General features: G+C 69.5%; 99 protein-coding genes and 1 pseudogene (1 of these 100 only partly in view). 37 read left to right on the top strand and 63 right to left on the bottom strand.

Annotated features, from left to right (window positions below; translation table 11 throughout):
* Positions 1–1,750 carry the 3' portion of a glycoside hydrolase family 15 protein gene (locus tag VGL85_RS14730; RefSeq protein WP_331589711.1) on the top strand. 80 nt of this gene lie to the left of the window's left edge, so 1,750 of the gene's 1,830 nt are visible here — the last part of the coding sequence; its start codon lies off the left edge, out of view; the stop codon is at positions 1,748–1,750.
* A gap of 39 nt (positions 1,751–1,789) precedes the next feature.
* On the opposite strand, the gene VGL85_RS14725 is transcribed toward VGL85_RS14730, so the two are convergent.
* Both VGL85_RS14725 and zwf read right to left on the bottom strand, forming a co-directional pair.
* Positions 1,790–5,881: an amino acid adenylation domain-containing protein gene (locus VGL85_RS14725; protein ID WP_331589709.1), complete on the bottom strand. Its 4,092-nt coding sequence runs from the start codon at positions 5,879–5,881 to the stop codon at positions 1,790–1,792.
* A 123-nt stretch (positions 5,882–6,004) separates the two neighbouring features.
* Entirely contained in the window at positions 6,005–7,480 is a 1,476-nt protein-coding gene (gene zwf / locus VGL85_RS14720; RefSeq protein ID WP_331589708.1) for a glucose-6-phosphate dehydrogenase, read from the bottom strand.
* Between the two features lie 197 nt (positions 7,481–7,677).
* On the opposite strand from zwf, the gene otsB reads away from it, so the two are divergent.
* From otsB to ligD, 3 genes are all read left to right on the top strand, one after another.
* Positions 7,678–8,433, top strand: a complete 756-nt coding sequence (gene otsB / locus VGL85_RS14715; protein ID WP_331589707.1) for a trehalose-phosphatase — start codon at positions 7,678–7,680, stop codon at positions 8,431–8,433.
* 73 nt (positions 8,434–8,506) lie between these two features.
* The gene (locus VGL85_RS14710) at positions 8,507–9,919 is read left to right on the top strand and encodes an alpha,alpha-trehalose-phosphate synthase (UDP-forming) (RefSeq protein ID WP_331589706.1); all 1,413 of its coding nucleotides are present in this window, start codon (positions 8,507–8,509) and stop codon (positions 9,917–9,919) included.
* 2 nt (positions 9,920–9,921) lie between these two features.
* On the top strand, positions 9,922–12,645 hold the full coding sequence (ligD, locus tag VGL85_RS14705) for a DNA ligase D (protein WP_331589705.1): 2,724 nt from the start codon (positions 9,922–9,924) through the stop codon (positions 12,643–12,645).
* An 84-nt stretch (positions 12,646–12,729) separates the two neighbouring features.
* On the opposite strand, the gene VGL85_RS14700 is transcribed toward ligD, so the two are convergent.
* From VGL85_RS14700 to VGL85_RS14675, 6 genes are all read right to left on the bottom strand, one after another.
* The gene (locus VGL85_RS14700; RefSeq protein ID WP_331589704.1) at positions 12,730–14,427 is read right to left on the bottom strand and encodes a carboxylesterase/lipase family protein; all 1,698 of its coding nucleotides are present in this window, start codon (positions 14,425–14,427) and stop codon (positions 12,730–12,732) included.
* A gap of 42 nt (positions 14,428–14,469) precedes the next feature.
* Positions 14,470–16,167 (bottom strand): carboxylesterase/lipase family protein, encoded by a 1,698-nt coding sequence (locus tag VGL85_RS14695; RefSeq protein ID WP_331589703.1) that lies wholly within the window; start codon positions 16,165–16,167, stop codon positions 14,470–14,472.
* A gap of 91 nt (positions 16,168–16,258) precedes the next feature.
* Positions 16,259–16,858 (bottom strand): helix-turn-helix domain-containing protein, encoded by a 600-nt coding sequence (locus tag VGL85_RS14690; RefSeq protein ID WP_331589702.1) that lies wholly within the window; start codon positions 16,856–16,858, stop codon positions 16,259–16,261.
* Positions 16,859–17,078: 220 nt separating this feature from the next.
* Positions 17,079–20,321: an error-prone DNA polymerase gene (locus VGL85_RS14685; RefSeq protein ID WP_331589701.1), complete on the bottom strand. Its 3,243-nt coding sequence runs from the start codon at positions 20,319–20,321 to the stop codon at positions 17,079–17,081.
* 49 nt (positions 20,322–20,370) lie between these two features.
* Entirely contained in the window at positions 20,371–21,912 is a 1,542-nt protein-coding gene (locus tag VGL85_RS14680) for a DUF6504 family protein (protein ID WP_331589700.1), read from the bottom strand.
* Positions 21,830–22,645 (bottom strand): protein imuA, encoded by an 816-nt coding sequence (locus tag VGL85_RS14675; protein ID WP_331589699.1) that lies wholly within the window; start codon positions 22,643–22,645, stop codon positions 21,830–21,832. Before VGL85_RS14675 ends, VGL85_RS14680 begins: the two co-directional genes overlap by 83 nt.
* A gap of 157 nt (positions 22,646–22,802) precedes the next feature.
* Between VGL85_RS14675 and VGL85_RS14670 the strand changes: the two genes are divergently transcribed.
* The 4 genes from VGL85_RS14670 (at position 22,803) to VGL85_RS14655 (ending at position 26,320) form a co-directional block, all read left to right on the top strand.
* Entirely contained in the window at positions 22,803–23,312 is a 510-nt protein-coding gene (locus VGL85_RS14670) for a hypothetical protein (RefSeq protein ID WP_331589698.1), read from the top strand.
* A gap of 71 nt (positions 23,313–23,383) precedes the next feature.
* Positions 23,384–24,910 (top strand): carboxylesterase/lipase family protein, encoded by a 1,527-nt coding sequence (locus VGL85_RS14665; RefSeq protein ID WP_331589697.1) that lies wholly within the window; start codon positions 23,384–23,386, stop codon positions 24,908–24,910.
* Positions 24,911–25,104: 194 nt separating this feature from the next.
* Positions 25,105–25,974: a Ku protein gene (locus tag VGL85_RS14660; protein ID WP_331589696.1), complete on the top strand. Its 870-nt coding sequence runs from the start codon at positions 25,105–25,107 to the stop codon at positions 25,972–25,974.
* 52 nt (positions 25,975–26,026) lie between these two features.
* Positions 26,027–26,320: a DUF1330 domain-containing protein gene (locus VGL85_RS14655; protein WP_331589695.1), complete on the top strand. Its 294-nt coding sequence runs from the start codon at positions 26,027–26,029 to the stop codon at positions 26,318–26,320.
* Positions 26,321–26,444: 124 nt separating this feature from the next.
* Here VGL85_RS14655 and VGL85_RS14650 read toward each other — a convergent pair whose 3' ends face one another.
* Entirely contained in the window at positions 26,445–27,989 is a 1,545-nt protein-coding gene (locus VGL85_RS14650) for a carboxylesterase/lipase family protein (RefSeq protein ID WP_331589694.1), read from the bottom strand.
* 162 nt (positions 27,990–28,151) lie between these two features.
* Here VGL85_RS14650 and VGL85_RS14645 point away from each other — a divergent pair, with 162 nt between their 5' ends.
* Entirely contained in the window at positions 28,152–28,601 is a 450-nt protein-coding gene (locus VGL85_RS14645) for a hypothetical protein (RefSeq protein WP_331589693.1), read from the top strand.
* A gap of 39 nt (positions 28,602–28,640) precedes the next feature.
* Here VGL85_RS14645 and VGL85_RS14640 read toward each other — a convergent pair whose 3' ends face one another.
* Both VGL85_RS14640 and VGL85_RS14635 read right to left on the bottom strand, forming a co-directional pair.
* On the bottom strand, positions 28,641–29,099 hold the full coding sequence (locus VGL85_RS14640) for a response regulator (protein ID WP_331589692.1): 459 nt from the start codon (positions 29,097–29,099) through the stop codon (positions 28,641–28,643).
* A 400-nt stretch (positions 29,100–29,499) separates the two neighbouring features.
* Positions 29,500–30,615, bottom strand: coding sequence for a hypothetical protein (locus VGL85_RS14635; RefSeq protein ID WP_331589691.1), 1,116 nt, complete (start codon positions 30,613–30,615; stop codon positions 29,500–29,502).
* A 223-nt stretch (positions 30,616–30,838) separates the two neighbouring features.
* On the opposite strand from VGL85_RS14635, the gene VGL85_RS14630 reads away from it, so the two are divergent.
* The 4 genes from VGL85_RS14630 to VGL85_RS14615 all read left to right on the top strand — a co-directional run bounded on the left by VGL85_RS14630 (position 30,839) and on the right by VGL85_RS14615 (position 35,679).
* Positions 30,839–32,557 (top strand): serine hydrolase, encoded by a 1,719-nt coding sequence (locus VGL85_RS14630; RefSeq protein WP_331589690.1) that lies wholly within the window; start codon positions 30,839–30,841, stop codon positions 32,555–32,557.
* Between the two features lie 123 nt (positions 32,558–32,680).
* Positions 32,681–32,956: a hypothetical protein gene (locus VGL85_RS14625; RefSeq protein ID WP_331589689.1), complete on the top strand. Its 276-nt coding sequence runs from the start codon at positions 32,681–32,683 to the stop codon at positions 32,954–32,956.
* A 201-nt stretch (positions 32,957–33,157) separates the two neighbouring features.
* Entirely contained in the window at positions 33,158–34,540 is a 1,383-nt protein-coding gene (locus tag VGL85_RS14620; protein ID WP_331589688.1) for a hypothetical protein, read from the top strand.
* Positions 34,537–35,679: a hypothetical protein gene (locus VGL85_RS14615; protein ID WP_331589687.1), complete on the top strand. Its 1,143-nt coding sequence runs from the start codon at positions 34,537–34,539 to the stop codon at positions 35,677–35,679. Before VGL85_RS14620 ends, VGL85_RS14615 begins: the two co-directional genes overlap by 4 nt.
* Before the next feature lie 28 nt (positions 35,680–35,707).
* On the opposite strand, the gene serA is transcribed toward VGL85_RS14615, so the two are convergent.
* The 4 genes from serA to VGL85_RS14595 form a co-directional block, all read right to left on the bottom strand.
* Positions 35,708–37,282 carry a phosphoglycerate dehydrogenase gene (serA, locus tag VGL85_RS14610; RefSeq protein WP_331589686.1) on the bottom strand — a complete coding sequence of 525 codons (1,575 nt, stop codon included), beginning with the start codon at positions 37,280–37,282 and terminating at the stop codon, positions 35,708–35,710.
* Between the two features lie 140 nt (positions 37,283–37,422).
* Positions 37,423–38,622, bottom strand: a complete 1,200-nt coding sequence (locus VGL85_RS14605) for a phosphoserine transaminase (RefSeq protein WP_331589685.1) — start codon at positions 38,620–38,622, stop codon at positions 37,423–37,425.
* A gap of 149 nt (positions 38,623–38,771) precedes the next feature.
* The gene (locus VGL85_RS14600) at positions 38,772–39,212 is read right to left on the bottom strand and encodes a hypothetical protein (RefSeq protein ID WP_331589684.1); all 441 of its coding nucleotides are present in this window, start codon (positions 39,210–39,212) and stop codon (positions 38,772–38,774) included.
* An 84-nt stretch (positions 39,213–39,296) separates the two neighbouring features.
* The gene (locus tag VGL85_RS14595; RefSeq protein ID WP_331589683.1) at positions 39,297–39,587 is read right to left on the bottom strand and encodes a hypothetical protein; all 291 of its coding nucleotides are present in this window, start codon (positions 39,585–39,587) and stop codon (positions 39,297–39,299) included.
* 306 nt (positions 39,588–39,893) lie between these two features.
* Between VGL85_RS14595 and VGL85_RS14590 the strand changes: the two genes are divergently transcribed.
* Complete coding sequence (locus tag VGL85_RS14590) at positions 39,894–41,864, top strand: ATP-binding protein (RefSeq protein WP_331589682.1); 1,971 nt, start codon at positions 39,894–39,896, stop codon at positions 41,862–41,864.
* Between the two features lie 242 nt (positions 41,865–42,106).
* Here VGL85_RS14590 and VGL85_RS14585 read toward each other — a convergent pair whose 3' ends face one another.
* From VGL85_RS14585 to thiD, 3 genes are all read right to left on the bottom strand, one after another.
* The gene (locus tag VGL85_RS14585; protein ID WP_331589681.1) at positions 42,107–42,940 is read right to left on the bottom strand and encodes a PhzF family phenazine biosynthesis protein; all 834 of its coding nucleotides are present in this window, start codon (positions 42,938–42,940) and stop codon (positions 42,107–42,109) included.
* 75 nt (positions 42,941–43,015) lie between these two features.
* Positions 43,016–43,531 (bottom strand): nucleotidyltransferase family protein, encoded by a 516-nt coding sequence (locus VGL85_RS14580; protein WP_414695270.1) that lies wholly within the window; start codon positions 43,529–43,531, stop codon positions 43,016–43,018.
* Positions 43,532–43,584: 53 nt separating this feature from the next.
* Positions 43,585–44,385, bottom strand: coding sequence for a bifunctional hydroxymethylpyrimidine kinase/phosphomethylpyrimidine kinase (gene thiD / locus VGL85_RS14575; protein WP_331589679.1), 801 nt, complete (start codon positions 44,383–44,385; stop codon positions 43,585–43,587).
* Positions 44,386–44,461: 76 nt separating this feature from the next.
* On the opposite strand from thiD, the gene VGL85_RS14570 reads away from it, so the two are divergent.
* The 5 genes from VGL85_RS14570 to VGL85_RS14550 all read left to right on the top strand — a co-directional run bounded on the left by VGL85_RS14570 (position 44,462) and on the right by VGL85_RS14550 (position 48,398).
* Complete coding sequence (locus VGL85_RS14570) at positions 44,462–44,764, top strand: metalloregulator ArsR/SmtB family transcription factor (RefSeq protein ID WP_331589678.1); 303 nt, start codon at positions 44,462–44,464, stop codon at positions 44,762–44,764.
* Positions 44,761–45,285, top strand: coding sequence for an SRPBCC family protein (locus tag VGL85_RS14565; protein WP_331589677.1), 525 nt, complete (start codon positions 44,761–44,763; stop codon positions 45,283–45,285). The genes VGL85_RS14570 and VGL85_RS14565 overlap by 4 nt, the downstream gene beginning before the upstream one ends.
* On the top strand, positions 45,282–45,785 hold the full coding sequence (locus VGL85_RS14560; protein WP_331589676.1) for an SRPBCC family protein: 504 nt from the start codon (positions 45,282–45,284) through the stop codon (positions 45,783–45,785). Before VGL85_RS14565 ends, VGL85_RS14560 begins: the two co-directional genes overlap by 4 nt.
* A 163-nt stretch (positions 45,786–45,948) precedes the next feature.
* Positions 45,949–46,896, top strand: a complete 948-nt coding sequence (locus VGL85_RS14555; RefSeq protein WP_331589675.1) for an ABC transporter ATP-binding protein — start codon at positions 45,949–45,951, stop codon at positions 46,894–46,896.
* Positions 46,893–48,398 carry an ABC transporter permease gene (locus VGL85_RS14550; RefSeq protein ID WP_331589674.1) on the top strand — a complete coding sequence of 502 codons (1,506 nt, stop codon included), beginning with the start codon at positions 46,893–46,895 and terminating at the stop codon, positions 48,396–48,398. The genes VGL85_RS14555 and VGL85_RS14550 overlap by 4 nt, the downstream gene beginning before the upstream one ends.
* A gap of 8 nt (positions 48,399–48,406) precedes the next feature.
* Here VGL85_RS14550 and folP read toward each other — a convergent pair whose 3' ends face one another.
* The 3 genes from folP to rpsU all read right to left on the bottom strand — a co-directional run bounded on the left by folP (position 48,407) and on the right by rpsU (position 51,648).
* A complete protein-coding gene (folP, locus tag VGL85_RS14545; RefSeq protein ID WP_331589673.1) occupies positions 48,407–49,243 on the bottom strand; it encodes a dihydropteroate synthase in 837 nt (278 codons plus the stop codon).
* 73 nt (positions 49,244–49,316) lie between these two features.
* Positions 49,317–51,197 carry an ATP-dependent zinc metalloprotease FtsH gene (gene ftsH, locus VGL85_RS14540; RefSeq protein WP_331589672.1) on the bottom strand — a complete coding sequence of 627 codons (1,881 nt, stop codon included), beginning with the start codon at positions 51,195–51,197 and terminating at the stop codon, positions 49,317–49,319.
* Positions 51,198–51,411: 214 nt separating this feature from the next.
* Complete coding sequence (gene rpsU / locus VGL85_RS14535; protein ID WP_331589734.1) at positions 51,412–51,648, bottom strand: 30S ribosomal protein S21; 237 nt, start codon at positions 51,646–51,648, stop codon at positions 51,412–51,414.
* A 199-nt stretch (positions 51,649–51,847) separates the two neighbouring features.
* Between rpsU and VGL85_RS14530 the strand changes: the two genes are divergently transcribed.
* Complete coding sequence (locus VGL85_RS14530) at positions 51,848–52,510, top strand: COQ9 family protein (protein ID WP_331589671.1); 663 nt, start codon at positions 51,848–51,850, stop codon at positions 52,508–52,510.
* A 28-nt stretch (positions 52,511–52,538) separates the two neighbouring features.
* Here VGL85_RS14530 and VGL85_RS14525 read toward each other — a convergent pair whose 3' ends face one another.
* Positions 52,539–53,624: a 5-(carboxyamino)imidazole ribonucleotide synthase gene (locus VGL85_RS14525; protein ID WP_331589670.1), complete on the bottom strand. Its 1,086-nt coding sequence runs from the start codon at positions 53,622–53,624 to the stop codon at positions 52,539–52,541.
* Entirely contained in the window at positions 53,621–54,115 is a 495-nt protein-coding gene (purE, locus tag VGL85_RS14520; RefSeq protein WP_331589669.1) for a 5-(carboxyamino)imidazole ribonucleotide mutase, read from the bottom strand. Before purE ends, VGL85_RS14525 begins: the two co-directional genes overlap by 4 nt.
* Before the next feature lie 162 nt (positions 54,116–54,277).
* On the opposite strand from purE, the gene VGL85_RS14515 reads away from it, so the two are divergent.
* A complete protein-coding gene (locus VGL85_RS14515; protein ID WP_331589668.1) occupies positions 54,278–54,991 on the top strand; it encodes a diguanylate cyclase in 714 nt (237 codons plus the stop codon).
* Positions 54,992–55,142: 151 nt separating this feature from the next.
* On the opposite strand, the gene VGL85_RS14510 is transcribed toward VGL85_RS14515, so the two are convergent.
* From VGL85_RS14510 to VGL85_RS14500, 3 genes are read right to left on the bottom strand one after another with little or no spacing between them, the layout of a single operon-like run.
* Positions 55,143–55,346, bottom strand: coding sequence for a YdcH family protein (locus tag VGL85_RS14510; protein WP_331589667.1), 204 nt, complete (start codon positions 55,344–55,346; stop codon positions 55,143–55,145).
* Positions 55,347–55,359: 13 nt separating this feature from the next.
* Positions 55,360–55,803 carry a TIGR02444 family protein gene (locus VGL85_RS14505; RefSeq protein ID WP_331589665.1) on the bottom strand — a complete coding sequence of 148 codons (444 nt, stop codon included), beginning with the start codon at positions 55,801–55,803 and terminating at the stop codon, positions 55,360–55,362.
* Between the two features lie 4 nt (positions 55,804–55,807).
* Positions 55,808–56,431, bottom strand: a complete 624-nt coding sequence (locus tag VGL85_RS14500) for a UbiX family flavin prenyltransferase (protein ID WP_331589664.1) — start codon at positions 56,429–56,431, stop codon at positions 55,808–55,810.
* Between the two features lie 113 nt (positions 56,432–56,544).
* Here VGL85_RS14500 and VGL85_RS14495 point away from each other — a divergent pair, with 113 nt between their 5' ends.
* On the top strand, positions 56,545–56,718 hold the full coding sequence (locus VGL85_RS14495) for a YdcH family protein (protein WP_331589663.1): 174 nt from the start codon (positions 56,545–56,547) through the stop codon (positions 56,716–56,718).
* A 157-nt stretch (positions 56,719–56,875) separates the two neighbouring features.
* On the opposite strand, the gene VGL85_RS14490 is transcribed toward VGL85_RS14495, so the two are convergent.
* The 7 genes from VGL85_RS14490 to VGL85_RS14460 form a co-directional block, all read right to left on the bottom strand.
* A complete protein-coding gene (locus VGL85_RS14490; RefSeq protein ID WP_331589662.1) occupies positions 56,876–57,571 on the bottom strand; it encodes a DUF1013 domain-containing protein in 696 nt (231 codons plus the stop codon).
* A 154-nt stretch (positions 57,572–57,725) separates the two neighbouring features.
* The gene (locus tag VGL85_RS14485; protein WP_331589661.1) at positions 57,726–59,504 is read right to left on the bottom strand and encodes a M10 family metallopeptidase C-terminal domain-containing protein; all 1,779 of its coding nucleotides are present in this window, start codon (positions 59,502–59,504) and stop codon (positions 57,726–57,728) included.
* A gap of 187 nt (positions 59,505–59,691) precedes the next feature.
* Entirely contained in the window at positions 59,692–60,840 is a 1,149-nt protein-coding gene (gene ribB, locus VGL85_RS14480) for a 3,4-dihydroxy-2-butanone-4-phosphate synthase (protein WP_331589660.1), read from the bottom strand.
* Positions 60,841–60,852: 12 nt separating this feature from the next.
* Entirely contained in the window at positions 60,853–61,443 is a 591-nt protein-coding gene (locus tag VGL85_RS14475; protein WP_331589659.1) for an NAD(P)H-dependent oxidoreductase, read from the bottom strand.
* 24 nt (positions 61,444–61,467) lie between these two features.
* Positions 61,468–63,195, bottom strand: coding sequence for a class I adenylate-forming enzyme family protein (locus VGL85_RS14470; protein WP_331589733.1), 1,728 nt, complete (start codon positions 63,193–63,195; stop codon positions 61,468–61,470).
* Positions 63,196–63,407: 212 nt separating this feature from the next.
* Positions 63,408–64,733, bottom strand: a complete 1,326-nt coding sequence (locus tag VGL85_RS14465) for an acyl-CoA dehydrogenase family protein (RefSeq protein WP_331589658.1) — start codon at positions 64,731–64,733, stop codon at positions 63,408–63,410.
* Positions 64,734–64,827: 94 nt separating this feature from the next.
* Complete coding sequence (locus VGL85_RS14460; protein WP_331589657.1) at positions 64,828–65,595, bottom strand: crotonase/enoyl-CoA hydratase family protein; 768 nt, start codon at positions 65,593–65,595, stop codon at positions 64,828–64,830.
* Between the two features lie 82 nt (positions 65,596–65,677).
* Between VGL85_RS14460 and VGL85_RS14455 the strand changes: the two genes are divergently transcribed.
* Entirely contained in the window at positions 65,678–66,931 is a 1,254-nt protein-coding gene (locus VGL85_RS14455; RefSeq protein ID WP_331589656.1) for a serine hydrolase domain-containing protein, read from the top strand.
* A 9-nt stretch (positions 66,932–66,940) separates the two neighbouring features.
* Here VGL85_RS14455 and VGL85_RS14450 read toward each other — a convergent pair whose 3' ends face one another.
* Both VGL85_RS14450 and VGL85_RS14445 read right to left on the bottom strand, forming a co-directional pair.
* Entirely contained in the window at positions 66,941–68,497 is a 1,557-nt protein-coding gene (locus tag VGL85_RS14450) for an MATE family efflux transporter (protein WP_331589655.1), read from the bottom strand.
* 103 nt (positions 68,498–68,600) lie between these two features.
* Positions 68,601–70,025: an amino acid permease gene (locus VGL85_RS14445; RefSeq protein ID WP_331589654.1), complete on the bottom strand. Its 1,425-nt coding sequence runs from the start codon at positions 70,023–70,025 to the stop codon at positions 68,601–68,603.
* A gap of 276 nt (positions 70,026–70,301) precedes the next feature.
* Here VGL85_RS14445 and VGL85_RS14440 point away from each other — a divergent pair, with 276 nt between their 5' ends.
* Positions 70,302–72,386, top strand: a complete 2,085-nt coding sequence (locus VGL85_RS14440) for a redoxin family protein (protein WP_331589653.1) — start codon at positions 70,302–70,304, stop codon at positions 72,384–72,386.
* Between the two features lie 207 nt (positions 72,387–72,593).
* Here VGL85_RS14440 and VGL85_RS14435 read toward each other — a convergent pair whose 3' ends face one another.
* Complete coding sequence (locus VGL85_RS14435) at positions 72,594–73,241, bottom strand: helix-turn-helix domain-containing protein (protein WP_331589652.1); 648 nt, start codon at positions 73,239–73,241, stop codon at positions 72,594–72,596.
* Between the two features lie 157 nt (positions 73,242–73,398).
* On the opposite strand from VGL85_RS14435, the gene VGL85_RS14430 reads away from it, so the two are divergent.
* The 3 genes and pseudogenes from VGL85_RS14430 (at position 73,399) to VGL85_RS14420 (ending at position 75,730) form a co-directional block, all read left to right on the top strand.
* On the top strand, positions 73,399–74,202 hold the full coding sequence (locus VGL85_RS14430; RefSeq protein WP_414695267.1) for a UDP-2,3-diacylglucosamine diphosphatase: 804 nt from the start codon (positions 73,399–73,401) through the stop codon (positions 74,200–74,202).
* A 97-nt stretch (positions 74,203–74,299) separates the two neighbouring features.
* Positions 74,300–74,506, top strand: a pseudogene (locus tag VGL85_RS14425) (TetR/AcrR family transcriptional regulator); the annotation flags it as partial.
* 126 nt (positions 74,507–74,632) lie between these two features.
* Positions 74,633–75,730 carry a glycosyltransferase family 1 protein gene (locus tag VGL85_RS14420; RefSeq protein ID WP_331589732.1) on the top strand — a complete coding sequence of 366 codons (1,098 nt, stop codon included), beginning with the start codon at positions 74,633–74,635 and terminating at the stop codon, positions 75,728–75,730.
* 12 nt (positions 75,731–75,742) lie between these two features.
* Here the strand turns inward: VGL85_RS14420 and VGL85_RS14415 are convergent, their stop codons facing one another.
* Complete coding sequence (locus tag VGL85_RS14415; RefSeq protein ID WP_331589651.1) at positions 75,743–76,366, bottom strand: response regulator transcription factor; 624 nt, start codon at positions 76,364–76,366, stop codon at positions 75,743–75,745.
* Complete coding sequence (locus VGL85_RS14410; protein WP_331589650.1) at positions 76,363–77,727, bottom strand: histidine kinase; 1,365 nt, start codon at positions 77,725–77,727, stop codon at positions 76,363–76,365. The genes VGL85_RS14415 and VGL85_RS14410 overlap by 4 nt, the downstream gene beginning before the upstream one ends.
* Before the next feature lie 77 nt (positions 77,728–77,804).
* On the opposite strand from VGL85_RS14410, the gene VGL85_RS14405 reads away from it, so the two are divergent.
* The gene (locus tag VGL85_RS14405) at positions 77,805–80,378 is read left to right on the top strand and encodes a TonB-dependent receptor (RefSeq protein ID WP_331589649.1); all 2,574 of its coding nucleotides are present in this window, start codon (positions 77,805–77,807) and stop codon (positions 80,376–80,378) included.
* Positions 80,379–80,503: 125 nt separating this feature from the next.
* On the opposite strand, the gene pstB is transcribed toward VGL85_RS14405, so the two are convergent.
* From pstB to VGL85_RS14365, 8 genes are all read right to left on the bottom strand, one after another.
* The gene (gene pstB, locus VGL85_RS14400) at positions 80,504–81,322 is read right to left on the bottom strand and encodes a phosphate ABC transporter ATP-binding protein PstB (RefSeq protein WP_331589648.1); all 819 of its coding nucleotides are present in this window, start codon (positions 81,320–81,322) and stop codon (positions 80,504–80,506) included.
* Complete coding sequence (gene pstA / locus VGL85_RS14395) at positions 81,319–82,173, bottom strand: phosphate ABC transporter permease PstA (protein WP_331589647.1); 855 nt, start codon at positions 82,171–82,173, stop codon at positions 81,319–81,321. Before pstA ends, pstB begins: the two co-directional genes overlap by 4 nt.
* Positions 82,170–83,141: a phosphate ABC transporter permease subunit PstC gene (gene pstC, locus VGL85_RS14390; protein WP_331589646.1), complete on the bottom strand. Its 972-nt coding sequence runs from the start codon at positions 83,139–83,141 to the stop codon at positions 82,170–82,172. The genes pstA and pstC overlap by 4 nt, the downstream gene beginning before the upstream one ends.
* An 80-nt stretch (positions 83,142–83,221) precedes the next feature.
* Entirely contained in the window at positions 83,222–84,274 is a 1,053-nt protein-coding gene (pstS, locus tag VGL85_RS14385; protein ID WP_331589645.1) for a phosphate ABC transporter substrate-binding protein PstS, read from the bottom strand.
* A gap of 253 nt (positions 84,275–84,527) precedes the next feature.
* Positions 84,528–85,349, bottom strand: coding sequence for a phosphonate ABC transporter, permease protein PhnE (gene phnE / locus VGL85_RS14380; RefSeq protein WP_331589644.1), 822 nt, complete (start codon positions 85,347–85,349; stop codon positions 84,528–84,530).
* Entirely contained in the window at positions 85,349–86,371 is a 1,023-nt protein-coding gene (gene phnD, locus VGL85_RS14375; RefSeq protein WP_331589643.1) for a phosphate/phosphite/phosphonate ABC transporter substrate-binding protein, read from the bottom strand. Before phnD ends, phnE begins: the two co-directional genes overlap by 1 nt.
* Positions 86,368–87,162 carry a phosphonate ABC transporter ATP-binding protein gene (gene phnC, locus VGL85_RS14370; RefSeq protein WP_331589642.1) on the bottom strand — a complete coding sequence of 265 codons (795 nt, stop codon included), beginning with the start codon at positions 87,160–87,162 and terminating at the stop codon, positions 86,368–86,370. The genes phnD and phnC overlap by 4 nt, the downstream gene beginning before the upstream one ends.
* A 117-nt stretch (positions 87,163–87,279) precedes the next feature.
* Entirely contained in the window at positions 87,280–88,854 is a 1,575-nt protein-coding gene (locus VGL85_RS14365) for a tetratricopeptide repeat-containing glycosyltransferase family protein (RefSeq protein ID WP_331589641.1), read from the bottom strand.
* A gap of 204 nt (positions 88,855–89,058) precedes the next feature.
* Between VGL85_RS14365 and VGL85_RS14360 the strand changes: the two genes are divergently transcribed.
* Both VGL85_RS14360 and VGL85_RS14355 read left to right on the top strand, forming a co-directional pair.
* Positions 89,059–90,339, top strand: coding sequence for a type III PLP-dependent enzyme (locus VGL85_RS14360; protein ID WP_331589640.1), 1,281 nt, complete (start codon positions 89,059–89,061; stop codon positions 90,337–90,339).
* Between the two features lie 183 nt (positions 90,340–90,522).
* Positions 90,523–91,578, top strand: coding sequence for a 1,9-bis(guanidino)-5-aza-nonane synthase (locus VGL85_RS14355; RefSeq protein WP_331589639.1), 1,056 nt, complete (start codon positions 90,523–90,525; stop codon positions 91,576–91,578).
* Between the two features lie 159 nt (positions 91,579–91,737).
* Here VGL85_RS14355 and VGL85_RS14350 read toward each other — a convergent pair whose 3' ends face one another.
* The 3 genes from VGL85_RS14350 to VGL85_RS14340 are packed head-to-tail and all read right to left on the bottom strand — an operon-like array spanning position 91,738 to position 93,023.
* On the bottom strand, positions 91,738–92,187 hold the full coding sequence (locus VGL85_RS14350; RefSeq protein WP_331589638.1) for an SHOCT-like domain-containing protein: 450 nt from the start codon (positions 92,185–92,187) through the stop codon (positions 91,738–91,740).
* Between the two features lie 11 nt (positions 92,188–92,198).
* Positions 92,199–92,645: a hypothetical protein gene (locus tag VGL85_RS14345; RefSeq protein WP_331589637.1), complete on the bottom strand. Its 447-nt coding sequence runs from the start codon at positions 92,643–92,645 to the stop codon at positions 92,199–92,201.
* Complete coding sequence (locus VGL85_RS14340) at positions 92,646–93,023, bottom strand: DUF2089 domain-containing protein (protein WP_331589636.1); 378 nt, start codon at positions 93,021–93,023, stop codon at positions 92,646–92,648.
* Positions 93,024–93,160: 137 nt separating this feature from the next.
* Here VGL85_RS14340 and VGL85_RS14335 point away from each other — a divergent pair, with 137 nt between their 5' ends.
* A complete protein-coding gene (locus VGL85_RS14335) occupies positions 93,161–94,003 on the top strand; it encodes a phosphatase PAP2 family protein (RefSeq protein ID WP_331589635.1) in 843 nt (280 codons plus the stop codon).
* A gap of 43 nt (positions 94,004–94,046) precedes the next feature.
* Here VGL85_RS14335 and VGL85_RS14330 read toward each other — a convergent pair whose 3' ends face one another.
* Together VGL85_RS14330 and VGL85_RS14325 are read right to left on the bottom strand one after the other, a co-directional pair.
* Complete coding sequence (locus VGL85_RS14330; RefSeq protein WP_331589634.1) at positions 94,047–94,835, bottom strand: molybdopterin-binding protein; 789 nt, start codon at positions 94,833–94,835, stop codon at positions 94,047–94,049.
* Complete coding sequence (locus tag VGL85_RS14325; protein WP_331589633.1) at positions 94,832–95,686, bottom strand: cytochrome b/b6 domain-containing protein; 855 nt, start codon at positions 95,684–95,686, stop codon at positions 94,832–94,834. The genes VGL85_RS14330 and VGL85_RS14325 overlap by 4 nt, the downstream gene beginning before the upstream one ends.
* 153 nt (positions 95,687–95,839) lie before the next feature.
* Here VGL85_RS14325 and VGL85_RS14320 point away from each other — a divergent pair, with 153 nt between their 5' ends.
* Positions 95,840–96,757 (top strand): thioesterase family protein, encoded by a 918-nt coding sequence (locus VGL85_RS14320; RefSeq protein WP_331589632.1) that lies wholly within the window; start codon positions 95,840–95,842, stop codon positions 96,755–96,757.
* Here the strand turns inward: VGL85_RS14320 and VGL85_RS14315 are convergent.
* A complete protein-coding gene (locus tag VGL85_RS14315; protein WP_331589631.1) occupies positions 96,754–97,626 on the bottom strand; it encodes an alpha/beta hydrolase in 873 nt (290 codons plus the stop codon). The genes VGL85_RS14320 and VGL85_RS14315 overlap by 4 nt on opposite strands.
* A 54-nt stretch (positions 97,627–97,680) precedes the next feature.
* Here VGL85_RS14315 and VGL85_RS14310 point away from each other — a divergent pair, with 54 nt between their 5' ends.
* A complete protein-coding gene (locus VGL85_RS14310) occupies positions 97,681–98,112 on the top strand; it encodes a DUF488 domain-containing protein (RefSeq protein ID WP_331589630.1) in 432 nt (143 codons plus the stop codon).
* A gap of 7 nt (positions 98,113–98,119) precedes the next feature.
* On the opposite strand, the gene VGL85_RS14305 is transcribed toward VGL85_RS14310, so the two are convergent.
* From VGL85_RS14305 to VGL85_RS14295, 3 genes are all read right to left on the bottom strand, one after another.
* Entirely contained in the window at positions 98,120–99,334 is a 1,215-nt protein-coding gene (locus VGL85_RS14305; protein ID WP_331589629.1) for a pentapeptide repeat-containing protein, read from the bottom strand.
* A gap of 82 nt (positions 99,335–99,416) precedes the next feature.
* Complete coding sequence (locus VGL85_RS14300; RefSeq protein WP_331589628.1) at positions 99,417–100,370, bottom strand: magnesium transporter CorA family protein; 954 nt, start codon at positions 100,368–100,370, stop codon at positions 99,417–99,419.
* Positions 100,371–100,436: 66 nt separating this feature from the next.
* Positions 100,437–101,120 (bottom strand): CHAP domain-containing protein, encoded by a 684-nt coding sequence (locus VGL85_RS14295; protein WP_331589627.1) that lies wholly within the window; start codon positions 101,118–101,120, stop codon positions 100,437–100,439.
* Positions 101,121–101,696: 576 nt separating this feature from the next.
* Here VGL85_RS14295 and VGL85_RS14290 point away from each other — a divergent pair.
* Positions 101,697–102,068, top strand: a complete 372-nt coding sequence (locus tag VGL85_RS14290; protein ID WP_331589626.1) for an AprI/Inh family metalloprotease inhibitor — start codon at positions 101,697–101,699, stop codon at positions 102,066–102,068.
* Here the strand turns inward: VGL85_RS14290 and VGL85_RS14285 are convergent.
* Complete coding sequence (locus tag VGL85_RS14285; protein WP_331589625.1) at positions 102,065–104,227, bottom strand: primosomal protein N'; 2,163 nt, start codon at positions 104,225–104,227, stop codon at positions 102,065–102,067. The two genes, VGL85_RS14290 and VGL85_RS14285, sit on opposite strands and share 4 nt — an antisense overlap.
* Before the next feature lie 67 nt (positions 104,228–104,294).
* Between VGL85_RS14285 and fsa the strand changes: the two genes are divergently transcribed.
* The 3 genes from fsa to VGL85_RS14270 are packed head-to-tail and all read left to right on the top strand — an operon-like array spanning position 104,295 to position 106,591.
* Positions 104,295–104,948 (top strand): fructose-6-phosphate aldolase, encoded by a 654-nt coding sequence (gene fsa / locus VGL85_RS14280; protein WP_331589624.1) that lies wholly within the window; start codon positions 104,295–104,297, stop codon positions 104,946–104,948.
* Positions 104,949–104,982: 34 nt separating this feature from the next.
* The gene (locus VGL85_RS14275; RefSeq protein ID WP_331589622.1) at positions 104,983–105,666 is read left to right on the top strand and encodes a DUF484 family protein; all 684 of its coding nucleotides are present in this window, start codon (positions 104,983–104,985) and stop codon (positions 105,664–105,666) included.
* A gap of 10 nt (positions 105,667–105,676) precedes the next feature.
* A complete protein-coding gene (locus tag VGL85_RS14270) occupies positions 105,677–106,591 on the top strand; it encodes a tyrosine recombinase XerC (protein WP_331589621.1) in 915 nt (304 codons plus the stop codon).
* Here the strand turns inward: VGL85_RS14270 and VGL85_RS14265 are convergent.
* The 7 genes from VGL85_RS14265 to VGL85_RS14235 form a co-directional block, all read right to left on the bottom strand.
* On the bottom strand, positions 106,557–106,865 hold the full coding sequence (locus VGL85_RS14265) for a hypothetical protein (protein ID WP_331589620.1): 309 nt from the start codon (positions 106,863–106,865) through the stop codon (positions 106,557–106,559). The two genes, VGL85_RS14270 and VGL85_RS14265, sit on opposite strands and share 35 nt — an antisense overlap.
* Complete coding sequence (locus VGL85_RS14260; protein WP_331589619.1) at positions 106,862–107,137, bottom strand: hypothetical protein; 276 nt, start codon at positions 107,135–107,137, stop codon at positions 106,862–106,864. Before VGL85_RS14260 ends, VGL85_RS14265 begins: the two co-directional genes overlap by 4 nt.
* A gap of 53 nt (positions 107,138–107,190) precedes the next feature.
* Positions 107,191–107,649, bottom strand: a complete 459-nt coding sequence (locus VGL85_RS14255) for a GNAT family N-acetyltransferase (protein WP_331589618.1) — start codon at positions 107,647–107,649, stop codon at positions 107,191–107,193.
* Positions 107,650–107,663: 14 nt separating this feature from the next.
* Positions 107,664–109,094: a dihydrolipoyl dehydrogenase gene (gene lpdA, locus VGL85_RS14250; protein ID WP_331589617.1), complete on the bottom strand. Its 1,431-nt coding sequence runs from the start codon at positions 109,092–109,094 to the stop codon at positions 107,664–107,666.
* Between the two features lie 89 nt (positions 109,095–109,183).
* A complete protein-coding gene (locus VGL85_RS14245; protein ID WP_331589616.1) occupies positions 109,184–109,408 on the bottom strand; it encodes a hypothetical protein in 225 nt (74 codons plus the stop codon).
* A gap of 91 nt (positions 109,409–109,499) precedes the next feature.
* On the bottom strand, positions 109,500–110,744 hold the full coding sequence (gene odhB, locus VGL85_RS14240; protein WP_331589615.1) for a 2-oxoglutarate dehydrogenase complex dihydrolipoyllysine-residue succinyltransferase: 1,245 nt from the start codon (positions 110,742–110,744) through the stop codon (positions 109,500–109,502).
* A gap of 33 nt (positions 110,745–110,777) precedes the next feature.
* The coding region (locus VGL85_RS14235) for a 2-oxoglutarate dehydrogenase E1 component (protein ID WP_331589614.1) at positions 110,778–112,884 on the bottom strand (2,107 nt) is incomplete at its 5' end.

Here is a 112,884-nt window from a genome sequence, read left to right as displayed (position 1 = left end):
GGCCTGCGCGCCGCGCGTGGACGGCGACCCGTTCTTCTCGGCCCTGTTGCGCGGCGGGGACGGCGACGGCGAGGACGGGGACAGGCATTACGGCAGCTATGGCCTGTGGTCGGTGGACGTGGAGAACCAGGCGACGATCGCCCAGGCCTACCGGCGCAACACTCCGATCCTGGAGACGATCATCACCGACCAGTCGGGCGCCAAGGTCGAGATCATCGACTACTGCCCGCGCTACCGCCAGTTCGGACGGCTCTACCGGCCGCTCGCCTTCGTGCGCATCATCCGGCCGTTGGCGGGCACGCCCCGGGTGCGGATCCGCCTGCGGCCCACGGTGGACTATGGCGCGGCCCCGGCCGCCATCACCGTGGGGTCCAACCACATCCGCTATGTGGGCGGGGAGACGACCCTGCGGCTCACCACCGACGGGCCGGTCAGCCACGTCGCCGACGAGCGGGTTTTTCGCCTGGAGGAGCCGGTCGCCTACTTCCTGGGGCCCGACGAGCCGTTCGCCGACGACATCACCACCACCACCTTGCGCATGCTGCGCGAGACCACCGACTACTGGCGGCGCTGGGTGCGAACCCTCTATGTGCCGCTGGAGTGGCAGGCGGCGGTGATCCGCGCGGCGATCACCCTGAAGCTCTGCGCACACGAGGACACCGGCGCCATCGTGGCGGCGCTGACCACCTCGATCCCGGAGCACGCGGTCGAACCGGGCGAGATCGCCCGCAACTGGGATTACCGGTACTGCTGGCTCCGGGACGCCTACTACGTCGTGCAGGCGCTGAACCGGCTGGGCGCGGCGGACATCCTGGAGAACTACCTCACCTACCTGCGCAACCTGGTGGACCAGATCGGGCCGGACGGCCGCATCCAGCCGGTCTATGGCGTCGGCCGCGAGCCGGTGCTGACCGAGCGGGTCGCGCCCGACCTGTCGGGCTACCGCGGCATGGGGCCGGTGCGGATCGGCAACCAGGCCCACGAGCACATGCAGTACGACGTGTTCGGCCAGATCGTGCTCTCCACCGTCCAGGCCTTCTTCGACGAGCGGTTGCTGCGGCCCGCCAGCGTCGAGGATTTCAAGGCCCTGGAGTGGGTGGGCGACCGGGCCTTCGAGCTGCACGATCAGCCCGACGCCAGCCTCTGGGAGTTCCGCGGCCACGAGGCGGTGCATACCTATTCCTCGGTGATGTGCTGGGCGGCCTGCGACCGGCTGGGCAATGCGGCGCAGAGGCTGGGCCTGTCCGACCGCGCCGAGTTCTGGAACGCGCGCGCCGCGCACATCCGCGAGACCATCGACCGGCGGGCCTGGAACGCGGCGCTGGGCCGCTATGCCTCGACCTTCGGCGGCGACCAGCTCGACGCGAGCCTGCTGCAGATGGTGGAGGTCCGCTATATCCCCGCCGACGACCCGCGCATGCTGGCGACCATCGATGCGGTGCAGAAGGGCCTCAGGCGCGGCAAGTTCATGCTGCGCTACGCCCTGCCGGACGACTTCGGCGAGCCGAAGACGGCGTTCAACTTCTGCACCTTCTGGCTGATCGAGGCGCTGCACCTGTCGGGCCGCACCCAGGAGGCGCGGGACCTGTTCGAGGACATGCTGGACCGCCGCACGCGCGCCGGCCTGCTCAGCGAAGACATCAGCTTCGACGGCAAGGAGCTCTGGGGGAACTATCCGCAGACCTATTCGCTGGTCGGGCTGATCAACTGCGCGAGCCTGCTGTCGCGGCCGTGGGCGAGCGTGCGCTAGGCCAAGCGCCTCGCCGCGCGCCACCCGGACGCTGAAGTGCTAGATCGCCGGCTGCTCGGCGGCCGCCGGGACCGGACGGCCGACAGCCTGGCCGAACGTCGCGATCGCCTTGCGCCACAGCCGCCACGCGCCCAGGCCGACGCCGAGCGCGATCACGAAACCCGCCAGGGGATAGGGTCGGCCGAACAGGTGCAGCATGCCGTCCCTGACCATCATGTGGGTGAGGTAGAGCCAGAGCGAGGCGCCGGCGACGTCGAGCACGGCTCCGCGCGCCCAGTTCGGCAGGCGCACCCGCGGCAGGGTGACGAGCAGCAGGGCGCTCAACAGGAAGACGGCCTGCATGGGGCCGAAGCACCAGGCGCTCGCCGCGGCATAGAGGACGATGACCCAGCTCCAGAACAGCCGCTCCGACCGGGCGGCGACATTCGCCGCCAGCCCGCCCAGGGCCACGGTGGCCAGGTGCGTCGTGGGCAGCAGGTAGAGCATCACCAGATGGCTCTGGCGCGGATCGAAGAAGCCGTGATCGAGGAACCAGGGAAGGCCGAAGCGGCCCAGGCAGCCGACCACGAACAGGCCGATGAGGAAGCGCCTGAGGCCCAGGTCGAACCCCTTGACCATCTGCAGGCCCAGGACGGCGAGGTAGAGGAACAGGATCAGGTGCAGCAGGCAGTGGGCGTACCAGAGGTAGAGGTCCTGCGGGTTCGCGCGGCGCCAGTCCTGCAGGTCCGCCGAAAGCGTCAGGATGTAGAGCTGCGGCGAATGGCCGAAGGAGCGGAAGGCGTAGAGGGCGACGCTGAGGATCGCGGTCGGGATCAGGATGGTCACGAGGTTGCGCAGCAGCGGCGAGGCGCTGCGGCGCCGGAACGCCTCGGGCAGGGCGAGCGCGCCCAGCATGTAGCCCGACACCAGCATCAGCAGGCTCGTCGCCCCGCCGCCATAGTCGATCAGGTTGAAGTGCTTCGCCAGGATCAGCAGGATCGATCCGCAGCGCACCAGGATCGGCATGTCGATGACGCCGGCGGCCCCGCGTTCGGTCTTGCGCGCGGCGAGGTCGGCGATGGTCATCTGCGGCCAGTCCTCCGGCGGCTCGCCGATCGTCTCCTCCAGCGCCAGGAACGCCTGGACGTAGGAGAGGCTGTCGCCGCCGAGGCTGGCGAAGGTCGCTTCGCTCGAGATGGTCTTGACCCCCAGCAGACTGCTCCAGGCCTCCATCAAGCTCCGTTCGACCGCGTTGGCGGCGGGCTTGGGCGGCAGCGCCGGCCCCGCGGCGGCGAGCGCCATAAGCGCGCGGCGATCGACCTTGCCGTTGGGCAGCAGGGGCAGGGCGTCCAGGCGGCGGATCTCATGCGGAACGAGGTGACCCGGCAGCCTCGCCGCAAGGCTTGATTTCAACGTCTCGGGATCGAGGCCGCGCGCCGTCGTCACGAAGCCTACGATGCGCGGATGGTCGCCGTCCCCGACCGCCACGGCCGCCGCCGCCCGAACGCCGGCCCGCTCGGCCAGGGCGGCCGTGACCTCGGCGAGCTCGACGCGATGGCCACGCACCTTGACCTGATCGTCGGCGCGGCCGGTGAACATCACCGCCCCATCCGGCAGGTGGTAGCCCCGGTCGCCGGTGCGGTAGAGGGCGGCCCCGGTCGCATCGAGGATGTGGTCGTCAGCGGACCGGATGCGGCCGCACTCGACATAGCCCAGGCTGAGCCGCGCCGAGCGCACGGCGATCTCGCCGGGCTCGCCCACGCCCAGCGGGCGGCCGTCGGCGTCGACGACCAGCAGCTGGAAGCCTTCCGAGCCCTGGCCGAGCGGAACTGTCGCCCAATCCGGATCGCCGTCCAGCCGGAAGGCGCCGGCGGCCTGAGGGGTCTCGGTCGCGCCGTAGAAATTGACCTGCTCGACGGCCGGCGCGAGGTCGGCGACGGCGGCGGCGAGCGCGGGCCGCAGAGGCTCGCCACCCCAGAACAGCCGCCGCAGCGCCGGCAGAGCCGGCGGCGCCCCGGCGGTCAGGATCTGGCCCATGGACGGGGTGAGATGGGCCACCGTGGCCCGCGACGCGGCCAGCCACGCGGCGAGCTGGCCGGGCGCCTGCAGCGGCTGGTCGGGGATCAGCAGGGTCGCGCCGATCGACAGCGGCCCGAAGATGTCGCGCAGCACCGGGTCGTGCGACAGGCCGGCGGCCAGGCTGAAGCGGTCGGCGGCGGTCAGGCCGAAGGTCCTCGCCTGCCAGGCCAGGAAGTCGGTGAGCGGCGCATGCGAACAAGCGACGCCCTTGGGCCGTCCCGTGCTGCCGGAGGTGAACAGCATATAGGCCGGATCGTCGGCGCGGGCCTCGTCGAGGCCTTGCAGGATTACTTCGGCATCGGTCGAATCGTATGAGACAGCGAGCGTGGCCGCCCGCAACGGCTGGGCCAGGCGCTCGGCGAGCGGATCGAGATCGGGGCGGCCGGCGCGCAGGATCGCCTGTGGCGCGGCGATCTCCGCGAGGCTCGCCAGGTAGGGCTCGGGATGCCCGGCGTCGAGCACCGCAAAGAGCGCGCCCACGCGCAAGGCGCCCAGCATGGCCACGACCAGCTCCGGGCCGCGCTCGGCCAGGATGGCGACCCGGTCGGCGGCGGCGAGCCCCAGGGCCTGCAGGCTGCGCGCGGTCGCCCGCGACGCCTTCTCCAGCTCGGCGTAGGTCATCCTCGAGCCGGCGTGTTCGATGGCCACGGCGTCGGGCGTCGCCCGCGCCTGTTCGAGGAAGGCGGCGAAAACCGGCCCGCCCACGGCGGGCGCAAGCGTCGCGGCCGGGTCGGGCAAGAGGCCGGGCGGCGCCAGGTCGGCCAGCCGCACCTCGCCCGTCGGCCGATCCACGTCCGCCGCCAGCGCGCCCGCGAGCGCCGCGAGCTGCTCGCCGATCGAGCGCGCCCGCACCTCGCTCAGGACCTCGGGGTTGTGGAACAGGGTCAGGAACATCCCCTGGTCGAAGGTGAAGACGCGGACGTTCAGGTCGTCGTCGTCCTGGTTCTCCACCAGGTCGATGGACTCGAAGCGCAGGTCCGCCAGGGCGGTGTTGATGTGGCTGGACGGATACCAGTTGATCGCAAAACGCGGATGCACGCCCGTGGCGCGGATCACATGGTGATAGGGGAAGATCTCGTGGGCGATGGCGTCGCGGATCTCCCCGCGGACCCGGCCGGCCAGGGCGCGGATCGACTCGTCCTCGCGGACCGGCGCGCCCAGGATCAGCTTGTTGGAAAAGACGCCGTGGGCGGCCTCCGCCCCGGCCTTGCCGCGGCGGCCGGCGCTCTGGAAGGTGGTGCAGACCCGCGCCGCGCCGGTAAGGCGTGACAGGAGCACCAGATAGGTCGCGTAGAAGAAGTTGAAGTGGCTAACCCCGATCTCGTCGGCCGCCGCCTTGGTCGCAGCGGCGACCTCGGCCGAGATCGGAAGCATGACGCCGGGGCGCACCACGTCGCGCGCGCCGGGCTGGCGGGCGCAGCGGCGATCGGGGGGAAGCTGGCCGCCTGCCTCCAGCCCGGCCATGCGGTCCTTCCAGAACGCCTCGGCCTGGCGATAGGGCTCTGAGTTGCGCCAGTCGTAGTTCCAGTAATCGCTGTACTGCACGGGCGGCGCGTCATTGTCGAAGCCCATCACGCGCATGAAGGTTTCCATGGCGAAGGCGTTGGCGGTGACGCCGTCGGAGGTCGCGTGGTGGAAGCCGTAGGCCAGGACGTGGTCGTCAGGGCCCAGGTGGATCAGCAGATAACGGTGCAGGTTCTCCGGGGTGTAGTCGGCCTTGGCGTAGAGATAGGCCCGGACGGCGTCGCGGATCTCCGCCTCCGAGGCGCCGGGCATGGCGATCCTCTTCATCCGGACCTGGGGCTGGTCCTCGATGTACTTGGTGAACTGCCCGTCGGCGCCCCGTTCGAACCCGGTGCGCCGCGCCTCATGGCGCTCGCAGGTCTTGCGGATCGCGGCTTCCGTGCCGGGAATGTCGATCACCCCGAAGATCCGGGTTGCGGTGGGGGCGATGTAGACCTGGCCGGTCAGTTCTTCGGCCAGGAGGTAGCGCTCCTCGTTCGGGCTGAGCGGAAGGCCTTCGCGCAGCCGCTTGGGGCGCGGCGCGCGCTCTTTGCTCGCTACCTTGAACATCAACCCCCCAGAATACTCACGCCCCAGGTCGTCAAACCCTTGATAGCATGAAATATTCAGCGGCGGGGATCAGATTCCCGCGGCGGTTGACCGCAGAACATCAAATGATGGTCTTGCGGACCGCTAGTCGAGCCACGCGCGCTCCGAGCGTTCGATGAGCGCGAAGGCGCCGGCGGGCCCCCAGGAGCCGGCGGCGTAGGGCTTGGGCGTCATGCCGGCCTCGGCCCAGGCGTCGGCCACGCCGTCGATCCAGCGCCAGGCCTCCTCCACCTCGTCGCGGCGGACGAACAGGGTGTTGTCACCGTGCAGCACGTCGATCAACAGCCGCTCATAGGCGATCCGCCGCCGCGCGCCCGGCCCCTCGTAGGTCGAGAGCAGCGACAGCGACAACGGCATGGACTGCAGGCGCATGCCACCTTTCGACACCCCTGGAAGTTTGTTCATCAAGGTGAGCGCGATATCCTCCTGCGGCTGCAGGTCGATCACCAGCCGGTTGGCCACCATGTCGTTCCTGGCCCCGTCGCCGAAGATCGAGTGCGGCACAGGCTTGAACTGGATGACGATCTGGGTGCGCTTCTCGGGCATCCGCTTGCCGGTGCGCATGAAGAAGGGCACGCCGGCCCAGCGCCAATTGTCGATGTCCACGCGCAGGGCGACGAAGGTCTCGGTGGTGGTGGTCTTGCCGCGCTCGCTCTCGTAGGACGGCGCCTCCTTCCCGGCCACCACACCCTTGCCGTACTGGCCGCGGATCGAGCAGGCCTGCGCCTCGGCGCGGGTGTAGCGGCGCAGGGAGCGCAGCACCTTGACCTTCTCGTTGCGCACCGAGCGCGGGTCCATGTCGGCCGGCGGCTCCATGGCCACGAAGCACAGCAGCTGCAGCATGTGGTTCTGCAGCATATCGCGCAGGGCGCCGTACTCGTCGTAGTAGGGCCAGCGGTCGCCGACCCCTTCCGTCTCGGCCACGGTGATCTGCACGTGGTCGATGGTCAGGTTGTTCCACAGGGGCTCGAACAGGGTGTTGGCGAAGCGCAGGGCGATCAGATTCTGCACCGTCTCCTTGCCCAGATAGTGGTCGATCCGGAAGATCCGCTCCTCCGAGAAAACCTGGCCCACCGCCTCGTTGAGCGCGCGCGAGCTCTCCAGGTCGCGGCCGATCGGCTTTTCGAGCACCACGCGGCTGTCGTCGTGGGCGAGGCCCGCCTCGCCGAGCGCGGTGCAGACCTTGGCGTAGAGGCTGGGCGAGATCGCCAGGAAGAACATCGGCCGCGCGAAGCCCTTCAGGTGCGGCTTGAGTTCGGTGGCGCCGGCCTTGGTGGTGGCGTCCCCGGCCACATAGTCCAGCCGCTTGGAGAACCGCTCCCAGACACCGTCGTCGATCGGCTCGGGCCGCGCCTCAAGGATCTTCCGCACCTCGGCCACGAAGGCCTCGCGGCTGAGGGCGGTGCGGGCCGACCCCACGATCTTGAAGTCCGCGGGCAGGTGACCGTCGGCGTCGAGGAAGTAGAGCGACGGCAGGAGCATCCGCCGCGACAGGTCGCCGGTGGCGCCGAACAGGACAAGGGCGTCGGCCTGCGTCTCGGCCGGTGGCGGCTTGGCCATCGGATGGGTCCTCCAAGGTGGTCGCTTCGTCCGACCGCATAGCGCGGTTTGCCGCCCGGATCATCAACGGCCGCCCCTTTGCGGGCCGAACGGTATGGCCGGCTTAGCTTTCGATCCCTCGTGGAGCGAACATCCGGCTGAAGCGTTCCGTCCATGGGCCAGGGATCACGAGTGGGGCCAGGGATCGCGAGTGGGGAATGACCGTCCAGAATATCTCAAACCTGTCGACGCCACCGCCACGCCCCCTTCGGCTCGCCGAGACGGCGCTGTTCCTGGACCTGGACGGGACGCTCGCGCCGATCGCCGCGCGGCCACAGGACGTCGGCCCTGACGCGCGCCGGACGGACCTGCTCGAAAGCCTCGCGCGGCGGCTGAACGGGCGGCTGGCGGTGATCACCGGGCGCACGCTCAGCGACGTGGATCACATCCTGGAGGGCTGCGTGCCGGCGGTGGCGGCGGTCCACGGCCTGGTCCGCCGCGACGCCGACGGGCTGGTGACCGAGACCCGGCCGCATCCGGCCGTGCCGCGCGCGGCGGCGGCCTTGCGCACCTTCGCGGTGCGCGATCCCGGCCTGCTGGTCGAGGACAAGGCCGGCCTCTCCGTCGCCCTACATTTCCGCCAGGCGCGGGAGCACGCGCCGGCCGCGCGCGCCTTCGCCCGCGAGCTCGCCCAGGAAACCGGGCTCGGCCTACAGAGCGGCGACATGGTGGCCGAGCTGCGCACCCCCGGCGCGCGGAAGGGCGACAGCCTGCGCGCCTTCATGGGCGAGCCCTGTTTCGCCGGCGCCCGACCGGTGTTCATGGGTGACGACGCCACCGACGAGGACGGCTTCGCCGCCGCCGAAGCCCTGGGCGGCTTCGGCGTCCTGGTGGGGCCGCCCCGGCCCACCGGCGCGCGCTTCCGGCTGGACGACGTAGCCGCGGCCCTGGATTGGCTGGAGGCCAGCAGATGACCCTCCTTCGCCAAGGCTTCGGAGGGTTCCCCCAGGACCCGTGCTGCGAAGCTCCCAAAGGGAGCGAAGCAGGATGAGCCGGCTGATCGTGGTCTCCAATCGGGTGAACCCGCCGGCCGGCGAGGGCGAGGAGACTGTTGGCGGCCTGGCCATGGCGCTGTCCGCGGCGCTGCGCCAGTACTCCGGCCTGTGGTTCGGCTGGAGCGGAAAGACCACGCCGGAGTTCGACGGCAAGGTTTCCATGCAGACCGTGGGCGGCGTCACCACCGGCCTGATCGACCTCGAGCCCGGCGACCTCGACGAATACTACAACGGCTACGCCAATCGCACGCTCTGGCCGCTGTTCCACTACCGCACCGACCTGGCCGCCTATGACCGGGTCTATGGCGAGGGCTACAGCCGGGTGAACCGCCGTTTCGCCGAGACGCTCGCGCCGCTGATCGGCGAGGGCGACCTGGTCTGGGTGCACGACTACCACCTGATCCCGCTGGCTCGGGAGCTGCGGGCCCTGGGCGTGAAGAACCGGATCGGCTTCTTCCTGCACATCCCCTGGCCGGCGCACCAGGTGTTCACCACCCTGCCCGGCCACAGCCGCCTGGTGGAGGCGATGTTCGACTACGACCTGGTCGGCTTCCAGACCGCCGAATATCTGCAGGCCTTCGAGGAATATGTGCTCATCGAAGCCCACGGGTCGCAGCCTGAGCCCGGTCGCCTGAAGGCGTTCGGCCGCACCTTGAAGGTCGGCGCCTTCCCCATCGGCATCGACGCAACCGACTTCGCCCGCATGCTGAAGAGCGCCAAGGCGCGGCGAATGCGCGACGTGATGACCGCGGCCACCGTCTTCCGCCACCTGGTCGTGGGCGTCGACCGGCTCGACTACTCCAAGGGCCTGGAGGAGCGGTTCCTGGGCTTCGAGCGGTTCCTGGCGGACAATCCGGGCCTGCGCCGCGAGGTGCTGATGCTGCAGATCGCCCCGGTCAGCCGCGAGAGCGTCGACGCCTACCAGGAGATCCGCGCCCGGCTGGACGCGCTCTCGGGGCGGATCAACGGCGAGTACTCCGACGTGGACTGGAACCCGTTCCGCTATGTGAACCGGACCTACCGGCGCGACGAGCTGGCCGGGGTCTACGCCGCCGCCCGCGTGGGGCTGGTGACCCCGCTGCGCGACGGGATGAACCTGGTGGCCAAGGAGTTCGTCGCCGCCCAGGACCCGGCCGATCCCGGAGTCCTGATCCTGTCGCGCTTCGCCGGCGCGGCGCGGCAGATGAGCGAGGCCCTGCTGATCAATCCCAACAGCCCCGAGGAGATCGCCGACGCGCTGAAGCGGGCAATCTCCATGGAGAAGCCCGAGCGTGTGCGCCGCTGGCAGGCGCTGTTCGAAAGGGTCCAGCGCGAGGACGTCACCGCCTGGCGCGACGCCTTCGTGGGCGCCCTGGAAGGCGCCGCCGAAAGCGGCAAGGCGCGCCCTCGGGCGCTGGCGAGCTGAGCATGGCCGCGGCCCGCCGGAAAACCGCGCCCAAGAAGGCCTCTCCGAAGAAGGCCTCTGGCGCCGCCGCGGAGCGCAATCTCGCCCGCTACCGGTCGATGCGCGACTTCGCCCGCACCGAGGAGCCCAGCGGCGCCGACGCGGCCAGGGCCTCCAACCGCTTGCGCTTTGTGATCCAGAAGCACGCCGCCACGCGCCTGCACTTCGACTTCCGCCTGGAGCTGGATGGGACCTTCAAGTCCTGGGCGGTGACCAAGGGACCCTCCATGGACCCGGCGGACCGCCGGCTGGCGGTGCAAGTGGAAGACCACCCTCTCGACTACGGCGACTTCGAAGGCACGATCCCCAAGGGCCAGTACGGCGGCGGCACGGTGATGCTTTGGGACCGCGGCTATTGGGAGCCTGAAGCGGGGAGCGATCCGCACAAGGGTCTCGCGAGCGGCGACTTCAAGTTCCGACTCGACGGGGAGCGGCTGAAGGGCAGTTTCGTCCTGGTGCGCATGAAGCGGCGCGAGCGGGAGAAGAAGGACAACTGGCTGCTGATCAAGCACCACGACGGCTATTCGGTGGAGCACGACGGCATGGCCCTGGCGGAGGACGAGACCACCTCCGTCGCCTCGGGCCGCTCGATGGACCAGATCACCGAAGGCAAGGGCAAGGGGCCGACCCGGTTCATGACCGGCCACGCGCGCGCCAAGGCCAAGCGCGTCTGGAAATCCAACCGCGCCGAGGCCGACGACGAGAGTGAGCCGGCGGCGCTGAAGGCGAAGTCCGCTCCGAAGCTGAAGGGCGCCGCCCTGCCCGGCTTCGTGCCGCCGCAGCTCGCCAAGTCGGTGGATCGCCCGCCGCAGGGCGCCGGCTGGGGCCACGAGATCAAGTTCGACGGCTACCGGCTGCAGTTGCGCGTCGAAGGCGGCCGCGCGAGCCTCAAGACCCGCGCGGGCCTGGACTGGACAACCCGGTTCCCCGAGATCGGCCGCGACGGCGAGGCCCTGCCCGACTGCCTGGTCGACGGCGAGGCCTGTGCGCTCGACGCCCACGGCGCGCCCGACTTCCCGGCCCTGCAGGCGGCGCTGTCGGACGGCAAGACCGCCGAGCTGATCTTCTTCGCCTTCGACCTGCTGTTCGCCGAGGGCCAGGATCTGCGCAACCTGCCGCTCAGCGATCGGAAGGCGCGGCTGAAGGCCCTGATCGAGGCCGCGCCCAAGCGGGTCCAGAAGCGCCTGCGCTACGTCGAGCACTTCGAGACCGGCGGCGACGCGGTGCTGCAATCGGCCTGCCGCATGCACCTGGAAGGCGTGGTTTCCAAGGAACTCGGCGCGCCCTATCGCTCCGACCGCACGGGCAGCTGGCTGAAGTCCAAGTGCCGTGGTGGCCACGAGGTGGTGATCGGCGGCTGGACCGGCGAGGCCGGGCAGCTACGCGCCCTGCTGGTCGGCGTCCATCGCGCAGGCAAGCTGGTCTATGTGGGCAAGGTCGGCACGGGCTTCGGCGCCGAGACCGTGCGGCGCGTGCTGCCCCGGCTGCGGAAGGCCGAGACGGGCGAGAGCCCGTTCTCCGGCCCCGGCGCGCCCCGCAAGGCGGCGAACCTGCACTGGGCGAAGCCCGACCTGGTCGCCGAGATCGAGTTCGCCGGCTTCACCGGCTCCGGCATGGTTCGCCAAGGAGCGTTCAAGGCCCTGCGGGAGGACAAGCCGGCCGACCAGGTGGAAGCCGAAAAGCCCGGGCCCGCCGCCAAGACCGCGCTTGCCGAACCCGCGCCGAGGGCCAAGGCTGCGCCTCCCAAGGCCAAGCCAGGACCCGCGGTCGTCATGGGCGTCACCCTCAGCCATCCGGACAAGGCGCTGTGGCCGGAAGCCGGCCATGACGGCGAGCCCGTCACCAAGCTCGACCTCGCGCAGTATCTCGAGACCGTCGGCCCCTGGATGATGACCCACATCAAGGGCCGGCCCTGCTCGGTCATCCGCACCCCGGACGGCATCGGCGGCGAACGGTTCTTCCAGCGGCACCTGGGCCGCGGCGCCTCGGCCCTGCTGACCGAGGTCAAGGTGTTCGGCGACCACAAGCCCTATCTGCAGGTCGACCGCCTCGAAGCCCTGGCGGCGCTGGCCCAGCAGGGCGCCGTCGAATACCACCCCTGGAATTGCCAGCCCGGCCAGCCGGAGGTTCCCGGCCGGCTGGTCTTCGACCTCGACCCAGACGAGGACATCGCCTTCGATCGCGTGATCGAGGCGGCGAAAACCGTGAAGGAAAGGCTGGAGGCCCTGGGCCTCGCAGCCTTCTGCAAGACCACCGGCGGCAAGGGGCTTCACGTGGTGACCCCGCTGACGGGCGGCCCAAAGACCGGGAAGGGCGGCAAGATGGACTGGAAGACCGCCAAGACCTTCGCCCAGGACGTCTGCCTGGCGATCGCCGCCGATGAGCCCGACCGCTATGTGGTCAACATGGCCAAGGCCAAGCGCGTGGGCCGCATCTTCCTCGACTATCTGCGCAACGACCGCATGGCGACGGCGGTGGCCCCGCTGTCGCCGCGCGCGCGGCCCGGCGCGACGGTGAGCTTCCCGCTGACCTGGGGCCAGGTGAAGAAGGGCCTCGACCCCAAGGCCTATACGATCCGCACCGCGCCAGCCCTGCTGAAGACCACCAAGGCCTGGGCCGACTATTGCGACGCCGAACAGCCGCTGGCCGATGCGATCAAAAAGCTGAAGGCGTCGCCCCGGCGCTGAGCGCCGGAGCCGGAACCCCGGACCGTGGCGGCGCCCCTATCGACGCCGCACCCCAAGACCTCCCCGGCGGGAGGGGCGTATTCGCTACGCCTTGCGCGGGTCCGGCATCGTCGGGACCGCGTCGCAGATCATCCGCACGAAGTCGCCGCGGTAGTCGTCCGCCACCCGCATCTCGTTGTTGAACACCATGGTCGCGCGCTTGCTGGCTTCATAAGCCGGCCAGTGTGGGATTAGGTTGTTGTTCGGGTCGCCCGAGGTCGCGAAGGCCACCCAGGTGGCCGCCAGCCGGTCGCTCATCTGCCGGCCGGGCTTCATGCCGGCGCCGCCGATCGGGTTGCGCGACAGGTGGAAGCTCGCCTCCACATCGTGGCCGTGCACCGCGCCGAACTTGCCGTCGAAGGCCGGGGTCTCCCAGTCCCAGACGTACATGTAGACCGGCGCGCGCCCGAGCCTGGCCTTGCGCAGCGCCTGGATCTGGGAGTTGCCGCGGGTGGCGTCGGTAAAGGCCTCGGCCTGGGTCAGGTACCAGGATTGCCGGCCGTTCTCGCGACGGTAGGCGGCCATGATCTCCTCGCCCTTGGCCCCGAACCGCTGGCGGAACAGGGCCGCGCAGCCGGCCTCGTTCAGGTCGAAGTTGGTGAGCCGCAGCGCCGCGTCGTGCAGGGTGGTGGAGATGATCACCGGCACGTCGGCGGATTCCTCCGGCGCGGACGGATCGAACGGATGGTGCGGCAGGGTCTTGTCGCCGACCGTCGGGCGGAAATTGCCGCCGGATTTCACCTGGGCCTCCAGCAACTGCTGCCAGCTGACCTTCTGGATCGCCGCCGCATTGCCCTTGGCGATGCCGAGCGTCTTGAGCAGCTTTTCGGCCTCGCGGGTGGTCTCCTCCTGCGTGCCCTGGCGCAGCGTCGAGCCCGACTGCACCGCGGCGCGGTGGAACAGGCCCTTGGCCGAGGGCGTGGCCAGCAGGGTCGAGGTTTTCGAGCCGCCGCCCGACTGGCCGAAGATCATCACCCGGCCGGGGTCGCCGCCGAAGCGGCCGATGTTATCCCGAACCCACCGAAGGGAAGCCACCATGTCCATGACGCCGCAGTTGGCGGCGTTGGCGAACTCGGCCGGCGCGCCCACGCCGGTCAGGTTGAGGTAGCCGTTGGCCGCCAAGCGATGGTTCACGGTCACCACCACCACGTCGCCCAGGCGCGCCTGCTGGGCGCCGTCGTACATCGGCCCGTTGCCCGAGCCGGTGGCCCAGCCGCCGCCGTGGAAGCTGACCAGCACCGGGCGTTTGGCGTTGTCGTTGACGCTCGGCGTCCAGACGTTGAGGTTCAGGCAGTCTTCGCCCATGCCGCCGGGGCCCACGTGCCGGTCCCAGGCGATCATCATCGAATAGTCGCTGTCGAGCGCCGCGGGGGTCTGCGGCGAGATCGGGCCGTAGCCGACGCAGTTCCGCACGCCGGTCCAGGGTGTCGGCTTCTTCGGCGCCATGTAGCGGTTCTTGCCCCCGGTCGAGGCGCCGTAGGGGATGCCCTTGAATTCCTTGACCCGCCCGTTGGCGATGCCCTGCACCTTCCCGGCGGTGGTCTCCACCGTCCAGAAGATGCCGCCGACCGGCGTCGAATTGCCGAGGATGCGGGACGAGGCCGGGGCCGGCGGCTGGCCGAGCGCGGGCTGCGCCCTGGCCGTCGTGGCGACCGCACCCGCCGCCGTGGCGGCGAGCGAGGCGACCTGCAGCATGTCGCGGCGGCTGAGCTTGGAGTCCCCAGCCTTGGAGTCCTTGGGCATATCTCGTCCTCCCCGTTCTTGGTCTTGGCGCTTTTCCGAGGCTCAGCCGCGCGGCCCGGGGGCCGGCGGATTGGCGTCCCACCAGGCGCGGATCTCGGCGCGCGGATTCATCTCCTGGCGGGTGTCGTTGTCGAACAGCATCACATTGCGCTGGGCGTCGCTGTAGGGCTTCCACGGCGGGATATGGTGGTTGTTCGGGTCGCCCGTCTTGGCGAAGGTCGAGAAGCTGGAGGCCAGCCGGTCGGCCATCTTCTTGCCGGGCGTCGAGCCGTCGAAGAATCCGTCGCGCACCGAGTGGAACGAGGCCGAGACATCGATCCCGTGCACCGCGCCGAACTGGCCGTCATAGCCGGGCGTGCGCCAGTTCCACTGGTAGACATAGGCCGGCGCCCCGCCCGCCGCAGCCTTGCGGGCCGCCTGGGTGTAGGCCGCGCGCCGCGCGCCGGCGTCGGTGAAGGCCTGGGCCTGGATCAGGAACGGCGTGGCGATCGGGTCGTAGCGCCGATAGAGGGCGACCAGCTCCTTGCCCTTGCCCGGCCAGCGCCGGTCGAACAGCTCCGTGAGGCCGGCTTCGGTCAGGGTGAAGTTGGTCAGGCCGAGGGCCGCGTCCTCCAGACAGGTGGAGACGATGATCGGCACATTGGCCGACTCCGGCGGCGCGACCGGGTCGAAGGGATGGTGCGGCAGGGCGTCGGTGCCGATCACCGGCGAGAAGTTGCCGCCGGCCACGGTCTGCGCCTCGAGGATCTGCTGCCAGGAGATCTTCTGCAGCTCGCCCATGTTGGCCTTGCTGATGCCGAGCTGCTTCAGGAGCTTCTCGGCCGTCGCCGCGCCGGCCTCCGGCGTCACCAGTCTGAGCGCCGAGCCTGACTGCACCGCGGCGCGGTGGAACAGGCCCTTGGCCGGCGGCATGGCCAGCACCGTCGAGGTCTTCGCGCCGCCGCCCGACTGGCCGAAGATCATCACCCGGCTGGGGTCGCCGCCGAAGTTCTCGATGTTGTCGCGCACCCACTGCAGCGAGGCGACCAGGTCCATGACCCCGGTGACCCCGGCGTATTTGAAGGCCTCCGGCGCGCCGGCGCCCACCAGGTTGGTGTAGCCGAAGCTCGCCAGCCGGTGGTTGACCGTCACCACCACCACATCGCCGTAGTAGGCGAGGTTCTTGCCGTCGAAGCCGGGGGCGTTGCCCGAGCCGGTGGCGAAGCCGCCGCCGTGGAAGGAGACCATCACCGCCTTCTTGGCCGAGCGGTCGATGTTGGTCGTCCAGACGTTCAGCGACAGGCAGTCCTCGCCCATGCCGCCGACCTGGCGGTCCCACATGATGAACTGGCCATATTCGCCGCGGATGTCGGCCTGGGTCTGCGGGCAGACCGGCATGAAGGCGAAGCATTCGCGCACGCCCTTCCAGGGCGCCGGCTTCTGGGGCGGCATGAAGCGGTTCTTGCCGCCGGTGGGCGCGCCGTAGGGGATGCCCTTGAACTCCCAGACCGGGCCGTTGGCGATGCCCTGCACCTTGCCGGTGGCCGTGTCGGTGACCTGGAAGATCTTCGACGATCCACCACCGGCGGCGAGGCCCGCGGGCGCGGCGGCCGGTGGCGTGGGCGCCTGGGCCATGGCCTTCGGCGCCGCGGCCGCGGCGGCCAGGCCCGTGCCGACCAGGGCCGCCCCGGTGAGGAGCACGCTACGACGATCCGACACGACGGCGCGGTCGGACTCCGAGGATTTGGAGTCGATGGACATGTTGCCTCCCCGCCAGCCTGTCGTTGCCCCGGAGGCGCCGATCTGGCGGCTCGGCCCCCGATTTTGTTGGGCCGAAGCTTAGGCGCGGACCCTATCTGCGGTCAATCTTGCCTACAGGTGATTTGCCGCCGGATTGCAGGGTGTCGATGACCTGCTGGCGCAGGGATTTCAGCAGGCCCAGCACCTTGTCCGCGTCGGGCGAGGCGCGGCCGATGAACACCGAATCCATGGCCAGGCCGTTCAGCGCCACCCGCGTCAGGTGGGCGACCGCCTCGATCTCCACCAGCCGTTCGGGCACCCCCAGGTAGTCGGCCATGCGGGTGCGGGCCCGGTGCAGGCCCGCCTCCAGGTCGTCGGCGAACTGCGGGTAGCGCTCGGCGAGTTCCGGGTCGCTGCGCGCGGCGATGGTCACTTCCATGAGGGCGATGGCCGCCGGCGTGTGCAGCGAAGCCCAGACCGCGTCGACGCCGTGCAGGAACCGGTCGGGCCCGTCGGGGAAGGGCGCCAGGGTCTCGCGTACCTTCGCGCCGCGGGCGCCGGAGGCGTATTGCGCCACCGCGATCATCAGGTCGGTCTTGGTCGGGAACTGGTGCAGCAGCGAGCCGCGGCTGACCTTGGCCAGCTTTGCGACCAGGGGCGTGGAGGTGGCCGCATAGCCGAACTCCGCCAGGCAGCGCACCGCCGCCTCCATGATCTTCGCCCGTGTCGCGGCCCTGCGCTCTGCATTCGGGCCCCGTGGGACCCGGGGCTTCTTCGCCGTTGTCATGAGCTTCAGCATGGCGACGGAAGCCGCCGCCGCCAAGAGCCCTTCCCGCGCTTGATGATTATCGGGCGCGGATAGGAAGGGCTCTCAAGTCAAAGTGAGGACTCTGTTCATCCCGTTTGGCCGCCAAACGGGACAGGGTCCGGCCTCAATGGAAGTCGCGGCTGCGGATGAGGCGTTGAGTCACGCGGGCGTGCGGCGAGGGCGCCGGCGCGCCAGGGCCCTCCTCATGGTCGCGCATCCGGGCGAGCTGGCCGGAGAGGTCGGTGAAACCCTGGGCCACCAGGTGGACCACATTGTTGGCCGACTGCACCTGGCCGTGGACGATCAGGAACGAGGCGCCCATCACCGTGTTGCGGTTGGCCTGGAAGACATCCTGCCAGCAGACGATGTTGCCGACGCCGGTCTCGTCCTCCAGCGTCAGGAACACCACACCCTTGGCGGTGCCGGGCCGCTGGCGCACCAGCACTAGGCCGCCCACCGAGACACGCGCGCCGTTCGGCAGGCCGCCCAGGGTCTTGCAGGTCACCACGCGGCGCTTGTCGAGACTGGGGCGATAGAAGCTCACCGGATGGCGGCGCAGCGACAGGCTGGTGGTGCGGTAATCCTCCGCCACCTCCTTCGGCGCGGTCATGAAGGGCAGCTGGACCTGGGCCTCCTTGACGCTCTGGCGCGAGACCAGCGGCGCCGTCCGCTCCGCGCCGACCTCGTCGGCCTTGCCTTTCACCATCCAAAGCGCTTCCCGGCGCGAGAGCCCCAGGCTCTTGAAGGCGTCCGCCTCTGCGAGCAGTTCCAGGCCGCGCCGGGAGAGACCCGAGCGCAGGATGTAGTCGTCCAGGGAAGAGAGGCCCTGGCTACGCCGCGTCATGAAGGTTTCGATCTCGTCCTTCTTGAGCCCTTTCACTTGCCGCAGGCCCAGGCGCAAGGCGCGAAGCCGCTGGTTGGGATCGCTGGCCGGTTCGAGCGTGCAATCCCAATCGCTGGCCTGGATATCGGGCGGCCGAACCTCCACGCCATGCTGCTTGGCGTCCCGCACCAACTGCGCCGGCTGGTAGAACCCCATCGGCTGGCTGTTCAGCAGGGATGCACAGAACACCTCCGGGTGATGGTGTTTCACCCAGGCCGAGACGTAGACCAGGATCGCGAAGCTGATCGCGTGGCTCTCCGGGAAGCCGTAGGAGCCGAAGCCCTCGATCTGCTTGAAGCACCGTTCGGCGAAGTCGCGCTGGTAGCCGCGGCGCACCATCCCTTCGATGAACTTGTCCCGATAGGTCCAAAGCCGGCCGTCGGCCCGGAACGTGGCCATCGAACGGCGCAGGCCATCGGCCTCGTCGTCGGTGAACTTGGCCGCATCGATAGCCAGCCGCATCGCCTGCTCCTGAAACAGGGGTACGCCATAGGTTTTCAGAAGCACGTGCTTGAGCTCGTCCCGAGGGCCGTGCTCCGGGGATGGCGCCGGATATTCCGGCTCCTCTGAACCCTCGCGCCGCCGCAGATAGGGATGCACCATGTCCCCCTGAATGGGACCGGGCCGGACGATCGCCACCTCGATGACGAGGTCGTAGAATTTGCGGGGTTTCAGCCGAGGCAGCATCGCCATCTGCGCCCGGCTCTCGACCTGGAAGACTCCCACGGAATCGGCCTGGCACAGCATCTCATAGACCTCAGGATCCTCCTGAGGGACATGCGAGATGTCGGTGATGCGTCGTCCGTCGGGCAAGGGCGGCAGCATGTCGAAGCTGCGCTTCAGGGCTGTCAGCATCCCCAGAGCCAAGACGTCGACTTTCATCAGACCCACGGCGTCGATGTCGTCCTTGTCCCATTCGATGAAGGTGCGGTCCTTCATGGCGGCGTTGCCGATGGGCACGGTCTCGTCGAGGCGCCGTTGGGTCAGGACATAGCCACCGACATGCTGCGACAGGTGACGCGGAAATCCGAGAAGCTGTCCGGCGATCTTGGTGGCGCGCAGGATTTCGGGATTCTGGGGATCCAGACCCACCTGGCGGATGTGGTCGTCGGCGATCTCGCCGCCCCAGCTGCCCCAGACCGTATTGGCCAAGGCGGCGGTGATGTCCTCTGTCAGGCCCAGCGCCTTGCCGACCTGTCGGATCGCCATACGCGGCCGGTAGTGGATGACGGTGGCGACGATGGCGGCCCGGGCGCGGGTGTAGCGATCATAGACATACTGCATCACCTCCTCGCGTCGCTCATGCTCGAAGTCGACGTCGATGTCTGGCGGTTCGCCGCGCTCTTCGGACAGGAAGCGCGAAAACAGCAGATCCTGGTCGTCCTTGGTGGGGTCGACGGCGGTGACCTCCAGGCAATAGCAGACACAGGAGTTGGCCGCCGAGCCTCGGCCCTGGCATAGGATGCCTTTGCTGCGCGCCCAGCGGACAATGTCGTGGACAGTCAGGAAGTAGTTGGGGACATTCATCTTTTCGATGATGTCGAGTTCGCGCTTGATGGTCCGGCGTTCCTTCTGGCGCAGGCCTTTTTCGAAACGATATTGGGCGCCACGCCAGGTGAGCCGGCGCAGGTGATGGATCGCCGTGTCGCCCGGCGGCACCGGCTCGTCCGGGTATTCGTAGCGCAGCTGGCTGAGGTCGAAGCCGATCCGCTCGGCGATCTCGACGCTGCGCTCCACCGCGCCCGGGAACCTGGCGAACAGGCGGGCCATCTCGGCGGGCGACTTCAGGTGCCGCTCGGCGTTGGCCTGGAGCCTGAGGCCGGCCTCCTGGATCGTGCAGTTCTCGCGGATGCAGGTCAGCACGTCCTGCAGCGGCCGCCGCTCGGGGCCGTGGTAGAGGACGTCGCCCACGGCGACCATCGGGGCGCCCGACGCCTCAGCCAAGGCGGAGAGCTGCGACAGCCGCTGCAGGTCGCGCGGGCCATAGCGGCGCGCCGCCGCCAGCCAGACGGCGTCGCGCAGTTCGCCCGCGATCCGCTGCAGATCGGCCGCGAAGGCCTCGTCCAGCCGCTCCGGCGGGACCACCAGGGCGAGCTGACCCTCGGCATGGTCCAGGAAGTCGGCCCAGGTGAGTTCGCACTCCGCCTTCTTCGCGCGCCGCTGGCCGACGGTGAGCAGGCGGGTCAGCCGCCCATAGGCTTCGCGGTCCGACGGATAGACGATCAGGCTGGGCGAGCCGTCGGCGAAATCGAGCCGGCAGCCGGTGAACACCCGCAAGGTCCCCTGCGTCAGGCCTTTCTGTTCGATCAGGTCCTTGCGCGCCGACCAGGCCCGCACCACGCCAGCCAGGGAGTTGCGGTCGCAGACGCCGATGGCGTCGAGCCCCAGGGCCTCGGCGCCGATCACCAGTTCCCACGGATGCGAGGCGCCGCGCAGGAAGGAGAAGTTGGTGGCCGCCTGCAGCTCGGCATAGCGGGCGGTCATTGTCCTTCTCCCCTTACGGGGAGAAGGATCGCGTCTTCCTGGTTGCAGCTCATCCGAACACCCCGTGCATCCACCACTGCGGCGGGTCCTGCGGGTCGGCGTAGAGGCCGGCGCGGAACAACCAGAAGCGGCGGCCCTCGGCGTCCTCCACGCGGTAGTAATCGCGCACGTGGCGGGTATCGACGTCCTCGATCGCGCCCTTCCACCATTCTTCGCCGATCCGCTCCGGCCCCTCGGCGTGGCGCACGCGATGCAGCTGGCCGCGCCAGCGGAACTGGCTGGGCGGGTCGTCGGGCAGGGCGGCCATGACCGTCTCCACCGGTTCGGGGCGGCGGAAGAGGCGCGTCGGGCGCGGCGTTTCGCGCGCCCAAGGCCGGACCTCGGGCGCGCCGTTCGGCCTGCTGGCGAACGGCCGGGCGCGGTCTGCGGAAAGCTCCGGCACGTGGCTCTCGACCGGCGACGCCCGCCAGACGCGCGCCTCGCCCAGGCGGTTGACGAGCCGGTCGACTAGGGGCGCCAGGCCTTCTTCGAGCGTGGGCTCGCGAGCGGCGTCCAGCCGTCCCTGGCGCGCGGAGATCGGCTCGACGCCCTCGGCCGTCAGGGTCACCACCTCGATCCCGAAGCCGGGGTCGAGGGTCTCCAGCTTGGGCGCGAACAGCTTGCCGAGCCGGCGCGCATCGCGGCCGGGCAGCGCCAGGCCCACCTGGACCGGCAGGGTCTTGCCGTCCAGGCGGTGGTAGCAGAGCTCGAAGCGGCGACCGCCCTGGCCCTCGGTCTCCAGCCGCGCGCACAGCCTGGCGGAAATGTCGAAGGCCACACGGGCCAGGTCCTCCGGGGCGCTGATCGGCTCGGCGAAGGCCAGGCGGGCGAACCAGGGATTGGGCGGGCGGCGGAACTGCAGCGCCTCGGTCTCGCGGCCGAGCGCCTGGTCGAGGCGGGTGAGGGCGGCGCGCCCAAAACGCCGGGCGAAGGGCCCGCGCGGGATCGCCATCAACTGGCCCACCTGGCGCAGGCCCAGCCGCTCGATCTGCGCCCAGGTCTCCAGATCGAAGCGCAGGGCCGCGGGGCGCAGGGGCTTGAGCAGCACAGCCTGGCCGCCGGGCGGGGCGATGGCGGCGTCCTCGCCGTAGTGGGCCAGCGCCCAGGCCGCGCCGGGCGTATCGGCGATGGCTGAGCGGAACGGCAGCCCATTGGCCGCCAGCCGCTCGGTCAGGTCAGCCAACATCGCCGCCTCGCCGCCCCACAGGTGATCGACGCCGGTCACGTCGAGGAACAAGCCGTCGGGCGCATCGAGGGCCACGGCGGGCGAGAAGCGCACGCACCAGTCGGCCAGCGCCATCAGCGCCGCGGCGTCGGCCTGCGGCTCCGCCTCGGCGGTCGCAAGCTCCGGGACCAGGGCCATGGCGTCGGTGGCCTTCTGGCCGACCGACAAGCCGAGCCGGCTGGCCGTTTCGCTCACCGCCGACAGCCGCCGCACCGCGCGCACGGTCTCGATCAGTGCAAACGGCTCAGCCGGCCAGTCGCAAGGATTGCGCCGGCGCCAGTTGGCGATCGCCCAGTTCGGCGACCAGGCGCAGAGGATGCGCGACATCCGTCGTCTCCAGATTGTAGGCGCCGGCCGCTTCCAGCAGCCACTCGCCGGTCCGCCCGCCGCGGCAGCGCTCCAGGGCGGCGCGGAAGCGGGGGAGCCCCAGGCCGAACTCGCCCACCGGCGGCTCCGACGGCGCCGAGGCCACGCGCCAGCGGGTGGCCGAGGCCGAGCCGGGGGCCTCGCGCGTCGCGGAGCCGCCATAGGGCCGGCGGCGGATCACGAAACCGGTCGCGCCATGCTTCTCGCAGGCCAGCTGCAGCCTGCGCCCGGCGGTGAGGTCGCAGGCTTCGATCTCGCCCACCACGGCCGTCACGCCCACGGTGGAGAGCGCGTCCTCCATCACCGACAGCGCCTCGGCCTCGTCGCGGGCGCAGACCTGGATCAGCCGCGCCGTGGGGAACCCCAGCCCGGCCAGGCCCGGCGCCCAGAGGTCGTCGCGGCGCAGCACCCAGACCACCTCGCCCCCGGATGGGCCTTTGCGGGCGAGCGGAGAAGCCATCAGCGCCGTGAAGGCGGCCGGGGCGGCGGCGACCTCGGTCTCCAGGCCCTCGGCGCAGACTTCGTGCCAGCGGCCAAGCGGCAGGCCGCCGCCCGGCAGGCAGGCGTCGATCCGCGCGTCGCCGAACGGCAGGGCGCCGGCGTCCGGACGCGCGGCCGTCTCCAGGGCGGCGATCTTCGCCCGCACGGCGGAAAGCCGCCCATCCCGCGGAAGGGAGGCGCGAAAATCGGACATGACCTTCCGGACTCCTTTCGTTCCAGTTTTGTTCTAGAACCAGAACACCAGGAGTCAAGTTCCTTCCCGGGCGCAGCCTTGCGCCTTACCGCGATTTAACTGGCGTCCCGCCAGCCACGACTTGACCATGGGGAAGGCAACGCGCGGGGGCTCGAACGTGCGCAAATTCCTCGACGGGGCGCTGATCGCGGGGGCCGCGGGCTTCATCCTGGTCCTGGCCGTTTCGGCCGCCTTCGACCGGACGATCATCGTCCTGCATATCTTCCAGGCGCTCATGTACCTGGCGGTGATCGCCCTGGTGTCGCGGCGCAACCGCTGGGGCTATTTCCTGGCGGTGGCGATCGCCGGCTTCTGGAACTACACGAACCTCTTCGTCACCAACTTCTTCGTCAGCGGCCTGCGCGCGCTGGAGCATCTGCTCACGACAGGCCAGCTGGTCCACGCCGACCAGCTCGTGGCCGTCGCCGCCGTCTTCTTCCACCTGGTGATGATCGCCGCCGGCGTGGCGCGCATCGTCCAGACCTCACGCAAGGCGCTCGCCGACCTGGGGGTTTTCCTCTTCGCCCTGGTCGCCTCCACCGCCTATTTCGCGGCCTGCATGGCCCTCTTCCAGCCGCGCTACCTGCAGCTTTTCCCGCGCCTCCTGCACCCGCACGGCTGGGGCTGACGGCCACCGACGCGCCTTGACCGCCCGGGCCGCCCGCCGGAAGGTCGTGGCCGAAACCGGGGAGAGCGCCGATGATCCATTTCGCCGTCGCCGTTGGATTTGGCGCAATCCTGATCGCCGGGGCCGCTGTCGCCCAGGCCCTGCCGCCAGCGGAAGGCAAGCCGGTGACGGTGAAGATAGAGTCCGGGCCGGTGGTCGGCGTGGCGGAGGGCAAGGCCGATGTCTTCCGCAACATCCCCTATGCCGCGCCGCCGGTGGGCGCGCTGCGCTGGGCGCCGCCGCAGCCGGTGAAGCCCTGGACCGCGCCCCGGCCGGCCGCAGAGCCGGGCCCGTCCTGCCCGCAGCCGATGAACGCCAACGGCACGCCCAACTCCGGCGGCGCCAACGGCCCGACGTCGGAAGACTGCCTGCAGCTCAACGTCTTCGCGCCGCCGCATGCGAAAGGCGCGCCGGTGATGGTCTGGATCCATGGCGGCGGCCACCGCACCGGCGCGGGCTGGATCTATGGCGGCGAGAACTTCGCCCGCGACGGGGTCGTGGTGGTGGCCATCAACTACCGGCTGGGCGCGCTGGGCTACTTCGCCCACCCGGCTATCGACAAGGCCGCCAAGCCCGGCGATCCGGTCGGCAACTATGGCCTGATGGACCAGATCGCGGCTTTGCGGTGGGTGAAGCGGAACATCGCGGCGTTCGGCGGCAATCCCCAGAACGTCACGGTCTTCGGCGAGAGCGCCGGCGGGGAGAGCACCCTGGCGCTGCTGGCGACGCCCTCGGCCAGGGGTCTCTACCAGAAGGCCATCGTCGAGAGCGGCCTGGGCTGGTTCGCGCCCAAGACCCTGGCCGACAAGGAGGCCGACGGGATCAGGTCACTTGAGCGCGCCGGGATCAAGGCCTCCACGGCGGCCGAACTGCGCGCGCTGCCGGCCGACGCGCTCGTGCCGGTGAACGACAACTACGAGCCCTTCATCGACGGCAAGCTGATGACCGAGACGGCCACCCAGGCCATCGCCCGCGGCCAGGTCCCAGACGTGCGGCTGATCATCGGCTCCAACTCCGGCGAGGACTCGCTGATGGGCCCGATGACGCTGGGCGAAGCGGCGCTGGCGCGCATCCCGGCGGGGTTGAAGCCGGCCTACGCGGCCGAGGCGGCGGCCGGACCGGACACCTTCGCCCGCGCGGTGTTCACCGACCGGGTGATGGGCGGCCCGGCCCGTTGGATCGCCGCCCAGACCTCCGGCGGCAAACCCACCTGGCTGTACTACTTCTCCTATGTCGGCTCGCGCTTCCCGGCGTCGAAGACCCGCGCCAGCCACGCCGACGAGATCCAGTACGTCTGGGACTACTGGGGCCGACGCACGCCGATGAGCATGGTCAGCGCCAAGGACCAGGAGGTGGCGAACCTGATGCACGCCTGCTGGGTGGCCTTCGCCAAGACCAGCGTCCCGAAATGCGGCGCGACCGACTGGCCGGCCTACAGCCCGGCGCGCGACCAGCTCATGGAGTTCGGCAAGGACAGCGGCGTGCGCACCCACTTCCGCAAGACCCAGCTCGACGCGGAGGAGGCCTCGACCCTGCCGGCGCTGAAACTGAGCAAGTAGCTGTGTCATCCCGGAAAGCGCGCAGCGCTTGTCCGGGACCCATGAACACCGCCGTTCAGGATGGATTGCAGCGGCCATGCTGCACCTCGTCTTGCGGCGCGGAGTCTATGGGTCCCGGTCTTCGCGTGCCGCGAAACCGGGATGACACCCCCAGCGTTTCGTGAGTCTCCTCAAGGGCTTGCGGAACTCAGATCATGGCCACCCGTCCGACCTGGCAGGGCTACCTGCGGCTTTCCCTGGTGAGCTGCCCGGTGGCGCTCTACACGGCCACCTCGCGCGGCGGCGAGGTGCATTTCAACATGCTCTCGAAGAAAACCCACAACCGCATCCGCATGATCCCCACCGACCCCGAGGAAGGCCCGGTGGAGCGCTCGGAGATCGTCAAGGGCTATGAGATCGAGAAGGGCCGCTATGTGGTGGTCACCGGCGAGGAGCTGGAGAACGTGCGCCTGGAGACCACCCGGACGCTCGACATCGAGCGCTTCGTCGACGACGCGGACATCGACCGGCTCTACTGGAACGATCCCTATTTCCTGGCGCCCGACGGCGACATGGCGGCCGAGGCCTTCGCGGTGATCCGCGAGGCGATGAAGAAGGCCGGCAAGGTGGCCCTGGGCCGGCTGGTCATGCACCAGCGCGAGCGGCTGATGGCGCTGGAGCCGCTCGACAAGGGCATCGTCGCCTACACCCTGCGCAACAAGAGCGAGGTCCGCGACGCCGACGACGTGTTCGGGGCCATCAAGGCCGTCAAGCCGCCGGCCCAGATGATCGAGATCGCCGCCAAGATCATCGACCAGCTCGAGGGCCCCTTCGACCCCAGCCAGTTCAACGACCGCTACGAGGACGCGCTCAGGGCGCTGATCAAGGAAAAGCAGAAGGGCCATACCGTCGAGGCGCCCGAGGAGCCCCGCGAGGCCGAGGTCATCGACCTGATGGACGCCCTGAAACGCAGCCTGGGTCAGGGCGGCGAACGGCGCAAAACCGCATCCCACCATGCCGCCAACAAGCCCGCGACCCACAAGGCCTCCGCACACCGCAAGGCGCCGGCCAAGAAGCGCGCCTGACGCCCGGCCCCGCGGCGGCTAGGCTGGCGGCCTCGATCCGCCGGAGCCCGCCATGGCCGCCTATGTCGTCAACGAGATCTGGGTCAACGATCCGCAGCTGTTCCAGACCTATGTGGTGCAGGTTCCCGCAACCATCGCCAAGCACGGCGGACGTTATGTGGTGCGCAGCGGCGCCACCGAGGCGGTGGATGGCGAGCCGCCCGGCCGCATCGTGATCCTGGAATTCGCCGACCGCGCCGCGGCGCTGGCCTGGCGGTCCTCGCCGGACTACCAGGCCATCCTGCCGATCCGCGACGCCAGCTCGACGTCGCGGGTCTATGTGGTCGAGGGCTATCAGGCCCCATAGTCCGTCATCCTCCGGTCGCCCGAAGAGGCGATCCGGGGAACCCATTCGGCGTGACCTACCCAGCAATTCAGCTTGGGTCCCCTGGATCAGCCTGCGGCTGACCAGAGGATGACGATGGTGGGAATTACTTCGGCGAGGTCGGAGAGGCCCCTTCGCCGGCCTTCACACGGGCTTCCTGCCAGTCGAGCTCGGCCTTCAGGAAGTGGTCGTGCGGCTGCGGGCCGGCGGCGCCGAATTCCATGTAGGTCTCGCCCGGCTCGAACTTCGGCCAGGCCGGACCGCCGGCGCTGTCCGGGTTGCCGGTCTTGATGAAGGCCGCCCAATAGGCGTTGATCGCCTTGGCCAACGCCAGGTCGGCATCGGCGAACTGCTGCTTGGGCCCGGCGAAGGCGAACTTGATCTCCGCCGTGTGGCCCGCGCCCCACTTGCCTTGCGGCGTCGTCCGGGACGCCGGGGTCACATAGGAGAAGTAGTAGGTGTAGACCTTCTGGCCGGCCTTGGACTGGGCGCGGCTGATCGCGCGGTCGGGTTCGGTGATGTACTGGCGGGTCGCCATGTCATCGACGATCTGCTGCTTGTCGCCCGCGCCCTTGGGGTCGAAGGCGGCCATGGCGGCGGCCTTCTGGCCGGCCGGTATCGCGTCCAAGGCCGCGGGCGTGGGCCGGAACAGGCTGGCCTCGTAGGAGTTGCCGCCGATCAGCAGCGGCACCTTGGCTGACTTGCCCGCCGCGAAGCCCTCGGCGATGCCGCCCTGCACATAGCGCCCGTCGAGGATCGGGCCGGCGCGGCTGGTGAACGGGCCGGTATAGGGCATGGCGCTCAGCGGCAGCTTGCGCAGCGCCGTAGCGGCGGCCGCATCCTCGCCGCTGACGCCGGCGGTCTGGGCGGCCTTCAGGCCCGCGGCCTGGGCCTCGGCCATCGGCGTGGGCTCCAGGCGGCCGAAGCTCGACTCGCCGATCGCCTTCTGGAACAGGCCGCGCGCATCGGGCGCCAGCATCAGCTCCAGCACCGAGATGCCGCCGGCGCTCTCGCCGCCGATGGTGATGTTGGTCGGGTCGCCGCCGAAGCTGGCGATGTTGGCCTTCACCCACTTCAGCGCGGCGATCTGGTCCATCAGGCCGTAGTTGCCGCAGGGGCCTTCCTTGCAGAGCGCCGGATGGGCGAACCAGCCGGCGCGGCCCAGGCGGTAGCTGACCGAGACGGTGATGATGCCGTCCTTGGCGAACTGGATGCCGTCGGTCTGGGCCCCGAAGGCGCCGGTGGCCGAGCCGATGGTGAAGCCGCCGCCGTGGATCCAGACATAGACCGGCAGCTTCTGACCGGGCTTGGCGCCGGCCGGCCGCGTCACATTGGCGAACAGGCAGTCTTCGACCTGGCTCCCGTCCCGGGCGGGCTGGCAGGAGGCGCCGGCCTTGGTGGCGTCGCGCGCGCCGCTCCAGCCCTTGGCGGCGGCCGGCGGCTTCCAGCGCAGGTCGCCCACCGGCGGGGCGGCGTAGGGGATGCCCCAGAACTCTTCGACGCCCTCGACCGAAGCGCCCTGCAGCGCGCCCTGCTTGATGGTGGCGGTCGGACCGCCCTGGGCCAGCGCCGCTGTGGGAAGGGCTGCCGCGGGAAGCGTAACGGCGCCCAGCGCGAGCGCGACGGCGGTCATGGTGGTGCGGATCGTCATGATGGCTCCCCCTGAAATCCTGTCTTTGAAATCGTGTCTTTCGCCGGTCTCTAGGCCGCGGCTGTTTCCCGATTGTGTCTCGGAAACCCCTGGCCGGCCAGCCTTGACCGACCCAGCCGCCGATGATGACTTCGCCGGGCCGCCGCTTCCTGGACGCATCGCATGTCGCAACCTTCCCCCGAGGACAAGACCCGGTTGGCTTCGCGGCTGGCGGCGGACTACCTGCTGCGCTCGCTGAAGATGATCGGCGAACTGGCCGAGGGCGAGCTGCTCACCGGCCTGGTGAACCTGGCCCTGGTGCAGGCCAATGTCTCACACCTCGATCGCGTGGCCAGCGGGTTCGACGGCGTCGACACGCCACCGCCCGACGAAGTTCGCCGGCCGGTCAGCATCCTGGCGCTGTCGGCGAGCCTGGGGCTGCCCTACGAGACCACCCGGCGGCACGTGGCCAAGATGGTCGCGACCGGCCAGTGCGTGAAGGTGAAGGGTGGGGTGGTGGTCCCGACCGCGGTGATCGACGACGGACGCCGCACCGAGATGCTGGAGGTGAACCTGATGAACCTGCGCCGACTGTTCCGCAACCTGCGGGCCGCTGGGGTCAATCTGGACTGACGGGCCAGACGGGCCTTTCGGACGGGCAGGGGCGGCGGATCAGATTTCGCGGGTCGCCGCGGCGCGGTCGTCGGCCAGCATCCGGCGGTTGGCGAACCCTTCGGAAACGGCCCGAGCGAAGCGCGCGACGCTGAACGGCTTGCTGATGAAGCTGTCGGCGCCCATGGCGCCGGCCTCGATTACACGCGCCTCGGTGGCGTGGGCCGAGACCATGACGATCGCCAGGCCGGCGATCCGCCGCTCGCCGGCGGCCCGGATCCGGCGGACGAACGCCAGGCCGTCCTCCTTGCCCAACTCGATGTCCGCGAAGACCACGTCGACGAGACCGGCCTGCACGATCTTCCAGCCTTCCGTGGCGCTCTCCGCCTTGAGAATCCGGGTGATGCCCAGGCCGCGCAGCACCTCGGCGATCAGGGTCCGGGTGGTGGCGTGGTCGTCCACCACCAGGGCGGTGACGCTGGAAAAATCGAGGTAGGCGTCGGCGGGTCGAAGGCTCATGAAAGCGTCCCACGTGGCGTCTCGGACCCTGCCATCTGCGGCCGAGCTTCCTAACGCTAGGCTGATCCCCGGAGCCGTCCCGACCGGCGGTTACCCAAAATGGGGACTTTCCTGGCGTCGCAGGCGGTGAGGCGGGAGTCGCCGCCGAGGCCCAGGGCCGGCCTCTGAGCGCTGCGGCGTGGGATGGGAAGTCGGGAACCACGGAACACACGGAAAGAAGGCTCGCGCTAGAGGGCGCCTTCTGCTTTGTCCGCGTGGGTTCGTGACTTTGATTTCCGCTCGTCCCGGCGAAAGCCGGAGCCGATAGGGCGCTCAAGATCTTGGCGCCGCCCGAACGAGCGCATCAATTCAGCTCGGGTCCCGGCTTTCGCCGGAATGAGCGGGGATTTAGCGGCGTCGGCTATCGCGCCCAGAAAGCCTTTGGCGGACGGCTGAAAGTCACCGCGTAGTCCGACCAGATCATCGGTCGGCCCGTCATGATCCGCATGCGGCGGCTGGTCTCCCGGAAATAGGCCTCGTCCATCAGCAGGGTGAGATCGCTCGGCGAGACCATGAGCTCCGCCGACGGCGCGAGGTAGAGCAAGGCGTCGGCATCGACCCCGGCGCTGATCCGCTGCGCCCGCTCCCGCCAGCGCGCCAGTTCGGCCGCCGGGATCGACGATGGACCGACCGGGGTCGGGACGGGCAGGGCGCAGCCGGGACGCAACAGGGCGGCTTCCACGGCGGTGTCCTTGATCGTCGTTACGAGGCTGTTCCTCGGCCATTTCGTCGTCGCCTCGAACGTCGTCGCACAGTCGGCCTTGGGGAAGCCGATGTAGGGGGCGATCACGTAGAAGGCGCCGGGGTGGTTCCGCTCGACAAGGTCCTTCAGCCTCGGCGGCGGCTCGGCAACGTTGGGCGGCGCGTCGTTGAAGAAGTGGTAGGTTCCGTAGATCACCAGCGCCTTCTTGCCCCGAGCCAGGATCTCCCGCGCGATGATCCGCGCCGGGGCCGCGTCGCGTTGGTCCATGAACGGTTCGAGGTCCTGCGTCGTACGGATCTTGTTCCAGTCGGCGGCGGGTTCGCCCAGCCAGACATGGATGCGCCGATCGGGCGGCAAGCGTTGGTTCACGGCCCGGACCTGGGCGAAAAAGGTCTGGTACATCACGGAAGTGACGGTCGGCGCCGCGCCCACCGTGTCGCTCCAGACGCGCCGAAGCTCTCCGTAGGGAACGTCCTGGCCGGCCAGGTAGCGGTCGATGATGTCCTGGTGGGCGCTGCTGCCGAACTCCACCACGACGTTGCCGACCGTTGCGGCGAAGCGCGGGTCGCGCACCAGGCTGTTGTAGAACTCGCCTTCGTTGGCCAGGCCGTGCAGGTCGCCCAGGCCGACCAGCGGATGGGTTTCAAACGCGGCGAACACGCCATCCAGGGCCGGGCGGACGACCGCTTCGGCGGCCGTGGCGGACGGCGAGGAGCAGAGGGCCGCGAGCGCGCCGACAAGGGAAGAGATTGCCGCCTCGACTGGAAAGCCCATGCCCGTCCCTCGGAAGTTACATATGTAATAATCTGGGGAAGAACGTCGTCGTCAAGGCTCGCGTATGCCCACCACCAGTCTTCCAGGCGACTGGGCGGCTTTTATCTCTCGCCGAGTCGCGCTTCGGGTCCCGCTTGGCCTGAGCCGCCACAACCGTGGCCGCACCCACGTTGCGTTTTGATCGCCACGGCCCGATCCTGCCGCCCTACGGGCGGGGGCGGCGATGAAGATCACGGCGTTGGTTGTTGCGATGGCCTGCCTTGTGGCGCTTCCGGCCACCGGCGTTCGCGCCGCGGATCGCCCCGGCGTAGGCGCCGTCACGGCGACGCAGGAGGCCCGGGCGGTCGACCAGCTCTTCGCCCCGTGGGCCAAGCCGCACTCTCCTGGCGCCGCGATCGCGGTCATCCGGGACGGGAAGATCGTCTACAGCCGCGGCTATGGCGAAGCGAACCTGGAGTACGGCGTGCCCAACACGCCGGACACGGTGTTCCACCTGGCTTCGGTCTCGAAGCAGTTCACCGCCTTTGCGATCTACCTCCTGGCGCAGGAGGGAAAGCTGTCGCTCGACGACGACGTGCGCAAATACGTCCCGCAGCTGCACGACTTCGGGAAGGTCGTGACGATCCGCGAGCTGCTGCATCATACGAGCGGCGTCCGCGATCAATGGAACCTGCTGGCGCTGGCCGGATGGCGGCTCGACGACGAGATCACCGACGATGACGTCGCGCGCCTGCTCTTCCAGCAGACCGCGCTGAACTTCCCGCCCGGCGACAAATTCCTCTACAGCAACAGCGGCTACAGCCTGCTGGCCCTGGTGGTGAAGCAGGTTTCCGGCCAGCCGCTGTCCGCGTTCGCCAAGCAACGGATCTTCGATCCCCTCGGCATGACCCACACCCATTTCCAGGACAGCTACAGCCTCGTCGTCCCCAACCGCGCCTACTCCTACGCGCGCGGGCCCGACGGACAGTACCGCTATGTCGCGCTCACCTACTCCACCACGGGGCCGTCGAGCCTGTTCTCGACGGTCGGCGACCTGGCCCGCTGGGACCAGAACTTCTACGACGGAAAGGTCGGCGGCCTGGCGCTGCTGGCCCGGATGCAGGAGAAGGGCAAGCTCAACAGCGGCGCGGAGATCCCCTATGCGTCCGGCCTCGAGATCGGGACCTATCGCGGCCTCAGGACTGTCTCGCACAGCGGCGGCGACGCCGCCTACGGCACCTTCATCCTGCGCTTTCCGGACCAGCACTTCTCAGTCGTGGTTCTCGGCAACGCGGGGCTCAATCCGGGAATCCCGGCCTACAAGATCGCCGACATCTACCTGAAGGACAGCCTGAAACCCGCGCCGCCGTCGCCGCCACCGCTCGACGACAAGCCGGAGATCAAGGTCGACGCGAAGCGGCTCGACGCCTACGTCGGCGACTACGAAGTCGCGCCGGGCTTCTTCATCTCCTTCACCCGGGACAACGACCACCTGGTCCTGCGCGCGACCGGCCAGCAGTCGGCGCCGATGTATGCCGTCTCCGACACCGCCTTCCGCCTGCGCGCACCCCCGGTGGAAGTGGTCTTCGACAGCCCCTCGGCCGGCGGCAGGATCGACGGCGCCGTCGTGCGCCAGAACGGTGTCGACCGGCGCATGAAGCGAACCGTGCTCGCCAAGCCGGCCGCGGACCAGCTCAAGGCCTACGAAGGGCGCTACTACAGCGCCGAGCTCGGCGTCATCTACGATGTGCGGGTGCGTGACGGCGCTCTGGAAGTGCGCCATCCCCGCGGCGACATCCGGCTGGAGCCGGAGGGGAAGACGACGTTCGTAGGAACCTTCCCGATCGGCCAGGTGACGTTCGCCTGCGGCGAGGCCGGCGCGTGCAACGGCTTCACCATCAACAACGGCCGGGTGGAGAACCTCAAGTTCGAGAAGGTCGCGGTCACGCCGGTGGGGCGCTGACGCCGGCCGCCATGAGATCGACGCCCCGGCGGGTCCAGGCGAGCCGGACCCGTCGAAGCCCAGCTTGCCCCTTGGCGACCAGGGACTAGTTTAGGCTCCCGCCACGGATAGTGGGTGAGAGCCATGAGTGATGCCGTCGGCCCCGGAGACCTGGTTCTCTGCGTCAACGCGGCCCCGAACCACGCCACGGGACGGCCGGTGCCTCTGGTGGCGGGAGAGACCTATCGGGTCATCGCGGTGATGGAATTCGGCTGCCCGTGCGGGCGGTCCGACGCCCTGCTCGACGTGGGCGTCGACTTCGCCTGGTGCCAGACGCGGTTCCGGCTGTTGCCGAAGCCCAAAGCCCAGGCGAAGACCAAGCGCGTCTCGGCGCCGAGAGAGAAGGAGAGGGTTCGATAGGCGGCCACCCCAAGGCAAACTGGCTGTCAGAGATGAAAGCCACGGTGGGTCCGGACCAAACCAGTCTCTACGCGAGGCTAGAGAATTTGTTCACCTTTTGTTCTTGGCTCTCGCACATGGTGATGGTACTTTCCATCCGTTCGGCGGATGGCATTGCGAGAAATTCTCGCCGGCGCCTCCGCGCGGAAAATCGGGGGTGGCATGCCGCAGGCTTGGTCTTCGCAAGACAACGATGATCCGGGCGACATCGACAGCTGGATGGTCTGGCGGAACAGGCAGCTTTCACTGGGCCCGGAAGCCGACGCCGTGGCGCGAGACCTGTGGAATCGAGGGACGTGGGGCGGCGTCGACGTACAGGCGCCGAACTCGAGCGACCTGACCGCCATCGGATTGGCGACCCTCAACGGAACAGGGACATACCCGTCGACCGCGCCAGACAACGAAGGCGACAACGACTATGGCGCGCCCTATCCGTCGGCGGCGGCTGGTAGCGCTGGCCAGGGTGGGACGTTTGATCCCCCGGAAAGCGGACACAGCGTCCAACAAGGACCATCGCCAGCAGGGATTCAAACCTCAGACCCAGTCGCGCGCCCATCGAGCGGGGCGGCCGGGCCGTGGGTGAGCGAGTTCGACGTTATCGGTCATCGGGAAAATCAGCCGTCTCACCCCGGCATCCTCGACGGCTTGAACCACAATCCGGTGGTGCGAGGGCTGGCCGGCGGCGCCGGATACGCCATCGGCGTGCCCGCTGGTGTCCTCCGCGGCGGATGGCACACGCTCGAAGGCATTGGCCACGGCCTCAACTTCGTCGGCAGCCTCTTCTTTCCCCAGGGCAGAGCGGCGGCGTGGAACGATGCCCAGACTGCGACGCACGATGCGCTGCAATACGGTCGCAGCGTGCTTACCGATCCTCACCGACTGGCGAGGGACGCCGCCTCTGCGGCCAAGGCGGCCAACCGCAGTCTGAATCCGTTCGCAACACCAATCCCGGACACGGCCTCAGGCGCGTTTGGCCACGAGCTCGGCATAGGCGCAAACGACGGGGAGACGGCGACGACGATTGCCGGGCTGTTCACCGCTCCAGAAGTGTTCGGAGGTATAAAAGCGGCCAGTACCTTCGAGGCGACGCGGGAAGCGAATGTCGCGAAGTTCATGGCCCAAGGATTTGACGAGCCAACCGCTAGGTATCTGTCCAAACCCTACGAAGGCCAGGGTGACCACGCCTTCATCTCAAAAAGCCAAAATGCGATCCTTGGATACAAGACGCCCTTATTGAAGAACGTGCCGATCCCAGACTGGATTAAGGACAGCCCCTTCAACGTGTCCAAACCGCGGGGACTTTCACAGGGAGATTTCTATGAATACCACTTCGGCGTAGACCCCCAGTACTATGGCGGCAATCTTCCGGACCATCTCAACGGGGGCAGGGGCTGGAGTGGAAATCGCCTGGGCCTTGAGAGGTATGACGTCCCGGGACGGATTTGGGCAAGGATTCCGTCCATCTGGAAGGACTACGATACTGGCGTGGCTTTAGGTAACGCCCTCAGGCAAGTCCCCCAAGACAGCCCAGAGACGCCGCAATGAGTGTTCCAACCTGGGCCGGCTTCGTTACCTACCTCCCCGACGACGAGGTCGCGACCGGTGATGAGATAGGGGTGTATGGCGGACGCAACGTCGCGCTGGCGATGAGCGAAATCTTCGCCAGCCTCGGATGCAGCCGCATCTCCGACCCTGACTACGGTGGCGAGATGGGTTGGGATTTTCGCTTTCGGTATGGCGGTCGCCATTCATTCTGGTGCCGCGTGCAGTCCTTCCACCCGATCTATTGGCTGCTGCTCGAAGGCCCTGGGAGGAACGGCGAAGTCCCAGCGCATTTGGAACTCTGGCGGAAGTTCGCGGGTGTTCTTGAGCAAGATTCCCGGTTCGATCAGGTTATCTGGCGTCCCTTTAAGGAAGGTCCTCCGGACTGGGACGAGTTCACACTATCGGATGATCTGCCGCCCCGCAGGGTTCTGGAGGAACTCCCCGCTCGCCCCGCCAAGCCCCGCCCGAAAGCGGCCGGCAGCCCGTTGACGCCGCGCATCGTCGGGGCCTGGTTCGTTCTGCTCGTGGGGGTGTTGTTCTTCATCGACAACAACGTCCATGGGACCAAGGCCCAGACGGAGTTTACCTCCCTCGCGATAGCCGGGCTATTGATCGGTCTTGCCGTCGCCCTGTTGATGAGCGACCGCCTGCGAAAGCGCGAATCCCAGAGCCCCGACGAGGCCGTCCGCCGAATTCCGCCGGAGCCAACTCCCGAGCAATATCGCCCACTAAGGCGCGCACAAGCATCTGCAACCCACGGCCGCTACGCATTTCTCGCCGCAATGGCGGTCGCCTATTCCATCCCCTTCGCTCTCGCTTTCGCCTTCTGCGCGATGCTTGTCTATCTGGGCGCCTGGTGGGCCATTTTTGGAACGATCGCCGTCGCCCTCATCTATTGGTCGTTTCTAGGCAGGAGCCTGTGGGGCTTGGTTCGCCCGATCGGTAGTAAGGTCAGGGGCAGATTCCCCGCCCTCGTTGTCGGGATTTGGTCCGCCGTGGGCTTTGTGGTCGTGCCCGTCGTCGCCGGCGCCGTTCACGACCCAAAGGCACGGCTGGAAGCCACGGCCGCGGCGTTCGCTGCACTGGCCATCAGTCTCGCGGCCGTGCTGTGGATCGTCAGGCGGCGACGCACCAGCTAGGCCGGCGTCGTCGCGTCGCCCGCGCCCTCTAAAACCGCAACGCCCGGCTCTCCTTCACGTGCGGTAGGGCTTCGATCCTTTCCAGCAGTTCGGCCGACGGCGCCTGGTCCACGCCGACCAGGGCGATGGCGTCGTCGCCGGCGGAGACGCGGCCTAAGTTGAAGGTGGCGATGTTGACGTTGGCCTCGGCGAGCAGGCTGCCCAGGGCGCCGATGAAGCCCGGCTTATCCAGGTTGTTGACGTAGAGCATGGTGGGCGCGAACGGGGCGTCGAGGTCCATGCCCTTGACCTCGACGACGCGCGGCGCGCCGGCCAGGACCGAACCCGCGAAGGAGCGCTTGCCCTTTTCGGTGGTGACGGTGACGCGGATCAGGCTCTCGTAGATCGGGCTGTCTTCCTGGCGGCTCTCGGAGACGGTGATGCCGCGCTCCTTGGCCACCGCCGGCGCGGAGACCATGTTGATCTCGGCCAGCATGGGCCGCAGCACGCCGGCCAGCGCGGCGGCGGTCATCGGCCGGGCGTTCAGCATCGCCACCTCGCCCTCGTAGGCGATATCGATGGCGCCGATCCCGAAGTCGACCATCTGGCCGGCGAAGGCGCCGAGCCGTTCGGCGAGCGCGATGAACGGCTTGAGCCGCGGCGCCTCCTCGGCGGTGACCGAGGGGCTGTTCAGCGCGTTGGTGACGGCGCCGGTCAAGAGGTAGTCGCTGATCTGCTCGGCCACCTGCAGGGCGACGTTCTCCTGCGCCTCGTTGGTGGAGGCGCCAAGGTGCGGGGTGGCGACGAAGTTGGGCGCGCCGAACAGCACGTTCTCCTTGGCCGGTTCCTGGGTGAAGACGTCGAAGCCGGCGGCGCCGACGTGGCCGCTCTCCAGGCCGGCGCGGAGCGCCGCCTCGTCCACCAGGCCGCCGCGAGCGCAGTTGACGATCATCACGCCCTTCTTGGCCTTGGCGAGGTTCTCAGCCGACAGGATGTTGCGGGTCTTGTCGGTGAGCGGGGTGTGCAGGGTGATGATGTCGGCGCGGGCCAGCAGCTCGTCGAGCTCGACCTTCTCGACGCCCATCTCCACGGCGCGTTCCGGCGACAGGAAGGGGTCGTAGGCCACGACCTTCATCTTCAGGCCCAGCGCCCGGTCGGCGACGATCGAGCCGATGTTGCCGGCCCCGATCAGGCCGAGCGTCTTGGCGTAGAGCTCCACGCCCATGAAGCGGGACTTCTCCCACTTGCCGGCCTGGGTCGAGATGTCGGCGGCGGGCATCTGGCGGGCGAGCGCGAACATCATGGCGATGGCGTGCTCTGCGGTGGTGATCGAGTTGCCGAACGGGGTGTTCATGACCACGACGCCGGCGGCGGTGGCGGCCGGGATGTCGATGTTGTCGACGCCGATGCCGGCGCGGCCGATCACCTTCAGCCGCTTGGCGGCGGCGATGACCTCCTTGTTGGGCTTGGTGTCGGAACGCACGACCAGGCCGTCGTAGTCGCCGATCACCTTGATCAGGTCTTCCTTGGAGAGGCCGGTCTTGATGTCGGCGTCGACGCCGCGCTGGCGAAAGATGTCAACGGCGGCGGGGCTGAGGCTGTCGGCGATGAGAACGCGGGGCATGTGGGTGTGTCCTTTGAATTTTTGATCCGCTCATCCCGGCGAAAGCCGGGACCCAAGCTGAGCTGTGGGTGACCTGGGAGAGGCCGCGCCATCCGCAATCACCGCATGGGTCCCGGCTTTCGCCGGGGAGCGGCGTTGAATCAGGCGGCCGCCAACTCGGCGGAGACGGTGGCGAAGGCCCAGTCGAGCCAGGGGGTGAGCGCGATCAGGTCGTCGGCGTCTACGGTGGCGCCGCACCAGATGCGCAGGCCCGGCGGGGCGTCGCGATAGCCGCCCACGTCGAGGGCCACGCCCTCCTTCTCCAGCACCGAAGCCAGGCTCTTGGCGAAGTCGGCCTGGGCCTCGGCGGAGCGCGAGGTCACCTTGGGATCGATCACCTTCAGGCAGACCGAGGTGTTGGAGCGGATCGCCGGATCGGCGGCGAGGAACGCCACCCAGCCGGTCTTCTGCGCCCAGGCCTCGAGCACGCCCAGGTTCGCGTCGGCGCGGCGCTGCATTTCCGCGAGCCCGCCGATCGAGGCGGCCCACTTCAGGGCGTCGATGGCGTCTTCCACCGCCAGCATGGAGGGCGTGTTGATGGTCGCGCCTTCGAAGATGTCGAGGGTGACCTTGTTGCCCCCCTCCTTATTGGCCTTGGTCATGCGGAACAGCTTGGGCATCGGCCAGGCCGGCGTGTGGCTCTCCAGCCGGGCCACGGCGCGCGGCGACAGGATCAGGATCCCATGCGCGGCCTCGCCGCCCAGCGCCTTCTGCCAGGAGAAGGTGACCACATCGAGCTTGTCCCAGGCGAGGTCCTGGGCGAAGGCGGCGCTGGTGGCGTCGCAGATGGTGATGCCTTCGCGGTCGGCCGAGATGAAGTCGCCGTTCGGGACGCGCACGCCCGAGGTGGTGCCGTTCCAGGTGAACACCAGGTCGGCGTCGGGGCGGACCTTGGAAAGGTCCGGCAGCTCGCCATAGGGGGCGTCCAGCACCTGCGCCTCGATCTTCAGCTGCTTGGTGACATCGGTCACCCAGTCCTTGCCGAAGCTTTCGAAGGCCAGCAGCTGCACGGGGCGTGGGCCCAGCATCGACCACATGGCCATCTCCACGGCGCCGGTGTCGGAGCCGGGGACAATGCCGATCAGGAAGTCGTCGGGTACTTCCAGCACCTGGCGGGTGCGGTCGATGGCTTCCTTCAGCCGCGCCTTGCCCAGCTTGGAGCGATGCGAGCGGCCGAGCACGGCGTTGCTGAGATTCTGGGGGTTCCATCCGGGCCGCTTGGCGCAGGGGCCGGATGAGAATTCAGGGCGCGCCGGACGCATGGCCGGCTTCGTCCCCACGAGATTGGGGGTATTCGTCATAGCAATGTCTCCCATCCTTACAGATGGGCAGCGCCCCGTTGGGAGGGCGTGGCCCGCGGGCCAGAAGCCTGCGTTCCCGCCGCGAGGCAAGGGAAAGTTTCTATGCGCGGCTGTCAGTCACACTGATAGCGGCGCCCCGCAGGCGCGGCTCAGGCCTCGGTCTTGGCCGCGGCGCGCGCGATCCTGACCCGCCGTCGCCAGGCGACTGCGGCGCCGATGATCAGGCACCAGACGATGCCGCTGAAATCGACGTTGTTGATGATCGCGTGCAGCCGGTCGGAATCCGGGCGGTCGGTGACGAAGTAGTAGGCGTGCAGCGAGAACTGCGCGGCGTAGAACAGCATCACCCCGCCCATCCAAAGCGCGCCGTAGATCACGGTGACGCCCAGCATGACCACGGCGGCCAGGCCGTCGTTGAAGAAGCGGATGATGCCGACCCACTCGGGCGTCAGGCGATAGGAGGCGAAACCGATGATGATGTTGAGCACCACCACGGCCGCCCCAAGGCGTTCAGCCGGACCGCCCTTCCAGGCGGCGAACAAGACGCCGGCCAGGCAGAACAGAGTCAGGGGAATGAATGGATCGGACATGATTAAGCGCCCCTAATGCCAATTAGAGGCGCCTAACCAGTTAATCTACCGCAATGATCGGCCGGAGCCGACCAGAGGGTTTGCTCAGCCGACCTTGCGGAGGGTGGTCTGCGAGACCTCTTCCATCGACGGCGGCTTCGGCTGGATGTCCATCTTGGTGCGGATGCCGAGGCGCAGCTTGGCCTCGTTCAGCTCGCTGTGGACGCCGACCATCGCGGTGCGGGCTTCGCTGAGCGCCTTGATCGCCTCGACCATCTTCACGGCGGCTTCGTCCGCGAACACCATCGAAACGTTCACGTCCTTACGGGCGCGGAGCATTTCGCTCATCAGTTCGGAGGCTTCAGCCAGCGCACCGTCTACGGCGGCTTCGGTCACGAAGAGCTTCTTCGCCACGCGCTGAGCCACAAATGCCTTTTCCATCAGGAATCCCCAACTTGGTGAACAACCACAATTCACGGTAAATAGATTATTAAAGTTCGCGCAATCGATTCATGGGTTGTTAACCATATTTTTCTCCCCGGCCGGTTGTACCTGTGGCGCCCAAGGCACAGTTTCGGCCAAGACCTACGTAACTTTACGGAACCCGGGCGCGCGGCCCCCGGCCTTTCCCCGATCACTGAAGCGAAACGTTAGGATTGTTGCCCTACAGCCGGGAGCCTGATGCGGCCCTCAGCGAGCCCGATGACCGAGCCTGTAGGCACAACGACGAGTGGGACGTCCGGCCCGGCGCCGACGGCGACCTTCCATGCGCGGGTGGCCGGCGTCGGCCTGGTGACCACCCTGGTGGTGCTGGTCGCCGCCTGCCTGACCTTCATGCTGCAGCAATGGGCGGTGGCCCGCACCCAGTCGCGCCAGATGTATGCGGGCGTGGCCGAGATCACCGCCACCACCGAGGCGCCGGCCATCGCTCGCGGCGACCAGCCGTCCATCGAGGCCGCCCTGCAGGCCCTGGCCGGCAGCAAGAGCCTGGATTCGGCGCGCCTGGTCGACGCCAAGGGCGGCCTTCTCGCCAGCTATCAGCGGCCCAGGACGAGCGTCACGCCGAAGGGCGCGGCCACCGGGCCGCTGGAAACCATCGCCACCGACGTCATCGCCGACGGCCACAAGGTCGGCCAGCTCACCCTGCAGGTGCACAGCCCCAGGCTGACCGCGCTGCTGCCGCAGTTCATCGCGCTCACCGCGGCCCTGCTGTTCGGCGGCATCGGCGTGGCCCTGTTCCTGGCCCGCGGCATGGCGCACCGGGTGATCGCCCCGGTGCAGCGCCTGTCGGAGGCCATGCACGAGGTGGCCGGCGGCGGCCGCTTCGAGCCGGTGGAGGTGAAGGCGCAGGACGAGCTGTTCCGCAGCCTGACCGCCAGCTTCAACCACTTGATCGGCAAGCTCGGTGAACGCGAAGAGGACCTGAAGGCCGCCATGCGCGACCTGGAGGGCGCCCGCGACGCGGCCAACGCCGCCAATGTGCTGAAGACCCAGTTCCTGGCCAACATGAGCCACGAAATCCGCACCCCGCTGAACGGCGTGCTGGCCATGGCCGAGGTGATGTCCATGGGCGACCTGGCGGAAGTCCAGCGCGAGCGCCTGGGGATCATCCGCCAGTCCGGCAACCTGCTGCTGGCCGTGCTGAACGACGTGCTCGACCTGTCGAAGATCGAGGCCGGCAAGCTCAGCCTGGTGAAGGAGAACTTCGAGCTCGGGCCGACGCTGTCGCCCACCGCCGAGACCTTCCAGGTGCTGGCCAAGAACAAGGGCCTCGACTTCCGCTTCGAGATCGACGACGCGGCCGCCGGCTGGTGGCGCGGCGACCCCGACCGTCTGCGCCAGATCGTCGGCAACCTGTTGTCCAACGCCGTCAAGTTCACCCCGCAGGGCTCCGTCGAAGGCCGCGTGGAGCTCAGCCAGAGCGGCGAGGCCCTGCGCCTGGTCGTGCGCGACACCGGCGTCGGCATCGCGCCGGAGAAGCTGCCGGCGCTGTTCGAGAAATTCACCCAGGCCGACAACTCGGCCACCCGCCGCTTCGGCGGCACGGGCCTGGGCCTCGCCATCTGCCGCGAACTGACCCAGATGATGGGCGGCTCCATCGACGTCGAAAGCCGCGAAGGCCAGGGCTCCACCTTCACGGTGGAGGTGCCGCTGGGCCGCGGGGAAGACGTCGGCGGCGCCAGCGCCGAGGCGATCCCCGACGACGGCGAGCGCAACATCCGCCTGCTGGCCGCCGAGGACAATCCGACCAACCAGCAGGTGCTGGCCGCGGTCATGGAGTCGCTGGGCATCGACATCGACATCGTCGGCGACGGCAAGCAGGCGGTGGAAGCCTGGAAGGTCGGCGGCTACGACCTGGTGCTGATGGACATCCAGATGCCGGTGATGGACGGCATCGACGCCGCCCGCGAGATCCGCCGCATCGAGACCGCGACGAACCACAAGCGCACTCCGATCGTGGCGCTGACCGCCAATGCGCTGACCCACCAGGTGGACGAGTACATGGCCGCCGGCATGGACGGCCACGTGGCCAAGCCGATCGAGATCGCCAAGCTCTACGAAGCAATCAGCGCCGCGCTCACCGCCGCCGCCACCGGCAATGCCGGGCGCCCGGCCCAGGCCGCCTCGGCGCCGAGCGCCTCGGGCCCGAGCGCTTCGGCCGCCGTCGCCTAACCCGGGTTTTCCACAGAACCATCCACAAGAACTGCGTTCTGCGCGCCGGACAATCGGGCGCCCGCAGGCTAGTCACGCGTTGCGTTGAAGCTCGGCTCTCGCTGAGCTGAGCACGACGCCGGTGGGAAGCTCCGACTGCCCGCACTGACCCTCGGCGCGATCCGCAGCCGAACCGAACACCGGCGCCACGCCCCGGGACCGCGAGGTCTCGGGGCGTTTCCTCTTGAGGCCGGAATTCCGCGCTAGGCGGAAAGCCGCAGCTGGCCGTCCAGCACGGTCACCGCGCGCCCGCGTAGCAGCACCCGATCGCCCATGACCTCGCAGTCCAGGTCGCCGCCGCGGCCGGGATAGGCCTGGCGGAAACTGACGTGCGGCCGGCCCAGCTTGTCGGCGAACAGCGGCGCCAGGATGGTGTGCAGCGAGCCGGTGGCCGGGTCCTCGGGAATGCCCGAGCCGGGTGCGAAGAACCGGTCGACCACGTCGTAGGGCTGGCCGGCGTCGGCGATCGCCGCGATCCCGACATTGCCGCGCCCGCCGGTGGCGCTGGACGACACCGCCTCCAGCTTGACGAGGTTGGGCGTGCAGGCGTGGACTTGGGCCTCGTCCTTCAGCACGGCGACCAGATAGGTCGACGCCCAGGTTTCCTGCGGGTCGACGCCCAGGGCCTCGGCGAGGCCGGGCGGCGTCTCGATGCGGCGCGGCGGCTGGGCGGGGAAATCCATCTCGTAGCCTTCGCCGGCCCCGCCTTTGTCCACACGGCGCACGGTCAACGGCCCCGACTTCGTTTCGAAGGTGACAGCCTGCGCCGCCACGCCGAGCTCAGCGAACAGCACGTGGCCGGAGCCCAGGGTGGCGTGGCCGCACAGCGGCACCTCCAGCGCCGGGGTGAACCAGCGCAGGCCGAAGCGGGCGGGATCGCCCGTCTTGAGCAGGAAGGCGGTCTCGGACTGCTTGTTCTCGGCGGCGAGCGCCTGCATCCAGGCGTCGGCTGGCCAGGCCTCCATCGGCTCCAGCACGCAGGCCTGGTTGCCGCGGAACGGCTGGTTGGCGAAGGCGTCGACGGTCCACTGGCGCACGGGCGGCTCCCTTAAGAGGCGAAGCTTGCTGATAGCGGCCCGGGCGGAATTGGCAAGAAGGAATTAGCCAATTGGCTAATTTGCGATCACAAGCTCCGGCCAGCGGGCGATGGCCGAAGCGGCGGTGCGTTCGAAGCCGTTGGTCTTGCGGGTCGGGTTCGGCCGCAGGCGCAGGGCGAACAGGTCCTCCAGGCCGAAGGGCGCGATCACCGTCAACCGCCCGTCCGGCTCCAGGCGTGCCCCGACCGAGAAGGTGGTGCTGGTGAACCGCGCCAGCGCCTCGGCGGTCTGGGTGAGCGGCGCGTAGGGCTCGCCGAACTTGCCCTCGAACCACACATGGACCCGGGCTTGGTTGCGCACCTCGACCATCTCGCGCAGCGGCGATGCGAAGGCGGCGGCCACGCGGCGGATCACCAGGTCCTCGGCCTCGTAGGAGATGTCCGAGGCGTCGTGGTAGCCCAGGTCGTAGTCCTTGATGCCGTAGTCGGCGTCGCGGCCGGTCAGGTGGTTCAGCACCCGCTGGTAGATCGCCCCGGAGAAGATCAGCCAGTCGGGGAGCGCCAGGTCGCGCGCGGTCTCAAGCACGGTCATCAGGCTGGGGCTGGCCCGGACGATGGCTTCCAGCCGTTGCTCCAACGGATCGCTCACATCTTCCCCCGAAGCGGCCAGCCGTGATCCAGCGGTCCGTGTCCCGCGCCGAACCCCGGGGCGCGGGCGATGGCCTCCTGCACATAGGCCCAGGCGCGAGCGGTGGCGGCTTCGAGCGACATCTGCTGGGCCAATCCCGTCGCCAGGGCCGAGGCCAGGGTGCAGCCGGTGCCGTGGGTGTGGCGGGTCTCGATCCGCTCACCCTCGAGCAGGGTCTCGCCATAGGGCGTCATCAGCACGTCGACGACCCGCGGGCCGGGGATGTGGCCGCCCTTCAGCAGCACCGCCCCGGCGCCCAGGGCCAGCAGGGCCTCGCCGGCGCGGCGCAGGTCGTCGGTGGTCGCGACCTGGACGCCGGTCAGCGCCTCGGCCTCCGGCGCGTTCGGCGTCAGCACCGCGGCGCGGGGGACGAGTAGCCGGCGCATGGGATCGGCGGCGTCCTGCGCCAACAGGCGCGCCCCGCCCTTGGCGACCATCACCGGATCGATCACCGCCGGCGCGCAGGCCTCGTCGAGCAGGCGCGCGACCGTCTCGACCACCTCCACGTCGCCCAGCATGCCGGTCTTGACCACGTCGGCGCCGATGTCTTGCAGCACCGCGCGCGCCTGGGCGGCGATGAGCTCCGGCGCCAGCGGCTGGACGGCGCTGACGCCGCGCGTGTTCTGAACCGTGATCGCGGTCACCGCCGTGGCCGCATAGCCGCCCAGCGCCGTGACCGTCTTGATGTCCGCCTGGATCCCCGCCCCGCCGCCGGAGTCGGAGCCGGCGATGATCAGGACTCGGCCAAGGGCGGGCATGGCCCATGGGTAGCGGATTCGACGGCGCCATACATATCGCTTGACAGTTATATTTCTACATATGCATATGATCCGCATGACCCCGTTCGAAGCCATCGCCGAGCCCAATCGCCGCCGCATCCTGGACCTGCTGCGCGTGGGCGAACGGCCGGCCGGCGACCTGGTGGAGGCCATGGGGCTTTCGCAACCCGGGGTCTCCAAGCACCTGAAACTGCTGCGCGAGGCTGGCCTGGTCAGCGTGCGGCCCGACGGCCAGCGCCGGCTCTACCGCCTGGAGCCCGACGAACTGGCCGCCCTGGACGCCTGGCTGAAACCCTTCCGTTCCTTCTGGGCCGACCGCCTCGACGCCCTGGAGGGGCATCTGGAGAAAGAGCAATGAGCACCATGACAGAACCGCTGCTGAGCGACGCGCCGGACGGCGTGGTCACCGAGGCCGCAGACGCCCTGCAACTGGTCTTCCGCCGCCGCTATCGGCAATCGATCGAAAAGGTCTGGGCGGCGCTGACCGTCCCCGAACGGCTCGCCGACTGGTTCGCCGACGCCCAGGTCGACCTGCGGGTCGGCGGCGCGATCCGGCTGAACTGGAACAAGGGCATGCACCAGGCGGAGATGCAGATCACCGTCTGCGACCCGCCGCGGGCGCTGGCCTGGGTCTGGACCATCGGAGAACGCGACACCCTGGTGCGCTTCGACCTGGCGGTGGACGGCGGCGGCTGCACGCTTACGCTCACCCACTCGGGCCTGAGCCGCGACGGGGCGCGTGACGGCGGCGTCCGCGCCGGCTGGCACGCCCACCTGGAAGCCCTGCCCGCCGCCATCGAGGGCCGCGCGACGCCCTGGGAGACCAAGGTCGCGCGCGAGCAGGCGCTGGCCCAACGCTATCCGGAGATGCCCGCATGACCCTTCTGTTGAACGACACCCGCGGTGAGGTGCGGCGCACAGGCGCGACCTATGAGATCACCTTCATGCGCCGCCTCGCGCGGCCCGTGGCCAAGGTCTGGGCGGCGCTCACCGTCCCCGAGCGCCTGGCCGACTGGCTGGCGAAGGCCGAGATCGACCTGCGCGTCGGCGGCCGGTTCTCGCTCCACTGGGACACCCACGACTACCGGATGGCCGGGGTCATCACCGAGCTCGATCCGCCCCGGGTGCTGGCCTGGACCTGGCCGCACGAGCAGCATCCGGACTCGGTGGTCCGCTGGACGCTGGAGCCCGACGGCGACGGCTGCCGCCTGACGCTGGTGCAGACCAACCTCACCGCCCCGCCGCTGAAGAATGCCGCCGCCGGCTGGCACACCCACCTGGAAGGCCTGGCGGGCGCGGCGGACGGCGTGACCACGCCCTGGCGGGCCGAGCGCGAACGCGAACTGGCCAGGCTCTACACGGACCTCGCCGCGACCTAGGAAATTGAATTGCAAGTCGCGCCCTCCTCTCCCTGTGGGAGGAGACCATCCCTGCGGAGCAGGTCGGAGGTGGGGTCTCAGGTCGCATTTTGAGGTGGATTTTGATGGCCTTGGCCCGCTCCGCAAATTGGAGTTGAGTGCTCGCACCTCAAGGGGAAGTGCGATGGCGGTCCTGGCCCTCGATCGGGTGACCAAGCGGTTCGACGCCTTCACGGCGGTCGACGAGCTTTCCTTCGATGTTCCCGAGGGCGGGATCTTCGGCTTCCTGGGCGCCAATGGCGCGGGCAAGACCACCACGCTGCGCATGGCGCTCGACATCCTGCGGCCGACCAGCGGGACGCTCGAGGTGCTGGGCCGCCCGCCCGGCCAGCGCGGCGGCGGGGAGATCGGCTTCCTGCCGGAGGAGCGCGGCCTCTATCGCCAGATGACCGCGGTGGAGACCGTGGTCTATTTCGGGCGGCTGAAGGGGATGACCGCGCGCGACGCCGAGGCCTCCGCGCGGAGCCTGCTCGACCGTTTCGGCCTCGCGGCCGCCGCCGCGCGCAAGGTGGAACAGCTTTCCAAGGGCATGGCCCAGAAGGTGCAGCTGGCCGCCGCCCTGGTGACCTCGCCGCGCCTGATCATCCTCGACGAGCCCTTCACGGGCCTCGACCCGGTGAACCAGGCGGTGCTGGAGGAGCTGGTGCTGGAGCGGGCGCGGGCCGGGGCGACAGTGATCTTTTCCACCCACGTGATGCAGCACGCCGAGCGGCTGTGCGACCGGCTGCTGCTGGTGGCCAGGGGCCGCAAGGTTTTCCAGGGCGACCAGGACGCGGCCCGCGCCGAGCTGCCCACCCGCCTCACGCTCACCGCGCGCGACGACCCGCGCAGCCTGCCGGGCGTCAAGAGCGCCGAGGCCCTGAACGCCGGAAAAGGGGGCGGGCCGCGCGACGGCTGGACCGACTGGGCGATCGCGCTCGCCCCGGGCGGCGACGCCGGCGCCCTGCTCGAGGCCTGCACCAGCCGCGGCTTCGCGCTGCGACGCTTCGACATCCACCGCGCCAGCCTGCACGAGATCTTCCTGCACCTGGTCGGCGAAGCGCCGGCCCAGCCCGCCGAGGTGGCGGCATGAACGCCAAGCTGCTCGTCGCCCTTCGGGAATTCCGCCAGATCATCAGCACGCGCAGCTTCTGGCTGACCATGCTGCTGATGCCGGCTGCCATCCTCATCAGCCAGATCTCGACACGGCTGATCCAGCCGCCGCCCGGCATCGCGGTGGTGGTCGTGGACGCGACCGGCCGCTACCAGGCGGCGATCCAGCAGCGCTTCACCTTCGACCGCGACCAGGAGGCCCTGAGCGATCTGGGCGAGTATGCCCAGAAGTGGAAGATCCCGCCCCAAAGCCTGAGAAGCGAAGGCGCCGGCGACGTCTGGGCTGACGGCCCGCGCTTGTTCACCCCCGCCGACGTCGCGGCCTTCGAGGCGGCCGGCGGACTGAAGGCCGCCCAGGCCGAACTCGCCCGGCTGAAGCCGGCCGGCGCGCCGGACTTCAAACCGCCGAAGCCCGGCGTCATCCCGGTGCCGCCGCCGGCCGGGCTGGTGACGGACAAGGGCCCCGACGCCTTTGGCCAGTCGCTCGCGCCCCAACTCAAGCGCGACGTCCCGACCCCGGTGGGGCCCCGCAAGATCGGGCTGGGCGTCTACATCCCCGCCGACTATGGCGCGCCGAAGGTGGCCGCGCGCTTCTTCACGGACGGGACGCCGCGGCCGATGCTGGTGGATTCCGTGCGCCAGGAACTGACCGCGATCCAGCGGGCCGATGCGCTGAAGGCCTCGGGCATCGATCCGGCCGCGCTCGCCCGCATCCAGGCCGTGCGCGCGCCGATCACCTTCCGCGCCCCACCCGAGGGCGGCAGCCGCGAGCGGGTGATCCTGCATTCGGCCCTGCCCCTGGCGCTGGCCTATCTGCTGCTTTTGGCGATCATGATGTCCGGCTCGTGGATGCTGCAGGGACTGATCGAGGAGCGGTCGAACCGGCTGCTGGAATCGGTGCTGGCCTGCGTGACGCCGGACGACCTGCTGTTCGGCAAGCTGATCGGGGTGCTGGGCGTGGGCCTGGTGATGGTCGGCGCCTGGATGATCTTCGCCATCGGGGTCGCCTTTTCGATGCAGGGCGCCATCGCCGACTTCCTGCGTCCCGCCCTGGAATCGGTGAGCTCGCCCGGCGTGATCGCCGCCCTGCTCTACTATTTCCTGGCCGGCTACCTGGCGATCTCGATCCTGTTCCTGGCGGTGGGCGCGGTCAGCGATTCCATGCGCGACGCCCAGGCCTATCTGACGCCGCTGATCCTGTTGATCACCATTCCCTTCGTGATCATCGCCCAGTCGGTGCTGCTCAACCCGGACGGGCCGTTGCCGCGCATCCTGTCCTGGGTGCCGATCTACGCGCCCTTCGCCATGATGGCCCGGCTGGGCGGTGGAGTCCCGACCTGGGAGATCGTGGGCTCCGGCGTCCTGCTGGCGGCCTTCATCGGGGTCGAGATGGTGTTTATCAGCCGCCTGTTCCGCTCCAGCCTGCTGCAGAGCGGCCAGACCGGCGGGCTGAAGGCCCTGCTGCGCCGCGCCAGGGCCTGACGCCTGGCCTAAGCCTCTTCGATCGCCCGCCAGACGCGCAGCGCCTGGACCGTCTCGCGCACGTCGTGGACCCGCACCGCCGCCACGCCGGCCGCCGCGCCCACGAGCGCGCCGGCGATGGAGCCGCCCAGCCGTTGGTCGGCCGGGACGGGGCCGCCCGCCACCGCCCCGATGAAGCTCTTGCGGCTGACGCCCAGCAGCACCGGGAACCCCAGGGCCACGATGCGGTCGAGGTTCTTCAGGAGCGGCAGGTTGTGGCGGATCATGTGCTTGCCGAAGCCGACGCCGGGATCGAGCCAGATCTTCTCCGGCGCAACACCGGCGGCGATGGCGTCTTCCGCCCGGCGCGCCAGGAAGGCCGTCACCTCGCCCGCCACGTCGTCATAGTGCGGCTCGGCCTGCATGGTCCCAGGCTCGCCCTGCATATGCATCAGCACCACCTCGCAACCGAGTTCGGCGGCGGTCGCAAGGCTGTCGGGCGCGTGGCGAAGCGCGGTGACGTCGTTCCAGATGGTGGCCCCGGCCGCGACCGCCGCGCGCGCCACGGCGGGCTTCATGGTGTCGATCGAGATCGGGACCGAGCTCTGCGCGCGCAGGGCGCGGATCAGCGGGATGACGCGGTCCAGCTCTTGCGCCTGCGACACCGGGGTCGCGCCCGGACGGGTGGACTCGCCGCCCACGTCCACCATGTCGGCGCCCTCGGCCACCAGCCACAGGGCGTGCGCCAGCGCGGCTTCGGGACTGTCGAACTGGCCGGCGTCCGAAAAGCTGTCCGGCGTCATGTTGACCACGCCCATCACCCGGACGGGCCTTGCGGCGGCTGGCGGACTGGTAGGCGGGGTCATCCAGCGCCTGCATAACGGAAAAGGGCGGCTCCGTCGCCGGAGCCGCCCTTTGTCTCTGGTCTGAGCTCGCGCCCTACGCGGGCTCGGGCTTCGGCGAGATCGGCACGGCGACCGCCGGCCCGGCGGGGCGCTTGGTCTCCAGGTCGTCGCGGTTCGGGGGAACGCCCTTCAGCGCATTGACGATCTCGTCGCCGGACAGGGTCTCGTATTCGAGCAGCGCCTTGGCGAGCGTGTGCAGGTCGTCGATCTTGGTGGTCAGGATGCGCCGCGCCTCCTCCTCGCCGGCGCGCACCAGGCGTTTGACTTCCTGGTCGATCAGCTTGGCGGTGTCTTCCGAGACGTTCTGGTTGCGCGCCACCGAGTGGCCCAGGAACACCTCTTCCTGGTTCTCGCCATACTCCACGGCGCCCAGCAGGTCGGAGAAGCCCCACTTGGTGACCATGGCGCGGGCCAGCTTGGTGGCCTGGGCGATGTCGGACGAGGCGCCGGAGGTCACCTTGTCCTTGCCGAAGATGATCTCCTCGGCGACGCGGCCGCCGAACAGGATCGAGAGGCGCGAGGTCATCTGCTCGAAGGACATCGAGAAGGTGTCGCGCTCCGGCAGCTGCATCACCATGCCGAGCGCGCGGCCGCGCGGGATGATGGTGGCCTTGTGCACCGGATCGGTGGCCGGGACGTTCAGCGCCACCAGGGCGTGGCCGCCCTCGTGATAGGCGGTGAGCTTCTTCTCGTCCTCGGTCATGACCATGGAGCGGCGCTCCGAGCCCATCATCACCTTGTCCTTGGCGTCCTCGAAGTCGCGCATGGTGACCATGCGGCGGTTCCGCCGCGCGGCCATCAGGGCGGCCTCGTTGACCAGGTTCGACAGGTCCGCGCCGGAGAAGCCCGGGGTGCCGCGGGCGATGACCTTCACCTCCACGTCGGCGGCCAGGGGCACGTTCTTCATGTGGACGCGCAGGATGCGTTCGCGGCCGTTGATGTCGGGGTTCGGCACCACGACCTGGCGGTCGAAGCGGCCGGGACGCAGCAGCGCCGGGTCCAGCACGTCGGGACGGTTGGTGGCGGCGATCAGGATGATGCCTTCGTTGGCCTCGAAGCCGTCCATCTCCACCAGCAGCTGGTTCAGGGTCTGCTCGCGCTCGTCGTTGCCGCCGCCCAGGCCCGCGCCACGGTGGCGGCCGACGGCGTCGATTTCGTCGATGAAGATGATGCAGGGCGCGTTCTTCTTGGCCTGTTCGAACATGTCGCGCACGCGGCTCGCGCCGACGCCCACGAACATCTCGACGAAGTCCGAGCCCGAAATCGTGAAGAACGGCACGCCCGCCTCACCCGCGATCGCGCGGGCCAGCAGGGTCTTGCCGGTGCCGGGCGGGCCGATCAGCAGCGCGCCCTTGGGGATCTTGCCGCCCAGGCGCTGGAACTTCTGCGGGTCCTTCAGGAAGTCGACGATCTCGACGACCTCTTCCTTGGCCTCCTCCACGCCGGCCACGTCTTCGAAGGTGACGCGGTTCTTGTTCTCGGTGAGCAGCTTGGCCTTGGACTTGCCGAAGCCCATGGCGCCGCGGGCGCCGCCCTGCATCTGGCGCATGAAGAAGATCCAGACACCGATCAGCAGCAGCACCGGCAGCACCTGGAACAGCAGGCTCATGATGGTCGGCTGGCCCTGCGGCTTCACCGTGATGTTGACGCCCTGGCTCTCCAGCCGCCGGACGATGTCGTCCTGGTTGTTCGGCGTGGTGGTCGTGTAGGGCTTGTTGGCGTTGTCGGTGACCAGCACCTTGGGGCCGCTGATCTCAGCGGTCTTCACCTGGCCGGCGTTTATCTTGCCGAGCATCTGCGAATAGGTGATCTCGCTGGCGGTCGCGGACTTGGAGCCGCCGCCGGTGACCATCGAATAGAGTCCGATCAGGACGACGACGATGACGCCCCAGATGGCGAGATTGCGAAGGTTCATCGGTAAGGACCGCCTCAGGTAGGGCTTGGGGCCGGGAGCCCCTAAAATAGGAGCCTTGGGCCCGTTTCACCAGTTGAGCGGGCGCCGCGCGACCGAACACCGCGCTTCAGACCCGTTACGCACCCCAAATACGAAGGGCCGCGCCTCAAGGACGCGGCCCCTAGATAGGCATGAATTCAATGAATTAAGCGCTACCGAGCGCTCTATTCACTGTTTACCGGCCCGCCGGCTTCTTCGGCGCCGCGATCAGGCCCTCGCGCTGGGCGCGCTTGCGGGCCAGCTTGCGGGCCCGGCGCACGGCTTCCGCCTTCTGGCGGGCGCGCTTTTCCGAGGGCTTTTCGTAGTGGACGTGCCGCTTCATCTCGCGGAACGAGCCCTCGCGCTGCATCTTCTTCTTCAGCGCCTTCAGGGCCTGATCGACGTTGTTGTCGCGGACGAAAATCTGAACCAGAGGACTCTCTCCTGTTGACCGTTCCCGCCCGGCCCCCTGGCTCCCTAGCGTCGGGGGCGGCGGCGAGCGGATCAAAAGAAATGCGCCCCGGAGGCGGGGCCTTCGGGACTGAGCGCGGCGAGATAGCAGAAGAGGCCTGCGATGTCCACGCCGCCGAGACGGGTTTTCTCTGGGCCAGGAAGGTGGCGTAAGGTGGGCCATGGCCAAAGCTGACCCGATCGCCGACGTCCCGGATTGGGCCGAAACCACCGAGCAACAGGTGCTGGACGCGGCGCTGAAGCGGGTCGCCGACGAGGGTTGGACCGCGCGGTTGGCGACCCGGGCCGGCGCGGCCTGCGGGCTCTCGGCCGGCGAGACCGAGTTGTTGCTGCCGCACGGCCCGGCCGACCTCGCCGCCCTGCTCTCGCGGCGGCACGACGCCCGCGCCATGGCGGCGCTCGCCAAGCTCGACCCCAAGAGCCTGAAAATCCGCGAGCGCATCGCCCGCGGCGTCGAGGCCCGGCTGAACGCGGCGACCGAGGACGAGGCGGCCGTGCGCCGCCTTACCGGCTTCCTGGTGCTGCCGCCGAACGCGGCGCTGGGCGCACGCCTGGCCTGGGAGAGCGCCGATGTTCTCTGGCGCTGGGCGGGCGATACCGCCACCGACGAGAACCACTACACCAAGCGCGCGCTGCTGGCCGGCATCCTGACCGGCGCGCTCGCCATCCGCCTGGCCTCCGGCCGCGAGGCGGCGCTGGCCTTCACCGACCGCCGCATCGCCAACGTCATGGCCTTCGAGAAATGGAAGGCGACGACCCGGCTGAAGCCGTCGAAGTTCCTGGACGGGGCCGCCGCGGCCTTGGGGAAGATGCGCTACAGCTGACACCTTCGCCCTGCGGGAGAAGGAAATTCTAAAGCGGCCGCACCCGGTTCACGTGCCCCATCTTGCGGCCGGGCTTGGCGTCGCGCTTGCCGTAGAGATGGATGCGGGTCTCGGGCTCGGCCGCGTAGCGGGGCCAGGCGTCGGCCTCGTCGCCCAGCAGGTTCAGCATCTCCACCTGGGCGATGGCGTGGGTCGGCCCCAGCGGCCAGCCGGCGACGGCGCGGATGTGCTGTTCGAACTGGTCGACCTCGCAGCCGTCCTGGGTCCAGTGGCCGGAGTTGTGGACCCGGGGGGCGAACTCGTTGACCAGCAGGCGGCCGTCGGCGAGCTCGAAGAGCTCGATGCCGATCACGCCCACGTAGTCGAGGCCGCCCAGCACGCGCGCGGCGATGCGCTCGGCCTGCTCGGTCAAGGCCTGGCTCGCCCGCGCAGGCGCGATGGAGCGGCGCAGGATGCCGCCCTCGTGGTGGTTCTCGGCCAGGGGATAGACGGCGGTGGCTCCATCGCGGCCGCGCGCGGCGATCACCGACAGCTCGCGCACGAAGTCGCAGGCCGCCTCGACGATCACCGGGACCGAGCCCAGGGCCTCGAAGGCCGCCGCGGCGTCGCCCGCGTGCTCCACCCAGCGCTGGCCCTTGCCGTCATAGCCCTCGCGACGGGTCTTCATCAGCGCCGGCACGCCGACGGCGGCGACCGCCTGGGCGGCTTCCTCGGCCGTGGAAGCCGGCGCGAAGGCCACAGTCGGCGCGCCGTGGGCGTTCAGGAAGCACTTCTCCTCGAAGCGGTCCTGGGCGACGGCGAGCGCGCGCGGGCCGGGCGCGACCTCGACGCCGCGCGCCGCCAGCCAGGACACCGAGGCGGCCGGCACGTTCTCGAACTCATAGGTGACCAGGCTGGTGGCGGCGGAAAGCTTCTCCAGCGCGGCCTCGTCGTCGTAGGCGCCGACGATCAGCCTGGCTGCGACCCGGCCCGCCGGGCTGTCGGCCTCGCGCTCCAGCACCGCCACATCGAAGCCCAGGCGCGAGGCCGCTTCGATCAGCATGCGGCCGAGCTGGCCGCCACCCAGGACGCCGATCGTCGAGCCTGGCGCGAGGGGAAAGCTGGGCGGGCTCACGCGTCCTCGACCGTCTCGGGGATGCTGGCGGTCTGGCCGGCGGTGAAGGCTTCCAGCCGGGCCGCCACGCCCGCATCGCTGAGCGCCAGGATCTTGGCCGCCATCAGTCCGGCGTTCTTGGCCCCGGCCTCGCCGATGGCCAGCGTCCCCACCGGGATGCCGGCCGGCATCTGGACGATGGACAGCAGGCTGTCCATGCCCTTCAGCGCCTTGGTTTCGATCGGCACGCCCAGCACCGGAAGCTCGGTGAGCGAAGCGGTCATGCCCGGCAGGTGGGCCGCGCCGCCGGCCGCGGCGATGATCACCTTGAAGCCCGCCGCCTTGGCGCCCTTGGCGAAGCTGTACATCCGGTCCGGCGTGCGGTGGGCGGAGACCACCTTGGCCTCATAGGCCACCCCCAGGGCCTCCAGCATCTCGGCGGCGTGCCTCAGGATGGGCCAGTCCGAGCGGCTGCCCATGATGATGGCGACGGGCGCTGACGCGGCGCTCATGTCGATCCGACCCCCTGCGTGAAGGGCGCGGAGTATAGGCGCCGACTTTGCAGGGGCAACCGAGGACGGCTAGATTCGCGTTAACGATTGTAGCGTCCGCGATTCCACCCCCGCGACCGGCCCTCATCTGAAGCAGGATCGGCCCGGACCAGGATTGAACCGATGAAGATCACCGGCGCTCGCAACGAACCCTTCTCGGCCATGCGACGACGCGCCCTGGTCCAGGCCGGGGCGCAGCTTCCCTCCGCCGAGCCGGTGGATTCCGCCGCCTTCCTGGGCATCGCCGAGGTGGAGATGACGCCGGCGGTGAAGGCGGCGATCCAGGCCCTGCTTTCGGAAATCGACGACCTGCGCGGCGAGGTCGGCCGGCTGAAGCGCCGCCTCACCGAAGCCGAGGACCTGGCCGACCGCGACGCGCTGACGCCCCTGCTCAACCGCCGCGCCTTCGTACGCGAACTGGGGCGCATCAAGACCTTCGCCCAGCGCTACGGCTCTCCCGCCAGCCTGGTCTACATCGACCTGGACGACCTGAAGGGGGTCAACGACCGGCTAGGCCACGCCGCGGGCGACGCGGCGCTGAAGGCGGTGGCCGAACGGCTCACCGCCCAGGTGCGCGAAAGCGACATCGTCGGGCGCATGGGCGGCGACGAGTTCGCCGTGATCCTGGTGCAGGCCGACCAGCAGACCGCCGAGGCCAAGGCCGCAGCCCTGGCCCGGGCCATCGAGGCCGAGCCGCTGAAGTTCGGCGAGTGGTCGGCGCCGCTGCACATTTCCTGGGGCGTGCGCGAGATCACCGCCGAGGCCGAACCCGAAGCCCTGGTCAGCCAGGCCGACCAGGCGATGTTCGCCAGGAAGCGCGATCGGCGGGCGGGCTGAATAGGCCTTCTCCCCTTGCGGGAGAAGGTGGCCTGCGGAGCAGGTCGGATGAGGGGTCGATAGAAATGTCCGCCGCGACCCGAGGGCGACGAGAGACCCCTCATCCGTCAGCCTTCGGCCGACACCTTCTCCCGCAAGGGGAAAAGGCCATCTAGGCGATGATGTCGGGGTTGAGCTGGTCCTCGATGCGGGCGATCTCGTCCTTCAGGGCCAGCTTCTTGCGCTTCAGCCGCGCGATCAGCAGCATGTCGGGCATGGGCAGCGACGAGATCGCCGCCACCGCCGCGTCCAGGTCCGCGTGGTCCTGGCGCAGGTCGCTCAGCCGGGCGTGCAGGGTGTCTTCGTCGTCGTTCATCGGCGCAGCGATCCTAACCCAGGGCCGCGGCGAGCGCAGCCAGGGCGTCATCGGGCGCTGGCGCGCCCCAGGCCCGCGACGCCGCCCTGAGCGCCGCCAGCGCCGGCGTCCCGCCGGGGGCCCCGCCGAGCGCCTCGAGGGTTTCCAGCAGCACCCGTTCGGCGCGAAGCTCGGCGGCCTTCACGTCTTCCCGCAGTCCCTCGCGCGCCTCGTCGGCGACGCCTTCGAAGGTGGGCTTCAGGGCGCGGCGGACGGCACGGAGGGGGGTTACGGCCACGCCATCCCAGCGGCGCGCCAGGTCGGCCGCGCGGGCCAGCCGGCCGGCGTCGTCGGTCTCGGCCCACACCGCCCAGAGCAGCAGGGGCGTGTTCTGGCCGTGGTCGTCCTGCAGCGCCAGGCAGGCCTCAGGGGCCCCCGGCCGCGCATAGGCCTCCAGCGTCCAGTCCCAGAGCCCCATGCGCTCAGACCTCCGTCACGCCATCGCCGGCGACAGGACCCCCAAGGGGACCGACGTCCTCGCCCCAGCGCCGAACCGGAGTCCATGACAGTCCGAAGAGGTCGAGCGCGCGGCCCACCGACTGGTCGACCATGGCGTCGAGGCCCGAGGGCTGGGCGTAGAAGGCCGGCATCGGCGGGGCGATCACCGCGCCCATCTCGGCCAGGCGGACCAGGGTGCGCAGGTGGCCCAGGTGCAGCGGGCTCTCGCGGACCATCAGCACCAGGGGCCGGCGCTCCTTCAGGGTCACGTCGGCGGCGCGGCTGAGCAGAGAAGAGGTCACCCCGGTGGCGATCTCGCTCATGGTCCGCACCGAACAGGGCGCCACGATCATGCCGAGCGTGCGGAAAGAGCCCGACGCGATCGAGGCGCCGATGTCGCCCACCTTGTGGACCACGTCGGCCTTGGCGTTCACCTCGGCCACCGGGAGGCTGGTCTCATGGGCCAGCGTCAGGGCCGCGGCCTTGCTCATCACCAGGTGCGATTCGATCCCCAGTTCGCGGCAGGCGTCGAGCGCGCGCAGGCCGTAGGCGATCCCGGATGCGCCGGAGACACCGACCACCAGCCTTTGCCGTTCCGCCTTCGCCATAGGGGTCCTGGCCTCAAAACGGGCGCCCGCGCCCCGTTGCAACCATATGTGATCTGACAGCCGCTCATAGCGGGTGTTCACTGATCACTCCAACAGCAAGGAGGCCATCGGTCATGGCGTTGGAAGCCCGGATCCGCGAGCTCGGATCCCGTCACCAAGCCCTGGAAGCGCAGATCCAGGACGAGATGAGCAGACCCGCGGCGGACGACATCAGGCTTAGGGAACTCAAGCGACAGAAGCTGAAGCTGAAGGAAGAGATGGAAGCCCTGCGCGGGCAGATGCACTAGGGATTCCCTTCCCCAAGGGGCAGGGACAGGCCGCGCGAGCGGCCGGAGCGGGGAAGCGCGGGCCTAGGGCCCGTTCCGACGACTGGACCCGTCGGCCCCGCTCGGCTCGCGCCTTTCCAACAGATCGCCCTCCCCGCGGGGAGAGGGCGGAAGCGTCCTAATCCTCGTCGTGCTCATCGTCGTGGTGGGCGAACACCGCCTCGGCGGTGGGCTCCGCATGCGCATAGGCGGGCTCTTCCTCCGCCTCGACCACGCCGGTCTCCGACGCCGGCATCAGGGTCGGGCCTTCCGGCTCGACGATGCCCTTGCGCTTGTCGTCGCGCGCCTTCTTCTCGGCGGCCTTCTTGACCACCGCGTCCAGCTCGAGCTGGCTGGAGAGGCCGAGCGTCACCGGGTCCACCGGCTTGATGTTGGTCGAGTTCCAGTGGGTGCGGTTGCGCACCTGGTCGATGGTGGCCTTGGTGGTGCCGAGCAGGCGCGCGACCTGGCTGTCGGCCACTTCCGGGTGGTTGCGCAGGAACCAGGCGATGGCGTCCGGCCGGTCCTGGCGGCGCGACACCGGGGTGTAGCGCGGCGCCTTCTTCTGCGGCTTCAGGTACTCGGCGTGGCGGCTCTTCAGCGCCACCAGCTTGTGCTTGTCGTTCTTCTCGGCCGCGTCCAGCTCCTCGCGGGAGAGCTGGCCGTTGGCGATCGGGTCGGCGCCGCGGATGTCGCGCGCCACCTCGCCGTCGGCGATGCCGCGCACCTCCAACGGATGCAGGCCGCAGAAGTCGGCGATCTGCTCGAAGGTGAGCGAGGTGTTGTCGACCAGCCAGACGGCGGTCGCCTTCGGCATCAGGATATCGGTGCTCATCGTCTTGGTTCTCTGTCGTTCCCGGCGCGGGAGTTGCCAGGTCTCGGAAATGAAGGCGCCCGGCCTTTCGGCCGGGCGGTGAGGCGAAATCTATAGGCCGTTCCCGCGACTTAGGAAACGGGATTATCGCACCGCCCGCCCGTGGGGCGCTGCCTCACCCTTCGAAGATCCAGCCGTCCTTCAGAGTGGAGAGCTGGACGCCCACCAGGATCACCTGGTTGCCGCCCCCCATGTCGACCACCGTGTCCGCGCCCACCTGGCTCAGGGTGTAGGTCGTGCCGGGATCGAGCTGCACCCGGTCGCCCTGGGCCTGGCTGAAGTCGAGGATCCGGTCGATCCCGGCGTCCTGGCTGGAGTGGAAGGTGTCCGCCCCGCCGCCGCCGCTCTCGGTGTCGTTGCCGCGGTCGCCTGAGATGAATTCGTCGCCCGCGCCGCCGGCGATGCTGTCGTCGCCCTGGCCGCCGCGGACCTGGTCGGCGCTCGACCCGCCATGCAGGGTGTCGTTGCCCAGGTTGCCCCAGACCACGTCGCTCTGGTGGGCGACGAGCACGTCGTCGCCCTGGCCGCCCACCAGCCAGTCGTGGCCGCCGGTCCCGCCGTCGACCGTGTCATTGCCCTTGTTGCCGTTGATGTCGTCGAAGCCCGCGCCGCCCTGGATGGAATCGTCGCCGTCCTCGCCACGCAGGTAGCTGGTCCCGGACCCGCCGTTGACGGTGTCGGCGCCGGCCCCGGCGGTGACCGTATCGTCGCCCGCGCCGCCGCTGATCGAATTGGCGGCGTCGTTGCCGACGATGGAGTCCGCGCCGGAGCCGCCGATGGCGTTCTCCACCGTGACGTTCTCGGCGATCGCCACATTGCCGGTCAGGCCGCCGACGCTGGAGAAGAAGCCGGCCCGCAGGTCGATGGTCTGGGCCTGGCCGTAGCCGGAGAAGTCCAGGGTGTCGTTGCCGCCGGCGTCCCAAACGGCGAACACCGCCTTCTGGAAGCTGCCGGTGATCGTGTACCAGGGCTCGCCGGTGTTCGAATTGAAGCCGTAGACCGTGTCCCCGGTGCGGGTGGCCATGTTGGCCCCGTATTCGAGCTGGGCCGCGGCGATGTCGTCCAGCAGGGGCGCGGCCGAATAGAGGCCACCGAAGTCCGCCCCGGTGTTGGCCTCGCTGAAATAGCTCATCACCGTGTACTGGCGGTCGTCCTCATAATAGCTGGCGTCCGTCGCATAGGTCAGGGTGACGTTGGCCTCGGCGTTGTAGTCGCTGGGATGCGCCAGGCCGATGGTATGGCCGATCTCATGCACCAGCACCTGGCCGCCGTAGTTCCCGACCGTCGGGTCGCTGTTGTAGCTCAGGGTCGAATTGACCCAGACGTCGCCGTCCGCCGCGAGCGCGCTGGTGCTGCCGGGGAAGTTGGCGAAGGCCGCCGCGCCGTCCTCGCCGCTGGAATAGTCGCCGAACAGGATGGTGGCGTTGTCGGAATAGGCCGCCGGTCCGGCGTCGCCGGTCCCCACGCGCACGAACTTGATGTTGGCCACGTCCGACCAGGCCTGGATCGCCAGCTGGGCCTGGTCGATCTGGGCCGCGTTGAATTCCGAGAACCCCGCCGTGTCGTCCGGCATCTGGGCCGGGGCGTCGGCGCGGAAGGCGTAGGTGACGGTGAAGGGCTGGCCAAGCGCCGCCGACCAGCCGGGCTCACCGCGCACGATCTGGCTGGCCGCCTCGTCGATGGTCAGGCTGTTCTTGCCGTTGGCCGCGATCTCGTCGCGGGAATCGGCGTCCAGGAAGAAGGCCGGGCCAGTGGGGCCGCCGCTCACCGACACCGTCAGGGCGGAGGGGTCCAGCGCCGGGAACGGATCGGGAGCCGCCTGGGCGAGCGCGCCCGACCGGAGCGAGGGGTCCAGTTCAGGCAGGCTCGGATTCGGGAAGAATTCGGACGGCATACGGTCTCTCTAACCTAACCCATCCCTTTCAATTCCTTACGAGAACGGCGAACCGGCCTCAATGGCGAGGGCTTGCGGCGCAAACGCGCAGCCGCGCCCGGCCCCACCCCAGCGAACGTCGATAGCAAACCAGGGGACCAGGTCCAGACGCTTCGCGCGCCGCGCGACCGCGATCCGCCGAGCGGCGTCAGTCCAGCGGCCGCCGATCCAGGATGCGCAGGCCATAGCCGCCGGAGCCCGGCAGCACGGTCTTGGACGAGGTGAGCAGGCAGATGTCGCGCACGCCGAGGTCGATGAGGATCTGGGCGCCCACGCCATAGTCGCGCAGCACGTTCTCGGTCTGGTTCAGGTCCGGGCTGCCGTAGCGCTCGGACAGCCACGCCGGATTGGAGTCGCGGATGAACACCGCCACGCCGGCCCCGTCGTAGTCGGCGATGGCCTGCAGGGCCTTGGGCACATAGTCGCGCCTGGCCTCCACATGGCCCAGCATGTCGGCGGCCATGTCCACACGGTGCATGCGCACCAGGGTCGGCTTGTCCGGGTCGATCTTGCCCCGGGTCAGCACCACGTGTTCGGTGCCGTCCAGGATGTTGCGGTAGACCACCATCCGGAAGCGGCCGCCGAAGGACGAGTCGAACGGCGTCTCCAGCACCCGCTCCACCTGCCGCTCGGTGCGGCGGCGGTAGGCGATCAGGTCGGCTATGGCGCCGATCTTCAGCCCGTGCAGCTGTGCAAAAGCGACCAGATCGGGCAGGCGCGCCATGGTCCCGTCATCGCGCATGATCTCGCAGATCACGCCCGCGGGGTTCAGGCCCGCCATACGGCTGATGTCGACGGCGGCTTCGGTGTGGCCGGCGCGGACCAGCACGCCGCCGTCGCGCGCCACCAGCGGGAAGACGTGGCCGGGCGAGACGATGTCATCGGGGCCCTTGGTCGGATCGACCGCGACCGCGACGGTGTGCGCCCGGTCGTGGGCGGAGATGCCGGTGGTCACCCCCTCGCGCGCCTCGATGGAGACGGTGAAGGCGGTGCCGTGGCCCGACTGGTTGTCGCTGGCCATGGGCGGCAGGCGAAGCTGGCGCGCCCGCTCGGCGGTGATCGACAGGCAGATCAGGCCGCGGGCGTGCTTGGCCATGAAGTTGATGAGCTCGGGCGTGGCGAACTGGGCGGGGATGATGACGTCGCCCTCGTTCTCCCGGTCCTCGGCGTCCACCAGGATGTAGGGCCGCCCGTTGCGGGCGTCCTCGATGATGTCCTCGATGGGGCTGATGGCCGAGGTGAGGCTGTCGTCGATCGGCGGGCGGCCTTCACTTCCGACCAGATAGGGGCGCTTCATGCCTTTCCCTTTCTAGACCGACGCCTTGGCGCCGGTTTGTGCGCGACGCATCTGGGCGAACTCCATCACCTGGTCGGCGACGGTGGCGACCTGGCCCGCGTCGCGGGCTTCGCGGAAGGCGCCCGCCTCGTCGAACAGCCTGGCGGCGTTGAGCGCGGCGCCGTAGGGCGTCGGCCAACCCCGCATGGCATGTATGATGCCGCGCACCGCCATCAAGGTCGTGCCGCCCGCCTGGGCGCCGTCGGCGGTGATGATGATCCCCACCGGCAGCCCGTGGAAATAGGGCCGCGCGTCGTCGCGGGTCAGCTCCAGGGTGTCGAGCGCGTTCTTCACCACCCCGCTCAGCGAGCCGTGGTAGCCGGGCGTCGCCAGGATGATCCCGTCGGCCTGGCAAACGGCCTTGGCCAGCTCGGCCTGCTCGGTGCTGGGGCCGGCCGGACCGGGGTTGAAGTGCGGCAGCCGCTCCAGGAATTCGCCGCCGAACAGCCGGGTCCGCGCGCCAGCTCCTTCGGCGACTGACAGCGCATGGACCAGCGCGCGCTCGGTGGACGAGCCCGACCGCGGCGTGCCGCCGATGCCGACGATGAGGACGCCCGAACTCATACCGCCCCGCTCATTGCGCCCTGCTCATGCCGCTTCCGTCTCGCCGGCGAACACCGACTTCAGCTGCGTCTTGATGATCTTGCCGTTGGCGTTGCGCGGCAGGGTCTCCGGCCAGAAGACCACCTTCACCGGAACCTTGAAAGCCGCAAGCCGGGCGCGCACCCACTGGCGCAGCTCCGGCTCTGTCGCCGACGCGCCCGGTTTCAGGTGGACGATGGCGCCCGGCTCTTCACCGAGGGTCTTGTGCGGGATGCCGACGATGGCGGCGTCCATCACCGCCGGATGCTCGTAGAGGGCGTTCTCCACCTCCACGCTGTAGATGTTCTCGCCGCCGCGGATCAGCATGTCCTTGGCCCGGTCGATGATGAACAGGAAGCCTTCCTCGTCGATGCGGGCCAGGTCGCCGGTGCGCAGCCAGCCATCGACGAAGGTCTCGGCGGTGGCCTCAGGCTTGTTCCAATAGCCCTTCACCACCTGCGGGCCCTTGACCCACAGCTCGCCGAGCGCGCCCGCCGGCAACACCGTCTTGCCGTCGGCCGGATCGCGCACCTGCATCTCGCCCACCGGGGCGGCCGGCCCGGCGCTGTCGGGGCGGTTCTCGTAGTCCTTGCCGAGGTGGCTTGTGAAGGTGGCGGTGGTCTCGGTCATGCCCCAGCCGTTGCCGGGCTGCGAACCCGGGAAGATCTCGGCGATGCGCCGCACCAGTTCCGGCGCGGACGGCGCGCCGCCATAGGTCACACTGACCAGGGACGACAGGTCGTACTTGGCCCGCGCCGGATGCTCGATCAGCTGCCAGGCGATGGTCGGCACCCCGCCGGTGGACATCACCTTCTCGCGTTCGATGAGGCGCATGGCCGGCTCGGCGTCCCAGCGACGCATCAGCACGATCTTGCCGCCGGCGTTCATGGTCGGGCCGAGCGTGGCCGACAGGCCGGTGGCGTGGAAGAACGGCACCACCAAGAGCGTCACCCGCTGCGGCAGCTTGTGCGGATCGCTCTCCGGCAGGGGCTGGCCGGCGCGCAGGAAGTTGCGCGTCGCCGAGATGCCGCCCGCGCCGACGTTCGAGGTCATGTTGCGGTGCGTCCCGAGCGCGCCCTTCGGCTTCCCGGTGGTGCCGGAGGTGTAGAGGATGGTGGCGTCGTCCTCGGGGTCCAGCGCCACATCCGGCAGCGGCCGCTCGGGCAGGGCCGCCCAGCCGTTCACCTTCCCTATGACGTCTTCGAGGGCGTGCACCTTGGCGTGGGCCGGGGCGTCGGCCAGGCGTGCGGCGTAGACCTTCTCCAGGCCGGTCAGCCCATCCAGATATTCGCCGGTGCGGCCCAGGCGCTCGTCGTCGACAATGGCGACCTTGGTCCCGGAATCGGCCAGGCCGTACTCCAGCTCCGGCCCGGTCCACCAGGCGTTCAGCGGCGTGACGATCGCGCCGACCAGCACGCCGGCGAAGAAGGCCACCGGCCATTCCGGCAGGTTGCGCATGATGATCGCGATCCGGTCGCCCTTCTGCACCCCATCGGCCTGGAGCTGGTGGGCCAGCGCGAGCGTGGCGCGGGCGAAGGCTTCGTAGGTGGCGCGCTCGTCCTCGTAGACCAGCGCCTCGCGCTCGGGGAATGTCCGGGCGTTGAGGAAGATGTCGCGGAGCGTCGGCGGCGCGTTCTTCCAGACCCTGGTCACGATCCCGCGGATCGGCGTCTCGACGATCTCGAACCGCTGGCCGGGCGCGGTGAGTTGGGCGTGCGCCTCGGCGATGGACATCACGGGCCAGGAATTGTTGCTCACACCTTCACTCCAAACACGACTGTCATCCCGGTTTCGCGGCACGCGAAGACCGGGACCCATACGCTCCGCATCGCAGAACGGATCGCGGTGTCGACGCTGCATCACGCCTTGAGCCGCCGAGTCCATGGGTCCCCGACAGCCGCTGGCGCGGCTTCCGGGATGACACCTAAGTAAATGATGGCGCGTGTCTAGACCCGCGTCGTCTCCCGCCGCTCGGCGTAGGCGGCCTTCAGCGCGGCCAGTTCCTTGGCGTACTTCTCCTGCGCCGCCTCGCGCAGCTTGGGGATGTGGTAGGCCGGGAAGAGGTCGTTGTCGGGCGCGTAGTCCTTCAGGACCTGCTTGGCGAGCGTGACCTTGTGCACCTCGGTCGGCCCGTCGGCGATGCCCATCACCAGCGATGAGGTCACCATGTGCATGAACGGCATCTCGTTGGAGACACCCAGCGCGCCGTGCAGGTGGGCGGCCTTGGTGGCGATGTCGTTGTAGACCTTGGGCATCATTACCTTGATGGCGGCGATGTCCTTGCGGACCATCTGGTAGTCCTGGTGCTTGTCGATCAGCCAGGCGGTGCGCAGCACCATCAGGCGGAAGCTTTCCAGCTGGATCCAGGAATCGGCGATGTCGGCCTGGACCATCTGCAGGTCGGCGAGCTTGCCGTCGCGGGTGGTGCGCGAGACCGCGCGCTTGCACATCAGCTCGAGCGCGTTCTTGCAGGCGCCAACCGTGCGCATGGCGTGGTGCACGCGCCCGCCGCCCAGGCGCACCTGGGCGATCACGAAGGCCGCGCCGCGCTCGCCCAGCAGCGCGTCATAGGGCAGGCGCACATTGTTGTAGCGGACATAGCCCTCGTTGCCGCCGCCGATGTCCCCGCCGGCGCCCACGCCCACGTTGCGGATGATCTCCACACCGGGCGTGTCGGTGGGCACCAGGAAGATCGAGGTGCGCCTGTAAGGGTCCTTGGCGTCCGGGTCGGTGACCGCATAGAGCACCAGCACCTTGGAATATCGCGCGTTGGTGGAGAACCACTTCTCCCCGTTGATCACCCACTCCTCGCCGTCGAGCACCGCGCGGGTCTTGAAGGTCAAGGGGTCGGAGCCGCCGGTGGGCTCGCTCATGGAAAAGGCCGAGCGGATCTCGCCGTTCAAGAGCGGCCAGAGGTACTTCGCCTTCTGGGCGTCGGTGCCGTAGTGGGCGATGATCTCGGCATTGCCTGAGTCCGGCGCCTGGCAGCCGAAGACGGTGGGGGCCAGCGCGTTGCGGCCCAGCTTCTCGTTCATCAGCCCGAGCTTCAGCTGGCCGTAGCCCTGGCCGCCGAGCTCCGGGCCCAGGTGGCAGGCCCACAGCTTCTGGGCCTTCACCTTCTCCTGCAGCGGCTTGATGAACTTCTCGCGGCCCAACGAACTGAACGCCGCCATGCCCAGGTGCGAGAGCGGCTCGACCTCCTCGGCCATGAACTCTTCGATCCAGTCGAGCTTCTTCTGGAACGCCGGATCGGTCTCAAAATCCCAGGCCATGGTTTATCTCCCAAGCGCTCGGTTTTTCGAATTATGAGTATGGATTGAGCGTCGAGCCATTATCAAACGGCTGTTCGAGTGACGCAACGTCGCTCTAGAACGCCCCGCCGCGCCCCTCGCCAGCCGCGAAGCGCGCGGCGCCTTCCTGGCTCTGGCCGGAGCGCAGGGTCTCCATCCCGAGCGCGATCTCGGCGGCCGTCGCCTGGTCCCAGTCCAGCGCCCACTGGCCGATCGCCGAGCGCCGGTCGTTCCTCATGCAGAGCTGCGGGAAGGCCGACAGGCGACCGGCGATCTCCAGGGCCTTGTCCAGCGCCCCGCCCTTGGGTGCGAGATAGTTGGCGAGGCCGATAACGTGGGCCTCTTCCGCCGACACCGGGCGGCCGGTGAGGATCAGGTCCATGGCCCGCGACGCTCCGATCAGCCGCGGCAGGCGCACGGTGCCGAGGTCGATCAACGGCACGCCCCACCGCCTGCAGAACACCCCGAACACCGCGCCCTCGGCCGCCACGCGCAGGTCGCACCAGCAGGCCACCTCCAGCCCGCCGGCCACCGCGTGGCCCTCGACGGCGGCGATCACCGGCTTGCCGAGCGAAAGCCGCGTCACGCCCATCGGGCCCAGGTCGCCGTCGCGATGCACCGGGTTGCCGCGCCCCTCGGCCACGCCCTTCAGGTCCGCGCCCGCGCAGAACGCCCCATCGCGGCCCTGCAGGATGGCGACGTCCAGGGCCTCGTCGGCGTCGAAGGCCTTGAAGGCGTCGTAGAGCGCCCGCGCGGTCGGCCCGTCCACGGCGTTGCGGGCCTGCGGCCGCTCGATGGTGACGATCAGGGTCCGGCCGCTGGTCTCGGTGCTCACGGTATCCATTAGGGTCTCCTTTGACGCGAGGTGACGCTTGCGACCGGGCGGAAGGCAAGGGCAAGAGGGAGCAACAGCGGAGGACGTGCGTATGGGCAAGGCCAAGGACCTGGGGTTCTCGAAGGAGCGGCTGGCGCGGATCGAGCGCCACATGCAGTCGAAGTACGTGGGCCCCGGCAAGATCCCCTGCGCCCAGATCGCCGTCGCCCGCGACGGGGAGACCGCCTACGAAGCCACCATCGGCCTGGCCGACGTGGAGCGCGGGACCCCGCTCCGCGACGACGCGGTCTTCCGCATCTATTCCATGACCAAGCCAATCACCTGCGTGGCCCTGATGATGCTGGTCGAGGAAGGGCTGATCGCCCTGGAAGACCCGGTGGCCAAGCACATCCCGAGCTGGGCCAACCTCGGCGTCTATTCGGCGGGCGTCGGGCCGTTCCTCGCCACGCCCTGCGCGCGGCCGATGCAGGTGGTGGACCTGATGCGCCACACCTCGGGCCTGACCTACGGCTTCCAGAGCCGCACCAACGTCGACGCCGCCTACCGCAAGATCGAGCTCGAGAACGCCCACGGCGGCCGCGACCTGGAGGGCATGATCGCCGAGCTCGCCAGGATGCCGCTGGAGTTCTCGCCCGGCGAGGCCTGGAACTACTCGGTCTCCACCGACGTGGTGGGCTACCTGGTGCAGAAGCTCTGCGGCAAGCCGCTCAGCCAGGTTCTCAAGGAGCGCATCTTCGATCCCCTGAAGATGGTCGACACCGGCTTCTTCGTCCGCGAGGACCAGCGCCACCGCTTCGTCGCCTGCTACAGCGCCTCGGCCGAGGGCGCCATGAACCTGCAGGCCAAGCCCGGCGCAGCGCTCACCCTGAACGATGACCCGACCACCAGCGCGTTCCTCAAGCCCCCGCCGATGGAATCCGGCGGCGGCGGGCTGGTCTCGACCACCGCCGACTACCTGCGCTTCGCCAACATGCTGGCCAACGGCGGCGAGTTGGACGGGGCGCTCATCCTGTCGCCCATGACGCTGCGGCTGATGGCGTCCAACCACCTGCCCGGCGGCGCCGACCTGACCGAGCTGTCGCGCTCGCTGTTCTCCGAGAGCACCTTCGCCGGGATCGGCTTCGGCCTGGGTTTTGCGGTGGTGTTCGATCCGCCGAAGACCCTGATCCCCTGCTCCAAGGGCGAGTTCTACTGGGGCGGCGCGGCCTCGACCGCCTTCTGGGTCGATCCGGTGGAGCACATCACCGTGGTGTTCATGACCCAGCTCATGCCGTCCACCACCTGGCCAATCCGCCGGGAGCTTCGGACCCTGGTCTATTCCGCCCTGATGGAGAGCCGGGCCTAGGCATCATGCCTAGGCGCCGGAGACGCCTTCGGCGGCGAAGCCGAGCTCGCGCTCCTCTTCGCCGATGATCGCCTCGCTCTCGTCCATCATCGGCTGGCCGAGGCCGGTGTCCGGCGCGTCGGCGCTGGGCGTCAGGTCCAGCATCCGGGCGCGCCGCCAGCTGCCCCAGCCATTCCAGAAGTAATAGCCGGCGCCCAGCGTCAGCGTGGTGAGGCTGCCGGCCGGGAAGGCCAGCCAGATGGCGTCGGCTCCGAGGTGCGGCTCCAGAATCTTGGCGATCGGCACGCGCACGGCCCACAGCGAGACGATCATGCCGATCAGCGGCGGCCAGACCGCCCCGGTGGCGCGCACGATGCCCGAGAGGATGAAGGCCACGCCGAAGGGGATGAAGCCCCAGAGCGCGATCATGTTGATATGCACGGCGATCGGCAGCGAGGGGCTGTCGGCGCGCAGGAAGGCCTGCAGGACATAGGGGTCCAGCGCCTCCAGCAAAAGGATCGGCACGCCCGTGAACAGGATGGCGTAGAGCGCCCCGATCCCCGCCACCCGCTCGACCCGGTCCATCTTGCGCGCGCCGACGTTCTGGGCGGCCATGGACGAGACCGCCGCGCCCAGCGCCATGGCCGGCATCTGCACATAGGTCCACAGCTGCGAGGCCGCGCCATAGGCCGCCGAGGTGTGCACCCCGTACTGGTTGACGAAGCTCAGCATGGTCACCGCCGCCAGGCTGATGACCATCATCTGGATGCCCATGGGCGTGCCCTTCACCACCAAGGCCTTGATGATCGAGAAGTCGGGGATCAGCAGGCGCCAGTCGGTCGGCCGCAGCACCAGGATCGAGCGCTGGCGGTAGAGGTGGATCACCATCATCGTCAGCGTCACGCTCTGGGCGATCAGGGTCGAGGTGGCCGACCCCGCGATCCCCATCTTCGGAAACGGGCCCAGGCCCATCAGCAGCAGCGGGTTGAGCACGATGTCCATGCCCACTTGCAGCAGGGCGAAATAGAAGGGCGTGCGGGAATCGCCCGTGCCCCGCTGGGCCATCATCACGAAGTTGAAGAAGAACATCGCCGGCATGGCGCCGAAGATCACCCGCAGGTAGGCGATCGCGTCGACCTGGGCCGCGGCCGGGGTCTTCATGGCCATCAGGATCTTCGGCGTCAGGATCCCGCCGGCCACGCCCACCATCAGCGAGATGACGGCGAAGAAGGTGATCGACGTGCCCACCACCTTGTGGGCCAGGGCCTCGTCCTTCGCGCCGATCGCCTGGCCGATCAGGATGTTGGCCGCCATGGTCACGCCGAAGGCCGCGCCCAGCATCATGAAGAAGATCTGGTTGGCGTTGTTGGTGGCCGTGACGCCGTTCTCGCCCAGCACCCGGCTGACCCAGAACATGTTGGCCGTGGCGTTCAGCGACTGCAGGATGTTGGAGCCCAGCACCGGCAAGGCGAAGCTGATCAGCGTCTTGCCGATCGGCCCGACAGTCAGGTCGGGCCCCTTGCGGCCGAAGCCGCCCGGGCCGCCGCCGCCTGGCCTTCCCGCGCCTGATCCGGGCCCTTGCGCCACGCCTCAGCTCCTCTCACGGCGTCAAACAGTCGTTCGTCGGGTCTCCGGATAGACCCGTTGCGCCGCTCAGGCCAAGCGGCGTCTTGGCACAGACCCCGCGCGTTCAGGAGCCGACGGCTTCGTCGATCGCCCTCAGTCGGCTGCCGGTGCGGCCGAACAGCAGATAGACCACCACGCCGATGGCGTTCCAGGCGAAGAAGAACTCGATGGTCTTGGTCGACAGGCTGGTGAACAGGTAGAGGCAGCCCAGCACCGCCGCCGGGCCGATCAGCCAGACCAGCGGGGTGGCGAACGGCCGCGGCAGCTGCGGCGCGCGCCGGCGCAGCACCATCACCGCCAGCGCCGTGGCGATGAAGGCGCAGAGCGTGCCGGCATTGGCCAGGGATGCGATCTCCGACAGCGGCATGATCCCGCCCACCGCCGCCGAGATCAGGCCGGTCATGATCGTCACCGTGGCGGGCACGCCGCGCTTGTTCACCGCCGACAGCACGGTGGGCAAAAGGCCATCGCGGGCCATGGCGAAGAACACCCGGCTCTGGCCGTACATCATCACCATGATCACGGTCGGCATGGCGACCACCGCGGCGCCGGCGATCAGCGAGGCCATCCGCGGCTGGCCGATCTGGTTCAGCACGAAGGCCAGCGGCGCGGCGTCCTTGGAGAAAACGCTGTAGGGCGAGGCGCCCAGGGCGCAGGCGGCGACCACCATGTAGATGATCGTGCACAGCAGCATCGAGCCCACGATGCCGATGGTCAGGTCGCGCTTGGGGTTCTTGGCCTCCTCGGAAGCCGTGGAGATGGCGTCGAAGCCGTAGAAGGCGAAGAAGATGATCGCCGCGGCGCCCATCACCCCATATTTCTTGCCGTCGATCTCATGGGCGCCATAGCCCTGCGGCGCGAAGGGATGGAAATGGGCCGCGTCGAAGTGCGGCAAGGTCAGGGCCACGAAGATCCCCAGCGCCACCATCTTGATGCAGACCAGGATGAAATTGACCGTGGCGCTCTCGCGCGTGCCCACCAGCAGCATGCCCGTGACCACCAGGGAGATGAAGATGGCCGGCAGGTTCATCAGCCCGCCCGCGTCCGGCCCGGCCAGCAGGTTCTCCGGGATCGGGATATGCGCCGAATGGATCAGGCCGGTGGCGTAGCCCGCCCAGCCCACCGAGACCGCGCTGCACACCAGGGTGTATTCGAGGATCAGGCTCCAGCCCACGATCCAGGCCACCAGCTCGCCGAGCGTCATGTAGGAATAGGCGTAGGCGCTGCCGGCCTGCGGGCTGAGCGAGGCCATCTCGGCATAGCAGAGCGCCGCGCAGGCGCAGACCAGGCCCGCCGCCGCGAACGACAGGATCACCGCCGGACCGGCCAGGCCCGCGGCCACGCCGGTCAGGGTGTAGATGCCGGTGCCGACGATCGCGCCGACCCCCAGCGCCATCAGGTGCGGCCACCCCAGGGTGCGCTTCAGGTGGTTTCCGACGCCTTCGGGCTGGACCAGCAAGATGGCCTTGCGGCGGGTGATGAAACTCATGAAGGCCCCCGGGACGTTTGGCGCGCACCATGGCCTGCGCCGGACACCCGCGCCAAGAGCCATGCCACACCCGCCGGTTGACGCCGGCGTCAACTTCCTCTGCGGGAGTGGAAATATTCCTGAAAAAACATTAGCTTAAAAGATGACAAAACCGAAACCTTCCACCAGTGGATTCGACCCCCTGAACGGTGTTAAGTTAAGGGCTCGATAGGCTCTCCGCGCGTATCCTCCCACGCGCTGGCCGAACGAGCACAAACCTAGGGGATTGATGCGATGATGTCTGCGCGACTTGGCGTGTTCGGAGCGGCGGCGAGCGCCCTCCTGATCTATGGCTTTTCGACCGTCCCGGCGGCGCCCAGCGCCGGCGAACAAGGCCAGGCGACGGCGGCCACCGAGGCGATGACGCCGCAGCGGATCGACAACTTCATGCTGGTCGACGCCCAGAAGCTGGAAGCCCACGAACTCTACCGGATGAGCGACGACAAGGCGATCGTGCTGATCTCCACCGGCGTCGGCTGCCCGATCGCCCGGGCGATGACGCCGGCGATCAAGGCCCTGCGCGACAAGTACGCCGCCCAGGGCGTCGAGGTCATGCTGATCGACTCGAACCTGCAGGACAGCCGCGACGCCATCGCCGCCGAGGCCAAGGAATACGGCATCGACATCCCGATCCTGATGGACAGCAACCAGATCATCGGCGAGGCGCTGGGCGTCAACCGGACCATGGAAGTCTTCGTGATCAACCCGAAGTCCTGGCAGGTGGTGTACCACGGCCCGGTCAACGACGCGGCTGACTACGGGATCCAGAAGGCCGTCGCCAAGCCCTTCGCGGACAACGCCCTGGCCGCCCTGCTGGCCGGCAAGCCGGTCCCGGCCGCGACCCAGGCCTCCAAGGGCTGCCTGGTCGACTTCCCGGCCCGCGCGAAGAAGACCCCGATCAGCTACGTCAAGGACGTGGCCCCGATCCTCGAAGCCAAGTGCGTGGCCTGCCATGAGGAAGGCGGCATCGGCCCCTTCGCCATGAAAGACTACGCCACGGTGAAGGGCTTCTCGCCGATGATCCGCGAGGTGCTGCGCACCGACCGTATGCCGCCCTACAACGCCGACCCGCACGTGGGTAAGTTCTCCGACGACAAGAACCTGTCGCCCGCCGAGATCAAGACCATCGTCCACTGGGTCGACCAGGGCGCGCCGCGCGGCGAGGGCAAGGACCCGCTGGGCGCCGTCAAGCATGTGGCCGCCGAATGGCCGCTGGGCAAGCCCGACGCCATCCTCGACATCCCGGCCTACACCATCCCCGCCTCGGGCGTGGTGGACTACCAGCACCCGTGGGTGAAGAACCCGGAGACCGAGGGCAAGTGGCTGCGGGCCTCCACCGTCAAGGTCGAGAGCCGCCAGGGCGTGCACCACGTGCTGACCGGCTACCTCAAGGACGTGCCCCAACCCGGCCAGCAGGCCTTCGAGAGCAAGTGGGGCGTTTCGGTCGGCGGCTACGCCGTCGGCGCCGAGAGCGAGATCGCGCCGAAGGACGTCGGGACCTATATCCCGCCGGGCGGCGCCATCGGCTTCCAGACCCACTACACCCCGTTCGGCAAGCAGGTGACCGATCACACCAAGATCGCGCTCTACTTCTACAAGGACAACCAGAAGCCCGACCTGGTGATGCATAATTCGGTGATCGTGAACAACGCGATCGTCATTCCGCCGAACGATCCGCACCACGAGGAAGTGGGCTATCTGAGCTTCCCGAAGGAAGCCCTGCTCTACGCCGCCTTCCCGCACGCCCACTACCGCGGCGCGATGTCGGACCTGTGGATCCGCTATCCGGACGGCAAGGAGAAGCTGCTTCTGTCTCTGCCGCGCTACGACTTCAGCTGGCAGCGCGACTACACCTTCGCCGAGCCGATCAAGGTGCCGGCGGGCTCGAAGCTGATCGCCCACTTCATCTACGACAACTCCAAGCGCAACCCGCACAACCCCGATCCGAGCAAGCAGGTGGTGTGGGGCGATCAGTCCTGGGAGGAGATGTTCTACATGGCGATCCGCTATCGCTGGCAGGACGAAACCTCCAAGCACATGGTCAGCTACGACGACGACCTGAACAAGAACCGCCTGATGGGCATGCTCGACTCCAACATCGACGGAAAGATCGAGAAGTCAGAGTTGAAGGGCCAGATCGGCGATCAGATCCGCAAGTACTGGGACGTGCTCGACGCCAACCACGACGGCTACATCGACGCCAACGAGCTCGCCGCCATGGAAAAGATGGGCGGCCAGCGCCGCCGTCGCGAAGCCGCGGCGGACAGCAAGCCGGCGGCTCCGGCCGCGGCCGCGGCCACCCCGACGGCGGGCGGCAAATAGGCCCGGCCGCTACGGATTGAGTTGAGGAAGGCCCGGTGGAAACGCCGGGCCTTTTTCTTTGTCCCTTCTCCCCCTGCGGGAGAAGGTGTCAGCAAGGCTGACGGATGAGGGGTCTCGCCGGGCCGTCAGCGAGGAGGCGGATAGGGCCATCAACCCCTCATCCGACCTACTTCGCAGGCCACCTTCTCCCGCAAGGGGAGAAGGAAGTCAGTCCCACAAGTCCTGCACGTCGCCCTTGCGGTTCAGCATGCGCACGGCGCGCTTGACCACCGCCAGCAGGCGTTCGCGCCGCGCCGGCTCGTCGTAGGTCAGGGCGCCCTTGGCCATGCCTTCCAGCAGAAAGCGGCCGAGGTCGCGGCTGGTCTGGAAGCGCGCGTCGGCGCCGGCCTGGGCCAGGGCCCCGAACCCACCGCCAACCTGGGCGCGGTCGAAGGCGGCCTGGGCGGCGGCCAGGCGCGGCCGCAGCATCGGCTCGGTGCGGGCGGCGGCCTCCAGCTCGGCGAAGGCGACGAAGGCCTGGGTGTGCAGCAGGGTCCAATAGGCGTCGATCGCCGCCTCCGAGGCGTCCTGCCCCGGCCCGGCCGAGGCCTGGGCGGCCGAGGCGCGGGCGGCGGCCTCGAACAGGCGCGCGCGCTCGATCTCGATGTGCGCCACGGCCGCCTCCACCAGCTCCTCGCGGGTGGCGAAGTGGTAGAGCATGGCGCCGCGGGTCAGCTTGGCGGCGTCGGCGATCATGCCGTTGGTGGCGGCGTGGTAGCCGACCTCGGCGAACAGCCGCGTGGCGGCGTCGAGGATGCGCGCGCGGGTGCGCAGCGACTTGGGCGTCGCCCGGGCGGGGTTGGTTCTGGCGTCCATCTGGGCCAAGGCTTGTGGCGAGCTGGGGAGGAGAAGCTCTGGCCGCAAGCCCTAGCGAGTCTTGGCCGGGCGCGAAAGGCCGCAGCGGCGCCTTCGCAAAACCGACATCAAATCAGTCCACGGCTGCGCGGAAGATGGGCGACGAGAGAGGTCGTGCGTGACCGAAGCCGCAGTGCGCCACTACCGGTCCGTGTTCATCTCCGACGTGCACCTGGGCACGCGGGGCTGCCAGGCCGACCTGCTCCTCGACTTCATCCGCAACATCGAGTGCGACACCCTCTACCTGGTGGGCGACATCGTCGACGGCTGGAAGCTGCGCTCCGGCTGGTACTGGCCGCAGGCGCACAACGACGTGGTGCAGAAGATCCTGCGCATGGCCCGCAAGGGCGTCGCGGTGATCTATGTGCCCGGCAATCACGACGAGGTGGTGCGCGACTTCATCGGGGTGCATTTCGGCGGCGTGGTGGTGGCGCGCGACGCGATCCACGAGGCCGCCGACGGCCGCCGCTTCCTGGTCACCCACGGCGACGACTTCGACGCGGTGGTGCAGCACGCCAAGTGGCTGGCGCTGCTGGGCGACTGGGCCTATCGGGCCTTGCTGGCCTCGAACACCCTGATCAACCGCGTCCGCCGCAGGCTGGGCTTCGGCTACTGGAGCTTCTCGGCCTTCGCCAAGACCCGGGTGAAGAAGGCGCTGCAGTTCATCGAGAACTTCGAGCAGGCGGTGGCCGACGAGGCGCGCCGGCGCGGCGTCGACGGGGTGATCTGCGGCCATATCCACAAGGCCGAACGGCGGATCATCGACGGCGTCGAATATCTCAACGACGGCGACTGGGTGGAAAGCTGCACCGCCCTGGTCGAACACGCCGACGGGGCGATGGAGATCCTGGAGTGGGCCAAGGCGCGCGGCAGGCCGGCTGTCGCCGGGCCGGTCGAGGTCGCGGAACCGCTCGCCGCCTGACCGGTTTCATACTCAAGCTCTTCAGAAAATCTCGTGGCAGCGCGACTGCCACCTCGCCGGTTGACAGGATATCGATGTTCGTGACAGTTCGCCTGCCATGAAGACGCCCGCGCCTGCCCCGAACCCGCGCGAGACGCCCAATCTGAGGGATCGGCAGCGCGAGGAGACCCGCGAGCAGATCCTGCGCGCGGTCGGCCACCAGCTCGAACAGGGGCCGCTGGAGGACCTCTCCTTCGCGGAGATCGCCAAGGACGCCAAGGTCGGCGAGCGCACGGTCTACCGCTACTTCCCCACCAAGGAGGCCCTGCTGGGCGCCTTCTGGTCGTGGATGCAGAGCCAGGCGATGGTCCCGCCGCCCAAACCGCGGGCGGCGCGGATCCTGCCGCGCATCCGCGAGGCGATCACCGCGCCACACGACGCCGGCCGGCCGATGCGCATCCTGCTGGCCAGCGACGCCTGGGAGCCGCAGGTCAACGGCGTGGTCCGCACCCTGACCCGCGTGGTCAAGGAGCTGAAGGACATGGGCCACCAGGTCGAGGTGATCAGCCCCGACCAGTTCAAGACCTTCCCGCTGCCCACCTATGGCGAGATCAAGGTGGCGATCGGCGTCTACGAGCCGGTGCAGGAGCGCTTCAAGGCCTTCGAGCCGGAGGCGATCCACATCGCCACCGAAGGCCCGATCGGCCTGGCCGCGCGGCGCATCTGCGTGGAATGGAAGCTGCCCTTCACCACCAGCTACCACACCCGTTTCCCGGAATATGTCTCGGCCCGCCTGCCGCTGCCGCTGGCCGCCGGCTACGCCTACATGAAGTGGTTCCACAAGCCGTCGGGGCGGCTGATGGTGGCCACGCCCACCATGCGCGACGAGCTGGCGCAGCACGGCTTCCGCAATATCTCCTCCTGGTCGCGCGGCGTGGACACCGAGGCCTTCCACCCGCGCCGGCAGGACGAGCCGGACGCCTTCGCCCACCTGGCCAAGCCGATCTTCCTCTATGTGGGCCGCGTGGCGGTGGAGAAGAACATCGAGGCCTTCCTGGGCCTCGACCTGCCGGGGACCAAGGTGGTGGTCGGCCCCGGTCCGCAGCTCGACGAGCTGAAGGCCAAATATCCACGGGCGGTGTTCACCGGCTCGAAGTCCGGCGCGGCCCTGACGGCGGCCTTCAACTCGGCCGACGTCTTCGTCTTCCCCTCGCTCACCGACACCTTCGGCCTAGTGATCCTGGAGGCCATGGCCTCGGGGACGCCGGTGGCGGCCTATCCGGCGCCTGGGCCCATCGACATCATCCCGGGCTCCGGCGCCGGCGCGCTCGCCTCAAGCGCCACCGAGGGCCTGCGCGAGGCCTGTCTGGAGGCCCTGGCGCTGGACCGCAAGCAGGTGCGCGCCTTCGCCGAGAAGTTCTCCTGGCGCGCCTGCGCGGAAGATTTCGTGCGCAACCTGCAGCCCTATCCCGAACCCGAGAAGACCCGCTTCTGGCGCCGGCTGCGGCGACTGGCCCGGGTGCGCCGCCGGCGGCCCGAAGCGGCGTAAAGGCGTGCGGTCCTAGTCCACCGGCTCGGTGAGCTCGACGGCCAGGCGGATCAGCTCTGCGGTGCGCGAGACCCCCAGCCTTTCCTTCAACAGGGTGCAGCTGTTGGCGGCGGTCTTGTAGGCCACGCCCAGGGCGGCGGCGATCTCGGCCAGGCTCCTGCCGGCGGCCAGCAGGCGCAGGATCTCCAGGTCGCGCGGCGTGAGCGCATCGAGCTGGGCCGCGCCGCCGGTCCCGAGCGCGATGGCCTGGGCGACCTTGGCCTCCACATAGCCCTCGCCGCGGGCGACGGCGCGGACCGCCGCGGCGATCTCGGCCGGAGCGGCGGCCTTGCTGACATAGCCCTTGGCCCCGGCTTTCAGCGCGCGCGAAGCATAGAGCGGCTCGGCGTGCATGGAGAGCACCAGCACGCGAACCGCCGGGTCCTCGCGCAGCAGCCGCGCCAGGATCTCCAGCCCGCCGAGATCCGGCAGGTTGAGGTCGAGGATCACCAGCGACGGCCGCTCGGCGCGCGCGACCGCGAGCGCGTCGCGGCCGCTGGCGGCCTCCAGGACCTGGCCCAAGTCCAGGTCGGCCAACAGCCGCCGCAGCCCGTCGCGGACGATGGCGTGGTCGTCGACCAGCAGCACCTTGCTCACGCAGCGACCTCCAGACCCTTCAGCGGCGCGCGCGCCGTCACCGTCCAGCCCTGGCCCGCGCCGGGATCGACCACCAGCTCGCCGCCCAGGGCCGCCAGCCGCTCGCGCATGCCGATCAGCCCGAAGCGCGGCCGCTGGCCGGTGCGCGCGACCGCCGCGCCGTTGTCGGCCACGCGAAGGACGGCGACCTGGTCTGCGCCCACCGAAACCTGCAGCGCGATGCGGCTGGGCGCGCCATGGCGCACGGCGTTGCTCAGCGCCTCCTGGGCGATCCGGTAGAAGGCCTCGCGCAGGCCAAGACCCAGCGCCGCGTCATCCAGGTCCAGCGAGAGCTCGAAGGCGATATCCGGCCGGCGCGCCCGCCAGAAGGCCACCAGATCCTCCACCGCCGACGACAGGCCGAACTCCACGGCCCGCAGCGGCCGCAGGCGGCGCAGCATGTCGCTGACCTGGGTCTGCATGTGCGCCACCGCCGCCTCGATCAGCGCCACGCGCGCCGGGATCGCGGCGCGGGCCTTGGCCGGCTGCGCGGCCAGGTCGCGGACCGCGGCGGCGTCGATGTTCACCGCGAACAGATAGGGCCCGATCTCGTCGTGCAGGTCGCGGGCGATCTCGGCGCGCTCCTCCTCCTGCACGGTGGCGAGCTGCTCGTGCAGCCGGCGGTTTTCGCGGTCGATGGCGTCGAGCTGGCCGGCCATGGCGTTGACGCCTGTGGCCAGGCGCTCCACCTCCGCCACGCCGGCGACCGGAGCGCGGGCCTCGAAGTCGCCGGCCCCGACCCGGGCCAGCACGCCGCTCACCGCCTCCAGCGGCGCCAGCGCGCGGCGGACGGTGCGGCGGATCAGCACCATGGCCAACACCGACAGCAGCCCCACGATCAGCAGGGCGTCGCGCAGTCCCGCCCAGACCTCGCTGATCTCGTTGACCGGATTGGGCTCCAGCCGGACCGGGCCCACCAGGCGAGTGGGCGCACGCGGGTCGATCAGCCGGACGAACCAGGCGGGCGGCGGGTCGGACGGCCTGTCCGGCCGCGAAGCCAGGCGGGCCGCGCCCGACCCGTCCAGCCAGACCGCGCGCACGTGGCGATTGCCGTCGAACATCCGCACCGCCCGGCTCAGCACCGCATCCGGCGCGCTGGAGGCCTGGGCGTCCTGCAGGCCGGTGCGCGCGGCCTGGGCGGCGCTGGCCATGGCCGAGGCCAGTTCGGCGTCCACCGAGCGGCGCGCGTCCCACACCAGGGCGAGCGCGCCCACCGCCAGGCTGGCGGCCAAGGCGGCGAAGGCGGCCGCCATCACCTGCCCCGGCAAGGTGCCGCGCACCGATCGGGAAGTTTTCCCGATGAAGTCGGGAAGTGGCGCCATTGCCGCCCTTCAGGCCCTTCGATACCGCAGTTTCAAAAGCTTCCGAGGCAAAAGACCACGGGCAGGGGATGAAGGAAATGGGCGTTCAAGGTCGCAGCCGTCCCGGCATGCCGACCCGCTTGCGCTACGGCGCGCTGGGTCTGGCGCTGGCGATCGCGCCCGCCGCGGCCCGTGCGGCGGACGAGGCCGCGCCCGGCCCGTCGGTCAGTCCCCTGGTGGTGGTGGGCACGCCGCTCGACGACACCGGAACGCCCCTGTCGCGAACGCCGGCCAACGCGCAGACCATAGATGCGCGTGCCCCCGGCCAGCAGGGGGCCGCCAACCTGGCCGACCTGCTGAACGGCAACCTCGGGTCGGTGACCGTCAGCGGCGGGACCGGCAACCCCTATCAGAACGACGTCAACTACCGCGGCTTCCAGGCCACCTCCCTGCTCGGCGCGCCGGTCGGCCTGGCGGTCTATTTCGACGGCGTGCGCGTCAACGAACCCTTCGGCTCGATCGTCAACTGGGACCTCGTTCCCATGAACGCGATCTCGACCGTCAACGTCCAGCCGGGCTCAAGCCCGATCTTCGGCCTGAACGCGCTGGGCGGCGCGCTAGTGGTGAACACCCGCACCGGCCAGGACAGCCCTGGCGTCACCGTCAGCCTGCTCGGCGGATCGTTCGGCCGGCGCGCCGCGACCTTCGAAGCCGGCGGCGCGAACGCCGCTTCGGGCGCCGATTTCTTCCTGGCCGGCAATTGGGACAAGGAGGACGGTTTCCGGGATTTCTCGGGCTCTGAGGTTAAGCAGCTGTTCGGAAAGCTCCGCTGGCGGGGACCGGGCGACAAGACGCTTGTCGAGCTTTCCGGCGCGCTGGCCGACACGAGGCTCGCCGGCACCCAAGCCCTGCCGCTCGACATGCTGTCGAACCCCAAATCGGCCTACACGGCGCCGGATTCGATCTTGAACCGCATGCGCCTGGACACCCTGAAGGCCAGCCACTGGGTCGATGAGGCGAACCTGCTGACCGGCCAGGTCTTCTACCGCCAGTCCAACGCCAGGAGCCTGAACAGCAACGCCGAGCTGGACGACGGCTGCTTCAACGACGACGGCTCGCTGGCGACCACGGCCACGGGCGCCTTCAAGTGCGCGAACGCCGCGCCCAACGGAACCGCGGTCAATTCGATCACCGGCGCCAATGCGCTGGCCCTGGGCTATGGGCGGTGGACCAGCACCATCAACTCAAGCCTGGTCACCTCGGACCTGCGCCAGAGCACCGTGGGCGCCTCGGCCCAGTGGGCGAGCGCCACGCCGCTGATGGGCCACAAGAACAGCTTCGTGCTCGGCGGCAGCTTCGACCGCTCGACCATCCGCTACGGTCAGGACACCCTGCTGGCGCGGCTGATCGACTTCCAGACCATCGTCATCCCGGACCAGGAGTACGGCTTCACCGCCAACGGCCTGCCCCCCTCGGCGACCAACCGGCCGGCCTTCACCGGCAGCAACATCCTGTCGTCGGTGGCCCTGAGCGCGCGGGTGAAGGAGGCCAGCGTCTTCCTCACCGACACCTTCGACGTGACCGGCACCCTGAGCGTCACCCTGTCCGGCAGCTATGAGTACACCTCGCTCGACCAGCGCGGCCAGAACAGCCAGTTCCTGAACGACGACGGCGGCTTCTCCTTCACCGACGCGGTGAGCGGCGTCACCTTCTACGATCCGGCCTATTCGGCGGCCTTCAAGTTCTCCAACACCGGGACCGGGGCTGCGACGACCCCCAACGGCGCGCCGGCGGGCGCCGTGGCGGGCCCGGACACCAGCAGCCTGGACGGCGCGCACCGCTACCAGCGGTTCAACCCGCGGATCGGCTTCAACTACAATCCGGGCAAGGCGATCGGCGTCTTCGGCGACTACAGCGAATCCATGCGCGCGCCGACCTCCATCGAGCTCAGCTGCGCCGACCCCAACAGCCCCTGTTCCCTGCCGACCGGGTTCAACGGCGACCCCGACCTCAAGGCGGTGACCGCGCGGACCTTCGAACTGGGCGCGCGCGGGACGCTGTTCGACAGGGTCGCCTGGAACGCGGCGGTCTACGACTCGCGCCTGCGCAACGACATCCAGTTCATCGCCACCTCGACCAGCCAGGGCTTCTTTTCCAACGTCGGCGACACCGAGCGGCGCGGCGTCGACCTGGGCGCCCGGACCCAGGTGGGCAAGCTGTCGCTCTCGGCCAACTATGGCTACGTCGAGGCCGACTACCGCTCGCCCTTCACGACCCCATCGGGCCAGGACGTGGTGAGCGGCGACCGGATCCCCGGCATCCCGAGCAGCAGCTTCAAGCTGCGGGCCGGCTATGCGGTGAGCGACGATTTCCGCATCGGCGCCGCGCTGATCGCCGTCGCCGACCAGTACGCGCACGGCAACGAGAGCAACAGCGACCCCACCGGCAAGGTCCCCGGCTATGCGGTGGTGAACCTCGACGCCCAGTATCGCATCGGCAAGCGCCTCACCCTGTCGCTCGATGTCGACAACCTGTTCGACAGGAAATACGCAACCTACGGCCTGTCGGGGACCAACAGCATCTACACCCTGGCGCTGGAGCAGTTCCGCACGCCCGCGCCGCCGCGCGGGGCCTGGGTGAAAGTCGCCTACGCCTTCGGCGGCCAGCCCTGACGCACAACGGCCCTAGACCCTGATGGGTTCAGGTCGAAGCGACCTGAACGCTGAATCAGGGTCTACACGTTTGAATCTAGACCCTGATTCAGCGGTCAGGTGATTCCACCTGACCTCATCGTGCTCTAGCCGAAGCGGCCGGTGATGTAGTCGGAGGTGCGCTTGGTGGCGGGCCGCGTGAACAGCTCGTCGGTCGGCCCGAACTCCACCAGTTCGCCCAGGTACATGAAGCCGGTGTAGTCGGAGACCCGCGCCGCCTGGCCCAGGTTGTGGGTGACGATGACGATGGTGTGGTCGGCCTTCAGCTGGGTCACCGTCTCCTCCAGCTTGGCGCTGGAGATCGGGTCGAGGGCGGAGGTCGGCTCGTCGAGCAGCAGCACCTCGGGGCGCACCGCCACGCCGCGCGCCACGCACAGCCGCTGCTGCTGGCCGCCGGAGAGGCCGAGGCCGGGCGCGGAGAGCTTGTCCTTCACCTCATCCCACAGGGCCGCGCGGGTCAGGCTTTCCTCGACGCGGGCGTCCATGTCGGCCTTGCCCAGGTTCTCGTAGAGCCGCACCCCGAAGGCCACGTTGTCGTAGATGCTCATCGGAAACGGCGTCGGTTTCTGGAACACCATGCCGACCCGGGCGCGCAGGCGGGCCAGGTCGACGCGCGGGCCCAGGATGTTCTCGCCGTCCAGGATGATCTCGCCCTCGGCCCGCTGGCCGGGATACAGCGCGTACATGCGGTTCAGCGTGCGCAGCAGGGTGGACTTGCCGCAGCCGGAGGGGCCGATCAGCGCGGTGGCCTTGTTGCGCGCGATGGGCATGGAGACGCCCTTCAGCGAGTGGGTCTTGCCGTAGAAGAAGTTGAGCCCCCGGACGTCGACCTTCACCTGCGCGCGGTCGATGTCGGCGATGCTCGTCTCGAACTCTTCCACGGCCGCCGGATTGAGGGTGTTCATGAGCGTCGTTGCTCCTGGGCGACGATACGCGCCACGACGGTGACGGCCAAGACGGTGGCCGCGATGAGGAGGGCGCCGGCCCAGGCGAGCTTGCGCCAGTCGTCATAGGCGCTGAGCGCGTAGTTGAAGATCACCACCGGCAGGTTGGCGGTCTGCTGGCGAAGGTCGAACCAGGGCTTGTTGAAGAACTGGTTGTTCAGCGCGGTGAACAGCAGCGGCGCGGTCTCCCCGCTGATCCGGGCAAAGGCCAAGAGCGCGCCGGTGAGCAGTCCGCCGCGGGCCGAGCGCCACAGCACCTGGCGGATCACATAGGAAAGCGGCGCGCCCAGGCCGACGCCGGCTTCGCGCAGGGTGGTGGGTTGCAGCAGCAGCACGTCCTCGGTGGTCCGGGTGATCACCGGCACCGCCAGCAGGGCCAGCGCCACCGACCCCGCGAAGCCCGAAAAGCCGTGGAAAGGCGCGACCAGCAACTCGTAGATGAACAGGCCCACCAGGATCGAAGGCGCCGAGAGCAGCACGTCGTTCAGGAAGCGGACCACCGCACCGTAGCGCGAGCGGCCGCCGTATTCGGCGAGCCAGGTGCCGGCCAAGATGCCGACGGTGAGCGCGATCACCATGGCCAGCAGGCACATCTCGATGGAGCCCACGATGGCGTTGGCCAGGCCGCCGGGCGAGCCGGGGGCCGGCGTCTCCTTGACGAAGACTTTGGGGTTCAGGCCGCCGAGGCCCTGCACCAGCAGCGACCACAGGATGGCGGCCAGCGCCACCAGGGCGAGCGCGGTGACCAGGACGCAGAAGACCTTGAAGGCGATGTCGCCGACGCGGCGGCGGGCCAGCTTGGCGGCGCTCACAGCTTGGCTCCCTGCTGGCGCAGCATCAGGCGCGCGAGGCCGAGCACCACGAAGGTGATCAGGAACAGCACCAGGCCCAGCGAGATCAGCGCCGCGGTGTGCACCGGGCTGGTGGCCTCGGTGAACTCGTTGGCGATGGTGGACGCGATGGTCGAGCCGCTATCGAACAGCGACTTGGGGAAGGCGTGCGAATTGCCGATGATGAAGGTGACCGCCATGGTCTCGCCGAGCGCGCGGCCCAGGCCCAGCATCACCGCGCCAATGGCGCCCTGGCGGACGTAGGGAAGCGTCACCGACAGCACCACCTCGGCGGTGGTCGCCCCCAGGCCATAGGCGCTTTCGCGCACCGCGGCGGGCACGGTCAGCAGCAGCTCGCGCAGGGTGGCGGCCATGAACGGCAGGATCATGATCGCCAAGATGATCGAGGCCGGCAGGATGCCGGAGCCGTTGGGGATGCCGGTGGTCAGCGCCTCAAGCAGCGAGCCCGGCTTGGCGGCCGACATCAGCGGCAGCTGGATCCAGCGGGCGAACAGCGGGGCGAAGACGAACAGGCCCCACATGCCGTAGACGATGGACGGGATGCCGGCCAAGAGCTCCACCGCCGTGCCGATCGGCCGGCGCAGCGGCGCGGGGCATAGCTCGGTCAGGAAGAAGGCCACGCCGCCGGCCACCGGCAAGGCCAGGATGAGCGCCAGCGCGGCGGTGATTACCGTGCCGACGATCGGCCCGGCCGCGCCATAGACGTCGGTCACCGGGTTCCAGGCGGAGCTCCACAGGAAGCCGACACCGAACTTCGAAAGCGCCGGCCAGCCACCGATGATCAGGGAGACGATGATGCCGCCGAGCGAGGCCAGCAGCAGGGTGGCGGCGGCGAAACACAGGCCCTCGAACAGCTGGCCGATCAGCGCCCCGCGCGGGGCGGACCGGCGGCGGCCCGGGGCGGCGGCGGGGAGCGTGGTTTCAGACATCTCGCGGGATCTGGCGTACTCTTGAGGAGCCTGCGCCCCGCCGCGGGCTGGCCGCTGCGGGGCGCCGCAAACGCTCGGGCCTACTTGTAGACCGGCTTGCCGTCCGGACCCACGACCTTGGACCAGGACTTGCGGATGAGCGCCTTCACATTGGCCGGCAGCGGCACATAGAACAGCTTGTCGGCGTCGCCGTCGCCGTTCTTGTAGCACCAGTCGAAGAAGCTCAGGACTTCCTTGGCCTTGGCCGCGTCGGCCTGCTTGGCGTGCATCAGGATGAAGGTGGCGCCGGTGATCGGCCACGCATTGGCGCCCGGCTGGTCGAGCAGCAGCAGGTAGAAGCCCGGGGCGCTGGTCCACTTGGCGTTGGCGGCGGCGGCCTTGAAGCTGGCCGCGGTCGGCGCGATGAACTGGCCGGCCTTGTCCTGCATGAGCGCGTAGGTCATCGAATTCTGCGCGGCGTAGATGTACTCGACGTAGCCGATCGAGCCGGGCGTCTGCTTCACGAAGGCGGCGACGCCGTCATTGCCCTTGCCGCCCTGGCCGACGGGCCAGGCGACGCTGTCGTTGGCGCCCACTTCCTTGGCCCAGTGCTCGGCCTGCAGGCTGAGGAAGCTGGTGAACAGGAAGGTGGTGCCCGAGCCGTCCGAGCGGTGGATGACGGTGATCGGCAGGTTCGGCAGCTTTACGCCCGGGTTGGTCCGGGCCAGCAGCGGGTCGTCCCACTTCTTGATCACGCCGCGGTAGATGTCGGCGAGCTGGGCGCCGGTGAGCTTGAGCTGGCCCGGCTTGAAGCCCGGCAGGTTCATCACCGGGACGATTCCGCCGACTACGGTCGGGAACATCACCAGGCCGTTGGCGGCCTGCTCTTCCGGCTTCAGCGGCTTGTCGCTGGCGCCGAAGTCGACGGTGTTGGCCTCGATCTGCTTGATGCCGCCGCCGGAGCCGATCGGCTGGTAGTTCAGCGTGGTCTGGGTCTGGGCCTTATAGGCCTCCGCCCATTTGGCGTAGACCGGCGCCGGGAAAGTCGCGCCCGCGCCCGACATCGCACCCGCCGCGACGGCCTGCGTGGCCGCGCCGGCGATAAGGGCCGCGCCCAGAGCCGCGCCAACAGCCGCCCCCAGAGTCTTCAACATGCTTTTCTCCTGAAGAAGAGCGCCCCATCCATGCCGCTCTTTGGCGTCCGGCTTAGCGCCGCGCGACGACAGTTTGGTGACACCGCAAGGCGTGGCCGTTGTCACATAAGGCTCACCCGCGCGTCGGCGGGCTGTCACAAACCGGGCCTACAGCTTGGGCTTGAGACGTCCCTCTCGCGGCGACCCCCGCAATCCTCCGACGCCGTCGCGCACCCTGCGGCGGCGTTCTTTTCTTTGGGCGCGGACCGGCGCTTCAGAGCAGGCGCGAGCGCATCAACTGGGAGAGGATGTCGATCAGCGTCACCGCCACGATGATCACGATGATGATCACCGACAGGTGCTGGTAGTCGAAGGCGTTCAGGGTCTCGAACAAGAGCTGGCCGATGCCGCCGGCCCCGATCAGGCCCAGCACCGTGGCCGAGCGCGCGTTGGATTCGAACCGATACAGCGCATAGGAGGTCCAGTGCGGGGCCACCTGCGGGATGACGCCCCAGACGACCTCGTGCAGCCGCGTGGCGCCGGTGGCGCGAACGCCTTCCACCGGGGCGCGGTCGATGGCCTCCACGGCCTCGGAGAACAGCTTGGCCAGCACGCCGCCGGTGTTGATGGCGATGGCCATGACGCCGGCGAAGGGGCCCAGGCCCACGGCCACGATGAACAGGGTGCCGATCACCAGGTCGGGGATGGCCCGCAGCAGGTTCATCAGCACCCGCAGCGGCTGCTGCAGCCAGACCGGCGAAATGTTGCGCGCGCAGGCCAGGCCGAAGGGGATCGCGATCAGCACCGCGAGCGCGGTGCCCCACATGGCGATCTGGATCGTCAGCCACATCTGGCCGACGTAGAGCCGCCAGATGTCGAAGTTCGGGTGCATCAGTTCGCCGCCGTACTCGCGCATGTTCTGCGAGTTGGCGAAGAGCTTGCCGATCTTCTCCATCTCCACCGGCTTGACGGCGATCAGCAGCAGCACCAGGACCACGCCCCAGACCAGCAGGTCGGGCGCGCGCTGAGCGATCGAACGGTGCGGCGGCAGCGGGATGTCCGCGGTGGTCGGCCCGGAGAGCGAAGCCGGCGCCATCAGGGATTCGGCTCCTTGGCGCGCCGCGCCTCGGCGGCGGCGTGGACCTTGTCGTAGGCGGCCTGGGCGGCAGCGATCTTGGCCGCGTCACCGGTGTGGCGCGCCTCGCCCAGCGCCTCGGACGCCTGCATCTCGCGGATCGGGTCGAGGTAGCTGTCATCGGCCGGGCGGAAGCCGCCATAGGCCATCTTCTTCAGCACTTCGCGTTGCCGGTCGGCCTCGGGGCCGGTCCCGGTCCCGTAGGTCAGGAAGAACTGGCGCATCTTCTCCTTGATCGCCGGGTCGAGGTCCTTGCGCGCGACGATCGAGCTTTCGGGGAGCGGCGGCGAGGTCCACAGGATGTCGAGGCTGTTGGCCTTCGCCGGGTTCTCGCGCTTGAAGAACAGGATGCCCACGGTGTTGTTGGTGGCCACGTCCAGCACCCCGTTGGCGACCGCGGCGCTGTTGGCCTGGTGGCTCGACGAGCGCACGGTCTTGAAGCACTTGGTGGGCTCGATCCCCTTCGGCGTGAAGAGGTAGGCCATGGGCGCGAGCGTGCCGGAGGTCGACTGGGCGTCGGCCATGCCGAAGGAGTATTTCCCCCCGCAGGCCAGCACCTTGTCCAGCGTGATGCCGCTGCCCTTCTTGGCGATCAGCACCGAGGCGTAGGTGGCGTCGCCGCCGGCGTCGATGATGCGGCCCATCACCTCGCCGCCAGAGCGCTCCACCGCGTCCAGCGCCGGCAGGGCCGAGAACCAGCCCACCTGCACCTGCTTGAAGCGCATGGCCTCGATCAGGGAGGCGTAGTTGGAGACGTAGCGGGCGGTGACCTTCACGCCGATCCGGGTCGACATGTCGTCCAACAGCGGCTGCCAGATCGGGCCCATGGACGCCTGGTTCTCGGCCGGCAGGATGCCGAAGACGATCTCCTTGGGCGCTTCGCCCGTGGCGGCTTTCTTGGGCGAGCAGGCGTTGAGGCCAAGAGCGCCGGCGGCAAGGATCGCAGCGATCCCGAGGGCGCCGAGCAGGCGGCGGCGGATCATTTCGGAACTCCTTCCCAGAAGACGTCTTCGAATTCCGGACCGTAGATGTCGATGAGCTGCTTGGTCTCGATCTTGTCGGCGGGGCCGTCATAGACGATGTGGCCGGCCTTCAGCGCCACCACCCGGTCGCAGTAGCGGAGCGCATAGTCCACCTGGTGCAGGGTGACGAGGACGGTGAGCCCGTCGGCCTTGTTGAGATCGCGCAGGCTTTCCATCACCCGGCGCGCCGAAACCGGGTCGAGGCTCGCCACCGGCTCGTCGGCGAGCACGATCTTGGCCTTCTGGACCAGGGCGCGGGCGATGGCCCCGCGCTGCTGCTGGCCGCCCGACAGGGTATTGGCCCGCTGGCCGGCGTAGTCGGCGACGCCGACCCGCGCCAGGGCCGCCATGGCCGCGGTCTTGGTCTCCGCCGGCCACAGCCCCAGGAGCCCGCGCCAGGTCCCGATCCGACCCAGCGAGCCCAGGGCGACATTGGTGAACAGCGACAGCCGGCCCACCAGGTTGAACTGCTGGGCGATGAAGCCGATGCGGGTGCGCACCCTGCGCACGTCGGCGCCGATGCGGCCGTTTTCCTGCACCGGGCCGCCGAAGGCCTCGATGCGGCCCTCGCCACCGTCGATGGTCTGCAGGCCGGAAATCGAGCGCAGCAGGGTGGACTTGCCCGAGCCCGACGGGCCGATCAGCGCGATCATCTCGCCCTTGGCGACGTCCAGCGACACCCCGTCCAAGGCCCGGCGCGCGCCGAAGGTCTTGGAGGCCTTGCGGATCGAGAGGACAGCGGCGTCGGGCATAGGCGGCTTAGGATTCCCCGTCTGGGGCGCGCGGAAGGAGGCGCCGCGCCGCCTGTCCTTTGCCCCCTGCGCTTCATGGCACGGCCGCCCGCGTCCGGTCTAGCGCGACCGGCGAGCTCAGCCGGCCAGCGTCGAAAGTTCCGCCGCCAACGCCGCCAGCGGCGCGGACCAGTCGCCGCGCGCGGCCTGGCGCAACAGGCGCGCGGTCGGATACCAGGCGCTGTCTTGCCCCGCGACGCCCCAGCGCCAGTCCGGGTCGAAAGGGACGAGGATCCGCACCGGCCGCGCCAACGCGCCGGCCAGGTGGGCCACGCCGGTGTCGACGCTGACCACCAGGTCCATGAGCTCGCACAGCGCGGCGGTGTCGGCGATGTCCGTGAGCTGGTCGGCCCAGACGGCGACGCCGCGCGCCTCAGCCGCCGCGCGGTCGTCGGCGGAGATTTCCTTCTGGAGCAGATGCAGCTCGAGCCCTTTCGGCGCGGCGGCCAGCAGGCGCTCCAGGCCCACGCTGCGCAGGTGATCGGCGCGGTGGGTCGGGCTGCCGCTCGCCACCAGGCCCACACGGGGCCGCGACGCCGGCCCCAGCCGTTCGCGCCAGGCGGCGCGCCGCGCCGCCGGCGCCGCCAGATAGGGGAAGGCCTGGTCGGCCGGCGGGGCGAAGGCGCCAAGCGCCAGCGGCAGGCTCATCAGCGGGCATTGGAGATCGGTGGCCGGCAGGGCCGTCCCGCGCGTCACGACCTGTTCCACGCCCTCCACCGAGCCGAACAGCGCGGCCAGCGGGGCGAAGGCCTCCACCACCACTCGGCCGCCCAGCGCCGCGACCCTGGGCGCGAAGCGAATGAACTGGATGCAATCGCCCATCCCCTGTTCGCAGTGCAACAGGATGCTGCGGCCCGCGAGCGGCGCCTCGCCCAGCCAGGGCGGGGCAGCTAGGGCGCGCGGCCGGGTTTCGGGCGCGTCCCTGCGCCAGCGCCATTCGTATTCGCGCCAGCCGGCCTCGAAGTTCCCCATCGAAAGGTTCAGCAGGCTGCGGTTCCAGTGGGCGTCGACCGAGGCGGGATCCAACGCCAGGGCCTCGGCATAGCGCGCCAGGGCGTCCTCGCGCCGCCCCAAGTCCTGCAGCACATTGGCCAGGTTGGTGTGGGCGGGCGCGAGACGCCCGTCGAGCGCCAGGGCCTTCTCCAGGTTCACGAGCGCCGCTTCCGGTCGCCCCAGGTCTCGCTGCACATTGGCCAGGTTCAGCCAAACCACCGCATCGTCGGGCGTCAGCGCCGCGGCCGCCTCCAGCGCCGCCAGGGCTTCGGCTGCCCGGCCCAGGCGCAGCAGGGCGTTGCCGCGGTTGTTCAGCGCCGGCGCGAAATTGGGCAGGAGCGCGATCGCGGCGTCGGCGCTCGCCAGCGCGGCCTCGAACGCGCCGGCCTCGAAGCGGCAGACGCTCAGCACATTGTGCGCCAGCACATCCTGCGGGGTGGCCGTGACGGCCCGCTCGAGCAGCGGAAGCGCGCCCGCGAGATCGCCCTGCATGGCCCGGACGATCCCGAGCTCGCGGCTGACCGCCGGGTCGGCCTGGTCCAGCGCGTGCAGGCCCGCGAACAGCTCGGCCGCGTCGTCCAGCTTGCCCGCCTGCACCAGGCCGCGGCCAAGCTCGATGAGCTCCGCAATCTGGCGCGCCACGCCCTCATCGGTCGTCATGGCCGGCCTTCCGAGGCGAATCGTCGGCGGCCAGGCGCCGCCCCAGGCATCAAAGCCCGCCTTCGCCTGCGTCGAAAAGCCTGGATTCAATACTTTACATTGGGGTCCGATGTCCTTATGTGCCGCGGTTCCGGCGGACCCGATGTCCTCAAAAGCGCTGCTAACGCCGGATTGGGTTCAACAATCCGTTGGGGGTTGCGTGAGGTGCACGAACACCATACGCCCCTGGACCTGGTCCGTGAGCGGTCACCGGAGCGTCCCGTCGCCCTAGCGCGACCCGACGCAGTGGCCACCGCGGCGCGCTGGTTCCAGGATAAATTCAAGGGCGATGTCTTCTACGCCGTTAAGGCGAACCCTTCGCCGTGGGTCATCGAGACCCTGGCCGCGAACGGGGTGACGTCGTTCGACGTGGCTTCGATCCCCGAGATCGAGCTGGTCGCCGCCCATGCGCCGGGCGCGCGGATGGCCTTCATGCATCCGGTGAAGAGCCGCGCCGCGATCGCCCGCGCCTATCATGAGTACGGGGTGAAGACCTTCGCCCTCGACACCCACGAGGAGCTGGCCAAGATCCTCGAGGCCACCGACGGGGCCGGCGACCTGACCCTGATCGTCCGCCTGGCGGTGAGCGCGGAAGGCGCTGCCTATTCGCTCAGCGGCAAGTTCGGCGCCGACGCGCATGAGGCCCCGGCCCTGCTGCTGGCCGCGCGGCGCGCCACCGAGGGCCGCCTGGGCGTCTCGTTCCACGTCGGCAGCCAGTGCATGCGCCCGACCGCCTTCCAGGCCGCCATGGCCCAGGCGAGCCGCGCCATCGTGCGCGCCGGCGTCCTGGTCGACATCGTCGACGTGGGCGGCGGCTTCCCGAGCGTCTATCCGGGCATGCTGCCGCCGGACATGGCCGACTACATCGACTCGATCGACCGCGGCTTCGCCGAGATGATGGTCCACGAGGAGACCGAGCTGTGGTGCGAACCCGGCCGGGCGCTGGTGGCCGAAGCCTCCTCGATCCTGGTCAAGGTGGAGCTGAAGAAGGGCGACGCGCTCTATCTGAACGACGGCAGCTACGGCAGCCTGTTCGACGCGGCGCACACCAAGTGGCCCTTCCCGGTGAAGCTGTATCGCGGCGCGGAGACCGCCGACGACGGCGAGGCCCTGGAAGTGGAAGGCGCCCTGAAGCCCTTTCGTTTCTACGGGCCGACCTGCGACAGCCTCGACCACATGCCGGGCCCGTTCTGGCTGCCGGAGGACGTCCGCGAGGGCGACTACATCGAGATCGGCATGCTGGGCGCCTATGGGGTGGCGATGAACACCCGCTTCAACGGCTTCGGCGACGCCGAGACGGTGATCGTGGGCGATGCGCCGATGGCTTCGATGTTCGGCCTGGCCGAGCGCACCATCCGCCTGCCGCGCGAACAGGTGGACGAACGCAAGGTCGTCCGTTTCTCACGGCCCAAGGGCGCCGCCGGCAAGAAGCGCCGCAAGCGGTAGGGTATTGGGGCGGTAACACCGACACACCGCCGCCCTCGCCCGAGGGCGGATTCCTTAGGCGAAAATTCTCGGCCGTTTCACACGAAACGGCCGGGGGCGTGTTAAAGGCGCGGCCGGTCGCTCCGTCCCGGTCGCGTCTTTTCTATTGGACGGGCGATCACCCTCAGAAGGGAACTTTTGAAGATGAACGCTGACGTTCAGAAGTCGAACCGCAAGGCCGAGCTGCTGGCCAACACCGTCGAGCACGTGGCCATCGACCAGTACGACGCGCGCCCGGTCATCGACGCCATGCGCAAGATGAGCTTCACCAGCCGCGACACGGCGCGCGCCGCCGACATCTGGTCGATGAGCCTGGCCGACGCCGACTGCTCCACCTGGCTGACGCTGGCGGGTTCCACCTCGGCCGGCGGCTGCATGCACATCTACCGCGACATGCTGAAGTACGGGATGATCGATGTGGTGGTGTCGACCGGCGCCTCCATCGTCGACATGGATTTCTTCGAGGCCCTGGGCTTCAAGCACTATCAGGCCCAATCGAACGTCGACGACCGCGACCTGCGCGACCTCTACATCGACCGAATCTACGACACCTATATCGACGAGGAAGAGCTCCAGAACTGCGACGGCACGATCTACGCGATCTGCAAGGCGCTGGAGCCGCGTCCCTATTCGAGCCGCGAGTTCATCTGGGAGATGGGCAAATGGCTGGCGGCGGGCAACGCCAAGAAGCCGGGCTCGCTGATCCAGACGGCCTATGAGGAAGGCGTGCCGATCTTCTGCCCGGCCTTCACCGATTCATCGGCCGGCTTCGGCCTGGTGAAGCACCAGGTGGAGCGGATGAAGGCTAAGCAGCCCTACCTCACCATCGACGCCGTCGCCGACTTCCGCGAACTGACCGACATCAAGATCGCGGCCGGCGCCACGGGCCTGTTCATGGTCGGCGGCGGGGTGCCGAAGAACTTCGCCCAGGACACGGTGGTCTGCGCCGAGATCCTCGGCCACGAGGTCGCGATGCACAAATACGCCGTGCAGATCACCGTCGCCGACGTGCGCGACGGCGCCTGCTCGTCGTCCACGCTCAAGGAGGCCTGCTCCTGGGGCAAGGTCGACGTCACCTGGGAGCAGATGGTATTCGCCGAAGCCACCACAGTGGTGCCGCTGATCGCCTCCGACGCCTGGCACCGCGGGTCGCACAAGGCCCGCAAGAAGCGCCGCTGGGCCGAGCTGTTTGTGAAGTAGCGAGCCTTGGCTCCTCCCCTGTCGCACAGGCGACGGGGGAGGTGGATCGCGCCCGCGGCGCGAGACGGAGGGGGCATCAAGCGCCTCGTCGTTCCACCCCCCCCTCCGTCAGCTTCGCTGACACCTCCCCCGAACTCTTCGGTTCATGGGAGGAGCGAACTATTCGCAGAACACCCGGACCTTGGCGTCGTGGGAGTCCACGTCCACCGTCAGGTCGTCCAGGTGGCTGATCAGCTCCTCCAGGTTCTCCGGCTTGAGTTGGCCGATATCGAAGGGCACGCCGTTCTTGGCGAGCTCGGCGTTGACCTGGTCGCGCGCCTCGGCGGGGATCAGGCTGGAGAGCCGCACGCCGGCCCGCAGCAGGGCCATCGGCACGCGGATGTTCACCTTGGTGTTGTCCCCATGCACATCGGCGTCGACGGTCACCCGCAGGTACTTGGGCGCGGCGTTGCTGCGCAGCGGCGGCGGCGGCGAGCCGGCGGTGCTCGCGAAGCCGGCGGGCGGCGGCGTCTCGGTCCGGTCGAGCGCCGAGAGCAGGCGCTCGGCCTCGTCGGCGGTGATCTTCCCGTCAGAAAGCATCTGCAGGACGGAACGGCGATCGTTGCTCATGAGGGGGTCTCCTAGAAGATGCGGATGCTGACGAGGGCTTCGCGGCTGTCCACGTGGACCACCGTGCCGCCGAGGCTCAGCAGCACCCGGCCAAGGCCGATGACGGTCGCCAGCGGACGGGTGCGATAGGGTTGCGGGGTACAGACCCAGACGAGCGGCGCCAGCAGGAAGGCGAAGGGCGCCAGCAGCAGGAACAGCGCCGTCAGCGGCAGCCAGAGCCGGACCTTCACCTGGCGCGGCCGCCCGGCCGTCGGCGGCCCCGGAGGCGTCGACGGAATGGGTCCCAGCGACATGGACCGGGGCGGCGGCGGGACTGCGGCCCGGGTGCGCTGGGCGCGCGCCTCCATGGCCGCCAGGCCGAAGTGGCGCACCGCCCTCGGTACGGCGCTTCTGGGCCCAATGCCCCGTGGGGTCGTGGCCACCGCCGCCAGAGCCGCGGGTGACAAAGGCTCGGACATCTAGCGGCCCTCCAGTTCGGTGATCGCCTCGGCGGCGGTGATCTCGCCGCGGGCCAGGCGGGCCAGCACCTCGGCGCGGCCCGGTTCCGGATCGGTCTCGACGAACTCCAGGCCGCCGGCGATGCGGTTCAGCCGGGCCTTGATCGTCGGGTAGGAGACGCCGAACACCTGCTCCATCTCCTTGATCGAGCCGTGGCTGCGCACGAAGGCGGCCACGAACACCTGGTCCTCGGCGGAGAGCTGGGCCAGCCGCGGCAGTTCGAAGGCGCCCTCGATGGCCACGCCGCTGTCGGCCAGCCGCACCCGCTCCACGACGATCGGCCGCCCCCGGGTGAGTTCGCTCAGCGCCTGCCAGTCTTGGGTTTTCGTATCGGTCATGCCCTTCATATTCATTTTCTCAATGTAAAAGTCAATATTTTTAATTTCGGAGCGCATTCCGAGGGAAAATCCCGCACGCGGCATTGAATCGGCGGCCCGGCTCTGCGACACCGTTTGTGACAGCGAGGAGACGCAAGATGGCGTGGACGTTCGGGATGGCCGCCCCCAAGGCGGCTTGGGCCACAGTCGCCTTGGCGGGCGCGGCCTTGCTGACCATGGGGGCCGATCCGGCGCCCCGGCCCATCATGCCGCCGCAGCTCCAGCCCTACCTCGGCAAGGCCGCCCTGCCCGACACGCTCAAGATCCTGCCGCCGGCCCCCCAGGCGGGCGACATCCGCTATGAGACCGACCGCAAGATGTTCCTGAGCACCCGCAAGCTGAAGGACACGCCGCGCTGGGCCCTGGCGATCAACGACGACAACCTGTCGCCTCAGGCGATCATGAAGGACTTCAGCTGTGCGCTGGGCGTCCAGCTGACCGCGCAGAACGCGCCGAAGTTCACGTCGATGATCCCGCGGATCGGCCGTGACGCCTCGGTGGCCACCAACATGACCAAGGACGTCTGGAAGCGGCAGCGGCCGTTCACCATCGACAAGGGTCCGATCTGCATCGATCCCAACGGGCCGATCAAGGGCACCTACGACTATCCCTCGGGCCACAACACCTACAGCTGGGCCATCGGCCTGATCCTGGCGGAGCTCGCGCCCGACCGGGCGACGGAGATCCTCACCCGGGCCCGCGCCTACGGCGAAAGCCGCCTGGTCTGCGGGGTGCACAACATGAGCGCCGTGGAGACCGGCCGCACCAACGGCTCGATCGTGGTGGCCGCCCTGCATTCCTCGCCGGCGTTCCGCGCCGACCTGGAGACCGCGCGGACCGAGATCGCCGCGGCCCGCAAGGCCGGTCCCGCGCCCGACGCCGCCGCCTGCGCCAAGGAAGCCCCGCTGCTGGCCTCGCCCTACGGCAAGCCCGCGCCCTGATCCTCCTGGATCCCCGCCTGTGCGGGGATGAGTCGCTGCGCGCTCAAATCCCCGCGTACCACTCGTAGCCGCGGTCTTCCCAGAAGCCGCCGCCGCCCGCGTGCAGGTGGCTGTAGTCGGCCACCGCCTCGACGCGCTGGATGTACTTGGCCTGTTTGTAGCCGAGCTGTCGCTCGACGCGCAGGCGCAGCGGCGCGCCGTACGCCACCGGCAGGGCGCGATCGTTCATGGCGTAGGCCAGGATGGTCTGCGGGTGATGGGCGTCGATCAGGTCGATGCTTTCGTAGTAGCGCCCCTTGCCGTCCATCGGCCCGTCCAGGGTGTCGAAGCAGTGGAAGACGATGTAGCGGGCGTCGGGCTTCAGACCGGCCCTGTCGAGCAGCGGGCCCAGCCGCGCGCCGGTCCATTTGCCGATCGACGACCAGCCCTCCACGCAGTCATGGCGAGTGATCTGGGTGCGGCCGGGCAGGGCGCGCAGGTCGGCGAGGCTCAGCGACAGCGGCCGCTCCACCAGCCCGTCGACCACCAGGCGATAGCCGGCGAACCCGGTCTTCTTCAGCGCCAGGTAGTCGGGGTCCTGCGGGTCCGTGGAGCCGTTGGGTTTGAAGTCGGGCGAGATGTCCGCCGGCTGGAACTCCCGCGCCAGCGCCTTGCGGTCGACGAACAGCCGCTGCGCGCGGCGCGTCAGGCCTTCGGCGCTGGAGAGGACCCGGTTCCCGGTCGGGCTGTTGTTGATCCGGTCGCAGGCGGCCGTGGCCAGCGCGGCGCCGGACGCCAGGCCCGCCTGCAGCCAGCCGCGGCGGCTGACGCCCTTGGGATCCGGCGGGCTCATGCGGCGCTCCCGGCCGGCTTGGACGGCTCGTCCGGCACGATGGCGTAGCGGCCGGTGATCATCGAGCGGATGTTGTTCCAGGTTCCCGAGGCCACCACCATGAACAGGTGCAGCAGGATGAAGCCCACGATGGTCCAGGCGACGATGAAGTGGATCGAGCGGGCCGACTGCCGGCCGCCGAACAGATCGACCAGCCAGCGGAAGCCGGCGTCGAACCCCGGCGACATGCACAGGCCCGTCAGCACCATGGTCGGCAGCAGCACCAGTGCGACGGCGAGGTAGGCGCCCTTCTGCAGGACGTTGTAGTGGCGCGCCTCTTCGCCCTTGGGGAACTTCAGCTGCGCGTGGGTGACCACCTCATGCCAGAGGTTCTTGAGGGACAGGTCCTTGCGCGTCGGCAGGAGGTCCTTGGCGATATGGCCGCCGCCTAGCCCGGCCAGCCAATAGGTCAGCCCGTTCAGCACGAAGAGCCAGGCGAAGAAGAAATGCCAGTGGCGGGCGTCGGCGAGGTCGCGGCCCGACGGCACCGTGGCCCAAGCCGGGAAGGCCACCGGGACCCGCGAGCCCGCAGCGCCCGAATAGCCGAGGAGGCCGGTGGTGTTGAACTGCCAGGGGCCGAGCTGGGTGACGCCCAGCATGTTGTCGCCCCTGAGCATCGAGCTGATCGACAGCCACGGGTGGGCGAAGACCGCCTTCTGGCCCCAATAGAGCGCCGGATGGGCCCCGAAGATGTTGAGCCCGCTCATCAGCAGCAGGGTCAGCGCCAAGACGTTGATCCAGTGCGTCGCCCGGGTGAGGGCCGCATGGCGGTAGACGAGAACCGTTTTCGGGGCCGCCTTCGCCTTGGCCATCGTTCCGCGCCGCTCCTTCCCCCGGCCTCGCGGGCCGCCGACCGCTCCTAGGTCTCATGGAACCAGTTCGGATGCGAGCCCCGAAGGTTACCGCCGGCTAGGCGCGGCCCGCGGGCGCCCCTAGTCTCCGCCCACGGCGAACAGGGGGCGGCTTTGGGCGAAGCGGTCGAGGTCTGGCGGGGCAGCGTCGCCATGTGGGAATGCGACGCCATGGGTCACATGAACGTCGGCTTCTACGTGGCCAAGGCCATGGAGGGGCTGACCGGGCTGGCCGCCGAACTCGGCATGGCCGGCGCCTTCGCGCCCGACGCGCGGGCCACCCTGATGGTGCGCGAGCAGCATATCCGCTTCGTCCGCGAAGCCCGCCCCGGCGCGCCCCTGGTCATGACCGCCGGCGTCGTGGAGATCGGCGAATGTGAGGCGCGGCTGATCTTCCTGCTGCGCCACCGCACGGGGGAGCTCGCCGCCAGCTTCCAGATCCTCGTCGCCCACATCACGGCGAGCGACGCCCGGGCTTTCCCCTGGCCGGCGCGAATCCGCGCGCGGGCCGACGTCCTGACGCTCGATGTCCCGGTGGAAGCGGCGCCCCGCTCGCTCAACCTGGAGCCGGTCGAGAGCCAGGCCAGCCTGGCGCGCGCCGAGGCCCTGGGCCTGCCCCGCACCGCCCTGGGCGCGGTGCGGGGCGGCGACTGCGACGCCTTCGGCCGCCTGTGCGCCGAGTTGGTGATGGCGCGGCTGTCGGACGGGGTCCCACACCTGCTCGACGGCAAGCGCCAGGCCGCGGACACCCACGGCGCGCGGGCCGGCGGCGCAGCCTTGGAATACCGTCTGATCCACCTGGCCTGGCCGCGGGCCGGCGACCGGGTGGAGCTGCGCTCGGGGCCGTCCGGCGTCGACGCCCGCTTCCGGCGATGGGTCCACTGGCTGGTCGATCCGCAAAGCGGCCGGCCCTGGTGCGCCGCCGAGTCGATCGCCGTCTCCTTCGACCTGGAGACCCGCAAGCTGATCACCCTCAGCGACGAGGCCCTGTCCGAGGCCAAGGCCCAGGTGGTGCCGGGCCTCTCGCTCTAGAGGGCGACGCAGGCCCGCAGGGTCTCGCGCACCCGTTCGGGTCGTTCCATCGGCAGGAAATGGCTGGCGCCGGGCAGGGTCTCCACGGTGATCCGGCCGGTGGCGGCGAGCTCCGCCTCATGGCCCTCCAGCCGGAACGTCGAGGCCTCGGCGGCGCGCAGGATGCGGATCGGGCATCGGCTTTGCTGGAAGGCCGCCCAAGGGTCGTAGTTGTGGGTGCGGAAGTTGGACGCCTCCCACTCCGGGCGGCAGGTCAGGGTCACGCCGCCGTCCGCCGTCTCGCGGAAGCCGGCGGCCACATAGTCCTCGAGCTGGTCCTCGGACCAGGTCCGGAAGGCGCCGCGGCCGCGATAGGCTTCCAGCACCGCCGCCCGGCTCGGGAAGTTCGCGCGGCGGCGAAGGGCGCCGGCGACCAGGGGCGAGTCCTCCACCGACAGGCCCGGCGGCATGGGGCCGAAGGTCACCGGATCGAACAGGGCGAGCGCACCCACGCGATGCGGCTCCGCCGCCGCGGCCAGCAGGCTGGAGGTGCCGCCCATGGAATGGCCGCCCAGCACCACCGGCGCCTCGCAGGCCGCCGCCAGCAGGGCCAGGAGGTCGTCGCGGAACTCCATCCAGCCGTCGCGGCCCTCGATCACCGTGGGCAGGGTCGTGGCGGCGTGGCCGCGCAGGTCGATGGCCAGGACGCGCAGGTCCGCCGCCAGAGGCTGAAGGATGCTGCGGTAGGTGCGGGCGTTGAAGCCGTTGGCGTGGGAGAAGACGACATCGATCGGCCGCTCCACGGGCCCGAACTCCAGCGCCGCCATGGCGCCGCCGCGGCTGGGCAGCGGAATCGTCCGCTCACGCGGCGCGTCTGGACTGGAACTCATCGCAACTCCCGACCTAGGCTCCCCATATAGCCGGGTGGAACCGGAGGAGAAGAGATGAAGCTGGCGACCATCGGCTATGAGGCGGACACCCAGGCCGGCGTGATCGAGCGGCTGAAGGCCGCCAAGGTGGAAACGGTGATCGACGTGCGCGCCATCGCCGCCTCGCGCCGGGCCGGGTTTTCCAAGACCCTGCTGTCGGCCAGCCTGAACGCGGCCGGCATTGGCTATGTGCATCTGCGCGAACTGGGCACGCCCAAGCCCGGTCGCATCGCGGCGCGCGCCGGCCGGGTGGCCGAGATGCACAAGATCTTCAACGCCCACCTGGCTGAGCCGGGCGCCCAGCTGGGACTCGCCAAGGCCGCGGAGATGGCGAAGGAGAAGAAGGTCGCCCTGCTCTGCCTGGAAGCCGACCACGACGCCTGCCACCGGTCGATCGTCGCCGATCGGATCTGCGAGGCGATCGGCTGCGAGATCGAGAAGCTCTAGGCGCGGGTCAGACTTCCAGCTCGGCGTCGGTGAGGTCGCAGCCCGCCAGGTTCGCGCCGTTCATGTCGGCTTCCAGGAAGCGGGCGCGGTGGGCGTGGGCCCCGCGCAGGTCGGCGCCGCGCAGCACCGCGCGGGTGAAGTCGGTGCGCACGAAACGGTTGTCGCCGATGGTCAGCGGCCCGAGCTTGGCGCCGCGCAGGTCGGAACGGGTGAAGGAGGCGCCGGAAAGCTTGGCGCCGCGCAGGTCGGCGTCGCGCAGGTCGCAGCCGCGGAAGTCGGCGCCCGACAGGTCCGCGCCCTGCAGCTGCACGCCCTGCAGGTCGAGGCCGAAGAACACCCCGTCGCGGGCGACCAGCGCGGTGAGCCTGCGCCCCTTGAGCGTCTTCACGGGCCGGAAGTCGACCCCGTTCAGCGGGGTGACCCCGCCGCGGGCGCCGCCGGAGTCGCAATAGGATTCGTGGTCGGCCAGCACCTGGTCCAATGGCCGCTCGTCCACATAGGTCACTTCCGGCGGGGCGCGCAGGACGTCGCTCATGTCCACATCGTCGAGGATGGCGTTCTCGAGGTTGGCGCCGGACAGCACCGCGCGCTTCATCGAGGCGCCGGAAAGGTCGGCCCCGGCCAGGTCGGCGCCGGTCAGGTCCGCGCCGTCCAGCACCGCGCGCGTGAGCTTCGCGCCGGCCATCTGGGCGCCGGAGAGATTGGCGTCGGTGAAGTCGCTCGACATGGCGACCGCGCCGGTCATCTGGGCGCCGGACAGGTTGGCGCCGGACAGGATGGCGTAGTTGAGCTCTCCCGGCCGATGCTCGTGGCGCAGGATGCGGAAGCCGTCCAGCTTGTCCTGCAGGGCGATGCGGCCCTCGCGCAGGTCGCAGCCGGGCAGCTCGGCGCCGGCCAGGTTCGCGCCGCGCAGGCAGGCGCCGCGCAGGTCGGCCTTGGTCAGGTTGGCGCGCCGCAGGTCCGCCTCGCGGATGTCGGCGCCGAACAGGATGCCGCGGGTCAGGTTGGCGCGGGCGAGCGTCGCGCCGTGGAAGTTCGCGCCCGCGAAGTCCGCCTCGCGCAGGTCCAGGCCTTCCAGGGTGCAGTTCGACAGGTCGGCGTAGGTGAGGCTCAGCCGCCGCCCGCCCGAGCGCCCGTTCAGGTAGCGCTGGTGCGCCTCGACCGCCTCGCGCAGCGCCTGGGCGTCGAGGGCCAAGTGGTGAGGTTGGGCTTGGGAGGGCATGGTCGACCTTTGGAGCGCCGGCAAAGTGCCCCGAACCGGCTTAAGGAACGGTTGCGCCGCCCACCCCGAATAGTTGGTTCGCTCAAAACCAGCCGCGGCGCTTGAACCAGATCACCGGCAGGACGGCGGAGATCAGCATCAGGCCGAGCGCCATGGGGTAGCCGTAGGCCAGCTCCAGCTCCGGCATGTGGTGGAAATTCATGCCGTAGACCGAGGCGACCAGGGTGGGCGGCATCAGGATCACCGCGGCGACCGAGAAGAACTTGATGATGCCGTTCTGCTCGATGTTGATCAGGCCGAGCGCCGCATCCAGCAGGAACGAAACCTGGCCGGACTGGGCGTCGGCGTGCTCGGTCAGCGACTGGCCGTCGTGCTGCAGGGCGTGCAGGTGGGCCAGGCAGTCGTGATCGTCGGCGATCTCGCGGGCCAGGGCGGCGAAGGCGAACAGCCGGGCCAGCCCGACCAGGCTCGCACGCGTCAGCGATGTCAGCGACTGGGCGCGGGCCAATTCGGTCAGCAGCACCTCGAACTGGCCGGCCTTGGGCTTGCCGAAGATGGCGGCCGAGACGCGCTGCACCTCGGTGTCGGCCCGCTCCAGCAGGTCGGCCAGCCGCTCCATCACCGCGTCCAGCAGGCCGAACAGGCATGACGAGCCGGTGGCCACGCCCAGCGCCTTGGCGCGGTCGGCGAACAGGTCGAAGGCCTTGATCGCGTCATAGCGGATGGTGACCAGCACCCCCTTGGCCAGCACGAAGGTGACGGGCGTCGGGACCCGGCTGTCGTCGTCGCGCCGCGACAGCAGGGTGGCGGTCATGAAGGTCGCGCCGGCGGCCTGGAAAAGCCGGCTGGACGGCTCGATCGCGGCCATCTCCTCGCGGGTCGGCAGCTCCACGCTGAGTGCGGCCTCCACCGCCAGCTCCTCCTCGCGGCCCGGGGCGATCAGGTCGAGCCACAGGGTGTCGGCGGGCGGCGTCCAGCCGGCCCGCAGGGTCACGGTCTCCGGGTGGTCAGCCCCGCGCCTGAGGATCTTCAGCATGCAAGCCTCCGCCAACGCGCCTTCGTGGAGCGCTGCGCCAAGGCCGTCAAATCCTCAGGGAGACGCTCAGTTGCCGCCGTTGTCGCCGCGGGCGGCCTTGAGGATCAGGGCGGCGATGCGATCGGTGGAGTCGGCCGCCTGGTTCAGCATCGAAAGCGGACCGGCGTGGCCGGGCCGCACGGCCTGGGCCACCTGGTTCGCGGCCGACTGAGCCACGGTGATCGCGGTGTTCTCGAAGTTCGACAGGCCGGTGGCGGCCAGCACCTTCGCCGCGGTGTCCTGGTAGATGAAGCCATAGGTCTCGTAGGTGGACCCGCCGAGGTCGCGGCTGGGGTCGTACCACACCTTCACCTCGCTCCAGTCGCCGCGCGGCGACACGTCCACGAGGGTAACGTCCTTTTCGATCTTCCCGCGCGAGCCTTCGATCGGCGACCAGTTGGCGTGGGTGATCTGGATGATGCGGTCGGTGAGCACCTGGCTGACCACGGCCACGTGGCCCAGGCGCATGCGGCCCTGCGGCTTGAAGCAAAGCACGGCGCCGGCGCGCGGCGAGAAGCCTTCCTCGTACTTGCCGACGGCCTGCTGCCACCAGGTATAGGCGTCACCGAAAATCTGGATGCCGGAGACCAGGCGCGCGAACGGCGCGCACTGCCAATAGGTTTCCGCCAGCGCGCCACCCGACAGGGGCGCGAGGCTCATAACCGCCGCGACGGCGAAAGAACCCAGAAGGGTCTTCGTCCGCTTGAGCATGCTTGTGGAACTCCCCGGCACGAACTTGACTGACATAACCCTATCCGGCTCAGAGTGAAAAGAGGGTTTAGAAAACAGCGACGCCACGTCGCGGCGGGTCTAACGCGAGCTATCCGATAGGAATTGGCCGATTAGTTGGAAAAATCGAGAGTTGACAAGAAAAATTCGAAAATCACGCTTCATCGATCAAGTCATTGGACGCGCCACGCGCATCTCCAACGCCTCTATTCTTCTGCCTAGATCGCTAAAGTAGACTACCGAAAACATACGGTGACGCTTCAAACACTGGAAATCACGCACCTGTAACGAAATGAAACAAGAGCTGGCGCCGCCACGCTCAGGTCTTCGCGCCTCGCGCGAAATTTGTGCAAAACAGCTTCACAATACCGCGACATAGCCGCCGCGGACGGCGCGCGGCCGGAACTCGGACGATTCCGGCGACTCTTCCGCCCGCGTTACGGCCCCAGCCGGTGGCCCGCAGGCGCCGCAAACCGCCCACGGACCGGCCGCCGCGCGGAAGGAAACCGCAGGCGGCGGGCAGGCGTTCTCCTGATCAGAAGAGTCCGGAGATCTCCGATGAAAACCCTGATGCTCGCGGCGGGTTTCGCCGCCATATGCGCCGCCGCAGTCCCCGTCGCCGTGTGGGCCGCCGACAACGAGGCCGGCGTGCCGCTCACCCCAACCGAGGCGGCCGGCGCCTGGACGATCTCGTCCGAAGGCCAGGACCTCTGCACGCTCACCTTGAACGCCAGCCATGGCGTGAAGTCGCAGGCGGCCTGCAACAGCGCCCTGCCGGGCGCGCCGACCAGTTGGCAGCCAACCTCCGACGGCGTCGAACTGATGGGCGCGGACGGAAAGCAGATCATGGCCTTCCACCGCTGGAGCAACAGCCTGTTCGTGTCGCACCGGCACAGCGGCGAGGACGTCCAGCTCCGCCGCGGCGCCTAGAGGAAGCTGTAGGGGTCGATGTCGATGGCCACCCGCACCGAGGCGGGCGGCTTCACCCGCGCGCGCCAGGCGGCCATGTAGGCCGATAGGTCCACCGTGCGGTCGGCGCGGACCAGGAAACGCTTGCGCCGGCGCCCGCGCACCAGGCTGAGCGGGGCGTCGGCCGGCCCGTAGACCTCGACCCCGTCGGAATTGGGCGCCGCGGCGGCCATGGCCTGGACGAAGGCCTCCAGCTGGGCCGGATCGAGGCCCGAGACCACCGCCGCCGCCAGCCGCCCGAACGGCGGCAGGCCCGCCAGTTCGCGCTCGGCCATCTCGGCGGCCACGAAGGCGTCGCGGTCCTGGGCCGCCAGCGCCTGCATCACCGCGTGCTCCGGGGCCCAGGTCTGCACCAGGGCGCGGCCCGGCTTGTCGGCGCGGCCCGCCCGGCCCGTCGCCTGGGCCAGCAGCTGGAAGGTGCGCTCGGCGGCTCTGAGGTCGGCGCCGCGCAGGCCGAGGTCGGCGTCCACCACGCCCACCAGGGTGAGATTGGGGAAGTTGTGGCCCTTGGCGGCGGCCTGGGTAGCCACCAGGATGTCGATCTCGCCGGCCGCCATGGCCTCGATCAGCCGCTTGCCTTCGCGCGCGTCGAAGATGGTGTCGGAGGAAAACACCGCCAGCCGCGCCTGCGGGAACAGCGCGCGCGCCTCCTCCTCCACCCGCTCCACGCCGGGGCCGATGGAGACCAGACTGTCGGCCGCGCCGCAGTGCGGGCAAGCCTTGGGCTTGGGCATGGAAAAGCCGGTCAGGTGGCAGACCAGGCGGCCGGAATAGCGGTGCTCCACCAGCCAGCTGTCGGTGTCGGGCGCGCACAGCCGCTCGCCGCAGGCCTTGCAGAGCACCAGCGGCGCATAACCCCGGCGATTGAGGAACAGCAGGGTCTGTTCGCCCCGCGCGAAGGTCTCGGCCATGGCCTGGACCAGCGGCGGCGAAAGCCACCGGCCGGTGTCCGGCGGGGTCTCGCGCAGGTCGACGAGGCCGATGTCCGGCAGCCGCGCCGCGCCGTGCCGGGCCTCCAGCCTCAGCCAGGCATAGCGGCCCTGTTCGGCGTTGCGCAGGGTCTCCAGCGACGGCGTGGCCGAAGCCAGGATGACGGCGGCGTCCTCGATCTTGCCGCGCGCCACGGCCAGGTCGCGGGCGTGGTAGATGAAGCCCTCCTCCTGCTTGAAGGAGGCGTCGTGCTCCTCGTCGACGACGATCAGGGCGAGCTTGCGGAACGGCAGGAACAGCGCCGAGCGCGCGCCCACCACGATGCGGCAGGACCCGGCGGCGACCGCTTCCCAGACCCGGCGGCGCAGGGGCGGGGCGACGTCGGAGTGCCACTCGCCGGGCGCGGCGCCGAAGCGGTCCGCCACCCGGCCGATCACCGCCTGGGTGAGCGCGATCTCCGGCAGCAGGACCAGCACCTGGGCGTCGGGATCGGCGGCCAGCGCCGCGGCCGCCGCCTCCAGATAGACCTCGGTCTTGCCGGAGCCGGTGACCCCGTCCAGCAGGGCGACGCCGTAGCCGCCGGCCGCGGCCATGGTCCGAAGTTCGGCCGCCGCCGCCGCCTGGCTTGGGTTCATCGCCGCGCCGGGACGCGCCGGGTCCGGCGGCGGAAAGGCCGTCTCGGCCTCCACCAGCCGCACCGCCAGGACGCCCTCATCGACCAGGCCCTTGACCACGCCCGCGCCGACGCCAGCCGCCCGCGCCAGGTCCGCCGGGGCCAGAGCCGCGCCCCGCGCCGCCGCCAGCACCTTGGCCCGCGCCGGCGTCGGCCGCGCCGGCCCGACGCCGGTGACCTCGACCACCTTCACCGGCCGCGCCTTCTGGGCGCGTGCGCCGCGCAGGGCGATAGCCAGCGGCTGGCCCGGCCAATCCACGGAATAGCGCGCCGCCCACTGGACGAACTCCACCGTGCCCGGCGGCAGGCGCGCGCCCTCCAGCCGCCCCTCGATGGCCTTCAGCGGCCGGTTGCCGCCGGCCGCGTCGCGCAGGGCCACCACCACGCCGTGCAGCAGGCGCGGGCCCAGGGGCGCGGCCACCTGGTCGCCGACCTCCAGCTCCAGGCCCTCCGGCTCGGCGTAATCGAAGGCCTCCGGCAGGGGCATGGGCAGGAGAACGGAAGCGATACGGCTCATTGAAAAGGGTTTTGCGCGCGAACCCGGCGCCGCTACAAGCACCGTCCGCAAACTTAAGGCTTTTCCGATGCAGCTCTTCCTCGACACGCCGGACGTGGCCCTGATCAAGGACCTGGCCGCCACCGGCCTGGTGGACGGGATCACCACCAATCCCAGCCTGATCGCCAAGGCCGGCCGGGACATGCTGCAGGTCATCGCCGAAATCTGCGACGTCGTGGACGGGCCGGTGAGCGCCGAAGTCGCCGCCATGGACACCGCCGGCATGCTGGACGAGGGCCGCAAGCTGGCCTCCATCGCGCCCAATGTGGTGGTCAAGGTGCCACTGACCCGCGACGGCCTGATCGCGACCCGCGAGTTCGCCGCCGAGGGTATCGCCACCAACGTCACCCTCTGCTTTTCCGCCGCCCAGGCCCTGCTCGCCGCCAAGGCGGGCGCGAGCTACATCAGCCCCTTCGTCGGCCGTCTCGACGACCATGGCGCCGACGGCATGGACCTGATCGTCGAGATCCGCGCGATCTACGACAACTACGACTTCGACACCGAGATCCTGGCGGCTTCGATCCGCAATCCGGCGCATGTGATCCGCGCCGCGCTGGCGGGGTCCGATTGCGCCACCATCCCGCCCGATGTGTTCAACGCGCTCTTCAAGCACCCGTTAACCGAACGGGGCCTTGATCAGTTCATGGCGGACTGGGCCAAGACGGGCCAATCCATCTTGTAGGTTCGGCCATCTTGTAAAGCTTGGGGAAAGCAGCATGGACGGCTCGCAAGGCGGTATCGAGGAAGCGCCGCTGCAGCCGGCCGCCGTCCGCCGATTCCTCTCCGACAATCCGGAGTTCCTGACCGGCGACACCGGCCTGCTTGACGAGCTCGGCCTGCGGGTCGCCGCCGGCAATGTGGTCGACTTCGGCCCAGCCGCGCTGGCCCGCGTCCACGCCGCCCACCAGCGCGAAGCCAGCCAGCGGCAGATGCTGGAGGAGACCGCCCGCGCCAACTTCTCCGCCCAGGCCCAGACGCACGGCGCGGTGATCGACATCCTGGACGCGCGCAACCATTCCGACCTGGCGCGGCGGCTCGACGAGCTGGCGCAGCAGCGGTTCGGCCTGACCGCCGGCGTCATCGCTCTGGAATCCGACAGCGGCTCGCCCGCCGGCTGGAAGATGCTGGTGGAGGGCCAGGTGGACCTGCTGCTCGGCGGCCCGCAGCGGCTGGCCCGCATGGGCTTCGCCCCCACCGCGCTCGGCCTGTTCGGGGATCGCGCCGAAACCGTCGCCTCCATGGCCATGGTGCGCATGTCGATCTGGGAGCCGGCGCGCGAGGGCCTGATCGCCTTCGGCGCGCCCGATCCGGAAGGGTTCACCCAGGACATGGGCGCCGAGCTGGTGGCCTTCCTCGCCCGTGTGGTCGAACGCACCGCCGAGCGCTGGCCGCTCTTGTAGAGGTGGGGCTGTGACCTCGGAGCAGGCCCTGGCCGCCTGGCTGGAGCACCTGGCCCAGGAACGCCGGTCCTCACCCCGCACGCTGGAGGCCTATGGGTTCGCGGGCCGCCGCTACCTTGCTTTCATGGAACAGCACCGCGGCGAGGCGATCTCGCTCGAGGCGCTGGGCGACATCACCGCCGGCGAAGTCCGCGCCTGGCTGGCCCACCTGCGCGCCGGCGACCATCCGCTGTCGCCGCGTTCGCTTTCCCAGGCGCTGTCCGCCGTGCGCGGCTTCCACCGCTTCCTCGACCGCCGCCTCGACACCCCCAACGCCGCCATTCCCCTGGTGCGCGGACCGCGGGTGAAGCCCGGCGCGCCCAGGCCGGTGAGCGAGGACCAGGCCCGCGGCCTGATCGCCGAGCCCGCCCTGGACCCCGACCGCGAAAGCTGGGAGGCCGCGCGCGACGAGGCGGTGCTGACCCTGCTCTACGGCTGCGGCCTGCGGATCTCCGAGGCCCTGTCGCTGAAGCGGTCCGACGCCCCGTTCCCCGAGGCGCTCAGGATCACCGGCAAGGGCTCCAAGACCCGAATCGTCCCGGTGCTGCCCGCCGTGCGCGAAGCCACCGAGGCCTATCTGGCGGAAGTCCCCTTCGGCCTGTCGCCGAACGAGCCCTTGTTCCGCGCCAAGCGCGGCGGCCCCTTAAGCCCGCGCCACGTCCAGGCGACGGTGCAGACCCTGCGTGGGCGCCTCGGCCTGCCGGCCAGCGCCACCCCGCACGCCCTGCGGCACAGCTTCGCCACCCATCTGCTGGGCGCGGGCGCGGACCTGCGCTCGATCCAGGAACTGCTGGGCCACGCCTCGCTGTCGACCACCCAGCGCTACACCCAGGTCGACGCCGCCGCCCTGCTCAGCGCCTATTCGAAGGCGCATCCTCACGCCTAGCGGGCCGAGACGAAGGGTCCGCCGCGCCCGGCGCCAGATAGGTCGGGTGATAGCCGACGGGCGTGGGCACCGAGCAGCCGTCGAGCTGGCGCAACACCGCATATTGCGCCGCCGGTCGCAGGCCCCTGAGGGCGACGTCCTGGCGGGCGACCTCGCGCTCCACCACCTGCCGGCAATAGCTGGGCTGGTGATAGAGGTTCGGCGTGCGCTCGACGGAGGCCTGCCCGCCGAGCGGGGCGGCCACCGCGGCCGCGGCGAGAGCAGCCAGGATCATCGGCCGGCCTCCACATTGCACAGCGTCCCGTCCGGATAGTCGGCCCACTTCCGCAGGCCCTTGGCCGGGCGGTCGCCCTGGCGATAGAGCGCGGTCGGCGTGGCCTTCAGGGACACTTCCGTGTGGCCGGGCGGATTGTCCATGCACGTCCGGGCGCCGGGCAGGATGCGGATCAGCTCGCTGGACGGCCGCAGGATCGAAGGCTGCGGCGCGGCGGGCGGCGCGGCCAGCGTCTGGGCCGAAAGCTGGGTGGCGAGGAGCAAGGCGATCATGGCGCGTCTCCGGTTCGCCGCGGAGGCTGCCACCAGCGCGCGCGGAGGCCAAGTTAACTCTTGCCGGGCGCCGAGAGGGAAGACCGGCCGGGCGGCGGGCGCACCAGCCGCAGCCAGTCGATGTCGGAGCCGAGGTCGCGCCCCTCCTCGGTGCAGACGAAGCCCTCGCGCTGATAGAAGGCCCGGGCGCGCCGGTTCGGGGCCTGCACCTTCAGCGAGATCGGGCCGCCGGCCACCGCGCTCACATGATCCAGCAGCGCCTTGCCGATGCCGCGGCCGCGCTCGACGACATAGAGCGAATGCAGGAAGTTCTGCGGCCGGTAGAAGCCGGCCAGGCCCAGGATGCGGTCGGCGGCGATCGCGACATAGATCTCCTCGTCCTTCGCCGCGCGCAGGAAGTCGTCGCGCTTGTGCCGTTCCGGCGGCAGCCAGGTGAAGGTCTCGCTGAGCACGCGCACATAGAGGTCCGCACAGACGCCGAATTCGTCGGACCAGGCGCGGCGGATCTGCATCGCGGGCCTTGGGGTCAGGCCTGCATGGTCCACCCTTCCACGCCCATGGCGGCCTGGCGGAGCGCCTCGGAGCGGGTGGGGTGCGGATGGCAGGTGCGGGCCACGTCCTCGGATGCGGCGCGGAACTCCATGGCCACGCAGTACTCGGCGACCATCTCCGACACCGAGGGGCCGATCAGGTGGGCGCCCAGGACCTCGTCGGTGGCCGCGTCGGCCAGCACTTTCACGAAGCCTTCGGTCTCGTGGTTGATCCTGGCGCGGCTGTTGGCGGTGAAGGGGAACTTGCCCGTCTTGTAGGCGCGGCCCTCGGCCTTCAGCTCCTCCTCGGTCTTGCCGACCCAGGCGACCTCCGGCGCCGTGTAGACGACGCTGGGGATGATGCCATAGGCCACGTGGCCGGCCTTGCCGGCGATGGTCTCGATGCAGGCCACCGCCTCGTCCTCGGCCTTGTGCGCCAGCATCGGGCCGAGCGTCACGTCGCCGATCGCCCAGACGCCGGCCGCGGTGGTCTTCCAGTGGTCGGTCTCGATGAAGCCGCGCTTGTCCGGGGTGATCCCGACGCTCTCCAGGCCCAGGCCGTCGGTGTAGGGCCTGCGGCCGACGCACAGCAGGACGTAGTCGACCTCGATCGTCTCGGCGCCGCCACCCGCCACCGGCTCGACGGTGACGCTGACGCCCTTCTTCGACGCCTTGGCGCTGGTCACCTTGCTCGACAGCTTGAACGTCATGCCCTGCTTGGTCAGCGCCCGCTGGAAGGTCTTGGCGACCTCGGCGTCCATCCCGGGCGTGATGCGATCGAGGAACTCCACCACCGTCACCTGGGCGCCCAGCCGGCGCCAGACGGAACCCAACTCCAGGCCGATGATGCCGGCGCCGATCACCAGAAGGCTCTTCGGAACCTCCGGCAGCGACAGCGCCCCGGTGGAGTCCACGATGCGGCCCTGGTCGACGCTCACGCCGGGGATCGCCGAGGGCTCCGAGCCCGTAGCGATGACGATGTTCCTGGCGGCGACCTGGGTGACCGCGCCATCGGGGCCGGCGACCTCGACCTTGCCCGGGCCGGTGATCTTGCCCTTGCCCTTCAGCCAGTCGACCTTGTTCTTCTTGAACAGGAACTCGATGCCCTTGGTGAGCTGGGCCACCGAGGCGGCCTTCTGCGCCATCATCTGGGTCAGGTTGAGCTTCGGCTTGCCGACCTCGATGCCGAGCTCGGCGAAGTGGTTGGCCGCGGCGTCATAGAGCTCCGAGGCGTGCAGCAGGGCCTTCGACGGCATGCAGCCGACGTTGAGACAGGTGCCCCCCAGGGTCGCGCCGCCATCGATCCCCTTGTCGACGCAGGCGACCTTCAGGCCAAGCTGGCCCGCCCGGATCGCGGCGTTGTAGCCGCCAGGGCCGCCCCCGATGATGACGACGTCGTAGGGGGTCTCGGGAGTGGATTCAGCCATGGTGCGCCCGTTTGGATATGGGCGCGCACCCTAGGCGCCGAAGGGCTCAGGTCAACCGCGCGACCGTCGTAAATCGCGGCAGGCGGCGGCTACTTCGGGCCGGTCTTCTGTTCCGTCACATCGGTCTGCGGCGGCGGCGGGTTTTCGCTGGGCGTCGCCGGGGCTGTGGCGCTGCTGTTCTGGCCGGTGACCGCCGGCGCCGGAGAGGTCGCGCCGGTCTGGCCGCTGGGGGCCGCGGTCGAGCACGCATAGAGAACCAGGGCGCCCAGGGCGCAACCGGCGGCGCGCGCGGCGATCATCACATCGTGGCGCATGGGAGGCTTCCTTCGGTTGGCGGCGGCCCGTTTGCCGTCGCCCCGGGAGAACCCCTCCGGCGCCTGGGTGTTCCCCCAAAAGCGTCCCGGCCTACAGGTCGAGCAGCAGCCGCTGGGGCTCCTCGATGGCTTCCTTGACGTGGACCAGGAAGGTCACCGCCCCTTGGCCGTCGACCACCCGGTGGTCGTAGCTGAGCGCCAGGTACATCATCGGGCGGATTGCCACCTGGCCGCCGATCGCCATAGGCCGATCCTGGATCTTGTGCATCCCCAGGATGCCCGACTGCGGGGCGTTGAGGATCGGCGTCGACATCAGCGAGCCGTAGACCCCGCCGTTGGAGATGGTGAAGGTGCCGCCCTGCAGGTCTTCCAGCGCCAGCTGGCCATCGCGGGCCTTCTTGCCCAGCGCGCCGATGGCCTTTTCGATGCCGGCCAGGCTCATGGCGTCGGCGTCGCGGACCACCGGGGTCACCAGGCCGCGCTCGGTGCCGACCGCGACCGAGATGTCGTAGTGGTTCTTGTAGATCAGGTCCTGGCCGTCGATCTCGGCGTTGACCTCCGGGACCATCTTCAGGGCATGGACCACCGCGCGGACGAAGAAGCTCATGAAGCCCAGCTTCACGCCGTGGGTCTTCTCGAAGACGTCCTTGTACTGGTTGCGCAGGGCCATGACCGCGCTCATGTCCACCTCGTTGAAGGTGGTCAGCATGGCGGCGCTGTTCTGGGCTTCCTTCAGCCGGCGCGCGATGGTCTGGCGCAGGCGGGTCATGCGCACCCGCTCCTCGCGCTCATGCACCTCGCGCGGGCCGGCCGGGGCGGGCGCGGCCGGCGGGGCCTTGCCTCGGGCCTCCAGGGCGGCCAGCGCGTCGCCCTTGGTGATGCGGCCGTCCTTGCCGGTGCCGGCGATCTGCGAGACGTCGAGGTTGTTTTCGGCGGCGACCCGCTGCGCCGAGGGCGCCAGCACGGGCTCGGCGGCCGGCTTGGGGGCCGGAGCCGGCGCGGGCTTGGGCGCTTCCACCTTCGCAGCTTCCGGCTTGGGCGCTTCGGCCTTCGGGGCTTCGGCCTTGGGTTCGGGAGCGGCGGCCGGCTTGGCCGCGGCGGCGGCTTCGGTGATCTTGCCAAGCACCGCGCCCGGCTCGACCGTGGCGCCTTCCTCGGCGTTGATCTCGGCCAGCACCCCGTCGGACGGCGCGGCCACCTCCAGGCTCACCTTGTCCGTTTCGAGCTCGACCAGGATCTCATCCTTGCGCACCGCATCGCCGGCCTTCTTGGCCCAGCGCGCCACCGTGGCCTCGGTGACGGACTCGCCCAGCGTTGGCGTCATGATGTCGGCCATGGGGGATGATTTCCTTCTTCTCTCGGTCGGGGTTCAGGCGAAGGCTTCGGCGAGGAAGGCTTCGAGCTCCTTCACATGGCGCGCCATCAGGCCGGCGGCGGTCGAGGCCGAAGCCGGGCGGCCCACATAGCGGGCGCGCTTGGCGTGCACGTTCATGCGCTCCAGCGTCAGCTCCAGCCACGGGTCGACGAACATCCAGCCGCCCATGTTCTTGGGCTCTTCCTGGCACCAGACCAGCTCGGCGTTCTTGAAGCGCTTCAGCACGGCGGAGAGCGACTTCAGCGGCCAGGGATAGAACTGCTCCAGGCGCAGCAGGTAGATGTCGTCGCGGCCGGTCTTGGCGCGGTGGTCAACCAGGTCGAAGTAGACCTTGCCCGAGCAGAGGATCACCCGGGTGACCTTGTCGTCGGGGGCCAGCGTGATCCCGCCCACATCCATGTTGGCCTCGGCCCCGTCCGGCATCACCCGGTGGAAGCTGGTGCCCTCGGCGAGGTCGGAGAGGTAGGAGACCGCCCGCTTGTGCCGCAGCAGCGACTTGGGCGTCATGACGATCAGCGGCTTCCGGAACTCGCGGATCATCTGGCGGCGCAGCGCGTGGAAGTAGTTGGCCGGCGTCGAGCAGTTGACCACCTGCATGTTGTCCTCGGCGCAGGACTGCAGGTAGCGCTCCAGGCGCGCGGAGGAGTGCTCCGGCCCCTGGCCCTCGTAGCCGTGCGGCAAGAGCATGACGAGGCCGCTCATCCTGAGCCACTTGCGCTCGCCCGAGGAGATGAACTGGTCGACCACCACCTGGGCGCCGTTGGCGAAGTCGCCGAACTGGGCCTCCCACATGGTGAGCGTGTTGGGGTCGGTGAGCGAGAAGCCGTACTCGAAGCCCAGCACCGCCTCTTCCGACAGCGCCGAATTCAGCACCTCGAAGTGCGCCTGGCCGGGGCCGAGGTTGCGCAGCGGGAAATAGGTCTCCTCGGTCTTCTGGTCGACGATGCCGGCGTGGCGCTGGGTGAAGGTGCCGCGGATGGAATCCTGGCCCGACAGGCGCACCGGATAGCCCTGGTCGAGCAGGGTGGCGAAGGCCAGGCTCTCGGCGGTGGACCAGTCGATGCCCTCGCCGGCGTCGATGGCCTCGCGGCGGCCGGCGATCACCCGGTCCACGGTCTTGTGGACACTGACCCGCTCGGGGATCGAGGTCAGCTTGTGGCCGAGGTCGAGCAGCTTCTGCTTCGGAACCCCGGTGACGCCGCTTTCCTCGGAGCCGGGCAGCTTCAGGCCCGACCACTTGCCGTCCAGCCAGTCGGCCTTGTCGGCGTGGAAGGTCTTGCCGCTGTCGAACTCGGCGTCGAGGAACTTGTCGAACTCTGCGATCCAGCCGTCGATCTCGGCCTGGGTCGCGGTGCCCTCGGCGACCAGGCGCTGGGCGTAGAGGTCGCGGACGCTCGGGTGGTCCTTGATCTTGGCGTACATCAACGGCTGGGTCATCGTCGGGTCGTCGCCCTCGTTGTGACCGAACCGGCGGTAGCAGAACATGTCGATGACCACGTCCTTGCCGAACTGCTGGCGGTACTCCGTGGCGACGCGCGCGGCGAAGACGACGGCTTCGGGATCGTCGCCGTTGGCGTGGAAGATCGGGGCTTCCACCATCAGCGCGGTGTCCGACGGATAGGGCGAGGAGCGGCTGTTCTTCGGGCTGGTGGTGAAGCCGATCTGGTTGTTGACGATGAAGTGGATCGAGCCGCCCACGCCGTAGCCGCGCAGGCCCGACAGCGCGAAGCACTCCGCCACCACGCCCTGGCCCGCGAAGGCCGCGTCGCCGTGCATCAGCAGCGGCAACACATGGCCGCGCCCGGCGCCGGCGTTGGCGCGAAGCGTGAAGGCCTGCTTGGCGCGCGCCTTGCCGATCACCACCGGATTGACGATCTCCAGGTGCGACGGGTTGGCGGTCAGTGACAGGTGGACGGAATTGCCGTCGAACTCGCGGTCCGAGCTGGCGCCCAGGTGGTACTTCACGTCGCCCGAGCCCTCGACGTCGGAGGGGAGCGAGGAGCCGCCCTGGAACTCGTGGAAGATCACCTGGTAGGGCTTGCCCATCACGGCGGCCAGCACGTTCAGGCGGCCGCGATGCGGCATGCCGACGATGATGTCC

Origin of the sequence: Phenylobacterium sp., from assembly GCF_036501465.1 — a bacterium.
GTDB lineage: Bacteria > Pseudomonadota > Alphaproteobacteria > Caulobacterales > Caulobacteraceae > Phenylobacterium.
The sequence above is the reverse complement of the archived record's forward strand: the minus strand, read 5'-3'. Positions and strand labels throughout refer to the sequence as shown.

Excerpts from the sequence above, each read along its gene's own strand:
- VGL85_RS14355 (WP_331589639.1), top strand. The coding sequence starts at position 90,523 with ATGAACGCTGACGTTCAGAAGTCGAACCGCAAGGCCGAGCTGCTGGCC.
- VGL85_RS14310 (WP_331589630.1), top strand. The coding sequence starts at position 97,681 with ATGAAGCTGGCGACCATCGGCTATGAGGCGGACACCCAGGCCGGCGTG.
- phnD (WP_331589643.1), bottom strand. The coding sequence starts at position 86,371 with ATGATCCGCCGCCGCCTGCTCGGCGCCCTCGGGATCGCTGCGATCCTT.
- VGL85_RS14470 (WP_331589733.1), bottom strand. The coding sequence starts at position 63,195 with ATGTCCATCGCCGAGGCGCACGCCCAACTCACCGCGCCCGGCCAGCGG.
- VGL85_RS14465 (WP_331589658.1), bottom strand. The coding sequence starts at position 64,733 with ATGGCCTGGGATTTTGAGACCGATCCGGCGTTCCAGAAGAAGCTCGAC.
- phnC (WP_331589642.1), bottom strand. The coding sequence starts at position 87,162 with ATGCCCGACGCCGCTGTCCTCTCGATCCGCAAGGCCTCCAAGACCTTC.
- VGL85_RS14620 (WP_331589688.1), top strand. The coding sequence starts at position 33,158 with ATGCCGCAGGCTTGGTCTTCGCAAGACAACGATGATCCGGGCGACATC.
- VGL85_RS14285 (WP_331589625.1), bottom strand. The coding sequence starts at position 104,227 with ATGAGCCGTATCGCTTCCGTTCTCCTGCCCATGCCCCTGCCGGAGGCC.
- folP (WP_331589673.1), bottom strand. The coding sequence starts at position 49,243 with ATGACCCCGCCTACCAGTCCGCCAGCCGCCGCAAGGCCCGTCCGGGTG.
- VGL85_RS14305 (WP_331589629.1), bottom strand. The coding sequence starts at position 99,334 with ATGCCCTCCCAAGCCCAACCTCACCACTTGGCCCTCGACGCCCAGGCG.
- fsa (WP_331589624.1), top strand. The coding sequence starts at position 104,295 with ATGCAGCTCTTCCTCGACACGCCGGACGTGGCCCTGATCAAGGACCTG.
- VGL85_RS14265 (WP_331589620.1), bottom strand. The coding sequence starts at position 106,865 with ATGATCCTGGCTGCTCTCGCCGCGGCCGCGGTGGCCGCCCCGCTCGGC.
- VGL85_RS14245 (WP_331589616.1), bottom strand. The coding sequence starts at position 109,408 with ATGCGCCACGATGTGATGATCGCCGCGCGCGCCGCCGGTTGCGCCCTG.
- VGL85_RS14710 (WP_331589706.1), top strand. The coding sequence starts at position 8,507 with ATGAGCCGGCTGATCGTGGTCTCCAATCGGGTGAACCCGCCGGCCGGC.
- phnE (WP_331589644.1), bottom strand. The coding sequence starts at position 85,349 with ATGGCGCCGGCTTCGCTCTCCGGGCCGACCACCGCGGACATCCCGCTG.
- VGL85_RS14555 (WP_331589675.1), top strand. The coding sequence starts at position 45,949 with ATGGCGGTCCTGGCCCTCGATCGGGTGACCAAGCGGTTCGACGCCTTC.
- purE (WP_331589669.1), bottom strand. The coding sequence starts at position 54,115 with ATGAGCGCCGCGTCAGCGCCCGTCGCCATCATCATGGGCAGCCGCTCG.
- VGL85_RS14475 (WP_331589659.1), bottom strand. The coding sequence starts at position 61,443 with ATGAGTTCGGGCGTCCTCATCGTCGGCATCGGCGGCACGCCGCGGTCG.
- lpdA (WP_331589617.1), bottom strand. The coding sequence starts at position 109,094 with ATGGCTGAATCCACTCCCGAGACCCCCTACGACGTCGTCATCATCGGG.
- VGL85_RS14495 (WP_331589663.1), top strand. The coding sequence starts at position 56,545 with ATGGCGTTGGAAGCCCGGATCCGCGAGCTCGGATCCCGTCACCAAGCC.
- pstS (WP_331589645.1), bottom strand. The coding sequence starts at position 84,274 with ATGTTGAAGACTCTGGGGGCGGCTGTTGGCGCGGCTCTGGGCGCGGCC.
- VGL85_RS14650 (WP_331589694.1), bottom strand. The coding sequence starts at position 27,989 with ATGACGATCCGCACCACCATGACCGCCGTCGCGCTCGCGCTGGGCGCC.
- VGL85_RS14275 (WP_331589622.1), top strand. The coding sequence starts at position 104,983 with ATGGACGGCTCGCAAGGCGGTATCGAGGAAGCGCCGCTGCAGCCGGCC.
- VGL85_RS14295 (WP_331589627.1), bottom strand. The coding sequence starts at position 101,120 with ATGCTCAAGCGGACGAAGACCCTTCTGGGTTCTTTCGCCGTCGCGGCG.
- VGL85_RS14630 (WP_331589690.1), top strand. The coding sequence starts at position 30,839 with ATGAAGATCACGGCGTTGGTTGTTGCGATGGCCTGCCTTGTGGCGCTT.
- pstB (WP_331589648.1), bottom strand. The coding sequence starts at position 81,322 with ATGAACACCCTCAATCCGGCGGCCGTGGAAGAGTTCGAGACGAGCATC.
- thiD (WP_331589679.1), bottom strand. The coding sequence starts at position 44,385 with ATGCCCGCCCTTGGCCGAGTCCTGATCATCGCCGGCTCCGACTCCGGC.
- VGL85_RS14635 (WP_331589691.1), bottom strand. The coding sequence starts at position 30,615 with ATGGGCTTTCCAGTCGAGGCGGCAATCTCTTCCCTTGTCGGCGCGCTC.
- VGL85_RS14330 (WP_331589634.1), bottom strand. The coding sequence starts at position 94,835 with ATGAGCCCGCCGGATCCCAAGGGCGTCAGCCGCCGCGGCTGGCTGCAG.
- VGL85_RS14530 (WP_331589671.1), top strand. The coding sequence starts at position 51,848 with ATGGCCAAAGCTGACCCGATCGCCGACGTCCCGGATTGGGCCGAAACC.
- VGL85_RS14335 (WP_331589635.1), top strand. The coding sequence starts at position 93,161 with ATGGCGTGGACGTTCGGGATGGCCGCCCCCAAGGCGGCTTGGGCCACA.
- VGL85_RS14685 (WP_331589701.1), bottom strand. The coding sequence starts at position 20,321 with ATGACCGCCCGCTATGCCGAGCTGCAGGCGGCCACCAACTTCTCCTTC.
- VGL85_RS14565 (WP_331589677.1), top strand. The coding sequence starts at position 44,761 with ATGAGCACCATGACAGAACCGCTGCTGAGCGACGCGCCGGACGGCGTG.
- VGL85_RS14675 (WP_331589699.1), bottom strand. The coding sequence starts at position 22,645 with ATGTCCGATTTTCGCGCCTCCCTTCCGCGGGATGGGCGGCTTTCCGCC.
- VGL85_RS14560 (WP_331589676.1), top strand. The coding sequence starts at position 45,282 with ATGACCCTTCTGTTGAACGACACCCGCGGTGAGGTGCGGCGCACAGGC.
- ftsH (WP_331589672.1), bottom strand. The coding sequence starts at position 51,197 with ATGAACCTTCGCAATCTCGCCATCTGGGGCGTCATCGTCGTCGTCCTG.
- VGL85_RS14440 (WP_331589653.1), top strand. The coding sequence starts at position 70,302 with ATGTCTGCGCGACTTGGCGTGTTCGGAGCGGCGGCGAGCGCCCTCCTG.
- zwf (WP_331589708.1), bottom strand. The coding sequence starts at position 7,480 with ATGGCCAAGCCGCCACCGGCCGAGACGCAGGCCGACGCCCTTGTCCTG.
- VGL85_RS14665 (WP_331589697.1), top strand. The coding sequence starts at position 23,384 with ATGATCCATTTCGCCGTCGCCGTTGGATTTGGCGCAATCCTGATCGCC.
- VGL85_RS14485 (WP_331589661.1), bottom strand. The coding sequence starts at position 59,504 with ATGCCGTCCGAATTCTTCCCGAATCCGAGCCTGCCTGAACTGGACCCC.
- VGL85_RS14625 (WP_331589689.1), top strand. The coding sequence starts at position 32,681 with ATGAGTGATGCCGTCGGCCCCGGAGACCTGGTTCTCTGCGTCAACGCG.
- VGL85_RS14580 (WP_414695270.1), bottom strand. The coding sequence starts at position 43,531 with ATGACCGTGCTTGAGACCGCGCGCGACCTGGCGCTCCCCGACTGGCTG.
- VGL85_RS14660 (WP_331589696.1), top strand. The coding sequence starts at position 25,105 with ATGGCCACCCGTCCGACCTGGCAGGGCTACCTGCGGCTTTCCCTGGTG.
- VGL85_RS14445 (WP_331589654.1), bottom strand. The coding sequence starts at position 70,025 with ATGAGTTTCATCACCCGCCGCAAGGCCATCTTGCTGGTCCAGCCCGAA.
- VGL85_RS14490 (WP_331589662.1), bottom strand. The coding sequence starts at position 57,571 with ATGAGCACCGATATCCTGATGCCGAAGGCGACCGCCGTCTGGCTGGTC.
- VGL85_RS14420 (WP_331589732.1), top strand. The coding sequence starts at position 74,633 with ATGCGCATCCTGCTGGCCAGCGACGCCTGGGAGCCGCAGGTCAACGGC.
- VGL85_RS14460 (WP_331589657.1), bottom strand. The coding sequence starts at position 65,595 with ATGGATACCGTGAGCACCGAGACCAGCGGCCGGACCCTGATCGTCACC.
- VGL85_RS14300 (WP_331589628.1), bottom strand. The coding sequence starts at position 100,370 with ATGCTGAAGATCCTCAGGCGCGGGGCTGACCACCCGGAGACCGTGACC.
- VGL85_RS14615 (WP_331589687.1), top strand. The coding sequence starts at position 34,537 with ATGAGTGTTCCAACCTGGGCCGGCTTCGTTACCTACCTCCCCGACGAC.
- VGL85_RS14455 (WP_331589656.1), top strand. The coding sequence starts at position 65,678 with ATGGGCAAGGCCAAGGACCTGGGGTTCTCGAAGGAGCGGCTGGCGCGG.
- VGL85_RS14345 (WP_331589637.1), bottom strand. The coding sequence starts at position 92,645 with ATGTCCGAGCCTTTGTCACCCGCGGCTCTGGCGGCGGTGGCCACGACC.
- pstC (WP_331589646.1), bottom strand. The coding sequence starts at position 83,141 with ATGTCTGAAACCACGCTCCCCGCCGCCGCCCCGGGCCGCCGCCGGTCC.
- VGL85_RS14350 (WP_331589638.1), bottom strand. The coding sequence starts at position 92,187 with ATGAGCAACGATCGCCGTTCCGTCCTGCAGATGCTTTCTGACGGGAAG.
- otsB (WP_331589707.1), top strand. The coding sequence starts at position 7,678 with ATGACCGTCCAGAATATCTCAAACCTGTCGACGCCACCGCCACGCCCC.
- VGL85_RS14260 (WP_331589619.1), bottom strand. The coding sequence starts at position 107,137 with ATGATCGCCTTGCTCCTCGCCACCCAGCTTTCGGCCCAGACGCTGGCC.
- VGL85_RS14365 (WP_331589641.1), bottom strand. The coding sequence starts at position 88,854 with ATGACGACCGATGAGGGCGTGGCGCGCCAGATTGCGGAGCTCATCGAG.
- VGL85_RS14515 (WP_331589668.1), top strand. The coding sequence starts at position 54,278 with ATGAAGATCACCGGCGCTCGCAACGAACCCTTCTCGGCCATGCGACGA.
- VGL85_RS14605 (WP_331589685.1), bottom strand. The coding sequence starts at position 38,622 with ATGACGAATACCCCCAATCTCGTGGGGACGAAGCCGGCCATGCGTCCG.
- ligD (WP_331589705.1), top strand. The coding sequence starts at position 9,922 with ATGGCCGCGGCCCGCCGGAAAACCGCGCCCAAGAAGGCCTCTCCGAAG.
- VGL85_RS14405 (WP_331589649.1), top strand. The coding sequence starts at position 77,805 with ATGGGCGTTCAAGGTCGCAGCCGTCCCGGCATGCCGACCCGCTTGCGC.
- VGL85_RS14550 (WP_331589674.1), top strand. The coding sequence starts at position 46,893 with ATGAACGCCAAGCTGCTCGTCGCCCTTCGGGAATTCCGCCAGATCATC.
- serA (WP_331589686.1), bottom strand. The coding sequence starts at position 37,282 with ATGCCCCGCGTTCTCATCGCCGACAGCCTCAGCCCCGCCGCCGTTGAC.
- VGL85_RS14700 (WP_331589704.1), bottom strand. The coding sequence starts at position 14,427 with ATGCCCAAGGACTCCAAGGCTGGGGACTCCAAGCTCAGCCGCCGCGAC.
- VGL85_RS14690 (WP_331589702.1), bottom strand. The coding sequence starts at position 16,858 with ATGGAGGCGGCGGTGCGCTGCCTGGCGGAGTTCGGCTATGCGGCCACC.
- VGL85_RS14655 (WP_331589695.1), top strand. The coding sequence starts at position 26,027 with ATGGCCGCCTATGTCGTCAACGAGATCTGGGTCAACGATCCGCAGCTG.
- VGL85_RS14505 (WP_331589665.1), bottom strand. The coding sequence starts at position 55,803 with ATGGGGCTCTGGGACTGGACGCTGGAGGCCTATGCGCGGCCGGGGGCC.
- VGL85_RS14435 (WP_331589652.1), bottom strand. The coding sequence starts at position 73,241 with ATGGACGCCAGAACCAACCCCGCCCGGGCGACGCCCAAGTCGCTGCGC.
- VGL85_RS14340 (WP_331589636.1), bottom strand. The coding sequence starts at position 93,023 with ATGACCGATACGAAAACCCAAGACTGGCAGGCGCTGAGCGAACTCACC.
- VGL85_RS14680 (WP_331589700.1), bottom strand. The coding sequence starts at position 21,912 with ATGTCGCGCATCCTCTGCGCCTGGTCGCCGAACTGGGCGATCGCCAAC.
- VGL85_RS14600 (WP_331589684.1), bottom strand. The coding sequence starts at position 39,212 with ATGTCCGATCCATTCATTCCCCTGACTCTGTTCTGCCTGGCCGGCGTC.
- VGL85_RS14315 (WP_331589631.1), bottom strand. The coding sequence starts at position 97,626 with ATGAGTTCCAGTCCAGACGCGCCGCGTGAGCGGACGATTCCGCTGCCC.
- VGL85_RS14645 (WP_331589693.1), top strand. The coding sequence starts at position 28,152 with ATGTCGCAACCTTCCCCCGAGGACAAGACCCGGTTGGCTTCGCGGCTG.
- odhB (WP_331589615.1), bottom strand. The coding sequence starts at position 110,744 with ATGGCCGACATCATGACGCCAACGCTGGGCGAGTCCGTCACCGAGGCC.
- VGL85_RS14695 (WP_331589703.1), bottom strand. The coding sequence starts at position 16,167 with ATGTCCATCGACTCCAAATCCTCGGAGTCCGACCGCGCCGTCGTGTCG.
- VGL85_RS14640 (WP_331589692.1), bottom strand. The coding sequence starts at position 29,099 with ATGAGCCTTCGACCCGCCGACGCCTACCTCGATTTTTCCAGCGTCACC.
- VGL85_RS14725 (WP_331589709.1), bottom strand. The coding sequence starts at position 5,881 with ATGTTCAAGGTAGCGAGCAAAGAGCGCGCGCCGCGCCCCAAGCGGCTG.
- VGL85_RS14255 (WP_331589618.1), bottom strand. The coding sequence starts at position 107,649 with ATGCAGATCCGCCGCGCCTGGTCCGACGAATTCGGCGTCTGTGCGGAC.
- VGL85_RS14510 (WP_331589667.1), bottom strand. The coding sequence starts at position 55,346 with ATGAACGACGACGAAGACACCCTGCACGCCCGGCTGAGCGACCTGCGC.
- VGL85_RS14500 (WP_331589664.1), bottom strand. The coding sequence starts at position 56,431 with ATGGCGAAGGCGGAACGGCAAAGGCTGGTGGTCGGTGTCTCCGGCGCA.
- VGL85_RS14590 (WP_331589682.1), top strand. The coding sequence starts at position 39,894 with ATGACCGAGCCTGTAGGCACAACGACGAGTGGGACGTCCGGCCCGGCG.
- VGL85_RS14570 (WP_331589678.1), top strand. The coding sequence starts at position 44,462 with ATGACCCCGTTCGAAGCCATCGCCGAGCCCAATCGCCGCCGCATCCTG.
- VGL85_RS14410 (WP_331589650.1), bottom strand. The coding sequence starts at position 77,727 with ATGGCGCCACTTCCCGACTTCATCGGGAAAACTTCCCGATCGGTGCGC.
- VGL85_RS14290 (WP_331589626.1), top strand. The coding sequence starts at position 101,697 with ATGAAAACCCTGATGCTCGCGGCGGGTTTCGCCGCCATATGCGCCGCC.
- ribB (WP_331589660.1), bottom strand. The coding sequence starts at position 60,840 with ATGAAGCGCCCCTATCTGGTCGGAAGTGAAGGCCGCCCGCCGATCGAC.
- VGL85_RS14325 (WP_331589633.1), bottom strand. The coding sequence starts at position 95,686 with ATGGCCAAGGCGAAGGCGGCCCCGAAAACGGTTCTCGTCTACCGCCAT.